Consider the following 112,346-nt stretch of genomic DNA (forward strand, 5'->3'; position numbering starts at 1 on the left):
TCGTCATGTTCGTCGACAACGACGACTACCTCGGCGACGAGGCCCTGGAGCGGATGTACGACTACGCGGTCGCCAACGGCGCCGACGTGGTCGTGGGCAAGATGGCCGGCAAGGGCCGGGGCGTCCCGGTGGAGCTGTTCCGCCGCAACCACCCCCGTGCCACCGTCGACAACGCCCCGCTGATCGACAGCCTGACCCCGCACAAGATGTTCCGGCGGGCCTTCCTGGACCGGATCGGCCTGCGCTTCCCCGAGGGCAGGCGCCGGCTGGAGGACCACGTCTTCGTCACGGAGGCGTATCTGCGCGCGGACAACGTCTCCGTGCTCAGCGACTACGTCTGCTACTACCACCTCAAGCGCGACGACGCCTCCAACGCGGGCTTCCAGCGCTTCGACCCGGTGGGCTACTTCGCGAACCTGCGCGAGGCGCTCGACGTAGTCGAGAAGTACACCGAGCCGGGGCCGACCCGCGACCGGCTGTTCCGTCGCTGGCTGCGCAACGAGATGGTCGAGCGGATGCGCGGCAGGCGGCTGCTCGCCGCGCCCGAGGACTACCGCAAGGAGCTCTTCACCGAGATCCGCGGTGTGGTCGTCGAGCGCTTCGGACCCGGGGTCGCGGCCGGTCTCCAGCCCACCCAGCAGGTCGTCGCCGCGCTGATCGCCGACGGCCGGCTCGACGACCTGGTCGCCTTCGCCGAGTGGGAGGCCTCCGTCGCTTCCGTCGTCGAGCCGGACGGCGTCGAATGGGACGGGGGTGTGCTGCGGGTCGGCCTGTCCGCCGAGCTCGCGTCCGGCGGTACGCCGATGACGTTCCCCGCCGAGGGCAGCTCCGCCCCGATCACCGAGCCGCCGACCACCGTCGCGGAAGCCGTGGACCGGGTCGGCGCTCACAGTGTGGCCGGCTTCAAGCGCGCCACGGTCGACCTGCTGCTGCGGGAACGCTCCAGCTCCGCCCAGTACTTCCAGCCGGTGGAGTTCACCCGGGAGACCGTTCCGGCGCAGGACGGCCGGGTGCGGCTGGTGCTGCGGGGCACGGCGGCCCTGGATCCGGCCACCGCGGCCGACGGCGGCCCCCTCGACGCCGGGCTGTGGGACGTGTTCGTCCGCGTCAAGCTGGGTGGCTGGACCAAGCAGTCCCGGCTGGGCCCGGTCTCCCTCAAGGGGCGTACGGCCGCGGACGCCGGTGTGACAGGCGGCCGGGTCGTGCTGCCGTACTGGACCGCGAAGCAGGGCACCCTCGCCCTGGACGTCGACATGGCGGGCGAGCGCCTGGAGCTCGGGCGGGTCACGCCCGGGGAGGTCGCGGTCACCGGTGACCGCGTCGAGGTTCCGGTGCCCTTCCACGTGCCCGGTGACACGCCGGTGCTGCTCAAGCTCACCGGTGGTTCCGGCGCCGCGCCCGCCAAAGAGGTGTCCGGCATCCTGCGTCCCCAGGGCTCCGCAGCCCTCCTGGAGGCGGTGCTGCCGTTGGGTGACCTGACCGGAGGGACCTGGCGGGTCGCGCTCAGCCCGGCGCCCGACGCCGAGGAGCCCCGCTTCCATCCGCTGCCGTTCACGCTGCGGGTGAAGGGGGGCAGCGTCCAGGTCGTGGCCGTGCGCCCGCCCCGGCCCGCCGCCGGGCAGCCGCTGGTCCGCAGGGCGAGGCGGCTGGCCGGAAGGCTGGTCCGCCGGCTCAGGGCACGCGGCAAGTAGAAGCGGGCCGAGGGGCGAAACAGAGCCGGGGAGGACGCGGACGCGTCCTCCCCGGCTCACCGCGCTCGGCTCAGCCGGCGTCGCTGAGCTGCTTCAGGCTGGTGCGCAGGTGCTCCCAGCTGCGGTCCCGCTTGCTGCCGCGGTTGCGGGCGTTCACCAGCGGCTTCCAGAAGGCGGCGTCGATCAGCGTCTCCGGCTTGATCGCCACGGTCCGCTCCAGGACCGTCTCCGGCACCTTCTGCGGGTCGGGGACCACGTACTCCGCGATGATCTCGTCGTACTTGTCCTTGAGCACCGTGTTGGTCGGGTCCGCGCCGAAGACCACGAGCTGCCCGGTGGGCTCGGTGTCGACCAGGACCGTCACCAGGTCGGGACGGTAGCGGTTCAGGACCTCGATGACCTTGTAGACGTCACCGGTCCAGGCGTTGGTGTGCCGGTCGCGGGCCGCTTCGTCCACGTTGCGCGGGAGCATGTCGTCGAAGACGATCACGCTGGCCCAGTCCGAGTACTTCTCGACGTTGATGAAGTCACGCAGCGCGTACTCGAACAGGTGCATGCCGTCGATGAACGCCAGGTCGAGCGTGACGTCCTTCCAGTAGCCGAACGGGCTGCGGTTGCGGACGATGTTCCGCAGCGGGTGGCGGCCGCCCTTCAGGTGCTGCAGCGGGTTCTCGCGCGCGAAGAAGTCGTCGCTGGTGGCCTTCGCCAGATGGACGTCGCAGCGGATCTCCGAGACCACCTTGAACGCCGGGTCGATCGCGATGCTCGGTACCCGGGAGAACGTCAGGCTGCGGCCGTCGTTGACGCCGATCTCCAGGTAGTTCCGGTTCGCGCTGGCTTTGTGGAGCCCCCGCAGGAACTCGTGACGTTTCACTGGGAATTCTCCTTGCGGATGTGTGGCAGTGCTTCGTGCAGGGCGGACCGCCGGTCCCGGTGCGAGGCCGACGCGACCTCCGTCCACCGTCGTGCCCTAGGGCGCTGTAGGCGGGGCGTGGTGCGGGCCCGATCACGGCCCCGCTGCTGGTGGGGCCGTCCCGGTCCGGGTCGGCCGAGGTGCCGGGACAGTCCCCGCCCCGGTCCGTACCGGCTGCCCGGGCCGGAACCGGTTTCCGTGGAACATACCTGCTGTGAGCTTCCCATGACAGGACTTCGCGCCGAGGAGCGTGATCCGGAGGGAAAAGACGGGCAAAGTGCCGAAAGACGGAGGGTGACGCTCCGGGTGAGGGGCGCGGTACGGGGCTCGTCGGCACAGACGGGTGCGGCGGCAAGGAGACTCACGAAGAGATCCGCACCTCGCCGTGGTCGCCACGGACGGGACGGTGACGCAGGGGTACGCCCGCCAGGTGCCGACGGGCGTGGGTGATCTCCAACTCGCCTCGCCGGGTCGGCTCGATGGCCCGAACGGCGTCATGGAGCGCGGGCGTGGCCGGATGCACGCCACCGTGGGCGAGGTCGTTCCCGGGCTGCTCCGGCTCTTCCTCCGGGCCGAACCCGGATCTGTCGCCGACGATCACCTGAACCTGGGTGGTCCCCACGTCGGTGAGGTGATCCAGGCCGCCGGGCAGCGCGAGAGCCTTCATCTGCGCCACCCTAGCCCGGATCAGGAAGAACCGGCCATGGCAGGGGGGGTGACTTGGGGGCGGGGGGTGGACGCTCAGTCCTCGCCGCGGAAGATGTTGTCCTCTCCCGTGTGCGCCATGGTGGGTCCGATCCGGTCCGCCACCGCGGGCAGACAGGTCCGCAGCTCTTCCTTGCCGTGCAGGCGGCGGGCCCTGGACCAGCCCGTCTCGGGCCGGCGTGCGACGGATTGCTCAACGGTCTGCGGGGTCACGGTGGTTACCGTCCTTCCATGCTGCCCTCCGGGTCCCCCGAGGAGCGCGGGACAAACGGACCGGGCGGCCCCTCAACCCCCGCCCCGCACACACATTCGTCGAGGAACCGGGGCGCCGGAACTTGACGGCCGGCCGAACCGGCCTGCCCGGCTCAGGTGTTGGGCCGGGCCACGCTGATGTCGCCCAGGGCCGATCCGGGATCGCGTTCCATGGCCGTGTCGCCGAGGGAGACGATGCCGACGGCGTGGCCGTGGTCGACGACCGGGATGCGGCGCACGGCGTGCTCGCGCATGAGCTCGATCGCGTGATCCAGGTCGTCCTCGGGCGTGACGGTCAGCAGGTCGTCGCTGCACGCGCCGGCCACGGTGATCTGTTCCGGGTCGCCGCCCTCGGCGAGGGAGCGCACGACGAGGTCCCGGTCGGTGACCAGACCGCGCAGTTCGTCGCCGTCGGTGACCAGGACGGCGCCGAGGTCCTGGTCGCGCATGATCCTGGCGACGGCCGTCACGGAGGTCTGCGGTTCCACGGTGACCGGGGCGCTGGTCATGATGTCGCTGACGTGCTGAGTCATGACGTACCTCACTGTCTGCGGGGATGGTCCGCTCCGGGTACCCCTCCTCAGCCGTCGAGTGCGATCTCGCTCCACACTTGTTTGCCGCCGCTGACGGGGACACTGCCCCAGGCCGCCGACACGGCCTCGACGAGCAGGATGCCGCGGCCTCCGGTGGCCTCCCAGCCGATGTTGGTGGGCTTGGCGGGGGTGCGCGGCGAGGTGTCGGCGACCGAGACACGCAGGCGCCTCCCGATGAGGGTGAGGTCGAGGCGGACCTGGCCGCCGGTGTGCACGAGGGCGTTGGTGACGAGCTCGGAGACGACGAGCAGAGCGGTGTCCATGGCGTCCTCGCGGACGCCCCAGACGCGCAGGGTGCGCCGGGTGAAGCGGCGGGCGTGCCGGGCGGCCTCGGGGACCCGCCAGACCGTCCAGGTCTCCCGGAGCGGCTGGGTGGCCATGCCGTCGTAACGCAGCAGGAGCAGGGCGACGTCGTCGCTGCGGCGGGCGCCGCCGAGCAGCGCGTCGGCGACGAGGCCGAGGTGGGCGGGGTCGGAGACGGCCAGTCCGTGTGCGAAGCGGTCCATGCCCACGTCGATGTCGGCCTCGGTGGACTCGACGAGGCCGTCGGTGGTCAGGGCGACCAGGGTGCCGGGCCGCAGTCGGAGCGGGGTCATCGGGAAGTCGGCCTGGGCCACCACGCCGAGCGGGGGGCCGCCGTCGCTCTCGGCGATCTCCGTGGTGCCGTCGGGGTGGCGCAGCACCGGCGGCAGATGTCCGGCGCGGACGCACCAGGCGGTGCCCTCCTCCATGTCGAGGTCCACGTAGGTGCAGGTGACGAAGAGGTCGCTCTCCAGGTCCATGAGGAGGCGGTTGGCGTGCGCGACGACGACGTCCGGGGGGTGGCCCTCCACGGCGTAGGCGCGCAGGGCGGTGCGCATCTGGCCCATGAGGGTGGCGGCGGCGGCGCTGTGGCCCTGGACGTCGCCGATGACCAGGGCGACATGGTTGTCGGGCAGGGGGATCACGTCGTACCAGTCGCCGCCCAGCTCCAGGCCCGCGGTGCTGGGCAGATAGCGGGCGACCGCGACCGCGCCGGGCAGTTTGGGCAGACGGCGCGGCAGCAGCTGGCGCTGGAGCATGCCGACGAGTTCGTGCTCGGCGTCCAGGGCGTGGGCGCGCATCAGCGCCTGTCCCGCGAGACCGGCGGAGGCGGTGAGCAGGGCGCGTTCGTCGGCGTCGAAGTGGTGCGGGGTGTCCCAGCCGATGAGGCAGGCACCGGCCATGCGGCCCGCGGCGGGCAGCGGCAGGACGGCGAGGCCGCCGGGGCCGACGTCGGCGAGAGCGGGTTCCAGGACGGTGCCGGCCGGCCAGATCTGGGCGCGGCCCTCCCGCAGGGCGGTGGCCAGGGTGGGCATGGCCCGTACGGGTGCCTCGGGCCACTCGCTGCGCCACTCCAGGCGCCACAGCTCGGGCCAGGACTCCGGTTCGGGCGGGTCGAGGACGGTGACGACGAGCCGTTCGTTCTCCAGCTCGGCGAGGGCGATGCGGTCGGCCCTGAGGGGGGCGCGGAGGGCGGAGACGACGGCCTGGCTGACGTCGCGGACGGTGCCCGCCATGGCGAGGGCGGCGGCCAGGCGCTGCACGCGGGCCACGTCGGTGACGTCGGAGCGCAGGGTGGAGGCGTCGGCGACGGTGCCCACGAGCCGGGAGGGACTGCCCTCGCCGCCGGGCAGCATGCGTCCGCGCAGCCTGAGCCACTTGGGTGGCCCCGACAGCTGGAGGATGCGGAACTCCAGCTCACGGTCGCCGATGGACATGTGGCCTGCCTCGAACAGCGACATCAGCGAGGGCAGGTCCTCGGGGACGGCCAGGCCGAGCAGGGTCTCGACCTTGCCGTCGAAGGAGGCCCGGTTCATGCCGAACAGCTCCAGGATCCCGTCGCCCACCTCGATGCGGCCGGTGTCCATGGCAAGGCTGAAGGCGTCGGAGCGCGGTTCCGTGCCTTCCGGGGCGGGGACGGGCACGGGGCAGACGACCGCGCCGGCGATCAGTTCGAGGCACTTGCGGTCCTCGTCGTCGAAACCGTGCGGGTCCTCGCTGACGGCGACGAGACAGGCCCCGCCGTCGTCACCGTGCGCGGGCAGCACGGCCAGGTGGACGTCCCGCCGGGCCACCCTGCGGGACTCGGCGCAGGTGGCGAGCTCCTCCGGGCCGAGGAAGACCGGCCGGCCCGAGCGGTACGCGTGGGCGGGCGGGGAGTCGCCGGAGCCCGAATAGCTGTCGCGCAGCCCGTACACCGTCTGGGGGACGCCGGCCGACTCGACGAGGTACAGCAGGTCGCCGTCCGCACCGGGCCGGTACACGGCGGCGAGGGTCGCCCCCGTGAAGACGAGCGCCTGTTCCAGGACGCGGCGCAGCCTTTCCGGCGATTCGGGACCGTTCATGAGCGAGGTCAGGGCGTTTTCGGCACGCAGCGTTCTCGTTCTGCGTCCCGTAGCGCCCTCACTCACCACTTGGCCATTACAGCGCTAATACGGCACGTGCGCAGCCCCTGTGAGCGTTCGGTGGAGCGCCGGCGGCCCACGCACTCGAAACCCCTCGAACACATCTTGACGCATGCGTTTCGCACGGTGATCTCGTGACAGCCGTGACTGTCCGTGGCCGCCTCCCCGCTGGAAGGCTCTGGGGTGGGCCAAGAAGGGGGACGCATGGACAAGCGCTACGAGGTGTACGCGCTCGCCGACAGACACTTCTACGAGACGCCCGACCGGATCTCCGCCGGTGAGACGCCCGTCTACGAGACGGCGCGCCGCGCGGTGCCGGCCGGCTGGGACTCGGCACGCATCGGTGACTGGCTGACGCTGACGCCGCTCGGCGCGGACGGGAAGCCGGCGCCGGGGCCGTCGCAGGGCTGGAAGATCCACGCCTCGGCCACCCGGGCGAACGCGGAGCGGATCGCCGCGATCGTGTGGGACTACTGCGTGCCCCGGCGCATCTCGTTCAAGTTCGTGCCGGGCCCGCATCTGCTGCACCTGCGCAACACCAAGTACGCGGCCCGCGACACCAGCGGCAAGTTCGTCACCATCTACCCGGCCGACGAGGAGCAGCTGCACGACGTGCTCCGTGAGCTGGGCAAGCTGCTGGAGGGCTTCGAGGGGCCGTACATCCTCACCGATCTGCGCTGGGGTGAGGGCCCGCTCTACGTCCGCTACGGCGCGTTCGCGCGCACCTTCGTCGTCGACGACCGGGGCTCACTGGTGCCGGCGGTGCGGGACGGCGCGGGCAAGCTGGTGCCGGACCGGCGGGAGCCGTCCTTCCAGGTGCCCGAGTGGGTGACGCTGCCCCCCTTCCTGGAGCCCCATCTGGAGGCACGCAACACCACGACGGTCGGCGAGCTGCCGTACAAGATCGAGAAGGCGCTGCACTTCTCCAACGGCGGCGGGGTCTACACGGGCACCGACACCCGCGACGGGCGCAAGGTCGTCCTGAAGGAGGGCCGGCCGCACGCGGGACTGGCCGCCGACGGGGCGGACGCGATCGCCCGCCTTGAGCGGGAGAAGGACGCCCTGGTACAGGTGGCGGGAACGGGCGTGGTGCCCGAGGTTCGGGACTGGTTCACCCTCGGCGACCACCGGTTCCTCGTCATGGACTTCCTTGAGGGGCGCCCGCTCAACTCGTTCTTCGCCGAGCGCCATCCACTGCTCGGTCCCGACCCCGATCCGCAGGCCGTCGCCGACTACACGGCGTGGGCGGTGCGCATCCACGGGGCGGTGGAGCGGGCTGTGGAGGCGGTGCATGCGCGCGGGATCGTCTTCAACGACCTGCACGTCTTCAACATCATGGTCGGACCCGACGAGGAGTCGGTCTCCCTGCTCGACTTCGAGGCGGCGGCGCCGGTCGAGGAGAACGGCCGCCAGGTGGTCGCCCACCCCGGCTTCTTCGCCCCGCCGGACCGCAAGGGCATCGACGTCGACCGCTACGCCCTGGCCTGTCTGCGGATCGCCCTGTTCCTGCCCGTGACCACGCTGTTCGTGGTCGACCGCGGGAAGGCGGCCCATCTGGCCGAGGTGATTCTGCGTCAGTTCCCGGACGTGCCGAAGGAGTTCCTCGACGAGGCGGTCGCGGAGATCACCCGGGACATCACCACCGACACCGACGGCGGGCGTACGACCCCGAGCGCGGTGCCGTCCTTCGTCGAACCCGGCGACTGGCCCTACAGCCGCGACTCCATGGTCAAGGCGCTCCTCGCCTCGGCCACCCCGGAGCGCGAGGACCGGCTCTTCCCCGGTGACATCACGCAGTTCAACGACGGCGGCGGCCTCGGGCTCGCCCACGGCGCGGCCGGGGTGCTGTACGCGCTGGACGCGGTCGGCGCGGAGCGGTACGAGGAGGGCGAGCGCTGGCTCCTGGCCCGCACCGCGCCCCCGCCCACGGGCACACCGCTCGGGCTGTACGACGGTCTCGCGGGCGTCGCCCACGTCCTGGACCGGCTCGGGCACCGGCAGCGCGCCCTCGACCTGGTGGAGCGCGTCCTGGCGGAACGCTGGCAGAACCTCGCCTCCGACCTGCACGGCGGCCTGGCCGGTCTCGGCCTGGTCCTCGCCGAACTGGCCCGCACGACGGGCGAGTCGGAGCTGCGGGACCGTGCCGCCGAGGCCGCCGACGTCCTCGTACGACGGCTCGCGCAGCCCCCCGCGGACACCAAGCGGCGCCGGGCCGGGCTGCTGAAGGGGTGGACCGGGCCCGCGCTGTTCCTGCTGCGGCAGTACGAACACACCGGTGAGCCCCTGCTGTTGAGGGCGGCCGAGGTGGCGTTGCGCAGGGATCTGGAGTGCTGTGTCACGCATCCGAGCGGCTCGCTGGAGGTCGACGAGGGCTGGCGGACACTGCCCTACCTCGGCGAGGGAAGCGCCGGCATCGGGATGGTGCTGGACGACTACCTCGCCCAGGGCGCCGACACCGAGGGCGAGTTCGAGCGGGCGCGGGCCGGCGTGCTGACCGCCGCCACCAGCCGTTTCTACGTCCAGCCCGGCCTGTTCCAGGGCCGTGCCGGGATGATCCTGCACCTCGCCCGCACGGACACCCCCGGCGCGACCCGCGAGCGGCTCGCCGAACAGATCGACGGGCTCGGCTGGTTCTCGATGGACTACCAGGGCCAACTGGCCTTCCCGGGCCACCAGATGATGCGGCTGTCGATGGACCTGGGCACCGGAACGGCAGGGTGCCTGCTCGCGCTCGGCGCGGCCCACGCGGCCCCCGGCGCCCCGACGACCGCGCACCTGCCGTTCCTGCCGCCGCTCCGGCGGCCCCACAAACGCGGTTCCGCGATCTGACGGAGCCGTGACCCAACCCCGTCCCCACGGGTGGACGACACCGAGGAAAGGAAACCGAGATGGCACTTCTCGACCTGCAGACGATGGAGTCCGACGAGCACACCGGCGGCGGCGGCAACAGCACCCTGAGTCTGCTGTCCTGTGTCAGCGCCGCGAGCGTCACGCTCTGTCTCTGACAGACATCGTGCGCCCATGACTCCGGGCGGTCCATTCCCGCGAGGGAGGGGCCGCCCGGGGTTCTGCACACCTCCGGAAGGCCGCCGTATGACGACTCCCACCTCGCCGCCGGCCACGCACGGCCTCCTGGGTCCGGCCCCCGCCCGCTGTCTGCTGCTGTGCCTGGTGAGCACGGCGGCGACCGGCGTCGGGCTGCTGCTGCCCGCGGCCCTCGGCCGCACCCTGGACCTGCTGCTGGCGCAGGTGCCGGCGACCCGCTGGGTCCTGTGCTGCGCCGCGCTGGTCCTCCTGATCGCGCTGCTCGACGCCGCGGAGACCGTTCTCGGCGGCACCCTCGACGCCCGCACCACCGCCTGGCTGCGCCGCCGCCTCACCGGTCACGTCCTGGCCGTCGGCCCGCGCGCCACCGCCCGCTTCGGGCCCGGGGACCTCGTCGCCCGCCTGGTCGGCAACGCCGCACAGGCCGGCACGGCACCGACCGCCCGCGCCGCCCTGCTCGCCGCGCTCGCCGGGCCGGTCGGCGGCGTCGTGGCCCTCGGCCTCATCTCCCCCTGGCTCGCGGCCGTGTTCCTGGCCGGAGCACCGGTGCTCGCCCTGCTGCTGCGCGCCTTCGCCCGGGACACCCGGGAATGCGTGACGCGCTACCAGGAGGTGCAGGGGCGGATCGCGCAGGCCCTCTCGGAGGCCGTCGGCGGACACCGCACCATCCGGGCCGCGGGGACGGAGGACCGGGAGACGGCCCGCATCCTGCGCCCGCTGCCCGAGCTGTCCGAAGCCGGTCACCGCATGTGGCGGGTGCAGGGCCGGGCCTCGGGCCAGTCCGTCGCCGTGGCCCCGCTGCTCCAGCTCGGTGTCCTCGCCGTGGCCGGGGTCCTGCTCGCCCGGCACCGCATCACGGTGGGCGAGGTCCTCGCCGCCTCCCGGTACGCGGTCCTCGCCACCGGCGTCGGTGTCCTGGTGGGCCGGCTCGCCGGACTGGCCCGGGCCCGGGCGGCGGCCGGGCGTCTGGACGAGGTCCTCGCGGAACCGGCCGTCCGGCACGGCGAGCGCAGGCTGCCGCCCGGGCCCGGGCGCCTCGAACTGCGGGGCGTCACCGCCCTGCGCGGCGCGCGTGCGGTGCTCGACGGGGTCGACCTCGTCGTACCGGGCGGGACGACCCTCGCGGTGGTGGGCCGCTCGGGGGCGGGCAAGTCCCTGCTCGCCGCGGTCGCCGGGCGCCTCGCCGAACCGGACGCCGGGGAGGTCCTGCTCGACGGGGTGCCGCTGCGCGAGCTCACCCACGACGACCTGCGCCGCTCGATCGGCTACGCCTTCGAACGCCCCGCCCTGCTCGGCGGCACCGTCGAGGAGGAGATCGGCCTCGCCCTCCCCTCCCCCGCCCCCGCCCGCATCCGGGAGGCCGCCCGCACGGCCCACGCGGACGATTTCGTGCGCCGACTGCCCGACGGTTACGACACCCTCGTCGCCGACGCACCGCGCTCCGGCGGGGAGTCCCAACGGCTCGGTCTCGCCCGGGCGTTCGCCCACGGCGGCCGGCTGCTCATCCTCGACGACGCCCTCTCCAGCCTCGACACGGTCACAGAGGCGCGCATCGCCGAGGCCCTGGTGAGCGGCGGGGCGGGCGGCACCCGCCTGCTCGTCGCCCACCGCACCGCCACGGCGGCCCGCGCGGACGCGGTGGCCTGGCTGGACGGGGGGCGCGTGCGGGCGGTGGGACCGCACGAGGAGCTGTGGCGGCTGGCCGAGTACCGGGCGGTGTTCGGGGGCGGGGCGGACACCGCGGACGAGGGGCTGTCATGAGCGAGGGCTCGGCACCCGGCGGGATCTACGGGCGCGGTCTGCGGTACCTGCGGGCCCGGTGGCGGGTTCTCGTCCGGCTCGGCGGGTGGTCCGTGCTGGAGACCGGGCAGACCTTCCTCACCGGGTACGCGCCCGCCCGTGCCCTGGACGAGGGGTTCCTGGCCGGGCGGCCCGGCATCGGACTCGGGTGGCTCGGGGTGGCCGGGATCGGCGTGCTGGTGGGCGCCCTCGGCACGGTGCGGGTGTACGCCGCCGTCGCCGCGTTGGTCGAGCCGCTCCGGGACGTCCTGGTCGGGCGGGTCGTGGAGCGCGGGGTGCGGGAGGCGGACGCGGGGGCGCTGTCCGGGCTGACCCAGCAGGTGGAGATCGCCCGGGACACCTTCGCCGGGCTGGTGATGGTGTCGCGCTCGTTCGTGTTCACAGCCGTCGGCGCGGTCGTCGGACTGGCCTCGCTCGACCCGCTGCTCCTGCTGGTCGTGATGCCACCGCTCGCCGCCGGACTGGGCCTGTTCGCGGCCACGTTGCGTCCGCTGGCCCGCCGCCAGGAGGACTTCCTCGTCGCTGACGAGGCGCTGGCGGACGGTCTCGGCAGGGTCTGCCCGGGGCTGCGGGACATCACGGCGGCCGGCGCGGAGGACCGGGTCGCCGCCGACACGGGCCGGCAGGTCGACACCGAACAGCGGGCCGCGTACGCGCTCACCCGCTGGTCCGTCCTGCGCGTGGCCTCCCTCGCCCTCGGCGGCCAGCTCCCGATCGTCCTCCTCCTCGCCTGCGCTCCCTGGCTCCTGGCCCGCGGGGTCACCACGGGCGCCCTGGTCGGCGCCCTGGCCTACGTCACCCAGTCCCTCCTGCCCGCCCTGCACAACCTCGTCCACGGCCTGGGCACGAGCGGCTCCCGGCTGGTGGTGGTGCTGCGGCGACTGGTCCGCGAGCCCGCAGCCGCGCCGGCCGAAGGAGGGCAGGTCGTGGCGGCCCCGGGCGGGCAGGTCGCGGCAGGGGAACCACACGGCACTCCCGCGCCGCAGGGTCGCGCGGACACGCCCGGTCCGGAGGACGACCCCACCGACGCGAAGCCCGCCGACCGGTACGGCCCCGGCAGCGCACCCCACCCGACAGACCGAGCCCCCGCCCTCTCCCTCACCGCCGTCTCCTTCGCCTACGGTCCCGCCGCCACCCCCGTCGTCGACCGCCTCGACCTGTGCCTGCCGGCCGGCTCCCACCTGGCCGTCGTAGGCCCCAGCGGGATCGGGAAGTCCACGCTCACCGGTCTGATCGCCGGCCTGCTTCAGCCCACCGGCGGAAGCATCCGGCTGTGCGGACACCCCGTGCCCTCCCCCGACGCGGCCGCCCTGCGCGTGCTCATTCCGCAGGAGGCGTACGTCCACACCGGCACCCTCGCCGAGAACCTCGGGCATCTGCGGACGGACCCGGTGCCCGAGGTGGAGCTGCTCGCGGCGGCGGAGGCCGTCGGGCTGGCCCCGCTCCTCGAGGCGCTCGGCGGGCCGCGGGCGAGCGTCGACCCGGCCGCCCTGTCCGCCGGTGAGCGGCAGCTCGTGGCGCTGGCCCGGGCTTATCTGTCGTACGCCCCCCTCGTTCTGCTCGACGAAGCCACCTGTCATCTGGACCCCCGGGCCGAGGAGCGCGCCGAGCGGGCCTTCGCGAACCGGCCCGGCACCACGCTGGTGGTCGTCGCCCACCGCATCAGCTCGGCCCGCCGTGCCGGCCGAGTGCTGCTGATGGACGGCTCGCGCACGGCGTACGGCACCCACGACGAGCTGGTGCGCGACTCGCCCGCGTACCGCGAACTCGTGGGCGGCTGGACCGCCGTACCCCCGAAGCGGTCAGAGCCAGCCCTGCCCCTGGGAGATGCGGATCGCGTCGATGCGGTTGCGGGCCCCGGTCTTGCGGGTGATCGCGGCCATGTAGTTGCGCACGGTCCCGTGCGACAGGCACAGGTCCCCCGCGATCTCCGCGATGGAGGCCCCCTCGGCCGCGAGGGATAACACGCTCAGCTCCCGTCTGGTCAGCGGCATCTCCGCGGCCTGGAGGAAACCGAAGCCCAGCGACTCATCGACGAAACGTTTCCCCTCGGCGACCCGGCGGATTCCGCGCACGAGCCGCTCCGGCGCCGCCCCCTCCTTGTCCACGTACCCGAGCGCCCCCGCGTCGACGGCCCGCTTCAGCAGGCCCGGCCGGTTGGCGCTGGCCATCACGAGCAGGCGCGGCGGCCTGCGGTCCGGCTCGCGCACGGCTAACTCCCCCAGCGGCGGGATGCCGTACGCGTCCGTGCAGTCGAGGTCGGCCGCACAGACGTCGGGCCGCACGGTCCGCAGACGACCGGGTGCGCTGTGCCACGGGGTGTCGAACACCCCGAGATCGGGTTCCCGGCGGAGCCACTCCGCCAGGGCCGATCTCACCAGACACGCGTCGTGCACCAGAAGCACCCGGATCACTGTTCGTCCCCCTCGATTCGCCGTACTTGGTTGCGTGGGCATGAAACGCGTGCCCCATTGTTCGGGTCCCGGACCGACCTCGGGCGCGAAGAATTGGCCATCAGGGTGCGCGGGGGCGCACGAGAGGCGCCCGTGTGCCGTGGCGCGCTTCGACTGGGGGGCATGGTCCGGGGCCGAGGGGGTACACAGCCGTCCTCGCCGTCGCACGGGCACTCGTGTGCCCGCACCCGGGAACGCTCGCCGTGCGGGACGCTCCGTAAGGGTGGAGATTTGATCCCTGGGGGCCCGGCACGCGACAGCGGCCCGCGCTCCTTCCGCGCCGCGCCCGTGCGAGGAGGTGGTCGGCGTGTCCGACGGGCATACGTCCGCGGCACCGGCGAGCGCCCGCACCCGGGTGGGACGGCCGCTGCTCTCCCTCGCCCTGGCGTCGATGATGGACGAGGTGCACGCCCACTCCGGAGCCGTGTACCTCAAGGCCGCCGACGAACCCGTACTGGAGATGGCGGTGATGGCGGGCCTGCCGCGGGCGTTCGCGGCGCCCTGGGAGCGGGTGGGACTGAGCGCTCCGATCCCGGTTGCGGAGGCGGTGCGGGAGCGGCGGCTCGTGTGGGTGGGCGGCGAGCAGGAGATGGCGCGCCGCTATCCGCGGATCGCCGTGGTGCTGCCCTACCCCTTCGCGCTGGCCGCGGTGCCGGTGGCGACCTCGTCCAAGGTGTACGGCGCGGTCTTCGTGACCTGGCCCGGTTCGCACCCCCCGGAGCTGACCGACCGGGAGAGGGACCATCTGACGGCCGCCTGCGGGCGGCTCGCGGTGCGGCTGGAACGTGCGGTGGAGGACAGCGTGTCGCCGCACGCCGAACCCGATCTGCTGGCCTCGGCCCAGGTCGGCGGCGCGGCCGGGACGCTGGGCACCGTCGAGGCGGCGCGGATGGTGGCGCGGCTGCCGTACGGGCTGTGCTCGCTCGATCTGCACGGGCGGATCTCCTTCGCCAATGCCGCTGCGGCCGAGCTGATCGGCGTCCCGGCCTCCCAGTTGCTGGGCTCCCAGCTGTGGGCGGCGGCACCCTGGCTCAACGACCCGGTGTACGAGGACCGTTACCGGGCCGCGCTGCTCAGCCAGCACAGCACGTCGTTCGTGGCGCTGCGGCCGCCCGGGGACTGGCTGTCGTTCCGGCTGTACCCGAGCACCACCGGGCTGAGCGTCCGGGTCAGCCGGGCGCGGGCGGTGGCGGAGATGAGCCGGGCAGGTCCGCAGCCCGGGGACGCGCCGTCCCGGCTGGTCACGATCTCGCAGGTGCTGAGCCTGGCCGGGGCGCTGACCCAGGCGGTGGGCGTGCAGGACGTGGTGCAGCTGGTGGCGGACGAGGTCGTCCCGGCGGTGGGGAGCCAGGCGGTGGTGATGCTCGGTTCGCGGGCCGGACGGCTGCACGTCCTCGGGCACCGCGGGTATCCGGACGCGCAGGTCGTGGAGCGGTTCGACGGGCTGCCGCTGACCGAACCGACGCCGGGCACCCATGCGCTGAACACCGGGGTGCCGGCGTTCTTCGACTCCAGGGAAGAGCTGGAGCGCCTGTATCCGCTGCGGCACGCCACCCCCGACGGGTTCGCGGCCTGGGCCTATCTGCCGCTGATCGCCTCCGGTCGCCCGGTGGGCACCTGTGTGCTGGCCTACGCCGAGCGGCATCCCTTCCCCACGGACGAGCGGGCGGTGCTCACGAGTCTGGGCGGACTGATCGCGCAGGCCCTGGAGCGGGCCGTCCTGTACGACGTGAAGCACCAGTTGGCGCACGGTCTCCAGGCGGCCCTCCTGCCGCACACCCTGCCGTCGCTGCCCGGCATCGACGCGGCGGCCCGCTATCTGCCGGCCACTCAGGGCATGGACATCGGCGGCGACTTCTACGACCTGGTGCCGGTCGCCGGGCTGGCGGCCGCCGTGATCGGGGACGTGCAGGGCCACAACGTGACGGCGGCCGGGCTGATGGGGCAGATCCGGACGGCGGTACGGGCGTACACGACCGTCGGCCAGAGTCCGGAGGAGGTCATGCGCTCCACCAACCGGCTGCTGATCGACCTCGGTGCGGAGCTGTTCGCCAGCTGCCTTTATCTGCGGCTCGATCCGGAGCGGGGCCGGGCGGTCATGGCCCGGGCGGGGCATCCGCCGCCGCTGCTGCGGCGGCCGGACGGCCGGGTGCGGGTGCTGGACCTGGCCGGAGGCCCGCTGCTGGGCATCGACGGCTCGGCCGTCTACCCGACGACGGAGGTGGAGCTCGCGCCCGGTTCCGTCCTCGTCCTCTACACCGACGGCCTGATCGAGTCTCCCGGCGTCGACATCGAGGACGCGCTCGCCGAGCTGGGACGGCAGCTCGCCGAGGCCGGTGACCGTCCGCTCGACGAACTGGCCGACGAACTCGTCCGCCGCAGCGCTGCCGCGCGGGAGCGGATCGACGACGTGGCGCTGCTGTTGCTGCGGGCGGTCGGCTGACCCCGCCCGTCCCCCGCACACCGCCCGGCCTGCCGTTGAACGCGCCGGTCCGGCCCTCCCGCCGGAGGGCCGGACCGTTGCACCTCCCGGGCCGGAACCGCAGGGTGGCCGGGAGGTGGTCTCAAGGCATGCGTCGGCAGCGGAGGGTGTGGGGGGGCCGCTGCCGACGCGGCCGGCTCAAGGTGTGGTGCCGGACCGGAGCGGTCAGTTGTGCGACTGGCCCGCGGCGTCGCCCGTGGCATCGCCGGCGCCGTTGCCGGTCTCCTGGCCGTTACCGGCCTCCTCGCCGTTGCCGGTCTCCTGGCCGTTGCCGGCCTCCTCGCCGTTGCCGGTCTCCTGGCCGTTGCCGGCCTCCTCGCCGTTGCCGGCCTCCTCGCCGCCGATCACGTCACCGCCGGCCTGTTCGCCGCCGACTTCCTGACCCGCGCCGGCCTCGTCACCGGGGCTCGCACTGGCGTCGGCACCCGCTCCGGCCTCCTCGCCGCCGGCCTGGTCGCCCGCGCCGCCTGCCGCGTCACCCGCGCCGCCTGCCGCGTCACCCGCGCCGAGCGTGGCGCCGACCGCCTGGAGGGCGGTGGTGACGGGCTGGAAGAAGGTCTCGCCGCCGACCGTGCAGTCGCCGCTGCCGCCGGAGGTCAGGCCGATCGCCGAGCCGTCCTGCGTGAACAGCGAGCCGCCGCTGTCGCCGGGCTCGGCGCAGACATCGGTCTGGATGAGGCCGGTGACGGTGCCCTCGGGGTAGTTCACGGTGGCGTCGAGTCCGAGGACCTGGCCGTCGGCGAGGCCCGTGGTGGAACCCATCCGGAAGACCTGGAGGCCGACCTCGGCGTCCGCCGCCTGGCTGATCGCGACGGTCTGGCCGCCGCCGACGTTGACCTCGCTGGGCGCCTGGGTCGCCGGGTCGTCGTACTTGACCAGGGCGAAGTCGCCGTCGCCGGGGAAGGTGGCCTGGTCGACGGTGGCGATCGGCTGGCCGTCCTGGGTGTCCGACCACTGCTTGGCCGCGACCCCGCAGTGACCGGCGGTCAGGAAGGCGGGGCTGCCGTCGCCCGCGGTGACGTTGAAGCCGAGCGAGCAGCGGGCGCCGCCGCCGAAGATGGCGTCACCGCCGGACACGAAGGTCTTGAAGGTGCCGGCCGACTTCTTCACGGTCGCCATGTCGGAGCCGAGGCTCTTCACGGTCGACTCAAGGGTGTTCCACTTGTCGCCGGTGACCGTGCTGTCGGCGGTCACCAGGATCTTGTTGGTGCGCGGGTCGACCGCCCAGGCGGTGCCCGGGATGGTGGCCTCTTCTTTCAGGGTCTTCGCGCCGGCCGCCAGTTCGGGGAGGCTGTTGTCGACCTGGCGGACCTTCGCGCCGGCCTTCTTCGCCTGCACGACGACGTTGCTGTCACCGGATATGACGTTCACGACGAGCTGCTTGCTGTCGGAGTCGTAGTAGGACCCGGCGAAGGCGTCACCCAGCAACTTCTCAAGCTGCGAGGCGAGGTCCGAGGCGTCCGTCGCCTTCAGAGTCTTCGGCGCGATGGCCGTCGCGTTGTTCGACGAGCCGTCCTGGGACGCGTTGGCGTTGGGCAGCAGAATCGCGGCGGCGCCGAGCGCCACCACGGTGCCTGCCGCGAATGCGGCCTTGCGCTTCGGAATTCGCTTGTGACTCAAACTTCTCGACCTCCTGGGGGACCGGAGTCTGTAACCGCCGTACGGCAGTCGGTTGTTCGGGGCGCCTGGATGGCCATGGGTACGCACGGTGTGCGCGGGGCGTTCAATGCCGTTTCTTTACGCGCCGATTGCCACACCGATTCGGCCACGGGCCGTGCCGGGCCGGCGGCGGGCGGGAACAATCCCCCATATGACGATGACGCCCGCCGAAGCCGACAAGATCCTCGCCGACAACTTCGCCCCTTGGGTCCTCGACCTCGGCCTGACGGTCGAGACACTCGGCGACGACCATGCGGTCCTGCGTCTGCCCTGGTCACAGCAGTTGGCGCGGGAGGGAGGCGCGTTGTCCGGCCAGGCTCTGATGGCCGCCGCCGACACCGCCACCGTGATCGCCGTCTCGACGGTCCGGGGCGCCTACGGACCGATGACGACGGTGCAGCAGTCCACGAGCTTCCAGCGGGCGGTGACCGGTTCGGATGTCCTGATCAAGGCGGTCGTCACCAAACTGGGCCGTCGCATGGCGTTCGCCGACATCACGATGACCGACTCCACGTCGGGTGACCTCGCGGCCCGCGCGAGCACGGTCTACGCACTTCTGGGCTGACACGCTCAGCGATCGATCGACAGCGGTCCGTCGTGAACACCGCCCCGAATCCTCTCTCCTGCGAATCTGCACATCGAATGCGCAACCAAGTCACCGCGAGTGGGAGTTCTGCACAAGCGCGGACCACCGCCCATGCCATTGGTGAGGTGTGTCGCATTCGCCACGACGACAGCAAGGGCCGCTTCACAACGCCGTAACGCCACATGTGAAGAAGTCGGCACCAAGGCGTGCGCAAGCCTGCACGGATGAAGGCTTCTGTGACTCAAGTGCCCTGGTGAGACGGCTGGTTAATTGGAAGGGCGGAGCCGCAGCGTGCTTTGATCCATCGCACCGCAGGGCCGTTGGGTTTCCCGGAAACGGGATCCGGCGCCATGCGATTGCGGCCGTCATCTGTCCCCAGAGGGGGCCGCTCCCCCCTTGTGAAATACCCATACGAAGGGAAGTTCCATCATGAACTCCACCCCCCAGGTTGAGACCGTCGAGATCTCGGACGCCGACCTCGACAACGTCTCCGGCGGCCTGCAGCTGAACGCCCTCGGCACCGTCACCGGCCTGGTGGACGGCGTCGCCCCGGTTTCCGGCCTGGTCAACACGGCCGTCGGCACCGTTGAGGGTGTGACCGGCCTGAACACCGCCCCGGTCACCGGCCTGGTCGCCGGTCTCTGATCACATTCTTCGTGATCTGATCACTTTCTTGTGGTCGACCCGTCCCGGAGCCGCAAACCGGCGGTTCCGGGACTCTTGGGTGTCGTAGTCCGGCCGGCTTTCGCGAGCCGGTCCTTTGTCATTGGCAGCATGCGTAGCAATTCGCACGCTTTCGCAGGTGAGGGAAGACCGTGCAGTTCCGCCAACAGGCCCTCGCCAAGCTCCAGTCACCGGAGGAACTCGACCTTCCGGTGCGCTTCGCCCGCCCGCAGGGCTGGCTGGTGATGTCCGTGACGGTGGTCGTGATGGCCGCCGCGTCCGTGTGGGCGGTGACCGGCTCGGTGGCCTCCACGGTGAGCGCGCCCGCCATCCTCACCCACGGGCAGGGCAGTTACATCCTGCAGAGCCCGGTGGCGGGCCAGGTCACGCAGGTGATCGCCAAGGAGGGGCAGCAACTGCCCGCCGACTCCCCGGTGCTGAAGGTCCGTACGTCCAAAGGCGACACCGTCGTCCGCACGGTCGCGGCCGGCCGGGTCACCGCACTGGCTGCCACCATCGGGCAGATCATCTCGACCGGAGCGAACGTCGCCGCGGTGGAGAAGGTGGCCCACGCCTCCGATCCGCTGTACGCCACGGTGTACGTACCCGCCGAGAACGCGGCCTCCATACCGGACGACGCGGCCGTGGACCTGACCGTCTCCTCGGTGCCCACCCAGGAGTACGGGGTGCTGCGCGGCCATGTGAAGTCGGTGGACCGCTCGGCCCAGTCGGCGCAGCAGATCGCCGCCTTCCTCGGGGACAGCCAGCTCGGCGAGCAGTTCACCAAGGACGGCCGGCCGGTCGCCGTACTCGTGAAGCTCGACAAGTCCAAGGGCACGAAGAGCGGTTACCAGTGGTCCTCCGCGGACGGGCCCCCCTTCGCCCTCACCTCCATGACCGTGGCCTCGGGTTCGATCCGGCTGGCCGATCAGCGCCCCGTCGATTGGCTGCTGCCGTGAGCACCGCACAGGACACCCGCAGCAGGCGCCGCTCCGCCCCGCCCAAGCGACCGGTCCCCACGGGGAAGGCGAAGACGGTCCGCACGCCCACCGTCCTCCAGATGGAGGCCGTGGAATGCGGCGCCGCGTCCCTCGCGATGGTCCTCGGCCACTACGGCAAGCACGTCCCGCTGGAGGAGCTGCGCATCGCCTGCGGTGTCTCCCGCGACGGCTCCCGCGCCAGCAACCTCCTCAAGGCGGCCCGCAGTTACGGCCTGACGGCCAAGGGCATGCAGATGGACACGGCCGCGCTCGCCGAGGTGAAGACCCCGGCCGTGCTGTTCTGGGAGTTCAACCACTACGTCGTGTACGACGGCATGGGGCGCCGCTTCGGCCGCCGCGGGGTCTACATCAACGACCCCGGCAAGGGCCGCCGTTTCGTCCCGATGGAGGACTTCGACGGCAGCTTCACCGGTGTCGTCCTGGTGATGGAACCCGGCGAGGGCTTCACCCGGGGCGGCCGCAAGCCGGGTGTCCTCGGCGCGATGCCGGCCCGGCTGCGCGGCACCGCGGGCACCATGCCGGCTGCGGTCCTGGCGAGCCTGCTGCTGGTTCTGGTCGGCGCGGCCACTCCCGCGCTGAGCCGCACCTACATCGACATGTTCCTGATCGGCGGGCAGACCTCGCTGCTCGGCGTGCTGTTCACGTCGATGGGGGCCTGCGTGGCCCTCACCCTCGCCCTGACCTGGCTCCAGCAGGCGAACCTGCTGCACGGCCGCATCATCTCCTCGACCCTCTCCAGCGCCCGCTTCCTGCGCCACCTGCTGCGCCTGCCGGTGACGTTCTTCTCCCAGCGCAGCCCGGCCGACCTGGTCCAGCGCCTGCAGTCCAACGACCAGGTCGCCGAGACCCTGGCGCGTGACCTCGCGGCGGCGGGCGTCGACGCCGTGGTCGTCGTCCTCTACGCGATCCTGCTCTACACCTATGACCCTCAGCTCACCTACGTCGGCATCGGTGTGGCCCTGCTGAACGTGGTGGCCATGCGGGTCGTCATCCGGCTGCGTTCCACCCGTACCGCGAAGCTGCGTGCCGACAGCGCCCGGCTCACCAACACGGCTTACACCGGTCTCCAGTTGATCGAGACGATGAAGGCGACCGGCGGCGAGGACGGCTACTTCCGCAAGTGGGCCGGCCAGCACGCCACCACGCTGGAGGAGCAGCAGCGGCTCGGGGTGCCGAGTGCCTGGCTGGGCGTGGTCGCGCCGATGCTGGCCACCTTCAACAGCGCGCTCATCCTGTGGATCGGCGGCATGCGGGCCATCGAGGGCGGCATCTCCGTCGGCCTGCTGGTCGCCTTCCAGGCACTGGTCACCCGCTTCACCGCGCCGATCACCCGCCTCAACGGCGTGGCAGGCCGCATCCAGGACTTCGCGGCCGACGTGGCCCGCCTGAAGGACGTCGAGAACTTCAAGGCCGACCCGCTCTACGGCCGTCCCGGCGCCGGCGACTCCACGCGCAGGCTGCACGGCCATGTCGAGCTGCAGAACATCACCTTCGGCTACAACCCGCTCGACAAGCCGCTGCTCACAGGCTTCGACCTGACCGTCGGTCCCGGGCAGCAGGTGGCACTGGTCGGCGGCTCCGGCAGCGGCAAGTCGACCGTCTCCCGGCTGATCTCGGGGCTGTACGCGCCCTGGGAGGGCGTGATCCGCATCGACGGACAGCGCCTGGACGACATCCCGCGCGGCGCGCTCGCCTCCTCGGTGTCCTTCGTCGACCAGGACGTCTTCCTCTTCGAGGGCTCGGTCCGCGACAACGTGGCGCTGTGGGACCCGTCGATCCCGGACGACGCCGTGGTGGACGCGCTGCGGGACGCGGCCCTGTACGACGTGGTCATGCGGCGGCCCGGCGGCATCCACAGCAAGGTCGAGCAGGACGGCCGCAACTTCTCCGGAGGGCAGCGGCAACGTCTGGAGATCGCGCGGGCGTTGGTGCGCCGGCCCAGCATCCTGGTCCTCGACGAGGTGACCAGCGCGCTGGACGCGGAGACCGAGCAGGTCGTCATGGACAACCTGCGCAAGCGCGGCTGCGCGTGTGTGGTGATCGCGCACCGGCTCAGCACCGTGCGCGACAGCGACGAGATCGTCGTACTGCAGCACGGCACGATCGTGGAACGCGGGCGGCACGAGGAACTGGTGGCGCGCGGCGGCGCGTACGCGGCGCTGGTCAAGGAACGGTGAGATGACTACCGCACACGAAGGGGACGTCGTCCTCGGCGCCCTCGGGCAGATGGGCACACGCATCGACTGCGCCGGATTCAGCCGCATCGACCTCGAGGGCCCGCAGGTGCTGTGGCTGGTCGTGTCGGGCGCGGTGGACCTGTTCGCGGTGGACGCCGAGCAGCAGGGCCACTGGCACCACCTGGGCCGCCTGGAACCGGGCGCGCTGCTGCTCGGACCGGTGGCGGGCCCGCAGCACACCTTGGTCGCCCGGCCGCTGCGGGACTGCGTGGTGCACCGCATCGGCCTGCGCGAGCTCTACGAGCCGGCGCACACCCAGACGTGGTCGTACGACGAGTACGGCAACCCCCAGTACGTGCCGCCGACGACCAGCCCACTGGAGTACGCCCTCGCGCTCGGTGTGGGCCGGAGCCTGTCGATCCTCTTCCAGGCGCCGATGGCCGACGAGCGGGCCGCCGCCCCGACCGACGACGACGTCTTCTGGATGCAGGTGCCACCGGGCAGCGTCCAGTACGGCTCGCTCTACGGCGCCGAGGCCGCCGCCGACCTGCTGATGGACCCGGCGGTCTGGCAGTCCATGGTCGACCAGCAGTACCGGCTGCTGACCACGCTGGACCGCTGGATCGAGCAGTTGGAGCGCACCCACGAGACCCGGACGGCCGCCGGTATCAAGGCCGGTGAGGCGGTGCGCGCCCAGGCCGACCGGACCCTGCTGGCGTCCATCGGCAGGTCGAAGCAGCGCGCGACGACGGCCGACGCGGACGCGAGTTACGCGGCCTGCAAGCTGGTCGCCGACGCGGCGGGGATCCCGCTCGCCGAGAACGCGCAGAGCGGCACCGAGAGCGACCGCCTCGACCCGGTCGAGCGGATCGCCCTCGCCTCCCGCGTCCGCATCAGGTCGGTGCGCCTGGAGGGCAGTTGGTGGCGCGACAACATCGGCCCGCTGGTGGGGCATCGAGCGCTGTCGGGCGCGCCGGTCGCGCTGCTGTGGCGGCGCGGCGGCTATGTGGCCGTGCATCCGGCGACGGGGCGCGAGACACCGATAGAGAAGGACAACGCGGAGGAGTTCGAACCGCGCGCGGTGATGTTCTACCGCCCGCTGCCCGACCGGAAGTTGAGCCCTCTCGGGCTGGTGCGGTTCAGCATGCGCGGCACCGGTGGCGATGTGACGAACCTGCTGCTCAGCGGTCTGGTCACGGTGGCGATCGGCGCGCTGGTGCCCATCGCGACCGGCAAGGTGCTCGGTGAGTTCGTGCCCAGGGCACAGACCGCTCTGATCGTGCAGGTGTGTCTGGCCGTGATGGTCAGCGGTGTGGTGACGGCGGCCTTCATGCTGCTGCAGAACCTCACGATGCTGCGCCTGGAGGGCCGTATCGAGGCGACCCTGCAACCCGCGGTGTGGGACCGGCTGCTGCGGCTGCCGACGAAGTTCTTCACCGAGCGCTCGACCGGTGAACTCGCCAGCCAGGCCATGGGGATCAGCGCGATCCGCAGGATGATGGCGGGCATCGGCCCGACGGTCGCCCAGTCGGTGACCGTCGGCGCGATGAACCTGGGTCTGCTGTTCTGGTACAGCGTGCCGATGGCGATGGCGGCGATCGGCATGCTCGTCGTCATCGCCGCCGGCTTCCTCGGCCTCGGACTGTGGCAGGTGCGCTGGCAGCGGCGGCTGGTTGTGCTCAGCAACAAACTGAACAACCAGGCGTTCCAGACGCTGCGCGGTCTGCCCAAGCTGAGGGTGGCGGCGGCGGAGAACTACGCGTACGCGGCCTGGGCCTCGGAGTTCGCCCGCAGCCGCGAGCTCCAGCAGAAGGTGGGCCGGATCAAGAACCTCACCTCGGTGATGGGCTCGGTCTACCTCCCGCTGTGCACCCTGCTGATGTTCATGCTGCTCGCGGGTCCGGCGCGCGGCTCGATGTCGGCGGCGGAGTTCCTCACGTTCAACACCTCGGTGACGATGCTGCTGACCGCGGTCACCCAGCTCACCGGCGCCTTCGTCTCGGCGGTGGCCGCGCTCCCCCTGTTCGAGGAGATCAAGCCGGTCCTGGAGGCGCAGCCGGAGGTGCGCACGGCGAGTACCCGGCCGGGACTTCTCACCGGGGCGATGGAGGCCCGCAGGCTCTCCTTCCGCTACTCCGACGACGGTCCCCTGATCCTCGACGACGTGTCCTTCGAGATCCGGCCGGGCGAGTTCGTGGCGATCGTCGGCCCGAGCGGCTGCGGCAAGTCGACCCTGCTCAGGCTGCTGATCGGCTTCGACCGGCCGGTCTCCGGGAGTGTCCTGTACGACGGCCAGGACCTGGCCGCTCTCGACCAGTCGGCGGTGCGCCGGCAGTGCGGTGTCGTCCTCCAGCACGCGCAGCCGTTCACCGGCTCCATCCTGGACGTCATCTGCGGCACCGAGCCCTACACGCCCGAGGAGGCGATGGCGGCGGCCGCGATGGCGGGGCTCGCGGAGGACATCCAGCGGATGCCGATGGGGCTGCACACCATCGTCTCGGGCAGCGGGGCGATCTCCGGCGGCCAGCGGCAGCGGCTGATGATCGCCCAGGCGTTGATCCGGCGGCCGCGGATCCTCTTCTTCGACGAGGCGACCAGTGCCCTGGACAACGACACCCAGCGCACGGTCATCGAGTCCACCAAGGCCCTCAACGCCACCCGGATCGTCATCGCCCACCGGCTGTCCACGGTGCTGGACGCCGACCGCGTGATCGTGATGGAGAACGGCAAGGTCGCCCAGCAGGGGCCGCCCGCCCAGCTCCTCGCGGACACCGGCGGGCGGCTGCACGAGCTGGTGCGGCGGCAGTTGGCGTGAGGGGTCAGTCCATGCCGGGAACCGGCGCCCCCGAGGGCACCCCCGCGTCGACGTACGCCTGGTAGAACTCCTTCCACTGGGGCCCGTCCGGGCGCTCGCCGCGGGCCCGTGCGTCGAGGCCGGTCAGGCACACCTCCCACCCGGCGCCGTTGCGGGCGGCCGTGTCAGCGGCGCTCAGGACGTTGGTGAGCGTGAAGCGCGTCCGCTTCTCGTCCAGCGGCTCCAGGTCGAAGTGCAGCTCGTCGCCGCCCCATGCGAAGGACAGCTGCCGGGGTTCGTCGACGGCGAGGACCCGGCCCGTGGAGTCGTCCATGTGGGGGTCGCCGCTGAATTCGACGGTGCCGCCGGGGCGCAGCTCGATGTCGGCGCGGGACGGGAACCAGTGGGCGAGTTCGTCGGCGTCGGTCACGAGCTGCCAGACGCGCGCGACGGGGTGGTCGTAGGTGCGGCCGAAGCGGACGGCGGGGCGTCCGTCGTCCAGGGTCAGGTAGGTGCCGGTGAGGTCTGCGGCCATGGTGGATCAGTCCTTCGGGGCGGGTTCCTCGGGGGTGTCCGGCGCCGTCTCGTCGAGGCGGTCGTCGAGCGCGTCCCGTGCTCCAGAGCTTGCGGTAGGGACAGCCAGGCGTCCAGCTCGGCGATGGGGCCCGCCCACCCCTAGCGAAACGTTGCCGTTTCGTTCGACGTGGTCTAGTCTCGACGCGTACGAAACGGTTTCGTTTAGGAACCGGATGTGTCCGGCCGACTTCCCTGGAGTTGTTCCCATGTCCCAGAAGACTCTGACCGAGAGCGGGCCGGAGGGTGCCGTCGCGGCACCGGCCGACGCCTCGGCCAAGCGGTGGTGGATTCTCGCCGTCATCGCGCTCGCCCAGCTGATGGTGGTCCTCGACGCCACCATCGTGAACATCGCCCTCCCCTCGGCCCAGGCCGACCTCGGCTTCTCTGACGGCAACCGGCAGTGGATCGTCACGGCCTACGCGCTGGCGTTCGCCTCACTGCTGCTGCTCGGCGGCCGGATCGCCGACCTCTTCGGCCGCAAGACGGCCTTCCTGGTCGGAGTCGTCGGCTTCGCGGCCGTCTCCGCGCTCGGTGGTGCCGCCACCAACTTCGAGATGCTGGTCACCGCCCGTGCCCTCCAGGGCGCCTTCGGCGCGCTTCTCGCACCGGCCGCGCTCTCTCTGCTGAACACGACGTTCACCGACGCCCGCGAGCGGGCCAGGGCGTTCAGTGTGTACGGCGCCATAGCCGGCGCCGGTGGCGCGGTGGGCCTGCTGCTCGGCGGCGTCCTGACCGACGCGCTCGACTGGCGCTGGACGCTGTACGTCAACGTCGTCATCGCCGTCCTCGCCTTCGCGGGCGGCTGGATACTGCTGCACAACCACCGTGACGCCGCGAACTCCAAGCTGGACGTGCCCGGCACCCTGCTGGTCGCCGCCGGTCTCTTCTCTCTGGTGTACGGCTTCTCCAACGCCGAGACGCACGACTGGAGCTCTCCCGAGACCTGGGGCTTCCTGATCGCGGGCGGTCTGCTGCTGGCCGCCTTCGCCTGGTGGCAGACGCGCGCCGCGCACCCGCTGCTGCCGCTGCGCATCCTGCTGGACCGCAACCGGGCAGCCTCCTTCCTGGCCGTGCTGGTCTCCGGCGGCGGCATGTTCGGGGTCTTCCTCTTCCTCACCTACTACCTCCAGCTGAACCTCGCCTTCAGCCCGACCAAGACGGGTGCGGCGTTCCTGCCGATGGTCGCCGCGCTGATGGTCGCGGCCCAGGTCAGCACCACGATGCTGGTCCCGCGGATCGGGCCCAAGGTGGTCATCCCACTGGGCTTCGCGGTCGCCGCGGTCGGCATGGCCTGGCTGACCGGCATCGGCGTCGGCTCCAGCTACCTGTCCGCCGTACTGCCCCAGCTGATCGTGATCGGCTTCGGCCTCGGAATGGTCATGCCGCCCGCCATGCAGCTGGCCACCGGCGGGGTCGCCGCTGAGGACGCGGGAGTTGCCTCCGCCACCGTCAACGCCATGCAGCAGGTGGGCGGTTCGATCGGCACCGCGCTGCTGAACACGCTGGCCGCGAGCGCCGCCGCCGACTACCTGGCCGGCAAGGACCCGACGAACAAGCTGGTCCAGGCCCACGCGACGATCGAGAGCTACACCACCGCCTTCTGGTGGTCGGCGGGCCTCTTCGCCGCCGGTGCGCTGATCGCCCTCCTGCTCTTCCGGCGCGGGGTGCCGGAGCAGGACGCGGACGCCGCACCCGTCGTCCACATGTAGCAGTCGCCGCAGGAGCCGCCGGTACCGGAGGGCCGCCGTCCGCAGGGAGACGGCGGCCCTCCTCGCTGTCCACGGCCACCGCTGTCTGCAGCGCGCTCCCACGTGCTGTCGACATGCGGTGGCTGAGAGTGACACCCTGTCAGATCGCCTGACGTTGGAAGGGGTTCTGCGTGGGTACCCACATGGCCATGCGGATAAGCGTGGTGGATGTGGGTTCGAACACGGTGCGACTGGTGGTGGCGGACGCCGAGGACGGGGTGCCCTTGCCAGTGCACACGGCGAAGTGGCGGCTGAGACTCGCCGATCATGTGCGGCCGGGCGGCCCGGTCCCCGAGGAGGCCGTGGAACGGTTGGTGGAGGCGGTGGAAGCGGCGAGCCGGACCGCCGCCAGGTGGGGCGCGGCAGGGCCGCTGGCCTTCGCGACCGCGGTGGTGCGCTCCGCGCCGAACCGCCAGGAGGTGCTGCGCACCGTCCGCACCCGGACCGGCATCGGGTTGTACACCCTGCCGGGCGAGGTGGAGGCGGAGCTCACGTTTCTCGGGGCCCGGCGCTGGATGGGCTGGCGCGCGGGGCCGCTCGCACTGTTCGACATCGGCGGCGGATCGCTCGAAGTGGCCTTCGGACGCGGCCGGTTGCCTGACTACGTCGCCTCGCTGCCGCTGGGCGCGGGCCGGCTGACCCACGAGTTCTTCGAGGGGCAGGACCCGCCGCCCCCGGAGGCGATCCGGGCACTGCGGCGCAAGGTCCGCCACCAGCTGCGGGACGTGGCGTCACGGATCCGCTGGGAGGGACCGCGCACCGCGGTGGCCACCTCACGCACCTTCGAGCAGCTGGGGCGGCTGTGCGGGACCCCGCCCGGGCGGCGCGGACCGTTCGTGGAACGCCGGATGCACCGCGCCGACCTGCGGGACGCCGCCGAGCGCCTGGCCGCCCTCCCGGCCGCGCGGCGGGCGGAACTGCCCGGCATCTCCGCCCCGCGCGCCGCACAGAGCCTGGCCGGTGCCGTGGTGGGGCACACGGCGATGAAACTCACCGGGATCAGGACCGTCACCATCTGCCCCTGGGCGATCCGCGAGGGGATTCTGCTGCGGCATATCGAGGACGGCCCCTCCTGGTGGGCCGAGATCGCCCGCCGCAACGAGGAGAGCGCCGCTCCCCCCGAGCCGGTGCCCCTGCGCATCGCGGCCGCCACCACCTGAACGAGGAGCGGGCGCGGGGGGGGCGAGGCCGGGGACGCGACCACGCCCCCATCAGCGCGACCAGGGGGAATTCTCCGGAGAGTGACTTCTGCCCGGTCCAGGGCGGACGGGGAGTGACCCCGGACCGCTCCCGGGCGGACGGAGAGTGACCCCGGACCGCTCCCGGGCAGGCGGGGGGTGATCCACCGACGCCCGGGTACTCGGGGCGCATGCCTCAGGACCCTCAAGAACCACAGCTGCCGCCGGCCCGGGGCCCGGTCTCCGCCGCAGTCCAGGAATATCTGCTCGGCGCCGGATCACTGCCGCACGACGAGACCGTCGCCAGGGCGGACGTGTACGGCGACGACCTCCAGCTGGCCCTCTACATCTGCTACGAACTGCACTACCGCGGCTTCGCGGGCGTCTCCTGCGACCTCGAGTGGGACCCCGACCTGCTGCGCACCAGGGCCGCCCTGGAACACCGCTTCCTGTCCGCCCTGCGCACGGACACCCCGGTCCACGACAGCGTCGAGGACGCGCTCGACGGGCTCCTCGTGGAGCCGGTCGACGGCACGGGAGTCAGTCACTTCCTGAGCAAGGAGGGCGAGCTGTGGCACGTGCGCGAGTACGCGGCCCAGCGCTCGCTCTACCACCTCAAGGAGGCCGACCCGCACGCGTGGGTGCTGCCGCGGCTGTGGGGCAGGGCCAAGGCGGGCATGGCCGCGGTGGAATTCGACGAGTTCGGCGGCGGTCGCGCCGACCGCGTCCACGCCCTCCTCTTCGCGAACCTGATGACGGACCTGGGCCTGGACACGACGTACGGGCACTACCTGGACGCGGCCTGCGCGGAGATGCTCGCGACGGTGAACCTCATGTCCCTGCTGGGCCTGCACCGCAGCCTGCGCGGGGCCCTCGTGGGCCATTTCGCGGCGGTCGAGATCACCTCCTCCCCCGGCTCCCGGCGACTGGCCGAGGCGATGCGCCACACGGGCGCGGGAGCGGCCGCCGAGCACTTCTACGACGAGCACGTCGAGGCCGACGCCGTCCATGAACAGGTCGTACGCCACGAGGTGATCGGCGGTCTGCTGGCCGAGGAACCGCACCTCGCCGCGGACGTCGCCTTCGGCATCGACGTCACCGGACACGTCGAGGACCGGCTCGCCGACCGCCTGCTGCGCGACTGGGCGGAGGGACACTCCTCCCTGCGCACTCCCCTTCCTTCCGAAATCCACCATATTTCCTGAATGTCGGGGTACTTGATCAAAGTGAGATCACTGAACCCGCCACTGGTCCTCCCCGGCGTCTACGGCCCTCAGGAGGACACCGCGCTGCTGGCCGGAGCCCTGTCCGAAGAACCGCTGCCGCCCGGCGCGGACGTCCTGGACGTGGGCACCGGGACGGGTGCCCTCGCTCTCCAGGCAGCACGCCGAGGCAGCCGGGTGACCGCGGTCGACGTGTCGTGGCGAGCGGTGTGCACGGCCCGGGCGAACGCCTGGCTGACCGGTGCGTCCGTCCGCGTCCGGCGCGGAAACCTCTTCCACCCCGTGCGGGGTCAGTCGTTCGACCTCATTCTGAGCAATCCGCCGTACGTACCGGCACCGACGGGCGTCCGGCCGCCGCGTGGAAGGGCCCGGGCCTGGGACGCGGGCCACGACGGGCGTTTCGTGCTGGACCGCGTCTGCCGGGAGGCGCCCGCCCTGCTGCGACCCGGAGGAGTGCTGCTGATCGTGCACTCCGAACTGAGCGACTCCGGACGGACGGTGGGGCATCTGCGCGAGGCCGGCCTCAAAGCCGCCGTGACCCGCCGTCACCGCATCGCGTTCGGACCGGTGCTGCGCACACGGAAGGACTGGCTGCGGGAGCGCGGTCTGCTCTCCGCCGCCGACGAGAAGGAAGAGCTGGTGGTCGTCCGTGCCGAACTCCCCCTCTGACTCCGGCCGACCGTGCCGCATCCGGGTCCAGCACCGCGGCCCGCTGCTCGTTGAGGGCCCCGTGGAAGTGGAGCTGGAGGACGGCTCCACGGTCGTCTCCGACCGCTTCCGGGTGGCCCTGTGCACCTGTCGGCGCAGTCGTCGCTACCCGTGGTGCGACACCAGCCACCGGGAGCGGACCCGTTCATAGACAGGAAATCAACCGGCCGTCCGGACGTACTGGTCGATCTGCGGGGCGTCGAGTTCTTCGACTGCTCGGGCCTGCGGGTGGTCACCGACGGGCCGCGCCTGCACCGGCTGCTGCGCGCGTCCGGGCTGTGGCAGCAGTGACCCGAAGGTCCGGCGGACGGCCCCACTCCGTCCGCCGGCCCTCGGTGCGGGATCACGTGGGTTCCGTGAGAGGGGCTGCACTCCCCAACTGCGGGCCCCTCGGACAGGTCCCGGGCACCACGCGACCCCGGTCCCTCAGAACGCGAAGAGGGTCCCGTAGGAGCTCTTCACGCACTCGTTGGCGAAGGTCCGCTCGTAGGAGACGCGCTGGCCTCGCCAGACGCCGTCGACCGTGACCACGACGGGCTTGTACTCCCTGGTGCACAGGGCGTCGGAACCGGCCCCGAGAGCGTCGAAGTCCCCTCCGGCGGCGCGCAGTTCGGCGCAGGCCGCAGCCGCGGCCGGATGGGTGCCCGAGGAGGTGGGGGCACAGGTCAGAGTCACGGCACGTTCCGGGGTGACGGTGGCGGCGCTCTCGCCGTGGCCGAGGGTGAGCACGAGGGCCGACGGCGCGTAGAGGCTCGAGGCGGCGGCCGGTTCGGCGAGGGCGGCTCCGGTCAGGGGTCCGCAGACGGCGGTGGCCGTGAGGCCGAGGGTCGCTGCCCAGCGCGCGGTGTTCCGCATTGTGTGCATCCTTCCGCTGGATTCGAGGGTGTGCCCTCCGACTCGGTCGGTGCCGGAGCGGCGACCGCGAGTCTGCCGAGTCCTGGCTCGGACTTCACATCGACCCCACAGCTTTCAGTAACCTTGTGTGTTGAATCAGTGGCGTGAAGTCACATCATCCGAACAGCTGAGCCCTTTAACTGGGCGGTTCTTGATCGCCCGATCCGGCCGTATGGCCTGAACACACCGCCTCTGCAATAGGCCTGAAACATTCCGCTTCAGCCGTCGGCGCACACCGTCACGACCCCTTGCGTTCATGAGGCGGTGGAGTAATCGTCATTACATGATTACCGACGAACAACGAGAGAAGCTGCGCGGCTGGTTCACCGGCCGCTTGCCCGACGACCTCTTCGAGGCCCTGGTCGAGGTGGTGGTCGACCGCGAGGAGATCACCGTGATCGGCCGCATCCCCGGCCCTCGGCTCACCGAGGACGTCTCCGCCGCCGAGCGCGAGGCAGCGGTGCAGGGCCGGATCCAGGAGTTCCGGGAGCGCACCCGGGAGGACCGCGTCGAGGTCGCCCGCGAGGCCGAGCACAAGTTCCGCCGCAAGGTGTCCTGGGGCGTGGAGTGCGACGGCGAGCGCGCCCTGTTCACGCATGTGGCCGCGCCCGTGATGACCCGGCTGCGCCAGCCCGAGCGCCAGGTCCTGGACACCCTGATCGCCGGCGGGGTCGCCCGCAGCCGCAGCGACGCGCTCGCCTGGTGCGTCCGGCTGGTCCAGCGCCACACCGACGACTGGCTCGCCGAGCTGCGGGAGTCCCTGGAGCACGTCCAGCGAGTGCGGGAGCGGGGGCCGGACACCGAGGGGGTGGCCGACTCCTCCGCCGGGGACCCGGAAGACGAATAGGCTGTGCGGTTCCCGGGCCGGGGAGCCCTCGGGGTGCGCGCCCCAGGGGCGCGGGGATCTGCGCACCCAGCCACATCGAACCCGCACCCGCCCGACAACCGAACCAGGCACCCCTTCAGGCGCCCGGAGAGTGGTCTGTGCCATCGACTAGGTTGCGGGCATGACTCACTTCGTACTGGTGGCAGGAGCGAGACTCGGGGCGTCCGCGTGGGACGAGGTCGCGGACGGGCTGCGCGCCGCCGGGCACCAGCCCCATCCGCTGACGTTGTCGGGCCTCGCGGAGAAGCGGGGTGTCCCGGTGGGCCGGCAGACCCATGTGCGGGACGTCGTCGACGAGGTCGAGCGCCTGGACCTGCGCGAGGTGGTCCTGGTCGGGCACAGCTACGCGGGCGTACCCGTGGGACAGGCGGCCGAGCGAATAGGTGAGCGGCTCGCGCGGGTGGTGTTCGTGGACTCCAGCGTGCCCGTGGACGGGGAGTCGTTCCTGTCGGGGTGGCCGAGCGACCACGTACGCAAGCAGATCGAGGAGAACGACGGCTACTGGCCGCCGGCGGGCGCGGACCACTACGCCGACCAGGGGCTGACGGACGAGCAGATCGCCCGGATCATCCAGTCCTCGTCCCCCCATCCGGGCGCGACGCTCACCGAACCCGCGGTCCTCACCCGTCCGCTGGGCGAGCTTCCGGCGACCTACATCAAGTGCCTCCTCGACGACGAGGAACCGATGCCCGTCGTGGCCGAGCTGCTGAAGAGCGAGCACTGGGAGCTCGTCGAGATGGACACCGGCCACTGGCCGATGTTCTCCCAGCCGGTCGAACTGGCCCGGATCCTGGCCGAGGTGGGCGCCGCCTCCTGACCGGCATCCGCCCCTGGATATCGTCGGCGCACCCGACGAGGAGAGGCGGTTCGGACGGATGGCCAGGCATTGGGCGGACTTCCAGTACGAGATCTACCTGAGCGGGATGTCGGGCGCGGTACCCCGGCTGCCCACCGACCTGACCCGGCTGGAGGAGCTCACGGAGCAGCGGCTCGGTCCCGGGCCGGTGGGCTATGTGGCGGGCAGTGCGGGGGACGGCAGTACGGCGCGGGCGAACCGGGCGGCGCTGGAGCGTCGCCGGATCGTCCCGCGGATGCTGCGGGACGTCCACGAACGCGACCTGTCGGTGGAGGTGCTGGGCCGTCCGCTGCCCGCCCCGCTGGCCCTCGCACCGGTCGGCGTGCTGTCGATCATGCATCCCGACGCGGAGCCGGCGGCGGCCCGGGCGGCCGCGGTGCAGGGCGTGCCGTACATCCTGTCGTCCGCCTCCAGTACACCGATGGAACAGGTCGCCGAGGCGATGGGAGACGCCGAACGCTGGTTCCAGCTGTACTGGCCGAAGGACCCGCAGGTCGCCCTGAGCTTCCTGAACCGGGCGAAGGCGGCCGGGTTCACGGCCCTGGTGGTCACCCTGGACACCCCGTTGCTGTCCTGGCGGCCCCGCGATCTCGACCAGGCGTATCTGCCGTTCCTGCGTGGCGTGGGCACCGCCAACTACTTCTCCGACCCGGCGTTCCAGGCGGGATTGGCCAAGCCGGTGCACGAGGACCCGAACGCGGCCGTGCTGCACTTCGTCGGCATGTTCGCGGACCCCGGCAAGACCTGGCCCGACCTCGCGCTGCTCAGGGAGAACTGGGACGGGCCGATCGTCCTCAAGGGCGTCCTGCACCCGGACGACGCCCGCCTCGCCGCCGACGCCGGGATGGACGGGGTCGTGGTCTCCAACCACGGCGGCCGGCAGGTCGCCGGGGCCGTCGCGGCGGCGGACGCGCTGCCGCGGGTGGTGGAGGCGGTCGGCGACCGGCTGACCGTGCTCTTCGACAGCGGTGTCCGCACCGGCGACGACGTCTTCAAGGCCCTCGCGCTCGGCGCCCGCGCGGTGCTCCTCGGACGGCCCTACGTCTACGGCCTCGGACTCGACGGGCAGGCGGGCGTCGAGCACGTGATCCGCTGCCTGCTCGCGGAGCTGGACCTCACGCTCGCCCTCTCGGGTCACGCGAGCCCGGCCACGGTGGGCCCCGACGACCTCGTGGAGGACCCCGCCTGAGGGGAGGACCCCGAGTGAGGGAAGCCTCCGTGAGGGGAGGCCTCCGCGAAGAGGCCTCCCCGTCCTCGGCGGGTCCGCGACGGAACCGTCCCTAGACCCGGTCCGTGAGCTGTGCGGGCCGGGCCTGCGGGGCCTCGCTCCCGGTGACCGACAGCGAGCCGGGGTTGGCGCCGGAGGCCGCGTCGGTCAACCACCGCTGCTGCTCCGAGCGGTCGCGGACCTTGACCACGACATCGGCGCCCGGCTCCGCGCTGGTGGGGGCGAGGGCGAGTTGCTCGTCCCAGCGGGGCAGTAACTCCCCCTGCACGGTGAGGTCGTAGCGCACGTCGCCGGCCCGCTTCGCCTTCGCCTCGGCGCACGTGCCGAGGATGACCACGCCCGCGTCCGCGTGCGAGTCCAGGCACAGCTCAGGGTTCTCCTCGCTGCGCAGCAGACCGTCCTCCTCGTACGACCACTGCTGGGTCCGATCGGTCGAGCAGGCCGCGAGTTCGGTGCCCGCGCCCGCCTTCACCGTCCCCCGGATGTCGAGGCAGAGGTCGGCGGCGGCGTTGCGCAGCCGGGTCACCGCCGGTGCCGTGGGCAGTTGGGCGGTGCCCGGGGTCCCGGTGCCGGCGCCCGGGACCGTCCCGTCGCCGGTGGCGCTGGTGGAGGCGGCCGGGTCGGCGCCGCCGTCGTGCGACCACAGCCCGGCGGCGAGCATGGCCGCGAGGAGACCGGCGGAGGTGAGGCCCACTCCGGTGAGCAGCGTGCGTGAGGACCGCAGGCCCCCGCCCTCGCCGGGAGCGCGGCGGCCGGGAGTCGGGATGCGGTCGAGGAGACGACGGCGTTCCGCGCCGTGCCGGCCGGCGCCGCGGCCGCGGGCCGCCGTCTGGGGCGTACGCCCGGCGCGCAGTTCGAGATAGCGGCGGGCACCCCAGCCCAGCACCGCCTCGGTGATCAGGATGCCCAAGCCACCCTCGAAATGGCTCAGTTGTTCCGCGGCGGAACGGCAGTAGCGGCACTCCTCGAGATGCTGCTGGACATCCGGCAGCAGGGCTCCACCGCGGCGAATCGGAACGTCGAGGAGGCGGTTGTAGAAGCGGCAATCCTTCGTGGGCGCGAGTTCCCGATGGGCATGTACACATCCTTCGCGGAATTTTTCACGCGCCTGTTCGAGCGCGGCCGACGCCGTGTCGGTATCCATGCCGAGGAGTGCGGCGGGCACGGCAATCGACTCCGCCTCCACCTCGGTGTGCCACAGCAGGCAGCGGGCGAGTCCGGGAAGTGACTGGAATGACCGTTCGGCGAGCTTTCGATTTTCGGGGGTCATGGACTTCGCGGCCCGCATACCGCGGCCGCCGTTCGGTTTCACCAGGTCCGGCAGAACAGCGGTCGTCCGGTCCTCGGCCGCCCACTCCTTGACCGTGTCCCGCACGGCCACGAGGGTTCTGGGGCGCAGCGCGAGGGCCGGTTCGCCGAGTGCGAGCCGGTCCAGGACCTGGTGAAAGGCGGCCGCGGCCACCATTGAGGCGGTCTCGGAGGGAGACGCGAGGCAGATGACCGCGTAGTCGAGCGCGGGTTTCCAGTGGCGCGCCATGAGCAGCGCGACGGCCTGGGCTGCCTCACCGTCGGGGCGGCCCCTGAGCCGGGCGGCGAGATCCTCGTCGGATTCTCCGGAGGCACCGCCGGGCGGGGGGTAAGGAGGGAGCGGTGGGTGGGGGGTTGGCACTGAGCGGGTTTCCTTCCCACGGACATGGGACTCACAGAAGTTCTCCTGCCGAAAAGGAGTGCCGAAGACGCAACCCTTTTGGGCGAGCGAGTGGGAAGCACGAATTCGCCGACGCCCCTCCGCCCCGGTTCCCCACGGGACGAATGCGACCCGGCCCTTGCCCCCCACACAGGTGGTTCACCCTTGCACAAGTCACTCACGGCCAACAAGGCGCCTGGGCAACATCCGCGTCAATTGATAGATAGTCAGACGGCGTCGCAACTGCGTGCCTTCGCACCGGCTTTCGACATTTCATGCGCCCCGTGTGAAACCCGCGCACGCGCCGGAGCGCCGCGCACGCTCCCCCCGCGGGGTGACCGGTAGTCCACTGGAGGCGGCCCTTCTCGGAGGCCCCGCGCGGGACGGCGGCTCTCCCGCGCGAAACCCCGGCCGCCGACCCCGTTCCTCCCGCCCTCGGTCGGCGGCCCCGGGGGCGAGGTGGTCGGCGTCCGGCCGGGGCATCCCGATCCCGACCGCGGCTCGCTGCCTGTGCGGCCCGGGGGCGGGCGGGCGGCCGGGCGGCTCAGATCTGCCAGGAGCGCAGCCGGTCGGCCGCGCCGTACACGTCGGTCTTCCCGGAGATCAGGTCGCGGGCGAGGTCGACGAGGGCACCGTACGGCGGGTCGATGCCGACGCCACTGACGAACATGTAGGCCACGGCGGTGGCGCAGGCGAAGCGGGCGTTGGCCGAAGGTAAGGGCTTGAGCAGGGCCAGGGTGTGCAGGAGGGCGGCGGCACGCCAGGCCGGGTCGGAGTCGACACCGAGGCGGGGCGGGTCGACGCGGTGCCGGGCGACGGCGGCGACGAGGGCCGAGAAGTCGTTGATCGTGGGCTGGTCGGGCAGGACCTCTTCATGCCGCTGGAGCAGCCAGGGCACGTCGATGTGAACCACGGAAGCCATCGGTCAGCCGACCCGCCCCGCACCCTTGGCGGCCGGTTCGTCCTCGGGGAAGGCGGCGGCGAACTCGTCGGCGTGGGCGGAGAAGAACCGCCGGAACGCTTCCGCGCCTTCCTGCAGGGCCCGGTGCCGGGCGATGTCGGCCGCGGCGGCCTCCCGCACCAGGGCCTTCATCGACGTACCGCGCTCCTTGGCGATCTGCCGCAGGTCCTCTAGCTCGCGATCGCTGAACTCCACGTTGAGAGCTGGCATGCCTTCACGGTACCGCGCGGGTACTTACCCGTAAATACCCGCAGGTCACGATGGCCCTTGCGCGGTACCGGAGCGTCCGAGTGCGGTGTCCGTTTCCCGCCGGACGGGCGGGGGGCCGCGTCCCACACTCGAAGGGAGGAGGAAACGACATGACAGTCACCCCCGACCTGGCCGCCGCCCGGGTCGCCGCGACCGACTGGGCCGCCCTCGGCGCCGAGTTGGACGTCCACGGCAGCGCGCCCACGGCACCGCTGCTGACGCCCGCCGAGTGCCGGGACCTGACGGCGCTGTACGAGAAGCCGGAGCTGTTCCGCACCACCGTGGACATGGCACGCCACCGCTTCGGATCGGGCGAGTACCGCTACTTCACCCATGAGCTGCCCGCCCCGGTCGCCGCCCTGCGCGCCGCGCTCTACCCCGGCCTGCTGCCCGTCGCCCGCGACTGGGCGGCCCGTCTCGGCCGCCCCGCCCCCTGGCCGGACTCCCTGGAGGAGTGGCTGGAGCAGTGTCACGCGGCCGGGCAGGACCGCTCGGCGCAGATCCTGCTGCGTTACCGCGAGGGCGACTGGAACGCGCTGCACCGGGACGTCTTCGGCGACCTCGTCTTCCCGCTCCAGGTGGTGGTGGGGCTGGACGAGTACGGCGCCGACTACACCGGCGGCGAGTTCCTGATGGTCGAGCAGCGGCCCCGCGCCCAGTCCCGGGGCACGGCGACCGTGCTCCCCCGTGGCCGTGGTGTGGTCTTCACGACCCGTGAACGTCCGGTGCGTACGCGACGCGGCTGGTCGGCCGGCGCGATGCGGCACGGGGTGAGTGTCGTGCGCTCCGGCCGGCGGCACGCGCTCGGGCTCGTGTTCCACGACGCGGCCTAGCCACCCGCCCCCGCCCCGGTGAGGCGTGGGTCACATTCCGGCCGGGGGATGTCACATTCCGGGGCCTCAAGGCCTCGCAGTAGTGAGCGCGCTACTGGGAGGCCACACGAGATGTCCGAGATCCCCGTACCCGACGCCGAGGCGGCGACCGGTGTCTTCGTCGAACACCGGGAGCTGCTGTTCGGCGTCGTCTACAACATGCTGGGCAGCGTCGCCGACACCGAGGACGTGCTCCAGGACACCTGGCTGTCGTGGTCGCGCCGGGGGGCGGGCGGGATCGACAACCCCCGTGCCTATCTGGTCCGGATCGCCGTCAACCACGCGCTCCAGCGGCGGGCCGTGGTCAGCCGCCGCAGGGAGACCTATGTCGGCCCCTGGCTGCCCGAACCCCTGGTCGCCGACGAGGACGGGGCCGACGATCCCGCGCTGCGGACCGAGTCCGTGTCGCTGGCGATGCTGGTGGTCCTGGAGTCACTGTCCCCGCTGGAACGCGCGGTGTTCGTGCTGCACGAGGTGTTCGGGTACGCCCACACCGAGATCGCCGGGATCCTGGACCGCACTCCGGCCGCCGTACGGCAGGTGGCGCGCCGCGCGCGGGCCCATGTGCATGCCCGCCGGCCGCTGTACGAGGCGCACCCCCGGGTCCGCCGGGAGGCGACGGAACGTTTTGTGCGGGCCGCCCTCGGCGGGAACATCGCGGAGCTGATGGAGATCCTGGCGCCCGACGTGACGGTGTGGACGGACGGCGGCGGCAACCGCAAGCCCTCGGCGCTGCGCCCGGTGCACGGCCGCGACAAGGCCGTACGGCTGCTCACCGGTTACGCGAAGCGGGGCGCGGGGCGGGGCGGGGCCGGGGCACAGGCGCCCGGTCTGGAGCTGCGCTACCGCCGGGTCAACGGCGACGACGCGGCCGTGCTGTTCCAGGACGACGCGCCGTACGCGGTGATCGTCCTGGACCTCACCCCGGAGGGCGACCGGGTCTCGGCCCTCTTCGTCGTGAGCAATCCCGACAAGCTCACCCATGTGCAGAAGGAGGAGGCGTGACCGCCACGGAACGCCCGGCTGAGCCGGGGAAGGGCGAGCGGCTGTCCGGCTGGCTCGACGGACGGCTCGGCACCCGCACGCTGGGCGCGAAGTACCTGCGCAAGGTCTTCCCGGACCACTGGTCCTTCCTGCTCGGCGAGATCTGTCTGTACAGCTTCGTCGTGCTGATCCTGACCGGGGTGTGGCTGACGCTGTTCTTCCACCCTTCGATGAACGAGGTGACGTACCACGGCAGTTACACCCCGCTGAACGGCGTGCGCATGTCGGAGGCCTACGCCTCGACGCTGGACATCAGCTTCGACGTGCGCGGCGGGCTGCTGATCCGACAGCTGCACCACTGGTCGGCGCTGGTCTTCGTCGCCGCGATGCTCACGCACATGATGCGGCACTTCTTCACGGGCTCGTTCCGCAAGCCGCGCGAGGTCAACTGGCTGTTCGGCTGGCTGCTGCTGTTCCTGGGCCTGTTCGAGGGCCTCTTCGGCTACTCGCTGCCGGACGACCTGCTGTCGGGCACGGGCCTCAGGTTCGTGTACGGCGCCACCTTGTCGGTGCCGATCGTCGGGACGTATCTCGCGCTGTTCCTGTTCGGCGGCGAGTTCCCCGGCCACGACATCGTGGCCCGCTTCTACTCGCTGCACATCCTGGTGATCCCCGGCATCATGGCCGCCCTGGTGGTGGCGCACCTGATCCTGGTCGTGTACCACAAGCACACCCAGTTCGCGGGCCCCGGAAAGACCGAACGCAACGTGGTCGGGACGCCGTTCTTCCCGGTGTACCTGGCGAAGGCGGGCGGCTTCTTCTTCCTGGTCTTCGGGGCACTCACGCTCATCGCGGCGGTGGCGAGCATCAACCCGGTCTGGTCGTACGGCCCTTACCGCGCCGATCAGGTCTCCACGGGCGCCCAGCCGGACTGGTACCTGGGATTCGCGGAGGGCCTGGTGCGGGTGATGCCGGGCTGGGAGGTGACCCTGTGGGGACACACGCTGATCCTGGGGGTGCTGATCCCGGTCGTGATCTTCCCGCTCCTGCTGGTGTTCATCGGCGTCTACCCGTTCCTGGAGGCCCGGTTCACCAAGGACCGGCGGGAACACCATCTGCTGGACCGCCCGCGCAACCGTCCGGTCCGTACCGCGATCGGCGCGTCCTGGATCAGCCTGTACCTGATTCTGCTGGCGGGCGGCGGCAACGACATCGTGGCGACCCGGCTGCACCTGTCGATCAACACCGTCACCTGGGCGGTCCGGATCGGGATGTTCGTCGTCCCGGCGGTGGTCTTCGTCGTCACCCGGCGGATCTGTCTGGGACTCCAACTCCGGGACCGGGAACTGGTGTTGCACGGCCGGGAGACCGGCGTGATCAAGCGGCTGCCGCACGGTGAGTACGTCGAGGTGCACCAGCCGCTCGATCAGGCCCGGCTCCACACGCTCACCGCGCACGAGCGGCCCGGTGAGCTGGTGGAGCATGCTCGGGTCAGCCTTGATCCGCCACGAAGGACGCCATCCGGGTCAGAGCGGAGTTCCAGTTGATGGTGTGCTCGTTGGTCGACCAGGACTGGATGTCGTCGATGTAGCAGAACTGGCCGACACAGCCCTGGAGTTTGCTCTGTGCGTAGGGGTCCTGGATGCCCGAGTTCGCTCCGCCGGCCAGGGTCCCCTTCGGCGGGTTGGGCATGTTCGGGTCGAGCTGGTGGGCGTACCAACGGGCGTGCTGGTTGTGTGAGTTGACTTCGCCGTAGCCGGTCACGTACGAGATGTTCAGCGCGTTGCGGCCGAAGATGTAGTCGATGCCCTGGAGAGCGCCGTCCCGGTACTTCGAGGCGCCGGTGATGTCGTATGCGGTGGCGATGACGATCCCGTTGTGCAGGATCTGGTGGTTGGAGCCCCAGTCGTAGAGGTTGCCCTCCGGGGCGTACGGCATCCCGTACGGGTGGGCCTTCAGGGTGGCCAGGTAGCGGTCGGCGCCCTTGACGACCGACTGGCGGACCTTGTCGCGGCCGGGCAGCTTGCTCGGCACGGTCGCCAGGTCAAGGCGGGCCGCCGCGGCCGTGCGGGCCCAGTCGTAGCCGACGGGGGTGAAGATGTCGGCGGTGTGCACGGGTGAGGCGAGCACGCTGTCCTGGAAGGCCTTCTCCCCTGTGGTGAGGTACAGCTCGGCCGCCGCCCAGTAGAACTCGTCGGTGACGTTGTTGTCGGCGTAGGTGCCGCCGCCGGTGCCGTCGCTCTCCGAGGCGTACAGGTCGGGGTGGGCGAGCGCCGCGCTCCATGCCTTGCGGGCGGCCGCCAGGGCCTTGGCCGCGAACGCCTTGTCGTACGGCTTGTACAGGCGGGCGGCCTGTGCGGCGGTCGCGGCCAGGTTCAGGGTCGCCGCGGTGGACGGCGGGTGCAGTTCGCGCTTCTGCGGGTCGTCGCTCGGCAGGAGCGGCAGGCCGGTCCACTGCTCGTCGTGGATCTTGTGATGGGCCATCCCGGCCAGCGGCTGCCCGTCCGGCACCTGCATCTTCAGCAGGAAGTCCAGCTCCCAGCGGGCCTCGTCGAGGATGTCGGGCACCTTGTTGCCGCTCTCGGGGATGGCGAGGGTGCCGTCGCCGAGCTTCGCGGGCTGCCCGGTGCGGGCCAGCAGTTCGCGTTCGTACGTGCTCAGCACCTCCCAGGTGGAGATGCCGCCGTTGACGACGTACTTGCCGTGGTCGCCGGCGTCGTACCAGCCGCCGGAGACGTCGAGGGTGTAGTCGCACACGCCGGGCTGGCAGGGCACGTTCTTGTCGCCCTGGTTGGGGGCCACGTTCACGTGCCCGGCGGCCCGGCCGTAGCCCGGGCGCAGGTCGTCGCGGATCGCGATGCCGCTGCGCTGGGTGTAGTAGTACTTCGCCGCGTCGAGCCGGAGCTGTTCGTAGGCGCCCTTGCCGATGTCGAAGGGGCGGCTGGTCTGGCCGTCCGCGACCAGGGTGAGGCCGGCACCGCGCTTCTTGTAGGCGCCGAAGTCGATGGAGTGGACGTTCTGCCCGGAGGAGGCGTCGATGCCGCGCGGCAGGGTCCAGCCGTGGGCGACGACGGTGCCGGAGGCGCTCTTCAGCTGCCAGGGCAGCTTCGTCGTGGCGTCGGTGACCAAGGTGGCGTTCTTCGGCCCGGCGGGCAGATAGGCGACCTGGTTGACCCGCACCCGCGGTCCGGTGTCGGGCTCGTACACCTCGGGCGGGACCCCGCCCAGCAGGGAGGCGTCGTCCATGCAGAAGCGGAACGGGTCGGCGCTGCCGCCGAGCTGGAAGCCGACCTGGCCCTGGGCGGTGTCGACGGGCGAGGTGAACGTGTACGAGTAGGAGTTCCCGGAGACGCTCAGCTGCGGGCTCACCTCGAAGTAGGTGTCGTAGGGCGCCACTTGCAGCCCCACGATCGCCCGCACGACGTGCCCCTCGGGCGAACCCTTCGCGGTGAAGGAGAACTTGTACGACTGACCCTTCACCAGGGTGACGTCGTTCTGGCCGACGGCGGCGTCCCAGCGGTTGGCGGTGCCGCCCGGCACGTCCGCGCACAACTGTCCGTCGGACAGGCCCGCGGTGACGTTGGTGGTCGTCCACCAGGGCTCGATGGCGGTGTCGAAGGTGCCGTTCTTGAGCTGCTCGACCTCGTCGGCCGCGGCCGGGGAGGCGGGCGAGGTCACAAGTGCCGCTCCCAGCAAGGCAGTCAGGGTCAGCAGGGCGGTTCTGCGTCTGTTCACGTCCGGGCTCCTCGGGGGGAGGTACGGGCGGCACTCTGCATGGGAGCGCTCCCAATCGTCGGTCGGAGGCCATGCTTGTTGCAGGCATGACACCTCGTCAACGGTCCGGACGGGACTGATTTCCCGTCCGGACCGCCCATGGCGGGATCAGCTTCCCGGCACGTCCAGCCTGCCGATGCGCACCGCGCCCCGGGTCTCCCCCGGATACGCGCTGGTCAGCGTGAGCCGGAGCCGTGAACCGCGGAGGGCGTCGAAGGTGATCACCGTGGGCTCGCCGGAAGCGGTGGCCCAGGTGACGGAGGCGCCCTCGACCGGCACGTACCGCGTCCCGTCCCATACCGCGGCCTCGACGGAGGCGGGCAGGCTGTGGGTCGCGCTCAGAGTGAAGGAGATCTCCGCCCGGTCGAAGGTCCTGGTCCGTCCGTAGTCCACCGCGACCCAGTCCTCGGCCCGCGCGCCGCTGAAGGCGGGCAGCAGGGCGGTGGCGGCCTTGCTGAAGGCGTTGGACCAGCCGGTGGCGGGGTCGCCGTCGAGCATCGCGGCCGGGAGGGTGTCCGGGCGGCCGGAGTAACTGGCGTCCGCCGTGGGGTGGTTCGCCGGGGCCGGATGATCGGGGGCGAAGACGGCCGGCTCGGTGAAGGCGGCCGAGCGGGACGGGGTGGTACGCACCTTCGCGGTACCCGCCCGCAGCCCGTCCGCGCGCGCCGTCACCTTCAGGACGCCCGGCTCGGTTCCGGCCCGCACGATCGCGAGGGCCTTGCCGTGGAAGGCGGTGCGGGTACTGGCCTGATAGCGCTCGGCGCTCTCCTCGCGGCCGTTGTCGAGCCCGGCGAGCGAGCCGCCGCTGACCGCGAAGGAGATCAGGTGCTCGGCATCGGGCACCACCACTCCACGGGCGTCGACGACGTCCGCGGTGACGAAGACCAGTGAACGGCCGTCCGCCGCGAGCGATGTGCGGTCGGCGGTGAGGCGTACGGCGTGGGGCCGGCCGGCCGTGCGCAGCACGTCGGTGGCCACCGTCCTGCCGTTCCTCCTCGCCACCGCCTTCAACTCGCCCGGCGCGTACGGCACCCGCCACGTCAGATGGAGCTTGCCCGCGCTGCCGTTCGGGCTGGTGTAGCTGCCGGGGTAGGGGCCGTCGGTGAAGGTCTTGTCGTCGCCGGTGGCTTCCGTGGTCTCCAGGTACGCCCGGCCGTCGGTGGTCTTCTTGGTGTCGAAGGTCCGGGTGCCGAGGGACCTGCCGTTGAGGAACAGCTCGACCTCGGGGACGTTGGCGTACGCCCACACCTCGACCGTGTCGCCCTTGCCGTGGTTCCAGGTCATCGGAACGAGATGGACCATCGGCTCGTCGACCCACTGGCTGCGGAAGAGGTGGTACATGTCCTTCGGGAAACCGGCGGTGTCGACCGCGCCGAAGAAGGACGCCTTCACCGGGAAGACGTCGTACGGCGTCGGCTCCCCGATGTAGTCGATCCCGGACCACAGGAACTGCCCGGCGAACCACTTGCGGTCCCGGTCCTTCTTGTGGCCGTACTCGCCGCTCATGGTCCAGGAGGCGAGGTTGTTGTCGTAGGACGAGGTCTCCCGCCTGCCGGGGGTGTGGTTCTCGCCGGTGTTGAGGTGCTCGGGCTCCTGGTAGGCGCCCCGCGTCGAGGTCTCGGAGGACGACTCGGACTCGAAGAGGAACAGGTGCGGGTAGGCGGTGTGCAGTTGGTCCACCGACTTGGCCGTGTTGTAGTTCAGACCGAGACCGTCCAGCTTGGCCAGCATCAGATCGGCCGCCGAGCCCTTGGCGGGCAGGCGGCGGTACTTGTCGGAGCCGATGATCAGCGGGCGGGTGTCGTCGGCCGCCTTGATCGCGGCGATGATCCGGTCGGCCATGGCGAGCCCGGCGGTGGAGGTGGAGTCGGGGATCTCGTTGCCGATCGACCACAGCAGCACCGCGGGCGAGTTGCGGGCCGCGAGGACCATCTCGGTCGCGTCCCGTTCGCACCACTCGTCGAAGAACCGGCCGTAGTCGTAACGGGTCTTGGGGGTCCTCCAGCAGTCGAAGGCCTCCACCAGCATCACGATGCCCAGCTCCTCGCAGACCTGGATCATCTCCGGGGAGGGCGGGTTGTGGGAGGTGCGGAAGGCGTTGACGCCCATCGACTTCATGAGGGTCATCTGTCTGCGGATCGCGTCGACGCTGACGGCCGCGCCGAGGGCACCCAGGTCGTGGTGGAGGTCGACGCCCTTGATCTTGTGGTGGGTGCCGTTGAGGTGGAAGCCCTCGTCCGGGTCGAAACGGAAGGTGCGGAAGCCGAAGGGGGTGCGGTAGGTGTCCGTCGTGGTGCCGCCGACGCGCAGGTCGGTCTGCACGGTGTAGCGGTGCTGCGGTGTTTCGAGGTCCCACACCTTCGGTTCGGGGACCGTGAGTTCGTGGGTCTCGGTGGCCCTGTCGCTGACGGCGACCGTGGAGGAGGTACGGGCGACCGTGCGGCCTCGGGGATCGACGATCCGGGTGACCACCTCGACGTCGGTACCGGTGCCGGACGCGTTCACCACGGACGTCGCTACCCGGACCAGGCCCCGCTTCCCGGTGAGCTCCGGAGTCGTGACGCGGGTGCCCCAGCGTTCCACGTGCACCGGGTCGGTGACGACCAGGCGGGCCTCGCGGTAGATGCCGCTGCCCGAGTACCAGCGACTGCTGGGGAGCCGGTTCCGCACCTTGACCGCGATCACGTTCTCGGTGGTGCCGTCGGTGTGGAGCAGGTCGGTCAGGTCGAGGGCGAAGCCGGTGTAGCCGTAGGGATGGCGGCCGGCCTCGGCGCCGTTGCAGTAGACGTACGCGTCCATGTACACGCCGTCGAACTCCACCGAGATCCGCTTGCCCGCCAGGGCGGCCGGCAGGGTGAAGGCGAGGCGGTACCAGCCCAGGCCGCCGGGGAAGAAGCCGGTGCCGCTGGTGGTGCCGTTCTGCGGGGTCGGAGCGAGCTCGATGCTCCAGTCGTGCGGGACGGCGACCTCACGCCACCCCGAGTCGTCGTGGCCGGGGGCGGCGGCGTCCGCGTACTGCCCCGTCGGGTCGGTGATCCCGCCGGGATCGACCAGCGCGAAGCGCCAGCCGTCGCGCAGCGCGACCGTGCGGCGGCCGGACCCGTGTCCGGCGGACTCGGCCGCCCGGGCCGCGGGAGTGGCCGAAAGTACACCCGCGGCCGGTGCGGCCGTGGAAGCGAACAGAACGGTTCTGCGCGTGACCGTCATGGCGGCTCTCTCTCATCAGGCCCAGAAGTACTCACAACTGATCGTGAACAAACACAATCTGACGGTGAGCCACTTGCGGCCGTCAAGGGTGCGGTGAGCCGCCCGCGTCCCAGGCGTCACCTCGGCCGGATTTCCCTCTTGACGGCGGCCCGGTCAGGGGTGGGGCGTACACAGGGGTTCACCGTCCGCGGGTGAGCACGACCCACTAGGCTGGAACCCAAGTGACGTGTTTGTTCACTGAGAGTGCGCGCAATGGAGTGGCGGCGATGACCCTCGTGTACCCGTTCGACGACGCGGCGACGGCTCGGGCCGTCGTCGGTGAGGACGGCACGCTGGTCGCGTGGAACGCCGGCGCGCAGCGGCTGCTGGGCTGGTCGCCCGCCGAGGTCGTGGGCAGGCCGGCGGTCAACCTCCTGGTCAGCGGGGGCGAGGAGACGCCCGCCGGGCCCGTGGGCGGCCGCTGGGACGGCACCCTCACCCTGTGTCACCGCGACGGCACCGCCGTGTCGGTATGGCTGCTTGCCCACCACCAGCACTCCTCCGACGGCGGCCCCGGGCACTGGCTCGTGGTCACCCCGCTGGACCCCGGCGGCCCCCGCTCCCCCGACGACCCGCTGGGTACGGCCGTACTGACCCAGTCGCCCTGTGCCGTCGCCGTCTACGACGAACAGCTGCGGCTGCGCCGGGTCAATGACGCCATGGCCGACGTCATCGGGCTGCCCGAGGAGCGCGTCCAGGGGCTCAGACTCTCCGAGATCGGCGGCAAGCGGCAGAGCGAGGAGCTGGAGGAGCACCTGCTCGACGTGCTCACCACCGGCCGGGCCAAGGACGTGCAGACGTACATGCGGACGGGCGGCGAGGACAGCGCGCACGCCTGGCTGGCCCGGATGGCGCCCATCACCGACCCGGCGGGCCGGGTGCGGGGCGTGTGCCTGGCCGCGCACGACTTCACCGACAACTTCCTCGCCCGGGAGCGGCTCCAGCTGGTCAACGAGGCGAGTGTGCGCATCGGCACCACCCTCGACGTCACCCGCACCGCCCAGGAGCTGGCGGACGTCTGCATTCCGGCACTCGCCGACTTCGTCAGCGTCGACCTGCTGGACCCGCAGGAGAACGGCGAGCCACCGGCGACGCTCACCGCGCCGGTCGAGCTGCGCCGCGCCGCCCACCAGTCGGTGGACCCCGGCAATCCGCTGGCGGTGGTGAAGCCGGGGCACTCGGAGGTGTATCCGGCCACCTCACCGCAGGCGGACTCGCTGATGGCGGGCCGCACCATCACCGCCACGGTCGCCTCCGGGCGCCTGGACCAGTGGCTCAACTGGAACAGGACACGCGGCGAGCGGGTCAAGGAGTACGGCGTCCACTCCACGATGTCCGTGCCGATCCAGGCCCGTGGCCAGACCCTCGGGGTCGCGGTCCTCACCCGCTACCGCCGGCCCGACCCCTTCACCCTTGACGACGTGCTGCTGGCCGAGGAGATCACCGCGCGCGCCGGGATCTGCATCGACAACGCCCGCCGCTTCTCCCGCGAGCGCGAGACCGCCCTCGCTCTCCAGCGCAGTCTGCTGCCCCGCTCCCTGCCGCGCACGGCCGCCGTGGAGGCGGCCTCCCGCTATCTCCCGGCCGCGCGCGCCGGGGTGGGCGGCGACTGGTTCGACGTGATCCCGCTGTCGGGCATGCGGGTCGCGATGGTCGTCGGGGACGTGGTCGGGCACGGCATCCAGGCCTCGGCGACGATGGGCCGGCTGCGCACCGCCGTCCGCACGCTCGCCGACATCGACCTGGCCCCGGACGAACTGCTCACCCACCTCGACGACCTCGTCGTACGGCTGTCCGCGGAGGCCGGCGGCGAGGGCAGTCCCGGTGAGGTCGGGGCCACCTGCCTGTACGCGGTGTACGACCCGGTGTCGCGGCGCTGCACGCTGGCCCGGGCCGGGCATCCGGCGCCCGTGATGCTGACGCCGGGCGGGGTGGCACGGCAGGTGGACCTTCCGGCGGGGCCGCCGCTGGGCCTGGGCGGGCTGCCGTTCGAGTCGGCTGAGCTGGCGCTGCCCGAGGGAACCGTGCTGTCCCTGTTCACGGACGGGCTGATCGAGTCCCGGGAGCGGGACGCGGACGCGAGTCACGCGCTGCTGTGCGAGGCCTTGGCCGCACCCGCCGACTCCCTGGAGGAGAGCTGCGACCGCATCCTGCACGCGCTGCTCCCGGCGGGCGGTTCCACGGACGACGTGGCCCTGCTGCTGGCCCGCACCCTGGGGCTGCCCGCCTCCCAGGTGGCGACCTGGGACATCCCCGCCGACCCGTCGCTGGTGGCGCCCGTCCGCAAGCAGGTCGTGGAGCAGCTGGGCCGCTGGGAACTGAGCGAGGCGTCGTTCACGGCCGAACTGGTGACGAGCGAGCTGGTGACGAACGCGATCCGGTACGGCGCCCGCCCCATCCGGCTGCGGCTCATCCATGACGCGACCACGCTGATCTGCGAGGTCTCCGACACCAACCACACCGCACCGCATCTGCGGCGCGCCAAGACGTGGGACGAGGGCGGCCGGGGACTGCTCCTGGTCGCCCAGCTCACCCAGCGCTGGGGCAGCCGGCACACGGCCGACGGCAAGACGATCTGGGCGGAGATCGGGCTCCTCGACCTGGAGTAGAGCCTCGCGCGGGGCGCCGGGCCCGACGCCGGAGGGGGCGCTTCGGTGACCGGCCGGCTCCCGGCGGCCGTGCACGTCCGGAAGTGAGCGAACTTTTCCGGGCCGTCCCGCATCGGAGCTTTGTGACAGGGCATGCGCGGTACGCGCGCGTGCGTGGATTCTCCGGGAGTGTGGAGACATGACGAACAGGTCCCTCGGTGTGCGGCGGGCGGCACTGCTCGCGAGTTCGGTCGCGATGCTCGGCCTGCTGGCGGGCTGCGGCGGCGACGGCACGGCGAGCGCCCCGCCCACGGAGTCCGGCACGGCGGCCTCCGCGACCGGCACCGCGACACCGTCCGACTCCGGCACGGGCAGCGGGGTGCCGACCGACGCGGTGAGCAACTCCCTCACCCCGTCCGCATCGCCCTCCCCCGCCGGTGGAACCCGCTGCCACACCTCCGAGCTGAGCGCCTCGGTGGGCCGCAACGACCCGGGCGCCGGTCAGGAGAACTTCCCGGTCGTGCTGACGAACGAGTCGAGCCGCACCTGCACCCTGCACGGCTACCCGGGCACCGCGTTCGTCGACGCGTCGGGCAAGCAGCTGGGCCCGGACCCCGAGCGCTCCGCCACCGAGCCGGAGACCGTGAAGCTGGCGCCGGGCCAGAGCGCCTGGGCCGGGCTGTCCTTCGCGAACCCGGAGGTCAGCGGGGCGGGCACGGCCACCCCTGCCGCCCTGCTGGTGACCCCGCCGGACGAGGAGGATCCGCTGAAGGTGACGTGGAAGGCCGGGAAGGTCCCGGTGTCCGGCAACGAGTCGTCGGTGCGGCTGATCCCCTTCAGTCCCGGCACCGGAGCCTGATCGGCCGCGGTCGGGGTAGTGGCAGGTTTCTTACTTCCGTCTGGTTTCATGACCGGGCACGACCTGCTCACGTACCGAAGGACACGCCCTGAACGCCCCGCTCGCCGAAGCCCTGTCCGTCGCCCTGCTCGTCGCCGTCCTCGTCTGGGCGGTCCTGCGTCCCTTCGGCCTCCCGGAGGCAGTGGTCGCCGTCCCGGCGGCCGGGCTCGCGGTCGTGACCGGGGCGATCTCCCCGGAGCACGCGTGGGCGGAGGCCGAACGCCTTGGACCGGTGGTCGGATTCCTGGCCGCGGTGCTGGTGCTCGCGCACTTCTGTGACGTCGAGGGGCTGTTCCAGGCCTGTGGCGCCTGGCTGGCGCGGCGGTCCGCCGGCTCCCCGGGGCGACTGCTGACCGGTGTGTTCGGACTGGCCTCGGTGATCACGGCGGTGCTGAGTCTGGACGCCACCGTGGTGCTGCTGACGCCGGTGGTGCTGGTCACCGCCTCCCGGATGGGGGCCCGTGCGAAGCCGCACGTCTACGCGTGCGCGCATCTGTCGAACACGGCCTCGCTCCTGCTGCCCGTGTCGAACCTCACCAACCTGCTGGCCTTCGAGGCGAGCGGGGTGAGCTTCACCCGGTTCGCGCTGCTGATGACACTGCCCTGGCTGGCGGCGATCGCCGTCGAGTACGCGGTCTTCCAGCGCTTCTTCGCAACCGACCTCACCGTCGTGGACCACTCCCCCGAGCCGTCCGAGGAGCCCGCGCTGCCGCTGTTCGCCCTGATCACCGTCGGCTGCACACTGGCCGGGTTCGTGGTGGCCTCCGCGTTCGGCGTCGATCCCGCCTGGGTCGCCTGCGCGGGGGCACTCGTGCTGGCGGGCCGCGCTCTCGTCCGGAAGCAGGCCACCCCCGCCTCGGTGGTGCGGTCGGCGGCCCCGGCCTTCCTGGCGTTCGTGCTCGCCCTCGGCATCGTGGTGCGGGCGGTCGTCGACAACGGGCTCGCCGACGCCCTGGGCCATGTCCTGCCCGACGGCACGGGGCTCGTCGCCCTGCTGGGGATCGCCGCGCTGGCCGCCGTCCTGGCGAACCTGATCAACAACCTGCCCGCGGTGCTGGTTCTGCTGCCGCTCACTGCCGCGGCCGGGCCCGGCGCGGTCCTCGCGGTACTGCTCGGGGTGAACATCGGCCCGAACCTGACCTATGCCGGGTCCCTGGCCACGCTGTTGTGGCGGCGCATCCTGCACCGCGACAACCACGAGGTCGGGCTCGGGGAGTTCACCCGGCTCGGCCTGCTGACCGTGCCGACCGCGCTCGCCGCCGCGGTGGTCGCCCTGTGGGGCTCGCTCCAGCTCGTCGGGGCCTGAGCGGGGTCAGCGCCTGCCTCCGTAGCCGCCGCCGTAGCCGGGGCCACCGGGATAGCCGGGGCCGCCGGGATAGCCGTACCCGCCGCCGGGTCCGCCGTTCTGGCCGCCCCAGTTGCAGTAGTACGGGTTGGTGGCGCAGGTGTCGCCGGGGGGCGCGCTGCTCGACGGTGTCGGCGTGGCCGTCGGTGGGGCGGACGCCTTCGGGGTCGGCGGGGTCGTCCCGGAGGGCGCGGGGGCGGACTTCGGGGTCGGTGTGGGACTGCTGTCCGCGTCCCAGTTGACCGCTTCCATCTGGGGGTCGGGCTTCGAGGTGTCGAACACCCAGCGCTGGGCGGGGCCGTCGTCGCGGTTCTTCAGGACCAGCGCGCCGGATCCGTCGGTGGCGGCCGGGGTCAGGGCGAGGTCCTGGTCCCAGCGCGGTACGAGGGTGCCCTGGAGGGTGAAGTCGTAGCGGATGTTCTTGGCGTCGGGCGCGGTGGCATCCGTACAGGTCGCGAGCCGCACCGAGAAGCCGAGGTGGGAGTCCAGGCACAGGTCGGGGTCGGCGGCGCTGCGCAGGAGTCCGTCGGTCTCGTACGTCCACTGCTGGCCCTCGGCCGCGGAGCACTCGGCGAGTTCGGTCTCGGCGCCCTGGGCGATCTTCTTGCCGACGACGCCGACACACAGCCCGGACTCGACGTTGTGCAGGCGGCCGCGCAGGTCGCCCTGGCGCGCCTCGCCCGCCCCGGCCCGGGACGGGTCCGTGGTCGAGGAGGCCGTGTCCGAGCCCGGCGCCTCGGAGGGGGTTGCCTCGGCCGGGCCGCTGCCGTCCGAGTGGAACGAGGACCACATGACCAGGGGGAGGACCACGAGCCCGCTCACCGTCAGGACAGCCGCGGTGAGGTTGCGGCGGGAGGTGCGGCGGGCGGCCTGTTGTGCCGAGCGGCGGGCGGCGGAGCGGGTACGGGCGCGGGGGCCGGGGGCTGCGTCGGCGGGTCCGGAGGCGGCCGCGCCCTGGCCCGGGGCGGGGAAGGGCATCGGCGCACCGAAGGCCTCGGCCACGAACGGCCTTTCCGGCGCGTGCTGTCGGGCCTCGCGCGCGGCTCCCGCGTCGTCGACGCTCAGCCGTGCCTGCACGTAAGCGGCGGCACCCCAGCCGAGTACGGCCTCGGCGAGGGCGAGGCCGAGCTGCCCGTTGAACTGGTGCAGTTGGTCGGCGGTGTGCAGGCAGTGCCGGCACCGCTCCAGGTGCTCGCGCAGATCGGGGTCGAGCTCGACACCGCCGCGCCGGTAGGTCACGTCGAGCAGCCGCAGATAGTGCCGGCACTCCTGCTCGGGGGCGAGTTCGCGGTGGACCTGGAGGCACTCCTCGCGCAACCGCTCGCGGGCCCGGCCGAGTTCGACGCGGGCGTCCTCCTCGTCCAGGCCGAGGAGGGCCGCGGGGACGCCGATCGGCTCGGCCTCGACCTCGGTGTGCCACAGCAGGCAGCGCGCGGACTGCTGCAGGCGCTGGAAGGCACCGGACAGCAGACGCCGCTCGGCAGGGGGCAGCAGGCGGGCCGCGGCTCTGTCGCCGCCCGCCTCGGTTCTCAGCTCGGGGTGGAGCATCTCCCGCCGGCCGTCGGAGTCCCACTCGGCCGCGATCCGGCGGACGGTGACGAGCAGATGGGGCCGCCACGCTGCGGTCGGCCCGGCGTGCCGCAGGGATTCGCCGAAGAGGCGGGTGAACGCTGCCGTGGTGAGCATGCCCGCGGGCCGGGGACCGTCGGTGCACAGCCGCGCGTAGGCGAAGGCGGCTTCCCAGTGCCGGTCGAGAAGTTCACCGACGGGCTGCAGGGCCGGCGTCGTGCCGCTCCACTTCTTGAGCTCTGCGCTCAGCTGCTCGTCCGTGACGTCGTACGGGCGAACCGGAGACGGGGAATTCGACAGTCCTGCGTCATTCACGACGGCATTTCCTCCCGAGGGCATGCTGCGTTGCTTAAAGTCCATACCAATGGGTGCGTCCGCCTGGGACAGCTCTTTTGAAGCATGAAGGGCGTACGGAGGGGGTCATGAGCACACAGGGGAGATATCCATTGTCTGTGCGCTGACAAGGCACACCTTTGCACAGGTCAGGGACGCCCAACAAGTGATCCCACCGTTTTGCACGTCCCGCCCGCCCGCTATAGATAGACAATTCGTCAACACCGACGGCTCGACGATTGCCGCTCTCCTGATTGCGTAAAGGGAAACGGGATTCAGTCAACTCATCGAAGAGTTCCAGCCAACCATTGAACATCCACTACACAGCGCATCCGGCCCGCACCACTGGCTCATGCCTCAACCATTGAGCCGGCCGGCGCGGTAGGCCCCGGGCGGTGTCCCGTAGCGGTCACGGAAGACGCGGTTGAAATGGAAGGGGCTGGCGAAACCCGAGGCGGCGGCGACGCGTTCCACGGACAGGTCGGTTCTTTCCAGCAGCCGGGCCGCGTGATGCAGGCGTGCCTCCCGCAGTGCCCGCATGGGCGAGCGGCTCACCTGCTGGGTGAAGAGGTGGGCGAACCGGGACGGGGACAGCGACACCTCGACGGCGAGCGACCGGACCGTGTGCGGGGCGCCGGGGTCCGCCGCGATCAGCTCCTGGGCGCGCTGAACCCGGTGGTCGACGCCGGTTGGGATCCGGGTCCCGCGCGCGGCGCCGGCGGTGAGCAGGACGACCTCCTCGAGTGCGCCCAGGGCGAGTTCGCGGGCGGTGGTGCCATGGGCCACCGCGACGGCGACCCGGTCGTCGGGCGGGGCGGTGTCGGGCGGGGTGCCGGTTCCGGTCCAGCGGGCGTCGGCGAGCATCCGGCGAAAGGCCGCCTCGATGCGGACGTGCGGGCCGCCGTCCCCGGGGTCCGGGGTGACGACATACAGGCCGTCCCCCCTGCCGTGCGGCCCCAGCCAGGCGGTCCAGGACGGTCTGGCTCCGCAGTGCGCCCACCAGAACTCCCAGTGGTCGGCGCCCTGTTGGACGCCGTAGCGATGCGGGGTGCCGGGGGCGAGCACCACCAGGTCCCCGGCGCCGGCCCCGGTCTCGGCGCGTCCTTGGCGCAGGGCGCCCCGGCCGCCCACCGTCCAGGTGAACAGCCAGCTGTCGGCGCCGCGCGGCCGCTGGACGGCGTAGCCCGGGAGTTCGTCGTACCGGCCGACGACCACGAGGCCCGGTGGTGGGCCGGGGTCGCCGGACGCAGCGGTCCCGGGCAATCCGTCGGCGGTCACGGGCATCCTCCCCACACGGGCTGCGGCCTAGCGTGACGAGTGGAACACATCCGACCAGGGACGACCAGGGAGTGACCGCATGACCGTCACGGGCATCGAGACAGGGCTTCGGCAGTTCCAGGAGGACGGCTTCATGGTCGTCCGCGGGCTGTTCGCACGCGACGAGATCGACCGGCTGTGCGGGGAGTTCACGGCACTGCACGCGGGCGGGCCGGTGCCGGGGCACTTCGAGCCGGGTGCGCCGAGCGGGTCGACGGACCCGCTGCGCAGGTATCCGCGCGTGATGCAGCCGCACGAGATCAACGAGCTGGCGCTGCGGTTCCTGCTGGACGCCCGGCTGCGGCAGGTGCTGGAGACGCTGCTCGGGGAGGAGGTGCTGGCGGCACAGAGCATGTTCTACTTCAAGCCGCCGGGGGCGCGGGGACAGGCGCTGCACCAGGACAACTTCTATCTGCGGGTCGAGCCTGGCACGTGTGTCGCGGCCTGGGTGGCCTGCGACGAGATCGACCGGGACAACGGCGGCCTCGAGGTCGTCCCGGGCACGCACCGGATGGACCTGTTCTGCCCCGAACTCGCGGACTCGGAGGTGTCGTTCGCGCGGGAGTACGTGGCACCGCCGCCGGGGCTCACCGCGGTTCCCGTCGACATGGCGCCCGGAGACGTCCTGTTCTTCAACGGCAGCCTGGTGCACGGGTCGCAGCCGAACCGTACGGCCGGGCGGTTCCGGCGGTCGTTCATCGGGCACTACGTGGGAGCTTCCACCGAGCGGATCGGGCACTACTACCGGACGTTGTCGATGAGCGGTGCGCGGGTGCCGTTGCCGGAGAGCGAGGGGGCGGGTCCGTGCGGCACGGAGTTCGCACCGCACGGACCGCACTAGGGCTCTGTTTCGGAAGTGGTCTGTGACCTGAGGTTTCGGCATGCTTCGGGGTCGTGGGAGAGGCGGCGTGTGGTCGTCCGGCGCGGAATCTGCGACGGCAGGTCGACGGGATCCGGTGTGTGGGACCAGGTCCTGAACGCGTTGCGCGACTCGATCGGTACACCGGACACCAACCCGTCGACCTACTACACGATCAAGCGAAAACCCCGGCCGTGACCGGACTCAGCCGTGACCGACGATGGGGCGGGCCGTGTACGGGGCCTCCAGTTCCTCGATCTCCTTGTCGCTGAGCTCCAGTTCGACGGCCGCCACCGCGTCCTCGATGTGGTGCGGCTTGCCCGCGCCCACGATCGGAGCCGCCACCGTGTCCTGGGCCAGCAGCCACGCCAGGGCCACCTGGGCGCGCGGGACGCCCCGCTCGCCGGCGATGCGGGACACGGCCTCGACGATGGTGCGGTCACCCTCCTGGTAGAGGCGGCTGCCGAAGTCGTCGGTGGAGCTGCGGTCGGTGACCGTGCCCCAGTCCCGGGTCAGGCGGCCGCGGGCCAGCGGGCTCCACGGCAGGGCGCTCACACCCTGGTCGGCGCAGAGCGGCAGCATCTCGCGCTCCTCCTCGCGGTAGAGGAGGTTGTAGTGGTTCTGCATGGACACGAACCTGGTCCAGCCGTGCCGCTCGGCCGTGTACTGCATCTTGGAGAACTGCCAGGCGTACATCGAACTCGCGCCGAGATAGCGCACCTTGCCGGCCTTCACCAGGTCGTGCAGCGCCTCCATCGTCTCCTCGACCGGAGTGTGCGGGTCGAAGCGGTGGATCTGGTACAGGTCGACGTAGTCGGTGCCGAGGCGCCTGAGGCTGTGGTCGATCTCCGTCATGATCGCCTTGCGGGACAGCCCGGCGGCGTTCTGTCCGGAGCGCATCCGGCCGTGCACCTTGGTCGCGAGCACGATCTCGTCGCGGTTCGCGAAGTCCGCGAGGGCCTTGCCGACGATCTCCTCGCTGGTGCCGTCCGAGTAGACGTTGGCGGTGTCGAAGAAGTTGATCCCGGCGTCCAGTGCCTGCCGTATCAGGGGCCGCGACGCCTCCTCGTCGAGGGTCCACTCGTGCACGCCGCGGTCCGGCAGGCCGTAGGACATGCAGCCAAGACAGATCCGCGAGACGTCCAGGCCCGTCGAACCGAGCTTCACGTACTGCATCGTTGCTGCTCCTGCCTTCGAGAGGGGTCCGAAGGGGAGCGTACGACTTCGCGCTTCAGTATCTTCCCGGCTCGACCAGATCCAGCGCCCGTTCCCACCGGAACTCCTCGTCCTCGGTGCCCTGGTAGGGGTATCCGAACCGTACGCCCATCCCCCGCAGCCGGATCAGACTGTCCTGGTAGGCGGGGTGAGCGGCGAGGTCGTCGGAGACACAGGTCAGGACGCCGACCGGGATGCCCCGGCCGACCACCTCGCACAGCGTGCCCACGGCGAGGGTGTCGGCGATTCCGGCCGCCCACTTGTTGATCGTGTTGAAGGTGGCCGGGGCGACCACGACGGCGTCCGGGTCCGGGAAGGGCCTCGCGTCCCCCGGGCGGCGCCACGCGGAGCGGATCGGGTAGCCGGTCTGTGCCTCGACGGCGGCCACGTCGAAGAAGCCGTTCATGGCGGTGGGGGTGGCGATGACGCCGACGTGCCACTCCCGCTCCTGCGCGGCGGTGATCAGCTTGCCGACGTCCGCCGCGATGCCGGCGGCGCAGACGACGACGTACAAGAAGGGCGGTATCTCGTCCTGTTCGGTCACGCCGGAACCCTACTGAAGCGGGAAGGACAGCCCCCGCTCGTTCTCGGGTCGCGGTCCGTGGATCCGGCGCTCCTTCTCCTCGATGGGCACGTCGTTGATGCTCGCCTCGCGCCGGGTCATCAGCCCGTGCTCGTCGAACTCCCACAGCTCGTTGCCGTACGACCGCCACCACTGCCCTTCGGCGTCCTGGCACTCGTACTGGAACCGGACCGCGATGCGGTCGCCGTCGAACGCCCACAGGTCCTTGCGCAGCGCGTACTCCCGCTCGCGCGCCCACTTCGCGGTGAGGAACTCGACGATCTCGGCGCGGCCGGTGACGAAGGTGCCGCGGTTGCGCCACACGGAGTCCTCGCTGTAGGCGAGCGCCACCCGCTGTGGGTCGCGGGTGTTCCAGGCGTCCTCGGCGGCCTGCACCTTCTGGGCGGCGGTTTCCCGGGTGAAGGGGGGCAGGGGTGGGCGGTCGGTCATGTCGTCCTCCGTGGCCGAGTCGGCCGGAAAGGGAGGAGAACGTGCGTTCTCCAGGTGCCTGCTACCGTAGGAGAACGTACGTTCTCGCGTCAAGGAGGGGTCGTCCATGGACAGCGCCGTTGCCCGTGATCGGGTGCTGGACGCCGCCGAGGAGCTGTTCTACGGGCGAGGCATCCAGTCCGTCGGCATGGACGACATACGGGGCGCGTCCGGCGTCTCCCTCAAGCGGCTCTACCAGCTGTTCCCTGCGAAGGAGCAGCTGGTGGAGGCCTACCTGGCGCGGCGGGACGGACGGTGGCGGGGCCGGCTGGCCGCGTTCGTGGACCTCCGCTCGGCGCCCGAGGAGCGGATCCTCGCGGTCTTCGACTGGCTGGAGGAGTGGTTCGGCGAGGAGGGCTTCCGCGGGTGCGCCTGGATCAACTCGTACGGCGAACTGGGCGCGACCTCGGACCGGGTGGCGACCCAGGTCCGGGAGCACAAGAGGGCGTTCGGGGACTACCTCGCCTCCCTCGTGGCCGCGGCGGGGAGGCCCGCGGCGCTGGCCGGGCCGCTCTTCCTGCTCGCCGAGGGGGCCATGGTGACGGCGGGGATCACGCGGAGCACCCGCCCGGCCGCCGAGGCACGCGAGGCGGCCCGGCTGCTGCTGGACTCCCACTGAGGTCGGGCCGACGGCGAGTGCCATGACGTGGTCACGGGCCCGCGAGAAGGAGGCGGCCAGGAGCCCCTCCATACCCCCGGGTGCGGCAGCAGACCGCCGGCCAGGGTGAGCTCGGCGGCCACGAAGTGGAACCCCACCGAGAAGGTGCACATCGGGACACCGAGCAACACCGTGTCCGCGGCGAGCAGTTCGGTGATCAGGGGCACGGTGTGGCGCCAGGAGCTGCGGGGCGCACGGGCGGTGATCGAGGGGACCGTGGCCCTGCCGTGATCGCCGAGCCGGACAGGCCGCGGCGGGTCGAACTCGGGGGGTTCGACCCGCCTCACCCGGTCAGCTCGCCGTCTCCGACACGGTGATGGCGCCCACGGGACAGGCCCGGACGGCCTCCCGGACCATGGGGTCGCCGCCGCCGTCCTCCCTGCCGGGCAGAAGCGTGCTGAAGCCGTCGTCGTCCTGGGTGAAGACGCCCGGTGCGGCCAGGGCACATTGGCCCGCCCCGATGCAGACGTCCTTGTCGATGTCGATGCGCATCGTCGGAGCCTCTTACCAGGTCACGGGGAGTTCCAGCATCCCCTGGATCGTGTCGCCGGGTTTGAAGGGGATCTCCTCGGCGGGGGCGGCCAGGCGCAGGGTGGGCAACCGGTCGAAGAGGGTGTGCAGGGCGATCTCCAGTTCGGCGCGGGCGAGGTTCTGGCCGAGGCACTGGTGGATGCCGAAGCCGAACGCGATGTGGTGGCGGGCGGGCCGGTGCCAGTCGAGGGTGTCGGGGTCGGTGTAGACGTCCTCGTCCCGGTTGACGACCGAGGTCGAGAAGACGACTCCCTCGCCCGCGCGGATCGTCGTGCCGGCCACCTCGATGTCCTCCAGGGCCATCCGCAGCAGTCCGTCGGCGATCGACAGCATCCGCATGAGCTCCTCGACCGCGTTCGGGATCAGCGCGGGGTCGGTGCGCAACTCGGCCAGCCGGTCGGGGTGCTGCAGGAGGGTGAAGGTGCCGAGCGAGATCATGTTGGCGGTCGTCTCGTGGCCGGCGACCAGCAGGATGATCGCCAGGGCGATCAGCTCCTCGCGGTTCACCTCGCCGTCCCGCAGCTGCCGGTGGACGAGTTCGTCGAGCACGCCGTCGCCGGGCCCCGGCAGTTTCTGTTTCCGGTCGATCAACTCGTCGAAGTACTCCTCGAGTTGGTCTCGGGCGTCCATGACGTCGTCGGCCGTGGGACCGCGCAGCAGGCGCCGGGACTGTCCTTCGAAGAAGTCGTGGTCGGTGTAGGGGACGCCGAGCAGGGCGCAGATCACGGTCGAGGGGACGGGCAGCGCGAAGGCGCTCACCAGCTCGGCGGGCGGCCCCTGGGCGATCATCGCGTCGATGCGTTCGTCGACGATCTCCTGGATGCGGGGGCGCAGTTCGGCGGCCCGGCGGAGCGTGAAACTGGGCACCATCATGCGCCGCTGGACGCGGTGTTCGGGGTCGTCGACGCCGAGCAGGGCGGCCCTCCGGTTCCTGACCGCCGCAAAGCGTGCCGTGGGCGCGGGAAAGCCGTCACGGGTGCGGTCGGTGGACAGCCGGAGGTCCGCGAGCAGGGCGCGAGCGATGCCGTGTCCGGTGACCAGCCAGGCCGGACGCCCGTCGAAGAGGGTGATCCTGGACAGCGGGCGGTCGGCGCGCAGGGGGTCGTAGCCGGTAGGCGGGTGGTAGGGGCAGGTCCGGTCCTGGGGGAAGGCGACGGGTTCCGTTTCCGTCATGGAAGACCTCGCAGACGAAGGGTGCGTCGTGCAGATCTTCATTAGATGCCCGGGGCATCTATAGGGCGACGAGAAGTTCGGCCAGATCGGTGGCGGGGGCGATCTGGCCGAAGATCGTCGCCGTGGGGCAGCCAGCGGAGGGCAGTCTTCCCCGCGGGGTGGCCGTGGCCCCCCTTCCTGGCCGTCGAGGTTCGTCCGCCGCCCTCCGTATCCGGCCACCCCCCGCTCTCCCGGTCCACTCCCCCGTGGCCATGATCCGCCGTCCCCGAAGGTCCGTGGGTCGAACCCGGAGGCGGAGGGAACCCGGAGGGGATGATTCCCGTTCAGGACAGTGTTGAAGTCCCGTGCGGGGACCCCGTAGCAGACAGCGAGGAGACGGAAACCATGCCTCTTGAGGGCGAGTACGAGCCCAGCCCGACCCAGTGGGTGCGTGAGCAGGTGGAGTTGTACGAGAGCTCCGGCGGCACCAAGGGGAACACGCTCATGGACACGGGGATGCCGGTCATCGTGCTGACGACCCGCGGCGCGAAGAGCGGCAGCATCCGCAAGACGCCGTTGATGCGGGTCGAGCACGACGGGCGGTACGCGGTGGTCGCCTCGCTGGGCGGCGCCCCCAAGCACCCGGTCTGGTACCACAACGTCAAGGCCGACCCGCATGTCGAGCTCCAGGACGGCCCGGTCAAGCGGGACTTCGTCGCCCGCGAGATCACCGGCGCCGAGAAGGACGAGTGGTGGGAGCGTGCCGTCGCGGCCTACCCGCCGTACGCCGACTACCAGAAGAAGACCGACCGGGTGATACCGGTCTTCGTTCTGGAGCCCGTCGACGGGGACTGACCGCCCTCGGAAAGATTTTTCGGCCCAGGACGTATGAACCGGCTTCGGCCGGGCAGCCGAGCGTCAGGCCCCGCCGCGTTCCCCCGTCGCGGCGGGGCTTTCTCGTGCCTCCTCGGCCGGCCGGTCGGTCACGTCGAGGAAGATCTGGTCCGCCTCGGCCACGGTCCGGGAGACGGACCGCTTGATACGTACGGCGACCTCCTCGACCCGCTCGCTGTCCAGACCCGGCACCAGGTCGACCCGGGCGGCCACCAGGACCGAGTCCAGCCCCATCTTCATGGTGAACAGCGCCTCCACACTGTCGATCTCGGGCTGCGCGTCCAGCACTGCCCGGATCTTGGCACTGGACTCCGGGTCGGCGGCCTCGCCGATGAGCTGTCCCTTGGCCTCGCGGCCCAGCCGGTAGGCCACGTAGACGAGCAGCGCGCCGATGGCCATCGAGGCGGACGCCTCCCACACGACCTGCCCGGTGACCATGTGCAGCGCCATGCCGATCATGGCCAGGGTCACACCGAGCACCGCCGTGCCGTCCTCGGCGACGACCGTACGCAGGGCCGGGTCGCGCATGCCCTGGGCGGTCCCGCCCTGCTTGTGCACCTGGTGCAGCGCCCGCAGCAGCGAGACCCCCTCGGCGAGGAAGGCCACGCCCAGCACGATCAGGCCGGCCACATAGCCGCTGAGCGTCTCCTCGGCGCCGTTGCGGAGTGCCTCGACCCCCTGGAAGAAGGAGAAGCAGCCGCCCATGACGAAGATCCCGACGGCCGCGATCAGCGACCAGAAGAACCGCTCCTTGCCGTAGCCGAAGGGATGGCGCCGGTCGGCGGGTCGGCGGCTGCGGCGCAGCGCGGCCAGCAGGAAGACCTCGTTGAGGCTGTCCGCTACGGAGTGCGCCGCCTCCGACAGCAGCGCGGGCGAGCCCGCCAGGAGGCCGCCCACCGCCTTGGCGACCGCGATCACCAGGTTCGCAGCGAGGGCCACCAGTACGGTGACGCGTGTTTTCCGGTCCGCTGAGTTTTTCGTCGATGTCCCGCTCACCCCCGCCGACTGCCCGCCCCCGGGGCACTCACACCGTGCCGATTGCCGAAAACGGGGAACGCGTCCACCAGGACAGGCTCAGACAGGAGGAAGCATGGGCAGCGCCGACGACGGCAACAGCGCGCTCGGCCACAAGGCCTTCAAACGGTCCAAGAGCCATTTCGCGGACCGGGTCACCGTCGACGGCCGGGACGGCTGGCCGGTGGAGCCCGGCCGCTACCGCCTGGTGGTCAGCCGCGCGTGCCCCTGGGCGAGCCGGGCCGTGATCTCGCGGCGGCTGCTCGGGCTGGAGGACGCGCTCTCGATGGCGATCGCCGACCCGATCCAGGACGACCGCAGCTGGCGTTTCACCCTGGACCCGGACGGCCGCGACCCGGTGCTCGGCATCCGCTACCTCAGCGAGGCCTACGACAGGCGGGAGAGCGACTATCCCGGCGGGGTGAGCGTGCCCGCCCTCGTGGACGTTCCCAGCGGGAAGCTCGTCACCAACGACTACCAGCAGCTCACCCTGGATCTGGCCACCGAGTGGACGGCCCTGCACCGGGAGGGGGCGCCCGACCTGTATCCCCGGGCACTGCGCGACGAGATCGACTCGGTGATGGCGGACATCTACGAGGACGTCAACAACGGTGTGTACCGGGCGGGTTTCGCCTCCGGCCAGGAGGCGTACGAGGAGGCGTGCGCGGGCGTGTTCCGTCGGCTCGAGCTGCTGACACCACGGCTGGCACGGCAGCGGTATCTCGTCGGGGACACCATCACCGAGGCGGACATCCGCCTGTTCACCACATTGGTGCGTTTCGACGCCGTCTACCACGGTCACTTCAAGTGCAACCGCTGGAAGCTGACGGAGAACGAGGTGTTGTGGGCGTACGCGCGCGATCTCTACCAGACACCGGGCTTCGGTGACACCGTCGACTTCGACCACATCAAGCGGCACTACTACCAGGTGCACACCGGTATCAACCCGACCGGCATCGTGCCCCTCGGGCCGGACCTGGCGGGCTGGCTGACGCCGCATCACCGTGAGGAGCTCGGCGGCCGTCCGTTCGGCGACGGAACCGCGCCGGGCCCGGTGCCGACGGCCGAGGCGGTCCCGGCGCACCACCGACCCACCACTGAGCAAGGAGACTGACGTGGCAAAGAAGAAGAAGCTGCCCCTCGCCTACAAGCCCCTCGGCTTCGTACTGGGCTGGACGAGCGGAACGCTGGCGGGACTGGCCTTCCAGAAGACCTGGAAGGCCATCCGGCACGAGGACAACGCCCCCGACGCCCTGGACCGTGACCGCGGCTGGGGAGAGATCCTGCTGGCTGCGGCGGTCCAGGGCGCCATCTTCGCCGTGGTGCGCAGCGCGGTGGACCGAGCGGGCGCCACAGCCATCGAACGCTCCACCGGAGTCTGGCCGGCCGACGACAAGGGCGGCCGCGACTGACTCAGCCCTGCTTGGGCGCGGTCGGGGTGACCGTGCGCACGGTGAAGGAGTGTCCGGCGGGGTCGGCGTACCCCCGTTCCTCGAACGGCCCCGCCACGTCCTTCGTGTCCAGCGGGCGCCCGCCGAGCTCCACCACCTTGCGTTCGACCGCGTCCAGGTCCTCCACCACGAAGTCGATGTGGGCCTGGAGGGAGTTCTCCGGGCGGGGCCAGCTCGGCGGTGTGGCGTTCACATCGCGGCGGAACGCCAGCCGGAAGCCGTCCGCTCCCCTGATCTCCACGCGGTTCGCGGTCGCGTCGGTCTCCTCGGCCGCCAGCAGCTCCTTGTAGAACACGGCGAGCTTCTCGGGCTCGGCACAATCGAGCACGACGACCCCCGCTTTCACCAGTGCCATGTCTCCTCCGAAGGGTATGGCCACGGGGTGTTGGTGCCCCGCGGCCCTACCTTGCGGATATCCCGGCACGGCCGATTCAGTCGGCGACCCGCCACTGTCCGTCCCGCATCAGCTCACGCCCGGTGAGCTCGTTCTCCTCGCGCCAGGCCTGCACCCGCCGCGGGCGGACGCGGAAGTACAGGTAGGGCGTGGTGAGCTGTCGGGGGTCGAAGCCGGTCCGCTCGGCGAACCGGTCCCCCTCCTCCACTGTCAGTTCCGCCTGGGTGACGGTGTCGACGATCCCGTCGATCATCACGACGTCCCGGGTGGGCCCGAGGCCGAGCCGTACTCTGCCGGTCGACTTCAGGTTCCGGCCCGTGGGGCTGGTGGCCGGGGTGGCGAGGAGGAGGGCGGAGCCGTCCCAGAGGAACGAGAGCGGGACGAGATACGGCACCCCCGAGCCGTCGTCCGGGGCGGTGGCGACCCAGACGTCCTGGTCGTGCTCCAGTCGGTGCAGGGTGTCCTGCTTGCGCTGCTTCGCGGGGCGTGGCGGCTGCTCGGCCATCGGCGTGCGTCCTCCTGCTGGGTCACCAACTGACGGCATCAGTCTGGCCCTTCGGACCGGGTTCCACCTCCCACTTTCGACCTGAGGCGTGCCGACGCGGCACGGCGGGCGACCTGAACGGCGGCTGCCGGCCCTCGGCGCCCGTCCAGCGGCGTACGACACGGGCGGGCGCCCCCGTCACCACGGCATGGCCGGGCACGGCACACCGCACTCTGCGCGCGGGGCGTGTGGAAGCTGTGATCCTCACCCCGGCCGAGCGTGCGCGAATCACCCGCCACGGATGAGGCGAAGGCGCCGGAGCCGTGCTGCGATGGTGGGATGACCTGGCGAAGCTTGGTGGATCCCTTCGACGTGACCGGACGGCTGACGCGCTACGCACTGGGCACCGCCGGCCCGGTCGTCGACCGTCTCGTCCGCGCGGGCGCGGCCGCCGTCGTGGACCGGCTCGACCTCGACGGCCTGGCCGCCCGTCTCGACGTCGACCGGATCGCCGACCGGATCGACGTGATGCGCGTCGTGCGGCGCGTCGACATCGACCTGATCGCGGACCGGGTCGACGTGGACCGCATCGCCGACCGCGTGGACGTGAGCCGGGTGACGGCCCGGGTGGATGCGGACGAGATCGCGGCCCGGCTGGACGTGGACCGGATCGCGGCGCGCATCGACGTCGACCGGATCGCCGCCCGGCTTGACCTCGACGCCGTGATCGCCAGGATCGACCTGGTCTCGCTCACCCGGGCGGTGCTGGAGGAGATCGACCTGGGCCGGATCGTCCGGGACACCAGCGGCGGGATGGCCGAGGAGACGGTCGACGCGCTCCGGCTGCGAAGCATGCGGGCCGACCGGATGGTGAACCGCGTCACCGACCGGCTCCTGCACAGACCCGGCGTGGCCCCGGCACACTCCGACGGGCACGGGCAGCCACCGTGACGCAGGGGGACCGGGACTTCGGGGCCGGCACCGCGGGAGTGGTGTCGCGATGCCTCGCGGCGCTGGTCGACGTGATCGTGGTGGCCGCCATCGGGCTCGCCGTGCAGTTCGCGTACGGCGGTCTCCGGCTGCTCGTCGCCGGGCCCCCGTTCCGTATGCCGGACCCGTCCGCCTGGCTGACGGGTGTGCTCGGCTGGGCTGTCGCCGTGCTCTATCTGAGCGTGAGCTGGGCGACGACCGGCGGCACCCTCGGCGACTGGCTGCTGGGCCTGCGGGTCACCGGCCGCGCCGGGCGGCTGCTGGGCGCCCCCCGAGCGCTGCTGCGGGCCGTGCTGTGCGTCGCCTTCCCCGTGGGCCTGCTCTGGATTCCCTTCAGCCGGCGCCACGCCTCGGTCCAGGACGTGGTCATGGCCAGTGCTGTGCGGTACCACCGGTTCTGACGAGAGGCCCGCACGGTGGTCACCCTCGGGAGGTGACGACGGGCTCGTGCGGGACGGGTAGGAGTCGGAGGAAGCATCGCACCGGCCATGACCGTGACCTGGGCTCGGGTGCTCGGCTGACACGTCCGAAGGAGGTCCGCGATGGCAGACACCGGAGGCCGTCACGTCCCGCCAGGGCTGCGCACGCTGTCGGTGTACCGGCGCGAGTGGCTGGTCAAGGACGTCGTGGCGGGCGTCGTCCTCACCACGCTGCTGGTCCCGCAGGGCATGGCCTACGCGGAACTGGCCGGGCTACCCGCCATCACGGGGCTGTACACGTCGGTGCTCTGCCTTCTGGCGTACGCGGTCTTCGGGCCCTCGCGGATCCTGGTGCTCGGCCCCGACTCCTCGCTCGGCCCGATGATCGCGGCGACGATCCTGCCGCTGATCGCCTCCGACGGGGACAGCGGGCGGGCGGTGGCGCTCGCCTCGATGCTCTCCCTGATGGTCGGCGCCATCACGATCCTGGCCGGGGTGTGCCGGCTGGGCTTCATCGCCGACCTCATCTCCAAGCCCACCATGATCGGCTACATGAACGGGCTGGCGCTGACCATCCTGATCGGGCAGCTGCCGAAGCTGTTCGGCTTCAAGACGGACGCCGACGGCCTCGTCGCCGAGGTGCGCGCCTTCGTCCGGGGGCTGGCCGACGGCAAGGCGGTGGGGGCCTCGGTGACGGTCGGAGTGGCGGGGATCGTCCTGATCCTGGTGCTTCAGCGGTGGCTGCCCAAGGTGCCCGCGGTCCTGGTCATGGTGGTGCTCGCGATCGCCGCAACCTCGGCCTTCGACCTGGGCCGGCACGGGGTCAGCCTGGTCGGCGAACTCCCTCGGGGGTTCCCGCCGTTGAGCCTGCCCCACGTGCACTGGGGCGACTTCGGCCCGCTGTGCGCCGGAGCGCTCGGCATCGCCCTGGTGTCCCTCGCCGACACCATCTCCAACGCCTCCGCTTTCGCCGCACGCACCGGCCAGGAGGTGCGCGGCAACGAGGAGATGACGGCGATCGGAGCGGCCAACGTGGCGGCCGGGCTGTTCCAGGGGTTCCCCGTGAGCACCAGCGGCTCACGGACGGCGGTGGCCGAACGGGCGGGCGCCAGGAGTCAGTTGACGGGAATCGTCGGCGCGGGCCTGATCGTGCTGATGCTCGTTCTGCTGCCCGGGCTCTTCCGCAACCTGCCACAGCCGGCCCTCGCGGCCGTCGTCATCACGGCCTCGCTCTCTCTGGCCGACATCGCAGGCACGCGACGCCTGTGGCACCAGCGCAAGGCGGAGTTCCTGCTGTCGATCACTGCCTTCCTCGGGGTGGCGCTGCTCGGCGTGCTGCCGGGCATCGCGGTCGCCGTCGGCCTGTCGATCCTGAACGTCTTCAGGCGGGCCTGGTGGCCGTACAACACCGTGCTGGGCCGGGTGCCGGGACTGCCCGGCTATCACGACGTCCGCTCCTACCCTGAGGCCGAGCAGCTGCCGGGCCTGGTGATCCACCGCTTCGACGGGCCCCTGTTCTTCGCCAACGCCAAGGCCTTCCGCAACCACATCATGCGGCTGACCCGCTGCGAGCCGCCGCCGGTGTGGGTGCTGCTGGCGGCCGAGCCGATGACGGACGTGGACACCACGGCGGCCGACGAGCTCGAGGAGCTCGACGAGGCACTGAACGAGCGAGGGATGAGCCTGGTGTTCGCCGAACTGAAGGATCCGGTGCGGCACAAGATCGAGCGCTATGAACTGACCCGCACCATCGATCCGGCCCACTTCTACCCGACGCTGGAGGCCGCGGTCGCCGCATACCGCGCGCAGACCGGCGCTCGGTGGCCACCGGCCGCGGAACGGTCCCCGGCGGAGACCGCCCTGGAGAAACCGCCGAGCGGCTAGGGCGTCCCGGAGGGGCCCGGCCGGCGAGCCGGCGGTCGGCACCGACGGTGGTGGACTTCCTGGACAGGTGTCCCGCTATAGTGGACACCTGTCCACGAAGTAAGGGAAGCTGATGGAGATCCTCGCGAACGTGCTGGTCGGCCTGGTGGCGGCGCTGCACGTGTACATCCTGGTGATGGAGATGTTCCTGTGGCAGAAGAAGCCGGGGATGTCCTTCCACGGGTTCGACCGGGAGATGGCCAGGGCCACCGCACCGATGGCCGCCAATCAGGGCCTGTACAACGGCTTCCTCGCGGCGGGGCTGGTGTGGGGGCTCGTCGCCGGGGATCCGACCGGGTTCCGGGCTCAGGTGTTCTTCCTGGTGTGCGTCATCGTCGCCGGTGTGTACGGCGCCGTCACCGCCAACGTCCGGATCCTCGCCGCGCAGGCCCTGCCGGGCGCGCTCGCCCTGGCCGCCGTCCTCGTCGCGCGGTGAACCGCCCCGCCCCCGAGGACCCGCGGGCGGCCCGCACCCGGGCGCGGCTGCGGGAGGCCCTGCTCGCGGAGTGCGCCGAGCGGCCGCTGGAGGAGGTCGGCGTGGCCGCCCTGGTGCGGCGGGCCGGGGTCGGCCGGGCCACCTTCTACGTGCACTACGACGGCCTGGAGGCGCTCGCCGTCGACGCCTGTGCGGACGTCGTACGGGACGCCGTGGAGGCGCTGCACGCCTGGCGCGGGCGGCCCGACCCGGTGCACGCGCCGCCCGCGCTCGCGGAGTTCTTCACCTCGCTCACCCCGCATGCCGCCCTGTACCGGTCCCTGCTCGCCCCGGGCGGCGGTGGACCGTTGGGCAGGGTGCTGCACCGGGATCTGCGGGCCTACAGTCTGCGGGAGCGCGAGCTCGCGGGTGCCGCCGACGCCCCCCTGGTCGCCTCCGCGGTCGCGGCCACCTTCGCCGGCGTCCTCGCCGACTGGCTGCACGGCCTGCTCGACGCCTCCGCGGCGGACATCTCCGACCAGGTCTGGCAGTTGCTGGTCGCGCTGCACGCCAGCCGGTGAACTCGCCTCACTTGCAGGCCACCTGCTCCTTGAGCAGGGGCCAGGCCTCGACGCCGCCGGGGGTGCGGAGGTACGCCGTCCCGCGGTCGCCGGTCAGCCACAACTCCTGGTCCTGATAGCGGTATCCGGTGTCCCGGGCGTTCACCGGCACGGTGACCGAGTCGTCGTAGGGCGCGGTGAGCATGCCGGGTTCGAGCAGGCCCTCCGGGTCACGGGCGTACCTGCGGCCACCGAGGTCGAGGAAGTGCACCTGCCGCCAGCCGCAGTGGTCGTCCCCCGCGCCGCTGCTCACCTCGCCGGTCGGCACCCGCCGGCCCGCGCGGTCGGTCCAGATCTCGTAGCCGTGGGAGGCGGTCCACGCGGCCGGGAGTTCGGACGGGTCACAGGAGGCGCTGGTCTCCGGGCCCCAACCGGGCCTGTCCCGCTGGTCCTTGGCGACCACGACCGCCACCTTGGTCCGGCCGCCGACGTCGTAGGAGTACAGTACGCGGTCCGCCTCCCGGCGCTCGACTCGGTAGCCGGAGCGGGGCTCGCCCGGGTCGAACAGGTCGAAGTACAGCTTCAGCCCCTCCTCCGGGCTGTCCCCGCCGTCGTCGCTGCTCCAGCCGTCGGGGCCGTTGCCGTTGTAGATCTCCCCGGTGCACTCCAGGGCCCGGCCGGCGGCCCCCGAGGCGAGCCGCAGCGCCCGCGGTGTGTGCTCGTCCAGTTCTTTCGTGGGGACGTTCATCGGCCCGTCGTAGGCCGTGACCGGTGCGGTGCCCTCGACCACCACGCCCTCTCCGGACTCGCACCCCACGACCGTCATGGACACGGCCGCCAGCACCGCCCACAGCCCTCTGCGCATTCCCGCCCCCTGTACACCGTCCGCCGTCATGATCCTTCGACGCCGGGGATGCTGGGAACGTTCAGCGCGCCGCCGTCTGGAACGTGCGCCGGTACACCTGCGGTGACACCCCGATCGCCGCGTGCAGGTGCTGGCGCAGGGACGCGCCCGTGGCGAAGCCGACGCGGCCGGCGATCTGGTCGACCGACAGATCGCTGGACTCCAGGAGGTGCCGGGCCCGGGCCACGCGCTGCTGGATCAGCCAGCGGCCGGGGCTGAGGCCGACCTCCTCGTTGAAGCGGCGGGCGAAGGTGCGCAGGCTCATCCGGGCGTGGGCGGCGAGGTCGGCCAGGGCCAGGGGCTCGTCGAGGCGTTCCAGGGCCCAGAGCCGGGTCGCGGCGGTGCTCGCGGCACCCTGCTCGGGCACCGGCTGGGCGATGTACTGGGCCTGGCCGCCGTCCCGGAACGGCGGGACGACACAGCAGCGGGCCACCCAGTTGGCGAGTTCCCCGCCGTGGTCCGTGCGGACGATGTGCAGGCACACGTCGACGCCGGAGGCCGCCCCGGCCGAGGTGAGGATCGGGCCGTCCTCCACGAAAAGCACGTCCGGGTCGAGGTCGACATGCGGGAACATACGCCGGAACCGGTCGGCGAGGGACCAGTGGGTGGTCGCCCTGCGGCCGTCCAGCAGCCCCGCGGCCGCGAGCACGAAGGCACCCGTGCAGATGGAGACGATGCGCGCGCCGGGCCGGACGAACGCCAGGGCCGCACGGACGGCGTCCGTCATTTCTCCGCTCACCTGGCCCGAGTCGACGGGGGCGATCACCACGGTGTCGGCGGTGCCGAGGAGCTCGGGGCCGTGTTCGACGCCGATGGTGAAGTCCGCGTTGGTGCGCACCGGTCGACCGTCCACGGAACAGGTCAGCACCTCGTACCGGCCGTCGGCGGCGTTGAAGATCCGGGCCGGGATACCCAGCTCGAAGGGATAGACGCCGTCCAGCGCCAGGACCACTACTCGTTCCACACGTGCCATGGCACGATCCTATCGAAGCTTGGCAATCGTGCCATTTCCCGGACGGGCGGGGCCGGGCAGGCTGGACCACCATGACCACTGTGAACACCATGCGAGCCATCAGCCAGGACACCCTCGGCGGTCCCGAGGTCCTCAAGGAGATCGAGGTCGAACGCCCCGCGCCGCGACCGAACCAGGTACTGGTCCGGGTGCGGGCGGCCGGCCTGAACCCGACCGACTGGAAGCACCGCGCCACCGGCGGCTTCCTCGGCGAGCCGCCGTTCGTCCTCGGCTGGGACGTCTCCGGCGTCGTCGAGACGGTCGGCATCGGCGTCGCCACCTTCAAGCCCGGCGACGAGGTGTTCGGCATGCTGCCGTACCCGTGGGGACACGGTTCGCACGCCGAGTACGTGATCGCGCCGGTACGGGCCCTCACCCACAAGCCTGCCTCGATCGACCACATCCAGGCGGGCGCGCTGCCCCTCGTGTCGCTGACCGCGTGGCAGGCGCTGGTCGAGAACGCCGAACTGCGGCCCGGACAGCGCGTGTTGATCCACGCGGCGGCCGGCGGGGTGGGTCATGTGGCCGTGCAGATCGCCAAGGCGCGGGGCGCGTACGTGATCGGCACCGCGAGCGCGGGCAAGCACGACTTCCTGCGCGAACTGGGCGCGGACGAGGTGATCGACTACCGGGAGACGGACTTCACCGAGGCGGTGAAGGACGTGGACGTGGTGCTGGACACGCTCGGCGGCGACACGTCCGTGGATTCGCTGCGGGTGCTGCGGCCGGGCGGGATCGTGGTGTCGATCCTGCCGGTCGGCTCGGACGAGTTCGACAAGGAGGCCGAGCGGCTCGGCGTCAGGGCCCTGCGGATGCTCGTGGACGCGGACCGCGCCGGGATGAACGCGATCGCGGACCTGGTGGAGAAGGGTGAGCTGCGGCCCACGATCGCGGGGACCTTCCCGCTGGCCGATGCCGCCGAGGCTCACAAGCTCGGCGACACCGGCCGTACCACCGGAAAGCTGGTCCTGGTGGTCGACTGACCGCTCAGAACGTCAGCACGGGCTTGATCGCCTTGCCCGCGCCCATGTCCCGTACCGCCTGGTCGATGTCCGCGAACGGATAGGTGCTGATCAGGCGGTGCAGCGGGAGCCTCCCCTCCTTCACCAGACGGACCAGGGCGGGGATGAAGCTCTGCGTCTCGGCGTCGCCGAGGGTGAGTCCGACCACCCGCTTGCCGCCGAGCAGCCCGTTGACGTCGAGGGAGACCTCGGTGCCGAACGGCGGGGCGCCGACGACGACCAGCGTGCCGCGCGCGCCGAGCGCGTCGACGCCCTGGCGCAGGACGGCCACGTTGCCCGTGGTCTCCACGATGCCGTCCGCGCCCTGGCCGCCGGTGATCGCCGCAAGAGCCTCGCCGAGGTTCTCCGCAGCCGCGTCGACCGTGTGGGTGGCACCCAACTCCTTTGCCAGGCTGAGGCGTTCGCCGACGCGGTCGACGGCGACGATCGTCGTGGCGGGGGTGAGGGCGGCGGCCATGACCGCGGAGAGGCCGACCGCTCCGGCGCCGAGCACGACGATCGTGGAACCGGTGACCGGCTTCAGTACGTTCCACACGGCGCCGACGCCGGTCTGCACTCCGCAGCCGAGCGGGGCGATGGACTCCAGCGGCACGTCCGGGTCCACCTTGACGAGGCTGCGCTCGTCGACCAGGGCGCGCTCGGCGAAGGAGGACTGGCCGAAGAAGTGCCCGCCGAGGGGTTCGCCGTCCCGGCTGATGGTGCTGGTGCCGTCGGCGCGGCGGCCGCCGATGAGGTTCAGCGGCAGCCACCCGGCGCAGTAGGCGGGGTGCCCGCCGTCGCAGTTGCGGCAGTCGCCGCAGGAGGTGAAGGACAGCACGACATGGTCGCCGGGAGCCACACCGGTGACGGCGGAGCCGACGGCCTCGACGACTCCCGCGCCCTCGTGCCCCAGGACTCCGGGCAGCGGGAAGGGCAGTCCGCCGCTCGCCACGCCGAGGTCGGTGTGACACAGGCCGGTGGCGACCATCCGGACGAGCGCCTCATGGGGTCCGGGCTCGTCGAGGGTGACGTCGGAGAGGGTGAAGGGGGCGCCGCCGGACTCGACCACTGCGGCACGGGTGGTGATGGACATCGTACGAACTCCTCTGCGGGCGCTCAGTCGAGCGAGACGACGACGGACTTGACCTTGGTGTAGGCGTCGAGCGCCTCGGGGCCGTACTCGCGGCCGTAGCCGGAGTCCTTGACCCCGCCGAAGGGCACCGCGGGGTCGAGCATCGCCCAGTCGTTGATCCAGACGATGCCCGCCTGGAGGCGGTCGGCGACCCGGTGCGCACGGGCGAGGTTGGTGGTCTGGACGCCCGAAGCCAGGCCGTAGGGCGTGGAGTTGGCGAGCGCGACGGCCTCGTCCTCGGTGTCGAAGGGCTGCACGGTCAGGACCGGACCGAAGATCTCCTCCTGCACGACCCGGGAGTCGTTGGAGAGGTCGGCGATCACCGTGGGCTGGTAGTAGAAGCCGCCGTCGAGGTCGAGGCGTTCACCGCCGCAGACGATCCGGCCGCCCTCCTTGCGCGCCAGGTCGACGTACTCCTCGACCTTCTTCAGGTGCTTCTCCCCCGCCATCGGACCGACGACGGTGCCGGGGTCGCGCGGGTCGCCGACCGGTACGCCGGGCACGGCGTCGGCGAGGATGCCGAGCAGCGTGCTGTGGACCGAGCGGGCCACGAGCAGGCGCGGCCCGCCCATGCAGAACTGGCCGGTGTTGAAGACGAACGCCTTGATGATCGCGCCGACCGCCTTCTCCAGGTCGGCGTCCTCGAAGACGATGTTGGCCGCGTTGCCGCCGAGTTCCATGGTGACGGGCTTGAGGGCCTCACCGGCGGTGGCGGCCACGTGCCGGCCGATCGCGGTGGAGCCGGTGAAGGCGACCTTGTCGACCCCGTGGTGGCGCAGCAGGGCCTCGCCGGCCACCGGTCCGGTGCCGGTGACCACGTTGACGACCCCGTCCGGGACGCCGGCCCGCTGGAGCAGTGCGGCCATGTAAAGGGCGCTGAGCGGCGTCTCGTCGGCCGGCTTGTGCACGACCGTGTTGCCGGCGGCGAGCGCGGGGCCGATCTTGGAACCGGCGAGGATCAGCGGGAAGTTGAACGGGGTGATCGCGGCGACCACACCGAGCGGCTCGCGCTTGGTGTAGGCGAGGGCGTTCATGGGCGTGTTGCGGACGGCGCCGTCCAGGGAGTGGGCGAGGGCCGCGAAGTACTCGTAGTCGTTGGCCGCGTTGGTCACGTCCACGGCGTGGCACAGCGAGATCGGCTTGCCGACGTCCAGGCTCTCCAGCTGGGCGAGTTCGTCGGCGTTCTCGCGGATCAGCTCGGCGACCCGGTGCAGGATCCGGCCCCGTTCGCGACCGCTGAGGCCGGACCACGCGCCGCCGTCGAAGGCATCCCGGGCGGCGCGGACGGCCGCGTCGACGTCGGTGGCGCCGGCCTCCGCGACGGTGGTGACGACCACGCCCCGGGACGGGTCGAGAACCTCGGTGCGCGCGCCGTCGGCGGCCTCACGCCACTGGCCGCCCACAAACAGCCGTCCGGGTTCGATCTCGATGGGGGACATCGCCGCTCCTCAGCATCGTCGCCAAGATTTCAACCAACAGGAATCCTGTTGGTTCGCAGTCTCTTCACAGGCAGGTTTCCTGTCAATGCTCTAGCCTGAACCCATGCTCGACACACAGGTGACCAAGGCGCCCCCGTCGCTCCTCTACATGGTGAAACAGGTGGAGCTCGTCGTCCGTTCCCATCTGGACGAGCTGGTCAGGCCGTCAGGGATCACGGCCCTGCAGTACACAGCCCTCACCGTCCTCGAGCGGCACGACGGGTTGTCGGCGGCGCAGCTGGCGCGGGACTCGTTCGTCACCGCCCAGTCGATCGCCGACCTCGTGCGCTCCCTGGAGACCCGCGGACTGGTGCGCCGGGAGCGCAATCCGAGGAACCGCCGCGAGCTGCTGATCCTGCTGACCGAGGAGGGACGCGCGCTGCTCGCGCAGCACGCGGGCCCCGTGCGGGAACTGGAGGAACGGATGGTGCGGGACCTCACCGCGCACCAGACCGAGCAGTTCCGTCAAGCGCTGACCAGGGCCTGGCACGCCCTGTCGTGAGCCGGGCGCGAGCCCCGCGTGAACCCGGCGCGAACCGACGGTCGCAATTCGAAGACATATGTCAATCGAACATGCTCAAATTCACTCCATCGAGGGTAACTTGCAGAGCGGGGAAAGGATTTGCATGCCCCCGGGGCACGGTGACCTGCACCCCGTGCCACCTGTACAGCCGGTTGGAGGCGATGTCGTCGTGCAGCAGGAACCTGCGCCGCTGTCCCGGCATCTGCGCGTCCACGAGGAGCGCGGTCACACCGTGCTGGAGTTCCACGGGGAGATCGACATAGCCGCTGCCGTCGAGCTCCTGCCCTTCCTGGACCGGGTCACGGGGCAACCCGACGCGCGGCTGGTGATCGACCTCAGTGCCGTGGAGTTCTTCGACTGCTCCGGGCTGCGGCTGCTGTACCGGGCCCGCTCCCGGGTGCTCGCCAACAACGGACGGCTTCTCCTGGTCTGCACCCACCCGCTCACCCTGCGGGTCATCCGGGTGACCGGCCTTTCCCGGCTGCTGCCCCCGCTGCCGTCGCTGGACGCGGCCCTGAGCCGGCCCGAGGCCACGTCGGAGACGTTATGACCGTGCGCTATTCGTTCCGCGGCGCGTCGAACAGGGCGCTGACGGACTCGCCGTTGTGAATGCGGCGCACGGCCTCGGCGAGCGCGGGGGCGATGGACAGGATCCGCAGCTTGTCGGTGCGTTCCTCGACGGGGACCGGCACCGTGTTGGTGCACACGATCTCCAGGACGTCGGGCTGCTCGCCGATCCGCTTGAGGGCCCCGTCGGCGAACAGCCCGTGCGTGCAGGCGACCCGGATGGAACGCGGGCCCAACTCCCGTAGGCGGTCCAGCAGTTCCAGGACCGTGCTGCCCTTGGCGATCTCGTCGTCCAGCACGATGACGTCCCGGCCCGCGACCTCGCCGATGACGTCGCTGATGCTGACCCGGTCGTCGGCGAAGCGCTGCTTGGCGCCCGCGGCCACCTGGGCGCCGATCAGCCGGGCGAAGGCGGCCGCCTCCTTGGCGTTGCCGAGGTCCGGGGAGACGACGGTGGTGCGCGAGAGGTCGTACTGCCGGAAGTGCGCGGCCAGCTCGCGCAGGGCGTGCAGGTGGTCGACAGGCACCGAGAAGAAGCCGTGCACCTGCGGGGAGTGCAGGGTCATGGCGAGGACGCGGCCGGCTCCGGCCGCCACCATCAGGTCGGCAACGAGCCGCCCGCCGAGGGAGATACGCGGCTCGTCCTTCTTGTCGGAGCGGGCGTAGGAGTAGTGCGGCATGACGACGGTGATCCGGCGCGCGGAGGCCCCACGGGCCGCGTCGCACATCAGCAGCAGCTCCACCAAGTGCTCCTGCACGGGCCTGACCAGCGGCTGGACGAGGAAGACGTCCCGCTCCCGGCAATTGGCCTGGAGCTGAACCTCCAGGCAGTCGTTGGCGAACCGGCTGACCCGGGTGGGGCTGAGCGGCACACCGAGATGCGCGCAGACCTCCGCCGCCAGCTCGGGGTGGGCGCTACCGCTGAACACGGCGATGTCTCGCACGGACCTGCTCCTAGGATGATCATCTCGGGTTGCCCGGCTCATGCTACTGGCCGCCCCGCCGGCCGCCCGGCGGCAGAAATTCGGTTGCGCCGGCCGGGCCCGCGGACGCCATCATGGCCAGGTCCGAGTTCCCTCCTGTCAGGATGCCTCGCATGCGCCGACTCCTCGAATCGACCCAGTGCCCCCTTCGGCCCACGGTTCTCGAGGACTCGACCCCGTATGCACACCCTGAACATCGGAATTCTGGCCCACGTCGACGCCGGTAAGACCAGTCTCACCGAGCGGCTTCTGTTCGACCACGGCGCGATCGACCGGCTCGGCAGCGTCGACACCGGTGACACCCGCACGGACGACGGCGCGATCGAGCGGCAGCGCGGGATCACCATCCGCTCCGCGGTCGCCTCGTTCACCGTGGGTGACACCCGGATCAACCTCATCGACACCCCCGGCCACTCGGACTTCGTCGCCGAGGTCGAGCGCGCCCTGGAGGTCCTCGACGGGGCGGTGCTGCTGCTGTCCGCCGTGGAGGGCGTCCAGGCGCAGACCCGGGTGCTGATGCGGACCCTGCGCAGGCTGCGGCTGCCCACCCTGATCTTCGTCAACAAGATCGACCGGGCCGGTGCCCGCCACGAGGGCCTGCTCGCCGACGTCCGGCGCAGGCTGACGCCCCACGTCGCCCCGCTCACGGAGGTCACGGGCATCGGCACGACCGGCGCCGGGGTGACCGCCCTGCCCGAGGACAGCCGGCTGGCCGAGGCCCTGGCCGAGGTCGACCAGGACATCCTGGCCGCGGTCGTGGACGGCCCCCAGCCCACCCCGGACGACCTGCGCACGAGCCTCGCCGCCCGCACCGCAGACGGCTCCTTCCATCCGGTGTTCTTCGGCTCGGCTCTCGGCGGCCAGGGGGTGGCCCACCTGGTGCAGGGCGTGACCCGGCTGATCCCGGCCGGGCCCGCGACACCGGAAGGCGAACCGCGCGGCACGGTGTTCGCCGTACGCCCCGGACCCGGCGGGGAGCGCACGGCGTATCTGCGGCTGTACGACGGCCAGGTGACCGAGCGCCGGCGGCTGACATTTCTGCGGCGCGAGGCCGACGGCGCGACGAGCCGGGTCCACGGGCGGGTGACCCGCCTGAGCGGACCGCTCACCGCCGGCACCATCGCGGCACTGACGTTCTCCTCCGGCCTCCGCGTGGGCGATCGCCTCGGTGAACTGACGGACCGCGCACCGCAGTTCTCTCCCCCGACCCTCCAGACACTGGTCACCGCCCGCCACCCCGACCAGGCGGCCCCGCTGCGCTCGGCCCTGCTGACCCTCGCCGACCAGGACCCCCTGATCCACGCGCGCCCCGCGCCCGGAGGCGGCACCTCGCTGCTCCTCTACGGCGAGGTCCAGATGGAGGTGCTCGCGGCGACCCTCGCCCAGGACTTCGGTGTCGAGGCCGACTTCGAGCCCGGCCGGGTGCGGCACCTGGAGCGTCCGCGCGGCACGGGGGAGGCCTGCGAGGAGAATCCCTGGCATCTCGGGACCCGTTACTGGGCGACGATCGGACTGCGGGTCGAGCCGGGCGAGCGTGGTTCGGGCGGGGTGTTCGCGTACGAGACCGAACTCGGCGCACTCCCCCGGGCGTTCCACCAGGCCGTCGAGGAGACGGTCCACGCGAGCATGCGGACCGGGTTGACGGGTGCGACCGTGACGGACTACCGGGTCGTCCTCGTCCGCTCCGGTTTCGTGGGACCGCTCAGTACCGCCGCCGACTTCCGGGGGCTCACGCCGATCGTGCTGCGCCGGGCCCTGGAGCGGGCCGGAACACGGCTGTTCGAGCCGTTCCACGCGTTCGAGGCGGAGATCCCCCTCGACGCGCTGGCCCCGGTGACCGCGCAACTGGCTTCAGCGGGGGCGGAGTTCACGGGCACGACCGGAGGCACCACCGCATGGCTGATCACCGGGGAACTCCCGGCCCGGCGGGTGCGCGAGGTCGAACTGCGGCTGCCCGGGCTCACGCACGGTGAGGGGGTGTGGTGGTCCAGGCCCTCGGGCGACCGGGAACTCAAGCCCCACTAGGAGTGCTCACCAGGAGACCGGCAGCCGCCGCGGACCCCGAGTCATCTGTCCCTCCCGCCAGTCGATCGTCTCCGACGTGAACTCGGCCCGCAGGCCCGGGAACCGGACCGCCAGCCGGTGCAGGGCCAGGCCCAGTTCCAGGCGGGCCAGCCACGCGCCCAGGCAGTGGTGGGGGCCGGCGCCGAAGACCACGCTCGGTGTCGTCAGCGGGGCGAACAGGTCGGTCTCCTCGGGCCGCGGGAAGACGTCCGGGTCCCTGTTCGCCGCGTTGGTCTGGACGGCGACCACCGCCCCGGCCGGAATCGTCACCCCGCCGACCTCGGCCTCCTCGACCGCCCGGCGGATCAGGCCGGGCAGCACCCGGCCCTCGCTCAGCGGGATCGTCCGCAGGAGCTGTTCGACGGCGGTCTCGGCGGCCTCCTGGCTCTCGGCGAGACCGGGCCAGGCGTGGCGGCCGTCGGTGAGGAGATGGACGACGATGTTGCCGAGGGCCGTCATCGTCGTCTCGTGTCCGGCGACGACCAGGCCGAGGACCAGGACGACCAGGCGCGGCTCCTCGATGCCGAGGCCGTCACCCGCGACGACCAGGGCGCTCACCAGGTCCTCGCCCGGCTCCTTGCGCCGCTCGGCGATCAGTTCCGCGCAGAACAGGCCGAACTCCCGCATGGCCGCGCCGACTTCCTCGGCGGTGTGCGCGCCGCCGGACAGGGCGTGGTCGGCCCAGTCGCGGATGCGCTCCCAGTCGGCGTGTTCCAGCCCCATCAGCCGGGAGATCACCGAGACCGGCAGGCGGCGGGTGAACGCCTCGACGACGTCGGCGGGCTGCGGCTGCCGGGCCAGGTCGTCGAGGAGGGTCTCCACCACGGAGGCGGTCCAGGGCCGCCAGCGGGCGATGGCGCGCGGGGTGAAGGCCCGCTGGACCGTGCCCCGCAGCAGTTGGTGGGGCGGTCCGTCCTGGTTGAGGAGGCCGTCCGGGGAGTCCAGCAGGTTCGGCACCAGGAGCAGCGGCGGGGCGTCCTCGTCCCGGAGCGACTTCCTGTCGAAGCGGGGGTCCATGAGCACCTGGCGCACGTCGGAGTAGCGGGTGACGAGCCAGACCGGGGTGCCGGTGGCCAGGCTGGTGAGCCGGGGCGGGCCGTTCTCGGGCAGGGGGATGCGGTGCATGGGACGAAGGGTCCGGGCCGTACTGTCTGTGCTCATCCGGGTCTCCAGACACGCCGGTACGCAGAGTTCTCCACGCTAGTGCGCCCCGCTGTGTCCCGGCAGTGTCCCAATCGGCCAACAAGACGGTACGGCATGGCTTTTGGGGGTCATCCCTGGGCATCCGTGCAGTAGGAAGGAGGGCCGTCGCATGACGACTCCCATCAGGCGCGTGTCCAGGCGCATGCCCGGCTGGGCGAAGATACTGACCGCCGTCGTGGTGGTGCTCGTGGTGTTCTTCGCCGGGATCCGGTTCAGTGTGCTCCCTGGCCTCAAGGACCTGTTCGGTACCGAGACCCACGACCGTACGGGTCCCGCACTTCTGGAGTCCATCCAGGACATCAGCCGTTACGACGCCGCCTCCGGCAATTTCCAGGTCGTCGTGGACCTGGAGAAGGACACGAAGTTCCTGCCCGACGCGATCCGCGGCTCGCGCACCCTGTACGTGGGGGCGGGCGCCGTCGACGCCTACGTCGACCTCGGCAAGGTCGCCAAGAACGACGTGACGGTCAACGAGGACCGCACGGCCGCCACGCTCCATCTGCCGCACGCCCAGCTGGGCAAGGCCACGCTGGACGCCGACCGCTCCTACGCGGTCTCCAAGCAGCGCGGTCTGCTCGACCGGCTCGGCGACTTCTTCTCCGACAACCCCAACAGCGAACAGGCCGTGCAGAAACTCGCGGTGAAGCACATCACCGAGGCGGCGAAGGAGAGCGAGCTGACCAAGCGGGCCGAGACCAACACCACCAACATGCTCAAAGGACTGCTGAACTCGCTCGGCTTCAAGAAGGTGGAGGTCACCTACGGCACCTGATCAGCCGCCGAGCATGCCCGGCAGGGTGAGGGCGCCGAGCACGGTGGTGCCGACCAGCACCCACGCCACGTAGTCGCCGACGTGCCCGGACTGCAGGCGCCGTAGCCACAGCGCCCGGTCCGGTGCGGCGAACGCCTTCGGGCGGACGACGGCGAGGAGGGCGAGGGCCCCGGCCAGCAGGGTCGAGAGCAGGCCCAGCAGGACGCCGGCCGGGGTCCAGTGGACGGAGGTGAACACGCCCGCGGAACCGGTCTCGTTCACGGCACGTGCGGCCACCTTCGCGAAACCGGGAGCCACGCCGACGGCGACGGCTCCGGCGAGCAGGACGGCGGGCACCGCGGTCATGGTGTCCGGGATCCGGCTGAGCCGGTGCCGGGTCTCGGGCCGCTCGCCGGAGCCGGTCGTCTCGTACCCGGAACCGGTCTCGGGCCTGGGTCCGAGGCCCAGGAACACCCGGGCGGCGACCCGTAGGACGGCCGCGGCGGTCACCGCGCTCGCCGCCACGTAGAGCACGGTGAGCGGACCGCCCACGGCCTCCTCGGTGACGGACTTGCCCAGTGCCGTGCCGAAGGGCGGCAGGCCCGCGAGGCCGAGGGCGCCGAGGACGAACAGCACGGCGACGCCCTTGAGTTCGCGGGCCCTGCCGTGCAGGGCGTGCTCGTCGACGCTGCCGTAGCGGTCGAGGAGGATGCCGGTGCACGCGAACAGGGCGGCCTTCACTCCGGCGTGGCCGAGGACGTACAGGGCGATCCCGTCGTCGGCCTCGGGCTTCAGGACGCCGATGCCGATGAGGAAGAGCCCGGTGTGGGCGACCGTCGAGTAGGCCAGCAGTCGCTTGATGTGCCGCTGGTACCAGCACATCACAGCGCCGGTCACGGCCGTCAGCGCGCCCAGCGTGACGAGGGCCCGCTCGAACTCCGGGGCCGGGACGCCGCCGGGTCCGGAGAAGACCGTGCCGTACACGCGCCAGACGCCGAAGGTGCCCAGTTCGACCATGACACCCGACAGGAGCATGCACACGGGGGTGGGGGCGACGGCGTGCGCGTCGGGGAGCCAGAAGTGGAAGGGGACGGCGGCCGACTTGACCAGCAGCGCGGTCATGACCAGGACGAAGGCGGCGAGGACCAGGGCGTCGGGGCGTCCGTGCGCGTCCAGTCCCCGGCCGATCGCGTGCATCCCCAGCTCACCGGTGCGCGCGTACAGCAGCCCGATGCCCATGAGCATGGCGTAGGCGCCGAGCGAGGTGACGACCGCGAAGGTCAGCGCGCCCTGGACGGCCCTGGCCTCCTCGACCCGGTGGCCGGTGAGGGCGTACGCCACGACGCTCATCAGCTCGAACCACACGAACGCGTTGAACAGGTCGCCCGCGATCGCGAACCCGCACATGCCGCCCTGGAACAGCAGCAGGAGCGCGGGGAAGGAGCCGGCGTGGCCGCTGGGCGGTTCGTCGAAGTAGTGCCAGGAGTACGCCAGTGACGCCAGGGTGAGCAGGGAGGCGAGCGCGGCCATGCCGAGGCCGGGCCCGTCGCCGATCAGGACGATGCCGACGCTGTGTCCCTCCACGGGGGTCCAGCCGCCGGACCATTCCAGGAAGGGCGGCGAGGAGTTCAGCAGGAGGACGAGGGCGAGGGCGGCCGTACCCGCGGAGACCGCGCAGCCGACGGCCTCGGCGACGGGCCGGGGCACCAGGCGGCCGCCGGCGACGAGCAGGGCGGCTCCGAGCAGCGGTACGGCCACCAGCAGGGGCAGCGAGGCGTCCATCAGCCGCGCAGTTCGGAGAGTTCGTCGGGGTCTACGGTGCCGTGCCGTTTGGAGATCTGTACGACGAGGGCGAGCAGCAGGGCGGTGACGGTGGCGCCGACGACGACGTCGGTCAGCGTCAGGGCCTGCACGACCGGGTCGACGACCGGGCGCGAGCCGGGTTTCAGGTCCGAGAAGACGGGTGCGGTGGCGTCGTCGCGGTAGCCGACGGCCAGCAGCAGGACGTAGGTGCCGGCCTGGCACACGGAGAGGCAGCCGACGGCGTGGATCAGGTTCCGGCTGGTGGCGAGGCCGTAGCAGCCGGCCAGGAAGACCCACCCGGCGACCAGATAGGGAAAGACGTCCATCACTTCCCGTTCCCCTCCTCGATCTCGACGGTCTGGTCCAGGAAGCGGGCGAGCAGGACGACGACCGCGCAGGCCACCTCCATGCCGACGGCCGCGTTCAGCAGGGGAACGGTGCCCCCGGAGGACAGTGTGTTGAAGGTGCCGTACGGCAGCACGGTGTTGGCGAGGAAGGCCGAGCCGCCGATCAGTCCGGCGAGGCCGGTGACGACGTAGGCGGAGGTCGCGATCGCGTCGCCGGTCTCGTACAGGGCGACCGGCCTCACGCGTTCCAGGGCCCGGTAGTCGGCGCCCAGGTAGAGCAGGTGCAGGGAGGTCGCGGCGACCACCCCGCCCTGGAAGCCGCCACCGGGGCTGAGCTGTCCGTGGGCGATCACGTAGAGACCGGCGAGCAGGGCGACGGGGAGCACGAGGAGGGCGTACCGGCGGACGGGGCGGGCCACCTTCTGAGGGGCGGGGCGGTCGCGGTGTTCGTCGGGGGTCCGGCGCAGCAGGATCACACAGCCGATGACGGCGGCGAACAGGATGGTCATCTCGCCGAGGGTGTCGAAGGCGCGCTGGTCGAAGTTGACGGAGGCGATGACGTTGGCGGTGCGCCGGGCCAGGGAGGCGTGGACGGCCCGGTCGCCGTAGGGGTGGTGGTCGCCGCCGAAGGCGGGCAGGTCGAGGGCGGCGGCCACGAAGAGGGCCGCCAGGCCCGCGCCGCCCACCGCCACGAGCCACAGCCGGGCGCGTCGGCTCACCTGTGGTGTCCTTCCTTCTTGCCGCGCCGCCTGACCTTGTGGACGGCGAGCAGCAGCAACAGCGGGGTGAGGGCAGAGCCCACCGCCAGCTGCGACAGGGCCACGTCGGGGGCCTGGAGCACGGTGAACAGGACCGCGAGGACCAGGCCGAGCACGGACAGGACCAGCGCCTGGCGCGCGGGGTCGCGGACGGCCACCGCCGCGGTCGCGGAGAGGGCGACCAGGAGCAGTGCGACGACGATCACCGCGTCAGCCACGGCGGACCTCCGGGAAAGCGCCGGACAGGGCCCGGGAGGCGACGATGTTCCCGCCGATCAGCAGGGCTCCCACGACCAGCAGCTTGGCCATGGCCCGGCTCGGTCCGGTGGCCACGCACAGCGCGGGGACGACCACCGCGCCGACCGCCGCCGCCGCGTAGGTCAGGCCCCAGGCGCTCGGCGGGTCCTCGGCCAGTTCGTCGGCGAGCAGCCGGGCGAAGACGAGGGTGCCGACCGGGCCGAGCAGGGCGAGGACCAGGGCGAGATCGACGTAGGAGGGGCGCTCGTAGCCCTGGGAGAGCAGCAGGAGGGCGGGACAGGCGAACGCGGTGCACAGGTTCTGCGCCACGACCCGGCGCCTGAGCGGGCCGGTGGCGACGCCCCACACGGTGGCGCCCACTCCCCCGCCGAGGACGACGGCCGCCGCGAGGATCCAGCCGTTCACCGTGCGGTCACCGCCCGCCGGGCGGCCCGGGCGGCGAGTGCGCCGAGGCAGGCGACGCCCGCGCCGACCGCGAGTTCCAGGGTGTCCACCGTGCTGATGAACACGAGCCAGAGCACGACGAGCGCGGCCCACCAGCCGAGGAGTTCGGCCGAGGCGAGGAGTGTCGTACGTCCGTTCATGCGCCACCTCACTCCGCACCGCAGCCTGGGAAACGTCCGTCGCGCGCCATCCAAACACCGGCCGGAGGGCGCGCGGTGGAGACGCGCGCGGTACCCAGCCCCCCAGTGCCCCGACCGTACGAAGGGAAACCGGGGGTCGGTCGGTGCGCTGCGGCATTGTCGGACCGTTCAGGGGTAATCGCCCCACGACACTGTGAAGTTAGGGAAGTTTGAGAGTGGAGGACCAATGGCCTGGGCGCCCTCACGTTCGCGAGCGGGGTCAGACGCCGGCACCGCCAAGGACGAGCGCGCGGCGGAACCCGCCCGCCCCCGGCGAGGTCCGCTCTCCCTCGTCGTCCGTTTCGTGGCGATGGTGTTCGCGTTCGTGTTCATGGTGGCGTTCGCCGTCGTCCTGGCCCGGCTGACCCTCGAACCGTCGCCCGCCTCGGTGGATCTGACGCACACCAACCTGCACCCCGGTGCCTCGCTCAAGGCCTACCTGGACCAGCCCGAGATGCGGGACGCCGTCAAGCAGATCGGCGGGAACATCCTGCTGGGCGTCCCGTTCGGCATCCTGGTCCCGATCATCGCCCCGAAGACCCGTGGGCTGCTGCGGATCCTGCTGCTGACGGCCGTGGTGATGCTGCTGGTGGAGTTCGCGCAGGGTGCGCTGGTGGAGGGACGGGCCTTCGACGTCGACGACGTCATCCTCAACACGTCCGGCGCCCTGATCGGCTATCTGCTGCTGGGGCGGCGGTTGAGCCGGGCCGTGCACAAGAGGCCGGCCGCCAAGCCCGCGAAGTAGGCGTGCGGGTACGGACCAGACGCAACTTCTGGTCCGTACCAAAGTATTGACGCCCCCTTAACTCACTCCTTAAATCAAGAGGCGACACCTTCATCCCCCACCTCGAAGGAAGAGCCGTGGCCGCCTCACGCCTGCTGCGCAGATGTCTCCTCGCCGCGCTGTCCGCCGTACTGATCTGCGCCGGGACCGCCGAGGCGGACCCGCCCACCGCCGCCTCGTCCTCCGCTGCCGCCGCTGCCGCCGCGGTGACGTTCTCCGACACCTTCGACGGGCCCGCCGGAGCCGCCGTCGACTCCTCGAAGTGGCAGACCGAGACCGGTGACAACGTCAACAACCACGAGCGGCAGTACTACACGTCGGGCAACAAGAACGCGGCGCTGGACGGCCAGGGTCATCTGGTGATCACGGCCCGGCGCGAGAACCCCGCGAACTACCAGTGCTGGTACGGCACCTGCCAGTACACCTCGGCCCGGCTGAACACCTCAGGGAAGTTCAGCGCGCAGTACGGACACGTCGAGGCACGGATGAAGGTCCCGCGCGGACAGGGCATGTGGCCCGCGTTCTGGATGCTCGGCACCCCGGTCAACTGGCCGGACTCGGGCGAGATCGACATCATGGAGAACGTCGGCTTCGAGCCCTCGACCGTGCACGGCACGATCCACGGCCCCGGCTACTCCGGCTCGGGCGGCATAGGCGCGGGCTACTCCCTCCCGAACGGCCAGGCCTTCGCGGACGCCTTCCACACCTTCGCCGTCGACTGGGCCCCGGACTCGATCACCTGGTCCGTGGACGGGAACGTCTACCAGCGGCGCACCCCGGCCGACCTGGGCGGCCGCACCTGGGTCTTCAACAAGCCGTTCTTCCTGATCCTCAACCTCGCGGTCGGCGGCTACTGGCCCGGCGACCCGGACGGCTCCACGGCCTTCCCGCAGCAGCTCGTGGTGGACCACGTGTCGGTGACCACCGGCGACACGGCCACCGGGGCGGCGATCCGGGGTCTTGCCGGCAAGTGCGTGGACGTGGCCGGGGCGAACCCCGCGAACGGGACCGCCGTACAGCTCTACGACTGCAACGGCACCGCCGCCCAGCAGTGGACCGTCGGCTCGGACGGCACGATCCGCGCGCTCGGCAAGTGCCTGGACGCGGCGGGCGGCGGCACCGCGGACGGGACGGCGGTCCAGCTCTACGACTGCAACGGCTCCGGGGCCCAGCGCTGGACCGTCACGAGCGCACACGACATCGTCAACCCGCAGGCCGGCAAGTGCCTCGACGTGACCGGCAACAGTTCGGCCAACGGCACCCGGCTGCAGCTGTGGAGCTGCACGGGCGGCGCCAACCAGAAGTGGACCGTCGGCTGAGCCGGCGGGTCAGTGCCGGGTCCAGGTGAACTTGTCGCCGCCCACCCAGCGCACCACGTCCGGGTCGTCCAGGTCGTGGACCGTGATGCCGAAGGCGGCGGCCGCCTCCAGTACGTCGGTGACGGCCCTGGCCTCGCCGACCACCTCTCCGTCGATCTCCACGATCCGGAACGGCGGTGTGGTCGGCTGGACCCCGAGCACGATGATCCGCGGGGTGGCGATGTGCGGGCTCGCGATTTCGGTCATGGAAAGAGCGTAGAACGCATCCCGCGGGAGGGAGAGGCGGGCCGTGCGCCGAACCGGGCGCCGGACCCGAGTGACCGCCGAGCCCTCGCAGGAACCCGTGCGCGGTCTCAGGGACGCCGCCACTCGTCGTCGCCGAGGTGCGAGCCGGCCTGCGGGCCCATGCGGAGCATCCCGCCGTCGACGCTCCAGGACGCTCCGGTGACGTAGGTGGCCTCGGGGCCGGCCAGGAAGGCGATCACGGCGGCGACCTCGCGGGCGTCACCCGGGCGGCCGAGCGGGACGCCCGGCCGTTTTTCGGTGTGGACGTCGGTGTCCTCCTGGCCCGTCATCGGGGTGGCGATCTCGCCGGGCGCGACCGCGTTGACGGTGATGCCGTGCTCGGCGAGTTCCAGGGCCATGACCTGGGTGAGCAGTCCCAGGCCGCCCTTGGCCGCGCAGTACGGGGCCGCGCCGACCCGGGGCTGGTGCTCGTGGACGGAGGTCACGTTGACGATCCGGCCGCCGTCGCCCTGCCGGACCATGTGCCGGGCGGCCCGCTGACCGCACAGGAAGGGGCCGACCAGGTCGACGTCGAGGACCTCGCGGACCGTGTCGAGCTCCAGGTCGAGGAAGGGCGTCATGGTTCCGGTGCCCGCGTTGTTGACCAGGACGTCGAGACGGCCGAGCCGGTCGCACAGCTCGTCGACGGTGTCGGCGGCGACGGGCAGCCGGGTGAGGTCCGTCCGGGCCAGGGCGGCCCGCTGTCCGAGGGCGCGGACCTCCTCGGCGGTCTCCTCGGCACCCTTGAGGTCGTTGTGCCAGGTGATCCCGATGTCCATCCCCGCCCGGGCCAGCCGGACGGCGGTGGCCCGGCCGATGCCGGAGTCGGCTCCGGTGATCACGGCCACCTTGCTGCGGGGTGCGGTGGGGGCGGACATCTCGGCCTCCTCGGGATGGGGGTGTCGTCAGGGCTGACGAAGCAGCTGCCGGACGTCCGGGGTCCGAGATCCTCCGAGATCCGAGGGATGTCCGAGGGATGTCCGACGAGGCCTCGCAGTACCCGGCGGCGAACGCGGCAAACCGCTCGCCCGTCGTGCGGGCCCCCGGCCCCTGGGGAACTCTGGAGGTGGAGGTGGCGATGGATCCCGTCGAGGCCCTGGAACGGATCGCCTTCCTGCTGGAGCGGTCGCTGGCACCGACGTACCGCGTCCGTGCCTTCCGTACGGCGGCCCGGGTGCTGACCGGACTGCCCGCGGACGTGGTGCGCGAGCGCGCGGAGGCCGGGTCGCTGGAGTCGCTCAAGGGCATCGGCCCGAAGACGGCCCAGGTGGTGCGCGAGGCGCTGGCCGGCGGTGTGCCCGGCTACCTGGAGAAGCTGGAGTCGGAGTCCTCCGCCCCCCGGGCCCGGGGCGGCGAGGAACTGCGGGCGCTCCTGCGCGGCGACTGCCATCTGCACTCCGACTGGTCGGACGGCGGCAGCCCGATCGAGGAGATGGGCCGCACCGCGGCGGAGCTCGGCCACGAGTGGGCGGTGCTGACCGACCACTCGCCGCGGCTGACGGTGGCCCGGGGGCTGTCCCCGGAGCGGCTGCGGGAGCAGCTGGACGTGGTGGCGGCGCTGAACGAGACCTGGGCGCCGTTCCGGCTGCTCACCGGCATCGAGTGCGACATCCTCGACGACGGCTCCCTGGACCAGGAGCCCGAACTCCTGGACCGCCTGGACGTGGTCGTCGTGTCCGTGCACTCCAAGCTGCGCATGGACGCCCGCTCGATGACCCGGCGCATGGTGGCCGCCGTACGCGATCCGCGCGCGAACGTCCTCGGACACTGCACGGGACGGCTGGTGACCGGGCGGGGGCGGCCCGAGTCGGAGTTCGACGCGGACGAGGTGTTCGCCGCGTGCGCCGAGTCGGGCACGGCGGTGGAGATCAACAGTCGCCCGGAGCGCCTCGACCCGCCGCGCCGGCTGCTGCGCCGGGCGGTCGACGCGGGCGTGCTGTTCTCCGTCGACACCGACGCGCACGCGCCCGGCCAGCTCGACTGGCAGATCCTCGGGTGCGCGCGGGCGCAGGAGTGCGGGGTGCCGGCCGAGCGGATCGTGACCACCTGGAACCTCGACGAACTGCTGGCCTGGTCCCGGGAAGGCCGGGTACCGGACCGAGTGGCGGGCCCTTGAGGTGGTACCCGTGCGGCACGACAGGACAAGGAGCGGTACATGGAACGGGCGGCAGTGTTCGACGTCGACGGCACCCTGGTCGACACCAACCACCTGCATGTGACGACCTGGTGGGAGGCACTGCGGCAGGCGGGCCACCAGGTGCCGATGCACGCCGTCCACCGGGCCATCGGGCTCGGCTCCGACGACCTCGTGGCGCATCTGCTGGGCGAGGACCGCGACAAGGACCAGGACGACGAGCTCAGCGCCGCCCACAAGGCCCTGTACGGGCAGTACTTCGACCGGCTGCCCGCCCTCCAGGACGCGGGCCGGCTGCTGCGGCATCTCGACCAGGAGGGCTGGCGGGTGGTGCTCGCCACCTCGGCGGGCGGGGCGGAACTGTCCGCGCTGCGCCGGGCGATCGGCGCGGACGAAGCGATCATGGCCACCGCCAGCGCCGACGACGTCGAGGAGGGCAAGCCCGCCCCCGAGCCCGTCGAGCACGCGCTGGAACTGGCCGGGGTACCCGCCGAACGCGCGGTCTTCGTCGGCGACACCGTCTGGGACATGCAGGCCGGCACCCGGGCGGGCGTGCGCTGTGTCGGCGTCCTGTGCGGCGGCATCCCCCGCGCCGACCTGGAGGAGGCGGGCGCGCAGGCGATCTACGACGATCCGGCCCACCTGCTGGCATCCCTGGCGGACAGTCCACTGGCATGACGAGCCGGAGGCACGGAACCCACTGCTCATGACAGGTGTGACAGAGGCTCTCCGCCGACAGCCCCGCCCGACGCACGCGATACGGCAGGGAGCACATGCCTTCGGCCGGGCGGCCCGTGCCGCCTTCCGTGGCCCGGGGCGGGAGCGCGATCTGCTCGTGCAGTCGCTCAAGGCCTCGGCCGCCGCGATCCTCGCCTGGCTCGTGGCCGGTGTGTGGATGGGCGATCCGATGGCCCTGATGGCGCCCTGGGTGGCGGTGGTGCTGGTGCAGGCCACCGTGTTCAGCTCGCTGATCCAGGCCGTACGGCAGCTGGCGGCGATCTGTTGCGGGGCCGTACTGGCGTCGGTGGCGCTGGCCGTCACCGGGAGCACCCTGGGCGCCGTGGCACTGTCCGTGCCGCTGCTGGTGCTCCTCGCGAACTGGCCGCGCTTCGGCGACCAGGGGATCTACGGTGCCACCACCGCGCTCTTCACCCTCTCCACCAGCACGGTCGGGGCCTCCGCGGTCGGCCACCGGGTGGGACAGGCCGCGCTCGGCGCGGTCATCGGGATCGCCGTCAACGCGTTCGTCCTCCCGCCGGTCCATCTGCGGGACGTACGGGAGAATCTCGCGGCGTTGGCCCGGGAGGCGGGCGACACCCTGCACACCGTGGCCGGTGATCTGCGGGACGGTGAGTGGGACACACAGGGCTGGTCGCATGCCTCGGCCCGGCTGGAGCGCCGGCTGGGGGCGCTGCGGTCCGCCCGCGGCTGGAGCCGGGAGAGCCTGCGTCTGACGGCCGCCCCGCTGCAAGCCGTACGGCGGCCTCCCGCGTCGCTCCCGCCGGAAGAGGACGACGAACGCTGGAGCCGTGTCACCGGGCACATCCGCGCGCTGACCCGGACCCTTGTCGTGGCCGCCGACGAGGACCGCGCGCCCACTCCGCCCGCCGGGCCCGTACTGGACTCGTACGCCGACCTCCTGCAGCTGATCGGCGACGCCTGCCACGCGGAGAGCGACCGGCTGCTCGCGGCCGGCGGTGCGGGCAGGCCCGACGACCACGCCGAGGCGGCGATGCGGGAGCTGCGGGGTCAGCTCCAGGACGGGCTGCGGGAGCACGCCGGGCAGGGGGCCGAGGGCACGACCGTGCTGGGCACTCTGCTGCTGCAGGCCGAGAACCTGTGGAGCGAGATCGTGCCGACCGGTCGGAACGGGTGACGCAGCTCACCCGGGAACACGCCGAACGGCGGAACACCACAGGGTTGTTGCCCGTTGAACAGACCGTGGGTGCGGATGGGACAGTGTCCCCGGGCCTCACCTTTTGCCCACAGGGACGATCGTTCGGCTGAAGCCCTGTGGAGCCTTTCGCCGAGAGGCGACCGCCATCCGCATCCACCTCTTGACCGCCCCGACCGTGATTCCCCCGTCCGGTCGGGGCTTCCTCTTGTCCGGGCGCGGTGCCCGGCGGGGCGCGCTTGACTTCGAGAGCACTCCAATTCGTAGCGTTCCCGTCATGAGCACTGCACAGCACAAGATCGGTTCGGGGTTCGACGCCCACAGCACCGCAGACGACGTCCTCGCGGGCATCGACCTGACCGGAAAGCTCGCGATCGTCACCGGCGGCTACTCGGGGCTCGGCCTGGAGACCACCCGCGCGCTCACCAAGGCGGGCGCCCGGGTCGTGGTCCCGGCCCGGCGTCCCGACACCGCCTGGAAGGCCCTGGCGGGGCTGGCGGGCGTGGAGCTGGACGAGCTCGACCTCGGTGACCTGGAGAGCGTGCGCGCCTTCGCCGAGCGGTTCCTCGACTCGGGCCGTACGGTCGACTTCGTCATCGACAGCGCCGGGATCATGGCCTGCCCGGAGACCCGGGTCGGGCCCGGCTGGGAGGCCCAGTTCGCGACCAACCACCTCGGGCACTTCGCGCTGGTCAACCGGCTGTGGCCGGCCATCGAGCCGGGTGGCGCCCGGGTGGTCTCGGTGTCCTCGCGCGCCCACCACTTCTCCGGCATGCGCTGGGACGACGTCCACTGGCGCACCGGCTACGACAAGTGGCAGGCGTACGGCCAGGCCAAGACGGCGAACGTCCTGTTCGCCGTCCACCTCGACCGGCTCGGCGCCGAGCGCGGGGTGCGGGCCTTCTCGCTCCACCCGGGCGGGATCCTCACCCCGTTGCAGCGCCACCTCCCCAAGGCGGAGATGGTGGAGCGCGGCTGGATCGACGAGCAGGGCAACCCGCTCAACCCCTCCGGCTTCAAGAGCCCGGAGCAGGGCGCGGCCACACAGGTGTGGGCGGCGACCTCGCCCCAGCTGGCCGGGATGGGCGGCGTCTACCTGGAGGACTGCGACATCGCCGAGCCGGCCGTCGACGGCGACCAGAGCAGCGGCGTCAGGGCGTGGGCGACCGACCCGGAGCAGGCGGAGCGCCTGTGGACCCTGTCGGCGGAGCTGACGGGTGTGAACGCGTTCGCCTGAGCCGACGGCCCTACAACCGCTTGAGTTCCTTCGTCCCGTACAGCGCGGCCGGTGCCCCCGTCTCCAGGGCCCAGTAGCGGTCGCCGTACGACCAGTGCCACCACTCGGTCGGGTAGTTGACCAGGCCCGCCGAGCTCAGTGCCGCGCCCAGCAGGGCACGGTTGGTCCTCGCCTCCTCGGTGATGTTGCCGGCGCCCGTGTAGCAGGCGCCGTCGCTCTCCTCGGGGTTGGCGTTCATGGCGGTGCCCAGGTCGAGTTCGCGGCCGTCGGCGTCGGTGAGGGTGAGGTCGACGGCCGCGCCGGCGCTGTGCGGGGCTATCTCGGGCGGGGAGACATAGCGGCTGGCCGCCGAGCGGATCCGGTCGGCGGGCCAGTCGGGGTGGGCGGCGAGCAGTTCGTCGGCGTACTGCTCGAAGTAGTGCCGCTGGAGCGCGGGCGGCCGGTAGCCCTCCACGAAGAGCAGGCGCAGGCCGTCGGGCAGCAGGGCCTGCGCCCGGAGCAGCCGGTCGAGGACACCCTGGCGCAGATGGACCTCGGCGCCCAGGGAGTCCTCGTGCTTGCGGTCGTCGACCAGGAGGTGGTCGCGGACGTCCACGAGTGGTTCGCCGTTCTCCTCGACGGGGACGGCGGCGACACGGGCGTCGGACATCAGGATGATCTCACTCATGGGGTGATCATCCCGTGGCCGCGGACCGGGCCGCGGACCGTGCCGTGCACCGCGTGCGTCGCCGGAGGCCGGGTACTCGGGCGGTCCCCGCCCCAGCGGCCCGAAGGAGCCGAAGGTGAGCACTTCAACCGGCAGCAGGATCGTGGTCACGGGCGCCACCGGCAACGTGGGAACCAGCGTGGTGCGTCTTCTCTCGGAGGATCCGGAGGTGGGCTCCGTACGGGGCCTGGCCCGGCGGATCCCGGACTGGTCGCCCGCGAAGACCGAGTGGTTGGCGGTCGACCTGTCATCGGAAGGGACCGATCTGACCGAGGAGTTCGCGGGCGCCGACGCGGTGGTCCATCTGGCGTGGGCGTTCCAGCCGACGCACGACCCGGCGGTGACCTGGCGCACCAACGTCCTCGGCTCGATCCGGGTGTTCGAGGCGGTGGCGGCGGCCAAGGTGCCGACGCTGGTCCACGCGTCGTCTGTGGGCGCCTATTCGCCGGGCCCCAAGGAGCACGCGGTCGACGAGTCGTGGCCGACGCACGGCTGGCCGGACGCCGCGTACTGCCGGGAGAAGGCGTATCTGGAGCGCGCCCTGGACACCTTCGAGCGCGACCACCCCGGCGTCCGGGTCGTCCGGATGCGCCCGGCGTTCCTCTTCAAGCGGGAGTCGGCGAGCGAGCAGCGCCGCATCTTCGGCGGCCGGTTCCTGCCGGGCCAGCTGGCCCGGCCCGACCTGCTGCCCTTCCTCCCCGACATTCCCGGCCTGCGGGTGCAGGCGCTGCACACCGACGACGCCGCCAAGGCCTACGCACTCGCGGTGCGCTCGGACGTGCGGGGCGCCTTCAACCTGGCGGGCGAGCCGCCGGTCGACGCCGAACTGCTGGGTGAGCTGCTCGGCGCCCGTCCCGTACGGCTGCCCCGCACCGCGGCCCGTTCGGCGATCGCGGCCGCGTGGGGTCTGCACCTGCTGCCCGCGTCGCCGCATCTGTTCGACGCGGTCCTGCGGCTGCCCCTGATGGACTGCACCCGTGCGCGTACGGAACTCGGCTGGCACCCGGAGCACACCGCCACCGAGGTCCTGGAGGAGTTCCTGCACGGGATGCAGCAGGGCGCGGGGGCCCGGACGGAGCCGATGAAGGGCCGCAAGGTGGGCTGAGACCCCGGCTGACCCACGGGTCCGCGAGTCAGGGCGGGCCCGCGGGTCAGCCGGAGGGCTCCTCGGCTTCCGGGTGCTCGGGGTGCACGGTGTCCGACCGCGGCGCCCCCTGCCGGCCGGTCCCCGCCTCGTCGGTGTCCGGGACGTCGTCCGGCTTGTCGGTGCCGGGGGCCTCGTCCGGGACGGTGGCGACCTCCCAGGGGTCGTCGCCCTCGCCCGCCTGCTGGTCCGGCAGATCCCGCGGGACGGGATCGCCGTTCTCGCCCGGTCCTTCGTTGCGGTGGTCCACGGCGTCCTCCGTTCGTGTTGATGGCGGGAGCGCGAGTACCTCCGCGCAGGTCGGCGAAACGTCAGCTCGGGGAGCGCTCCTCCAGGGCGGCCCGCCAGGCCGGTGCCGGTCCCTCGGGCGCGGGCTCGGGACGCCGGCCGCCGCGGGCGAAGAAGTCGGCGAGCGGAAGAATGGCCGCGCCCACGGTGACCGCGTCGGGTCCGAGGCGGCCGAGGTCGACGGTGACCTTCTCGGCCGGGTACCGCAGCGCGTACGCGGTCGCGTGGCGCCGTACGGCGGGCAGGAACCGGGTGCCCAGCTGGAGCCCGGCCCAGCCGCCGACGATGATCCGCTCGGGCTGGAAGAGGTTGATCAGGTCGGAGAGTCCGGCGCCCAGGTACTCGGCGGTCTCCTCCAGTACGGCCAGCGCCACGGGGTCGCCCGGGGTGTCGTCGGCCGGATACGCGGCGGCGAGCAGGGCGGTCAGCGCGGTCTCCTCGTCGACGCCCTCGGGCGGCCGTCCGCCCTCCTCCCGCCAGCGCTCCAGCAGCGACTCGGCACCCGCGTAGGCCTCCAGGCAGCCGAGGGCACCGCAGCGGCAGCGGCGCCCCCTGACCCGTACGGTCAGATGCCCCCACTCGACCGCGCGGCCGTGCTCCACCTCGGGCGTCACCAGGCAGGCGCCGACGCCCGAGCCGAAGAGGACCACGACGGCACTGCGGGCACCGCGGCCGCCGCCGAACCACATCTCGGCCTGGCCGAGGGTCTTGGCGCCGTTGTCGATGAAGTAGCGGACGCCGGCGGGCAGCGGGGAGCCGGTGCGCAGCAGTGACTCCAGCGGGACGGCGTCCCAGCCGATGGTCTGGCCGTGCACGACGGCCCCGCTCTCGGGGGTGTGGGCCACGATGCCGGGCACTCCGATGCCGACGCCGAGCAGCGCCTCGGGCTCGATCGCGGCACCGGCGAGCACCTCGGCGATGCCGTCGCGGATGTGCCCGACGATGGCCTCGACGTCGTAGCTCCGCTGGGTCAACGGCCGTTCGGCGCGGGCGAGTTCGGTGAGGGTCAGGTCGAACAGCTCGACGCGCACCCGGGTCTCGCCGACGTCGACGCCGATCATGTGGCCGCTGCCGGGCGCCACCCGCAGCAGGGTGCGGGGGCGTCCGCCGTCGGAGTCCACGCTGCCCGCCTCCTCCAGCAGGCCGTCGGCCACCAGGTCGGCGACGACGTTGCTGACCGAGCCGGAGCTCAGTCCGGTGACCGGGCCGAGTTCGAAGCGGCTGAGGGGTCCGTCGAAGTAGAGGCGCTGCAGCACGGCCGTGCGGTTGGCGCGCCTGAGGTCGCGTACGGTGCGTCCGTTCAAGGGTGTTCAGGCTCCCGTGACCCTGGCGAGGGTCTCGATCTCGTCCAGGGCGGCGACGAGTTCCGGTGCCACCGCCGACTGGACCCAGCGTTCCTTCTCGCCGTCGACCGCCCGGGGGACGGTCTCGGTGAGCATGATCAGGTAGAGGTAGGCGCGGTAGAGGGCCAGGCGCAGCCGGGCCGGGACGTCGAACTCGGCCCGGCCGCCCGCCTCCCGGTAGCCCGCGAGGAACGCCTCGTCCTTCTCGATGTCGCCGAGCAGCGCCAGGGAGACGAAGTCGGCGAGGGGGTCGCCCCAGAACATCCGCTCCCCGTCGATGAGCCCGCCGATGCGAAGCTCCCCGTCGGCCGGGCGGTGCAGCAGGATGTTCCCGTCCCACAGGTCGAAGTGGACCAGGGCGGGAACCGTGACCTCGTCGAGGGCGGGGAAGCCGGCCCGGAGTGTGCCGGCCACCTGGTCGACGGGGCGCGGCAGCCGCGCCTCGTAGTCCCGGGCGTCGTCCAGGATCGCCTCGGTCATGGCGGTGAACGCGGTCCGCCAGTCGGGGGCGAGCGGGCCGAGGGCGCCGGAGGGGTAGCCGAAGCCGGGCCCGGTCACCGTGTGCAGCCGCGCCACCTGTCGACCCAGCTCCCTTCGCAGCGGCGCCCGTTCGGCTTCGGTGACCGACGCGTCCCAGGGTTCTCCGGGACACGCCGTCATCAGCAGATGGGGTGCGGCGGTGTCCTCGCCGAGGGCCACGACGTGTGGTGCCGCGACCTCGGCCATGGCGGCCGCGCGGTAGAACTCCGCCTCGGCGAGCAGGAGTTCGCGCTCGTAGCGCAGGCCCGGGACGGTGGACGCGGGCGGGACCTTCAGGACGTGGCGGGTGCCGTCGGTGAGAAGGAGCTCCTCGACCGAGTTGTACGTGCCGCCGCTCAGCGGCCGCAGGCCGGCGAGGAGGCCGGGGTCGAGACCCGCGCCCTCCAGCACCCGCCGGGCCCGTTCCCAGGAGTCCACCAGCGTCCCGCCCCTTCTCTCACCCGGCGGCGTACACGTCCTCGATGTAGCGCCCGTCCCGCACCAGCCCGTCGAGCCACCGCTCGGCAGCCGTCTCGTCGGCGTCGGACATGTGGTCCCGGAACAGGGTACGGAATGCCTCCCGCGCGCCGGGCGCCATTCGTGATCCGTCTCCGCAGACGTACACACGAGCGCCGGCCCGGAGCCCTATGCGCTCGGTGTACTGACCACCGGCGTCCGGCCCCCGGTGGCCTCTTCTGGGTGGGCCGTCCCCCTCGGCGCCCCGAAGCGGGCCAGCGTGTGCCACACCATCTTCAGGTGCTGGAGTTCGTAGCGGCCGGTCCGGGCAGCGTCGCCGATGACGCGCGGGTCGACCAGTCCGTCCTCGGCGATGCTCGCGCCGAGGTCGGCGTACTCCTGTCCGCGGTAGTCGGCGTGACGGTGCAGTGCGGCCACGGTGATCCGGTGGCCGGGGTGCCATTCGACGGGGACGGGCAGCAGGCGTGCCGCGGCCTCGACGGGGGTGTTCCGGTAGCTCGCGTCCAGGACGAGGGCCTCCACATCGCGGGTCAGGTCGACGCCGCCGTGCACCTGGGCCTCGATGTAGTCGTCGAGGGCGTCCCGCTCGTCGGCCTCCGCGAGGGCGATCAGGGACATGCCGGCGGCTACCCCGAAATTGACCGGCTCGGCCGCGCTGTCGGGGTAGCAGAAGGTGGCCCGGGCGAGCGACGCGCCGGTCAGCCGGAAGTACGAGGAGCCGAACCGCGGGGCGGCGCCCACCACTTGACGGCGGAAGTTCAGCGCGCCGTACACGGGCCGCTCATGGGCGTCCGCGTCGTCGTAGGCGCCACCGAAGATCCGGCTCTCCCAGCGCCAGCGGTCGCCGCCGGGGTGTGCGGTCAGACCGCCGTTGCTCGTGCCGGTGACGAACTGCGAGTGGTAGACCCCGTCCCGGGCCAGTGCCTCCAGGAGGGGCAGGCCGCGCGCCAGGCGGTCCGGGTGGAAGTTCAGCGTGATGCGCACGTCCGGCTCGACGGGCGGACCCTGCGACGCCGCCGCCACATGACTCAGCGCCGCCCGCGCTCGTGCCGACCCGACTGAACTCACCGGCGCCTCCCCTCTCACGACTCACCCACGCCTCACCGGATGATCACCTGCCGAGGACGGTAACCGCACCTCATTTGCCGGAGTCCGGTCCGACCGCGAGCACGATCTTGCCCCGGTTGTCACGCCGTTCCAGCCGCTCGTGGGCGGCCCGCGCCTCTTCCAGGGCTACGACGGCCTCGATCGGCACGCGGTAGCCGCCGGCGGCGACCCGCTCGGCCAGTTCTCGCAGGTCGGGGCGCGGGTCATAGCCGTGGATCTGCAGGTTGGTGAGCTGGAAGCCGAGGATCGAGGCGTTCTTGGGATAGAAGTCCCGGGTGTCGACGGTGCTCGGTTCCAGGGCGACGTTGGCCAGGGCCACGACCCGGCCGCCGTGGCCCACTTCACGCAGGCTGCGCCCGAAAGCCCCGCCGCCGACCGTGTCCAGTACGACGTCGGCGCCCCGGCCGTCGGTGAGCCGCAGCACCTCCTCGACCTCGGCGTCGTCGGGGTGGGCGGAGGTGTCGACGGTGACGTCGGCTCCGAACTCCCCCGCCCAGGCGGCCTTCTCGGCCGAACCCGCGAGGGCGATGACCCGCGCCCCGGCCTCCGCGGCGATCTGCACGGCCGCCGTGCCGACACCGCTCGCCGCCGCCTTCACCACGACGGTGTCGTCCTTGGTGACGCGGGCGAGACGGCGCAGGCAGTACCAGGCACTGAGCCAGGCGACCGGCAGCACGGCCGCCCGGGTCAGGTCCACGGCGTCGGGGAGCACGACCATGTGGGTGGCGGGGACGGCGGCCAACTCGGCGTAGAAGCCTGATGACGTGCCGCCGTCCAGGCCCATGACCCGCTGTCCCGGCGCGAAGCCGGTCACCCCCTCCCCCACCTCGACGACGACTCCCGCCGCCTCGGCGCCCGGGACGAGTGGGGGCCGTCCGGCGCGGTGGTAGAGGCCCGCGCGGAGAAGGGCGTCCGCCCGGTTCACCCCGGCCGCGACGATCCGTACCAGCACCTCTCCGGGGCCGGGCACCGGGTCGGGTACGTCGACCGGCACCAGTACCTCCGGTCCGCCGAAGCTGTCGATCCGCACCGCACGCATACCGCACCTGCTCTCTGCCCGGCCTCCCGAGCGACTGACACCGGTTGAAGTGGTGTCACTCTCCGACACCCCTTCAATCGGTGTCAAGGGGGTTCGCGCCGCCATCCGACACCACATGAACCGGTGTACTCTCGACGGCATGACCGGCAGCCCCGCCCCCGCCGACCCGGCCCTCGCGTTCCCGTTCATCGGCGGCCGCCCCTGCCTGGACTTCGCGGCCACCCTCGGCAAACGGCACGCCACTCCGGTGGAGCGGCTCCCCGACACCGCCGCGCTCGCCCGCTGGTTCACCGAGGCCGAGCTGACGACCGACGAGGGCCAGGTGCGGGTCACCTCGCGCGACCTGACGGAGGCCCGTCTCCTGCGCGAGGCTCTGTACTGCCTGGTCCGCGCCGCGATGGCCGGGCGGGAGCCGGAGCCGTCCGACGTGGAGCGGGTCAACGCGGCCGCCGCCCAGCCGGACCTCGCCCCCCAGCTCGGCCCGGCCCGCTGGACGGCGCGCAGTCCGGCCCGTGCGGCCCTGGCGACGGTGGCGCGGGACGCCGTGCTACTGGTGCGGGGTCCGCTCCTGGAGCGGGTCAAGGAGTGCGAGAACCCGAACTGTTCGCTGCTCTTCCTGGACGACTCACAGGCCCGGCGCCGCCGTTGGTGCTCGATGGACCGCTGCGGCAACCTCGCGAAGATCGCCGGTTACCGCTCCCGCAGCCGGGCCGCCACCACCCGGTGAAGGCGGGTCCCCGGGATGTCGTCACGCCCGGGTGCGACCGTGCAGGGGGTGGCCGGCGGGGTCAGGATGGTGGAGGGCCGTATCCAGGTAGTCGAGGTGGCGCCGGGTGTCCGCCGTCACTGCCCCGGGTCCTTGCTGTGGGCCGGCCGCAGCCCACAATGGGGGCACGCTTGCGGACCGTCACCGTCCGTAAAGGAGTGCACCGGACGCCTACATGGAGGAGGAACACACTGAGGATGCGAGAGGTACGCGAGGGGACGGCGTCCCTGGTGCGGTTCGTGAAACGGCGCCGGGACCCCGTGATCGTGCAGACACTGCGGTCGGCGGCCGCGGCGACGATCGCCTACGTCATCGCCCTGCGGCTCAGTCCCGAGGCGGCCCCGCTCACCGCGCCCCTGACCGCGCTGCTCGTCGTCCAGGTCACCCTCTACTCCACGCTCACCACCGGCATCCGCCGGGTGAACTCGGTGGTCACCGGTGTCCTCGTCGCCATCGCCTTCAGCCTGCTGGTGGGCCTGACCTGGTGGAGCCTCGGTCTGCTGATCGTGGCGTCGCTGGTGGTCGGACGGCTGGTGCGGGTCGAGGAGTTCGTGCCCGAAGTGGCGATCAGCGCGATGCTGGTGCTCGGGGTGACGAGCGTCGGGGACACCGCCTGGGCCCGGGTCGTGGAGACGCTGATCGGCGCGGTCGTGGGCCTGGCCTGCAATCTGCTGCTCGCTCCCCCGGTGTGGGTGGACGAGGCCGGCGAGTCGATCGAGGGGCTGGCCCGCCGACTGCGGAAGCTGATGCTGCGGATGGGTGAGGAGGCCGCGGGCCGTACGCCCGTGGAACTGGCGACGGCCCGGCTGTACGAGGCGCGGGAGCTCGACCACGACATCGTCGAGGTGGACGCCGCCCTCCGGCAGGCCGAGGACAGCCTCAAGCTGAACCCCAGGGTGAAGGAGGGCCTGCTGCACCGGGTGGTGCTGCGCACCGGCCTGGACACCCTGGAGATCTGCACGGTCGTGCTGCGGGTCCTCGCCCGTACCCTCACCGACCTGGCCAAGGAACGCGACCCCTTCGCCGACGAGCCGTTTCCGCTCGACGAGGACCAGACTCCCGAGCCCCTGTTCGGGCCGGAGACCGGTCGGACCGTGGAACAGCTGCTGTCCGAGATCGGCGACGCCGTGGTCAGCTTCGCGGTGCTGGTCACCACCCATGTGAGTGTGAGCGCCGAGTCCGCGGAGGCCCGGCTCACCGCCGAGCTGCGCCAGGCCTCGGCGACCCGCGACAAGCTGGCCCAACTGCTGCTGGAGGAGATCCAGCGGGACTACCGCCAATGGCAGCTGCACGGGGCCGTGCTCACCGAGGTCAACCGCATCCTCGACGAGCTGGACACCGAGCACCGCTCCCGCCGTCTGCTGGAGGAGCTGGACCGCGCGTCGCAGGAGCAGCGCGAGCGGATGCCGCACCTGACCCGGATGCAGGAACGCTGGCGCAGGAACCGCTCGGCACTCTCCGCTCGTTCCAGGTGACACAGGCACACATGACCATCACAGGGGGCAGCCGATGACCGACACCAGCGTGCGGATCGACGGGAACACACTACGACTGCCGGGCGGCGCGGCGGTGCGTTTCGTCCGCACCCTGCGGCTGCCCGAGACGGGCACGCATCCGCTGCCGCCGGGGCTCGGCGAGTTCCCCGTGCGTCGCGTCTCGGACTACCCGGACACCGTGCCGGAGCAGTGGCGGGCCCGCGGCGGGGTGATGCTGCCGGTGTATCTGCGCGAGGCCATGTGGCTGAGCTTCGGGAGCACCGTCGAGCCCGCCGCCCTCCAGGTGGGGGTGGGCAAGGTGTGCGCGGTCTCCGGGAAGCCGTGGAGCGACCGACTCGCCCGTGACCCGCAGAACTACGTGGTGCTGCCCCGCCAGCCCTGGCTGGACGGCATCAACTCCGGCGAGGGGACGGTCCGCCAGTTCGTGGCGGTGCCGCTCGGGCTGGGCGCGACCGTCGAGGGGCAGGTCACGGGCGAGGAGGTCTGGGGCGGCGTACAGCTGCAGTCCTTCCGGCTGGTCGAGGAGCGTCTGAGCGAGTGGCGGCAGGCGCAGCAGCGGATGCGGTCGGCGAGCGGGCCCGCCATGGGCTACGGCGCCGCCGTGCCCATGGCGATGGCCGCGCCGGCCGCTCCGGCGGCGGCGCCCCGCAGCGCCCCCTCGATGGGGCTAGGCGTCGGCGGTTCCCTGCGCCAGGAGGTCTACCGGGACGACCGGCCGCTCTCGGACTGGGCGGACACACCGGCCGGGCGGGTCTTCGTGCATCTGGTGACACCGCCCGAGTGGCGCCGCATCACCGGCGAGGCTCCCCCGCCGTCCCCCGTGGACCGGGCGGCCTACACCAGGGCGGGGCTGCCCTGGTTCGACTACTACGACCAGGACGCGCAGGACCTCGCCCCGACGGACGCGCTGGAGGGCGTGAAACCGGTGGGCGACTGGCTCGGTGACGATCACGAGCCCTGGCAGCAGCCCGCCTCGCACCAGGTCGAGCCGCTGGGGGACGCGCCGGGCAAGCCGGTCGAGGACGGCGACTGGTAGGGGGCGGCGGGGCTCGGGTTGCACCGGCCGGGCGGTCCGGGTGAAGGTGGTCGTCCAGGCCCGAGACCATCGATCACCCGGGGTGCGCAGGGATGAGCAGTGCGAACGGCGGCTGGAGCAGGCGCCGTTTCGTCGGCGTCCTCGCGGGTGCGGGCTCGGGGCTCGTCGGCTGCTCGACGTCCTCCGGTCCTTCGTCGGCGTCGGCGCCCTCCAAGCCCCCCGCCTCCTCCGGGTCCGCCTCTCCGAGCCGGACGAGAACACCGTCCGCCCCGGCTCCGACCGGTCCCCGCCCCCTGTATCTCGGCACCTACACGTCCGTCGAGGGCGGCGGCACCGGGATCGGCATCGCCGCCTACGACGCCGACAGCGGCCGGATCACCGGCAAGGGCACGATCACCGGGGTCACCAACCCGTCGTATCTCGCGGTGCATCCCGACGGCCGCACGCTGTACGCGGTCGCCGAACGGGACGCCGGCGCGGTGACCGCCGTACGCCTGTCCGACCGCAAGGTGCTGGGGAGCCGGAGCACCGGTGGGGCGGGGCCGTGTCATCTGTCGGTGCATCCGGGCGGGCGCTGGCTGCTCAGCGCGAACTACGGCTCCGGCAGTGTGGCCGTGCATCCGATCGACCCCTCGGGTGCGCTCGGCGCGCTCAGAGACTCGGTCACGCACTCCAGTCCTGCGCCCGGGCCCGGCCAGGAGGGGCCGCACGCCCACCAGTTCCTCACCAGTCCCGACGGCGGCCATGTGCTCGCCGTCGACCTGGGCACCGACACCGTCTACAGCTACCGCCTCGACGAACGGACCGGCGCGCTCCAGGAGGTCTCGCGGGCCCGGACCCGGGCGGGCGCCGGACCACGTCATCTCACCTTCCATCCGGGGGGCCGGTACGCCTATCTCGCCAACGAGGTCGACAACACGGTGGCGGTCTGCGCGTACGACCGCAAGACGGGTCGCGTCTCCGTCGGAGCGCCGCAGTCCACGGGGACGGGCTCGGGCACGAACTACCCGGCGCAGTTCCTGGTCACCGCCAACGGCTCGTACGCCTATCTCGCCAACCGGGGCGACAACAGCCTCACGCGGTACGCCGTCGAGGGGGGCGGCGCCCGGCTGAGGCTGCTCGACACCGTGCCGGTGCACGGTGACTTCCCGCGGCAGATCGCCTTCTCCCCCGACGGCAGGCTGCTCTTCGCGGCGAATCAGAGGTCCGGCACCGTCAGCGTCTTCCGCGTGGACTCGACCAGCGGCGACCTGCGACTCGCCGGAGAGCCGTTCGCCTCACCCGTCGCCGTCTGCGCGCTGCCGCTGTAGAGCACGCGGACAGGACGCGGCGCTCGCCTGAGTGAGCAGCACGTGCATGCGCTCGGTCAGCCGCGCCACGTCGTCGGCGGGCGCGTGGAAGGGCAGACGTACGTCGCCGTGGGCGCGGGCGCGCTCGATGCGCAGGGTCAGTCCGTGCCGGTCCACGGCGAGCGGCTGGACGCGGACCGCGCCGTGCAGGCTGTCGGGGTCGACGAGCCTCGTGAGCCGCTCGATCGCGTCGGGGTGGCAGTCGGCGAGATGGGTGAGCAGCCGGGCCTCGGCCGTGGCGAGCGGGTCGGGTGCGGCGGCGGCGAACTCGTCGAGGTCGACGACCACCGCGCCCGACGGCCGGCGCAGCACCACGCGCGTGGCCTCGAACTCCAGCCGGCCGTCCCTGGCGGCGAACCAGCCGGCGATCCACAGCCGGGCGCGGATACGGCTGCGCAGGGGGACAGGTGCCACGTCGGCGAACTCCAGGACGGCGGAGGGCTCGCCGCGGGGCGCACAGATCGCGGCGGCGACCAGGGTGCTGCCCTCGGGCACCTCCAGCGTCACCCGCCCGTCCTCGGCGACGGTGTGCGCGCCGACGAACTCCTCGCGGCCGCCCTCGGCGGTCACCGCGCAGGACCACGAGGCGGCGAGCACCGACCGGGCGTGTTCCGCCGCGGAAGGCGCGGCCGTCCAGGTTTGGCTGTCACCCATCCATTGCCTCCTAAGGTAAGCCTTGCCTAACTTAGCGAAGATCGGCGACGAAGCCAACCGCGAACCCGTGGCGGAGGCGTGAATTCCGGTCAGGGCCTGAGAACGCCGAGCAGGGCCCGTGCGCACAGGTCGCGCACCTGTTCCCGGGAGAGGTCCGAGCCCCTCAGCCACTCCAGGCAGACGGCCGTGGTGAAGGCCAGCCAGCCGCGGACGGCCAGCTGAAGATCGGGGCGCTCCTGCGCCTGGGCGCCGAACTCCGGATCCGCGGCCAGCGCCGCCAGGATCTGCCGCTCCTGTGCGGCCAGCGCCCGCTGATAGACCCGGCGCACGGCCTGGTCCCCGGCGGCGTCGGCGCGATGGAAGGCACGGAAGCCGTGGGCGTGGGTGTGGACGTACTCCAGATACGTGTCCAGCCCCGCTGTCAGCTGCTCGCGCACCGGGACGCCGGGCACGGCCGCGGTCATGGCCAGCATCCGCTCGCTCTCGCGCTCGACGACCGCCGCGAAGAAGTCCTGCTTCGTCGAGAAGTAGTGGTAGAGCAGCCCGCGCGAGACGCCGGCGATCTCGGCGACCTGCTCGATCCACACGTCGTCGTACGGGCTCTCCGAGAACAGCCTCGCCCCCACCGTCAGGAGCTGCTCCCGGCGCTCCTCGGTGCTGAGCCTGCGGCGCGTGCGCTCGCCCTGCTTCCCGGCCATGCCCGCACTTTACTTGACGCCGGTTCAACAACGGGATCAGACTGAGGCGCGTTATTGAACCCAAGTACAACGCGTTCAACTGCCGCTGGATCAAGGGAGATCTCGTCATGGCGGAGACGACGACGGCCACCCGGCCGACGGGATTTCGCAGCGCCGAGCTGGGCTGGCCCGACCTTCACCGCATTCCGCATCCGCCGCGTCGGCTCCCCCTGCTCGGCGACGTGCTGGGCGTCGACCGGGCCACCCCGCTCCAGGACTCGCTGCGCTTCGCCCGCCGGCTGGGGCCGATCTTCCGGCGCAGGGCGTTCAACCGGGAGTTCGTGTTCACCTGGGGCGCCGAACTCGTGGCGGACCTGGCGGACGAGTCGCGGTTCGCCAAGCACGTCGGCCTCGGAGTCGCCAATCTGCGGCCGGTCGCCGGCGACGGGCTCTTCACCGCGTACAACCACGAGCCGAACTGGCAGCTGGCCCACGACGTGCTGGCACCGGGCTTCAGCCGGGAGGCGATGGCGGCCTACCACCCGATGATGCTGGCCGTGGCCGGTCGGCTGACAGACCACTGGGACCGCGAACAGACGGCGGGCCGGTCGGTGGACGTCCCCGGCGACATGACCAAGCTGACCCTGGAGACCATCGCGCGGACCGGGTTCGGGCACGACTTCGGCTCCTTCGAACGGGACCGGCCGCACCCCTTCGTGACGGCGATGGTCGGCACCCTGACCTACGCGCAGCGCCTCAACTCCGTGCCGTTCCCCGCTCTGGTCCGGCGCGCCGCGCAGCGCAACGCGGACGACATCGCCTACCTCAACCGGATGGTCGACGACCTGGTCCGGGCCCGGCGCGGGGCGAGCGGGGACGGCGATCTGCTGGACCGGATGCTGGAGACGGCCCACCCGGAGACCGGTGAGCGGCTGTCGCCGGAGAACGTCCGCCGGCAGGTCATCACCTTCCTGGTGGCCGGCCACGAGACGACGTCGGGCGCGCTCTCCTTCGCCCTGCACTACCTCTCCCGCCACCCCGAGGTCGCGGCACGCGCGCGTGACGAGGTGGACCGCGTGTGGGGTGCCACCGGCGCGCCGGAGTACGACCAGGTGGCGAAGCTGCGGTATGTGCGCCGGGTGCTGGACGAGTCGCTGCGGCTGTGGCCGACTGCGCCCGCGTTCGCCCGGGAGGCGGTCGAGGACACCGTGCTGGCCGGGCAGCACCCGATGCGCCGCGGGGCGTGGACGCTGGTGCTCACGCCGATGCTGCAGCGCGATCCCGAGGTGTGGGGCGCCGACGCCGAGCGGTTCGACCCGGACCGCTTCGACCCCAAGGCCGTACGGTCGCGTCCCCCGCATGTCTTCAAGCCGTTCGGCACCGGGGCGCGGGCCTGCATCGGGCGCCAGTTCGCGCTGCACGAAGCCACGCTGGTGCTCGGTCTGCTGCTGCGCCGCTACGAGCTGCGGGCCGACCCCGGCTACCGGCTCAGCGTGACCGAGCGGCTGACGCTGATGCCGGAGGGGCTTCGGCTGCACCTGGAACGGCGGGCGGGCCGTGTCACCGTGGCCGCCCCCGAGGCGGATCCCGACGAGGCCCCGGTTCCGGCCTCCGAGTCAGGCTGTCCAGTGCACAGGGCGGGTGACTGACTCCGGCAGCCGGGTGCCGGCGCTGCCCCTTGCCGCGTTCAGCTGGGGCTGGGTGAGGAAGAACGCGCCGGTCAGGTCCGCGTCCGTCAGGTCGGCGTCGCGCAGGTCGGCGCCGATCAGATCCGCGCCGCGCAGGTCGGCGCCGGTGAGGTCGGCCGCTATGAGGTAGGCACCGCGGAGACTGGCGCCGCGCAGGTCGACGCCCTTGAGACGGGCACCCATCAGGTCGGCGCCCCGGCGGTTCTTCTTCTTGCTCCCGCCGCCGAGGCCGGCCCGCACCAGCTCACTGGTGCGCAGCAGGAGGACGTTGACCTGCTGCCGGTGCGCGGGGACGTCCAGAGCGGCGAGCTCTTCGGCGGTCCCCCGAGTGAGTGCCTCGGTCCGCTCCAGCATGCGGCGCAGGTCGGCGTGGACCGGGCGGGCGGCGGACAGGGTGAGCGCCTCGGTGAGGTACCAGAGCAGTTCGTGGAGCTGGCGCACGACCGGGAAGACGTCGAACATCCGGCGGGCGTCCGCACGCGGGCCGTCACGCCAGTCCCGGCCGCCGAAGGTGACCTGCGAGACCTTCTGCCCGGCGCCGAAGCAGTCGTAGACCGTGCATCCGGTGTAGCCCTTGTCCCGCAGCCTGGCGTGGATGCCGCACCGGTGGTCGTCCCGGAGGTTGGGGCAGGGCGTGCCGGCCGGCTTGTCACGGGCGAAGTCCGCGGAGGCGGCGAAGGGCAGGGCGACACAGCACAGGCCGAAGCACCGCGCGCAGTCGCCCCTGAGGTCGATCATCTGTTCTGACATCGCGGCCAGCCTAACGGGCCCCGGGGACCGGTCGACCTGACAGGAACTCACCGACGCGTTTCCGGCGATGTGGGGGTCTCCTCATCCAACGGAAAACAAACTCCGCTACCACAGAGACACCGGCCGACCGAGGCAGGAGCCGAACGCATCGAGGAGGCGTCATGTGCAGCCACCAGCCCCCGTGCCCCACCGTCGACAGCCCCGACCACCACACCGCGGTGATCGTCTCGGCCCATCCCGAACAGGGCTGGAGCCTGCTGTGCAACGGCACCGTCGTCTTCGACGACACCGGTGAGCTCCTCCCGGACGGACGGGTCGTGAGTCCGCACCGCACGTCCGGGGCGCCGACCGTGGCGGCCTGAGCCGGCGGGCGATGTCCGGCAGGTCGAGCCGGGCGAGGCCTTCGGGGCCGGCCAGGAGGTGCAGGGCGACGATCCTGCCCTTTCCGTTGACCAGGGCGAGACGGGCGCAGTCGGCGACTGCCGGAGTCCGGTGGCCTGTTCGGCCAAGGCCCACGCACCGCGGACGCTCCTGGAGGCCGGCGCCCCGGGTGCGTTCCACGACCGGCGGGCTTCCTGTTCCGGGTCGGCCGGGGACAGGGGCGTGCTCACGGGGTCGGGCACGAAGGTGTCACAGCGGGCGGCGTGCTAGCGCAGCCGGTCGAGGCAGACCCGGCCGACGACCGTGACGAGCCGGCCGTGCGGATCCGGAAGTTCGCCGGGGGCGTTGCGGCTCAGGCCGGTCCATGCCCCCTGAGTAGGTCAATAACGTTGCGCCTTCGCCAGCTTGGGCGTCAGCACCGGGTCGGCGGGCTTGCGGCTGACGGCGACGGGCTGGGCCTTCTCCCCCGGCTTCAGGTCCTCGGCGCCGACGTACCGGGTCTCCACCACCTTGCCCGACGAGTCCAGGAAGTCGACCTGGACGGCGTACGAGGCGGTCGCGTCGGTCTTGTTGGTGATGGTGACGACGACGGCGAGCAGGCCGCCGGTCTCGGAGCGCGGCTTGCCGGTCATGGTGACGTCGGACATCGCGTTGCCCTGTCCGTCGACCTTGGCGAGCTCGGTCCGCGCGGCCTTGTCGGCACGCTCCACCTCCGCCGAGACGGAAGCCTCGAAGGAGGAGGCGGCGGCCGAGGCGGACGCGGCCCGCTTCGAGGCCTCGGCCCGCACCGAGGCCTCGACGGACGCGAGCGCGGAGGCCGCGTTGCCGGAGAAGGACGCCGTGTCCGGTGACGTGGGCGTGGCGGAGGACGTCGACGAGCCGTCGGAGTCGTCGTCGCAGGCCACCAGGGTGAACGCGCTCGCGGCGGCCAGGACCAGGGCGAGGGCGGCGATCCGGGACCGTCCGTGGGGTGACGGTGTGCTCATCGACTGACGTCCTCTCGACTCCGGCGTCGACACTTGACCGAAATGAACCCTATGCCGGAATGGAGAGTGAGGCATGTCGTCGCCCACCCACGGGCCACCCGGGCTGTCAGGCCTCGTCGCGGGCGAGGGAGAGCAGCCGGTCCAGGACGCGGGGGCCGCCCGCGCGGACGCCGTCGTGCTCGAACTCGTCCGTCACCCAGGTGCGCAGACCGCGGATCGCGCGGGCGGTCCGCAGGGAGTGGGCCGTGTCGACGTACATGTCGTCGTGATAGACGGCGGCGGCGACCGGGACCTCGTTGGCGGCGAGACGGGCCGGGTCGTACAGGGGCTGCCAGTCGGTGCGGGCGGCGAGGAGTTCGGCGGTCTCGCGCAGCGGCCGCAGGGCCGGGTCGCAGTCGAACAGCCAGGGGTGGATGGTCTCACCGGTGAACAGCAGAGGCTCGTCGCCGGCAAGAGACTTGGCCGCGTCGAACTGCGGGAACTCGGCGCGCACCCGTTCGGCCGCCCAGGCGGTGGGCCGCTCGTCCTGGCCGTAGGTGGCCTCGTGGACGAGGGCGTACAGCGGGTGAGGGGCGTACGAGAGGAGGCCCTGGACCTCTTCCTGGAAGGCGTCGGAGAGCTCCGGGCCCTGCGGGGTGCGGACGAAGGCGTGCTCCAGGAGGAAGTGGAGGCGGTGGCTGCCCTCGCTGCCGCCCAGGAGGATGCCGAGCGACTGGAAGGCCTCGACGGTCAGCCGGTAGCCGTTCGGCAGGGTCACGTCGTGGGTGAGGAGGTGGTCGGCGATACGGCGGGCCCGCTCGACGTCCTGCGGATAGCGGGCGTAGTGCGCGGTGACCTTGCGTTCCACGCGCGGGTAGGCGGCCCGGTAGACGTCGTCGGCGTGGGCGTCGAGGGAGGGCAGGCCGCCGGTGATGAGGGCGGCGGCGAGACCCTCGGGGGCGAGGGACAGATAGGTCGTCGCGCAGAAGCCGCCGAAGCTCTGGCCGAGGACGGTCCAGGGGGCGCCGCCGGTGACCTGGGCACGGATGGCCTCGCAGTCGCGGACGATGGAGTCGGCGCGGAAGCGGGCCAGGTAGTCGGCCTGCTCGGCGGGGCCGCCACGCAGCGGGAGGGTCTGGCGGTTTGCGGGACTGGAGTGGCCGGTGCCGCGCTGGTCGAGCAGGAGGACGCGGAACTCCTTCAGCGCGCGGCCGAACCAGGCACCCTTGCCGACGAAACGGTTCGCCCCGAAGCCGGGGCCGCCCTGGAGGTAGACCAGCCACGGCAGGTTCTGGCCCACCTTGTCGCTCGCCACGGCCTCGCGGGCGTAGAGCTCGATCGTCTCCCCGGCCGGGTCGTCGTGGTCGAGCGGGACGGTGAAGCGGCGGTCGGTGAGGACGAGGCCGGGCTGGCGGTAGGTCGCGGACAACAGGGCTCCCGGGACGGACGGATTCTTCAGGGCGCGTCCCAGTTCAGCACATGTTCGTCCGCCGTCGGACCCCTTCGATCATGAAATCTTACTGACTCACGGGTCAGCGGGCGGCCAGGCTGGAGCGCCGCACCACCAGTTCGGGCTGGAGCACCACCCGGCGGTGGTCGTGCCGCTTGCCGGTGGTCTCCGCCTCCGTCTCCTCCAGAAGCAGTTCGGCGGCCAGGGCGCCCATGGTGACCGCGGGCTGCCGGACCGAGGTGAGCGGGACGGCCGCGGCGGCGGCGAACTCGATGTCGTCGTAGCCGACGATGGCGAGGTCGTCGGGGACCGTGATGCCGGCCGCGTACATGGCCTGCAGGACGCCGAGGGCGAGCAGGTCGTTGGCGCAGAACACAGCGGTCGGGCGGTCGGCGAGGCCGAGGAGACGGGCGCCGGCGTCCCGGCCCGCGGCCACGTCGAGCCGTTCGGTGGGCAGCTCGCGCAGGTGGTCGGGGCCCAGGCCCGCCTCGGCGAGTGCGTTCAGGGCGCCGGTGCGGCGGTCGCGGACCTGGTTGAGGCCGGGCGGGCCGCTGACGTAGGCGATGGAGCGGTGCCCGGCGTCCACGAGGTGGCGTACGGCGAGCGCGCCGCCGGCCACGTCGTCGACGGAGACCGAGCACTCGGTGGTGCCCTCGGCGACCCGGTCGACGAGGACGAAGGGGATGCCGTGGCGGCGGAAGGAGTCGATGTTGCGCCCTGAGGCGTCGCTCGGGGTGAGCAGGACTCCGCGCACCCGCTGCTCGGCGAAGAGGGACAGGTACTCCGCCTCCTCGCTCGCGCTCTGGGCGCTGTTGCAGACCATCACGCCGAGGCCGTCCTCGCGGGCGGCCCGCTCGGCGCCGCGCGCGACGTCGACGAAGAAGGGGTTGCCCATGTCGAGCACGAGCAGGCCCATGATCCGGCTGCGGCCCGCGCGCAGCTGGCGGGCGGACTCGCTGCGGACATAGCCGAGCCGGTCTATCGCGGACAGGACGCGCGCCCGGGTCTCGGTGGCGACGGAGTCCGGACGATTGATGACGTTCGAGACCGTGCCGACGGAGACTCCGGCGGCTCGGGCGACGTCCTTGATACCCACCGACTGGGCCATCGGGCAGGGACCTCCAGGGAGACGAGGGGCGACAGGACGACCTTCACATTATCGTCGAGCCGCCCCCACACCGGTCACGATCAGGCGGGCAACGCGAAGTCGACGACGTGGAGCGCCGAGGGCGTCGTTCCGCTGGATTTCTCCTGGTACATGAACGACAGCACGTTGTCCTGTGCCACCCGCGCTTCGTCGATGACGACCTCGCCGAAGGCGTTGAGGCCGCTGCCGTCGAACAGGACCTTCCAGTCGGTGTAGCCGGACGCCTTGGAGGCGGCGGCGATCCGGCCGAACGGGAAGATAGCGTAAGCGTTGTCGTACTTGTCCAGGACCAGCTTGGTGCGCTGGCTGGAGCCGAGTACGACCGGGATCTCGGTCTTCTGCCAGGCGCCCGAGGAGTTCTTGCGGACGTGGAAGGCGCGGCCGTTGGCAGTGCGGTCGGCGACGTAGTTCGTGGTGCACTGGCCGAAGCGGCCGGGGACGTAACTGATGATCGCGTGCGGCAGGCCCGAGGAGTCCGTGGACTGGCTCTCCTGGTTCATCAGGGAGTGGTCCGGGTTCAGCACGTCGATCACCAGGCCGCTGTCGGTGACGGCGACCTTGTCGGAGCCGCCGGTGGTGCCGACGACGGTGCCGCCGTTGGTGCGCCAGGTGCGGCCACGGTCGTCGGAGTAGACGTAACCGGTGTCGTGGTTGGTGATGCCGCCGCTGGAGCACATCACGGCGCCGTTCTGCTCGCGCCAGGTGAAGAAGGAGTGCAGCCGGCCGTTCCTGTCGTAGTCGATGCCGTGCAGGTACATGTTGCGGGCCGTCGAGGAGCCGTGCTCGCTGGTGTAGGTGCCCGTCGAGCTGGACCACTCCCCGAGGTCGGTCCAGGCCGAACCGTCGTACTCCGCCAGGGCGTTGCGGCCGTTGCCGGATATCCCGCGCCGGTAGCTGAGCTGGAGCTTGCCGTCCGGGGTGGAGACGAACTGCGGGTAGGTGAACTGCGTCGTGAGGGCCACGCCGTCCAGGGTGGACTGGGGTGCGCCGAACCGGGCGGCGGTCCAGCTCAGTCCTGACGGGTTGTCCATCAGGCCGGCGACCGACTTGACGTAGGTGAAGCCGTCGCTGTGCGAGTCCATGTTGAGGTGGAGGCGGCCGTCCACCTTGGAGACGCCCATGGAGATGACGTTGTGGGAGTCGCTGGTCTTCAGGGTGTGGCCGACCTGGACGGTGGACCATGTGCTGCCGCCGAGGGCGCGGCGGCCGACGACGGCGTTCTTGTCGGCGGTGTACCAGACGGCGTACTGGTAGCCCTTGTAGGTCAGCAGGCCGTTCTTCTGGAACGAGTTGTTGTTGACGAGGCCGTCGTAGGAGACGAAGAAGACTGCCTGGCTGTCGAGCGTGGTGGTGCCGGTCCGGGTGACGGAGGGGCCGGGGTCGGCGGCGCGGGCGGTGCCGCCGGTGAGCGCGGTGGTGGACATGGCGGACACGATGGCACCTGCGAGCAGTGTGCGTCTTTTCATGGTGCGGCTCCTGCTGTCCTGATCGGGCCTGGTGGGGCTTGGTGGGGAGGCTCAGGCGAGGTGGAACACCTCGGTGAGCGGTTTCATCGCCTCGTCCGGGCGGGCTCCGTCGAGGGACTCGAAGAACTCGCCCATCTCGGCCTGCCAGCGGGCGTTGACCTCGGTGGCTTCCATACCGGCCTTGGCGGCCTCGAAGTCCTCGGTCTCCAGGTAGCCGACGAGAAGTCCGTCGTCGCGCAGGAAGAGCGAGTAGTTGTGCCAGCCGGTGGCCGAGAGTGCTTCCAGCATCTCCGGCCACACGGCGGCGTGGCGTTCGCGGTACTCGGCGATCCGGTCCTCACGGACCTTGAGGAGGAAACAGACGCGCTGCATGAAGTACCGCTCCTTCAGGGGGAGATCAGAAGTTGAACTGGTCGATGTTCTTGGCGGTGAACACGGTCGGCTTGCCGAGGTTGATCACGCCGTCCT

General features: G+C 71.9%; 107 protein-coding genes and 3 pseudogenes (2 of these 110 cut by a window edge). 55 read left to right on the forward strand and 55 right to left on the reverse strand.

Annotation, left to right across the window (positions count from 1 at the left end; genetic code table 11):
* Positions 1-1,691: the 3' portion of a glycosyltransferase family 2 protein gene (locus tag D1369_RS02925; protein WP_118082231.1), read on the forward strand. It extends 262 nt beyond the left edge of the window; 1,691 of the gene's 1,953 nt are visible here — the last part of the coding sequence; its start codon lies off the left edge, out of view; it ends in the stop codon at positions 1,689-1,691.
* Positions 1,692-1,761: 70 nt separating this feature from the next.
* Here the strand turns inward: D1369_RS02925 and D1369_RS02930 are convergent, their stop codons facing one another.
* The 5 genes from D1369_RS02930 to D1369_RS02945 all read right to left on the reverse strand — a co-directional run bounded on the left by D1369_RS02930 (position 1,762) and on the right by D1369_RS02945 (position 6,589).
* Positions 1,762-2,565 (reverse strand): class I SAM-dependent methyltransferase, encoded by an 804-nt coding sequence (locus D1369_RS02930; RefSeq protein WP_037902350.1) that lies wholly within the window; start codon positions 2,563-2,565, stop codon positions 1,762-1,764.
* Positions 2,566-2,965: 400 nt separating this feature from the next.
* Positions 2,966-3,271: a hypothetical protein gene (locus D1369_RS02935; RefSeq protein ID WP_037902349.1), complete on the reverse strand. Its 306-nt coding sequence runs from the start codon at positions 3,269-3,271 to the stop codon at positions 2,966-2,968.
* Positions 3,272-3,345: 74 nt separating this feature from the next.
* Positions 3,346-3,522 (reverse strand): hypothetical protein, encoded by a 177-nt coding sequence (locus D1369_RS42790; protein WP_007386633.1) that lies wholly within the window; start codon positions 3,520-3,522, stop codon positions 3,346-3,348.
* 152 nt (positions 3,523-3,674) lie between these two features.
* Positions 3,675-4,094 (reverse strand): CBS domain-containing protein, encoded by a 420-nt coding sequence (locus D1369_RS02940; protein WP_037902347.1) that lies wholly within the window; start codon positions 4,092-4,094, stop codon positions 3,675-3,677.
* A gap of 47 nt (positions 4,095-4,141) precedes the next feature.
* Positions 4,142-6,589, reverse strand: a complete 2,448-nt coding sequence (locus tag D1369_RS02945) for a SpoIIE family protein phosphatase (RefSeq protein WP_118082232.1) — start codon at positions 6,587-6,589, stop codon at positions 4,142-4,144.
* A 195-nt stretch (positions 6,590-6,784) separates the two neighbouring features.
* On the opposite strand from D1369_RS02945, the gene lanKC reads away from it, so the two are divergent.
* From lanKC to D1369_RS44705, 4 genes are all read left to right on the forward strand, one after another.
* Entirely contained in the window at positions 6,785-9,409 is a 2,625-nt protein-coding gene (gene lanKC / locus D1369_RS02950) for a class III lanthionine synthetase LanKC (protein WP_118082233.1), read from the forward strand.
* A 59-nt stretch (positions 9,410-9,468) separates the two neighbouring features.
* The gene (locus D1369_RS02955) at positions 9,469-9,585 is read left to right on the forward strand and encodes a SapB/AmfS family lanthipeptide (protein WP_020117173.1); all 117 of its coding nucleotides are present in this window, start codon (positions 9,469-9,471) and stop codon (positions 9,583-9,585) included.
* 88 nt (positions 9,586-9,673) lie between these two features.
* A complete protein-coding gene (locus D1369_RS02960) occupies positions 9,674-11,386 on the forward strand; it encodes an ABC transporter ATP-binding protein (RefSeq protein WP_118082234.1) in 1,713 nt (570 codons plus the stop codon).
* Positions 11,383-13,389, forward strand: a complete 2,007-nt coding sequence (locus D1369_RS44705) for an ABC transporter ATP-binding protein (RefSeq protein WP_346426730.1) — start codon at positions 11,383-11,385, stop codon at positions 13,387-13,389. Before D1369_RS02960 ends, D1369_RS44705 begins: the two co-directional genes overlap by 4 nt.
* On the opposite strand, the pseudogene D1369_RS02970 reads toward D1369_RS44705, so the two are convergent.
* A pseudogene (locus tag D1369_RS02970) lies at positions 13,312-13,881 on the reverse strand (response regulator transcription factor); the annotation flags it as partial. The gene D1369_RS44705 and the pseudogene D1369_RS02970 overlap by 78 nt on opposite strands.
* 295 nt (positions 13,882-14,176) lie before the next feature.
* Between D1369_RS02970 and D1369_RS02975 the strand changes: the two are divergent.
* Complete coding sequence (locus D1369_RS02975; protein ID WP_118082235.1) at positions 14,177-16,321, forward strand: SpoIIE family protein phosphatase; 2,145 nt, start codon at positions 14,177-14,179, stop codon at positions 16,319-16,321.
* A 204-nt stretch (positions 16,322-16,525) separates the two neighbouring features.
* On the opposite strand, the gene D1369_RS02980 is transcribed toward D1369_RS02975, so the two are convergent.
* Positions 16,526-17,980 (reverse strand): S1 family peptidase, encoded by a 1,455-nt coding sequence (locus tag D1369_RS02980; RefSeq protein ID WP_118082236.1) that lies wholly within the window; start codon positions 17,978-17,980, stop codon positions 16,526-16,528.
* 190 nt (positions 17,981-18,170) lie between these two features.
* Between D1369_RS02980 and D1369_RS02985 the strand changes: the two genes are divergently transcribed.
* From D1369_RS02985 to D1369_RS03005, 5 genes are all read left to right on the forward strand, one after another.
* A complete protein-coding gene (locus tag D1369_RS02985; RefSeq protein WP_037902331.1) occupies positions 18,171-18,584 on the forward strand; it encodes a PaaI family thioesterase in 414 nt (137 codons plus the stop codon).
* Positions 18,585-19,034: 450 nt separating this feature from the next.
* Entirely contained in the window at positions 19,035-19,250 is a 216-nt protein-coding gene (locus D1369_RS02990; protein WP_007386623.1) for a hypothetical protein, read from the forward strand.
* 170 nt (positions 19,251-19,420) lie between these two features.
* On the forward strand, positions 19,421-20,227 hold the full coding sequence (locus tag D1369_RS02995; RefSeq protein ID WP_007386622.1) for an HlyD family efflux transporter periplasmic adaptor subunit: 807 nt from the start codon (positions 19,421-19,423) through the stop codon (positions 20,225-20,227).
* The gene (locus D1369_RS03000; protein ID WP_007386621.1) at positions 20,224-22,446 is read left to right on the forward strand and encodes an NHLP family bacteriocin export ABC transporter peptidase/permease/ATPase subunit; all 2,223 of its coding nucleotides are present in this window, start codon (positions 20,224-20,226) and stop codon (positions 22,444-22,446) included. Before D1369_RS02995 ends, D1369_RS03000 begins: the two co-directional genes overlap by 4 nt.
* A 1-nt stretch (position 22,447) precedes the next feature.
* Positions 22,448-25,261 carry an NHLP bacteriocin export ABC transporter permease/ATPase subunit gene (locus tag D1369_RS03005; protein ID WP_007386620.1) on the forward strand — a complete coding sequence of 938 codons (2,814 nt, stop codon included), beginning with the start codon at positions 22,448-22,450 and terminating at the stop codon, positions 25,259-25,261.
* Between the two features lie 4 nt (positions 25,262-25,265).
* Here the strand turns inward: D1369_RS03005 and D1369_RS03010 are convergent, their stop codons facing one another.
* Positions 25,266-25,775 (reverse strand): SRPBCC family protein, encoded by a 510-nt coding sequence (locus D1369_RS03010; RefSeq protein ID WP_007386619.1) that lies wholly within the window; start codon positions 25,773-25,775, stop codon positions 25,266-25,268.
* Between the two features lie 247 nt (positions 25,776-26,022).
* On the opposite strand from D1369_RS03010, the gene D1369_RS03015 reads away from it, so the two are divergent.
* The 6 genes from D1369_RS03015 to D1369_RS03040 all read left to right on the forward strand — a co-directional run bounded on the left by D1369_RS03015 (position 26,023) and on the right by D1369_RS03040 (position 30,964).
* Positions 26,023-27,525, forward strand: a complete 1,503-nt coding sequence (locus tag D1369_RS03015; RefSeq protein WP_007386618.1) for an MFS transporter — start codon at positions 26,023-26,025, stop codon at positions 27,523-27,525.
* A gap of 188 nt (positions 27,526-27,713) precedes the next feature.
* Complete coding sequence (locus D1369_RS03020; RefSeq protein WP_118083110.1) at positions 27,714-28,724, forward strand: Ppx/GppA family phosphatase; 1,011 nt, start codon at positions 27,714-27,716, stop codon at positions 28,722-28,724.
* Between the two features lie 209 nt (positions 28,725-28,933).
* Positions 28,934-29,947 (forward strand): iron-containing redox enzyme family protein, encoded by a 1,014-nt coding sequence (locus tag D1369_RS03025; RefSeq protein WP_007386616.1) that lies wholly within the window; start codon positions 28,934-28,936, stop codon positions 29,945-29,947.
* Positions 29,948-30,634: a HemK2/MTQ2 family protein methyltransferase gene (locus D1369_RS03030; RefSeq protein ID WP_202477149.1), complete on the forward strand. Its 687-nt coding sequence runs from the start codon at positions 29,948-29,950 to the stop codon at positions 30,632-30,634. It begins immediately after the preceding gene.
* A complete protein-coding gene (locus D1369_RS03035) occupies positions 30,615-30,824 on the forward strand; it encodes a CDGSH iron-sulfur domain-containing protein (RefSeq protein WP_007386614.1) in 210 nt (69 codons plus the stop codon). The genes D1369_RS03030 and D1369_RS03035 overlap by 20 nt, the downstream gene beginning before the upstream one ends.
* Complete coding sequence (locus D1369_RS03040) at positions 30,785-30,964, forward strand: hypothetical protein (protein ID WP_240436048.1); 180 nt, start codon at positions 30,785-30,787, stop codon at positions 30,962-30,964. Before D1369_RS03035 ends, D1369_RS03040 begins: the two co-directional genes overlap by 40 nt.
* A gap of 135 nt (positions 30,965-31,099) precedes the next feature.
* On the opposite strand, the gene D1369_RS03045 is transcribed toward D1369_RS03040, so the two are convergent.
* On the reverse strand, positions 31,100-31,528 hold the full coding sequence (locus D1369_RS03045; protein WP_007386612.1) for a protease inhibitor: 429 nt from the start codon (positions 31,526-31,528) through the stop codon (positions 31,100-31,102).
* A gap of 322 nt (positions 31,529-31,850) precedes the next feature.
* Here D1369_RS03045 and D1369_RS03050 point away from each other — a divergent pair, with 322 nt between their 5' ends.
* The 3 genes from D1369_RS03050 to D1369_RS03060 all read left to right on the forward strand — a co-directional run bounded on the left by D1369_RS03050 (position 31,851) and on the right by D1369_RS03060 (position 34,498).
* Entirely contained in the window at positions 31,851-32,414 is a 564-nt protein-coding gene (locus tag D1369_RS03050; RefSeq protein ID WP_007386611.1) for a hypothetical protein, read from the forward strand.
* 160 nt (positions 32,415-32,574) lie between these two features.
* Positions 32,575-33,270 (forward strand): alpha/beta hydrolase, encoded by a 696-nt coding sequence (locus D1369_RS03055; protein WP_007386610.1) that lies wholly within the window; start codon positions 32,575-32,577, stop codon positions 33,268-33,270.
* A gap of 58 nt (positions 33,271-33,328) precedes the next feature.
* Positions 33,329-34,498 (forward strand): lactate 2-monooxygenase, encoded by a 1,170-nt coding sequence (locus D1369_RS03060; RefSeq protein WP_007386609.1) that lies wholly within the window; start codon positions 33,329-33,331, stop codon positions 34,496-34,498.
* Positions 34,499-34,589: 91 nt separating this feature from the next.
* Here D1369_RS03060 and D1369_RS03065 read toward each other — a convergent pair whose 3' ends face one another.
* From D1369_RS03065 to D1369_RS03075, 3 genes are all read right to left on the reverse strand, one after another.
* A complete protein-coding gene (locus tag D1369_RS03065; RefSeq protein WP_118082237.1) occupies positions 34,590-36,206 on the reverse strand; it encodes an RICIN domain-containing protein in 1,617 nt (538 codons plus the stop codon).
* Positions 36,207-36,768: 562 nt separating this feature from the next.
* On the reverse strand, positions 36,769-37,146 hold the full coding sequence (locus D1369_RS03070; protein ID WP_007386606.1) for a hypothetical protein: 378 nt from the start codon (positions 37,144-37,146) through the stop codon (positions 36,769-36,771).
* Positions 37,147-37,149: 3 nt separating this feature from the next.
* Positions 37,150-37,395: a hypothetical protein gene (locus D1369_RS03075; RefSeq protein WP_007386605.1), complete on the reverse strand. Its 246-nt coding sequence runs from the start codon at positions 37,393-37,395 to the stop codon at positions 37,150-37,152.
* A gap of 149 nt (positions 37,396-37,544) precedes the next feature.
* On the opposite strand from D1369_RS03075, the gene D1369_RS03080 reads away from it, so the two are divergent.
* The 3 genes from D1369_RS03080 to D1369_RS03090 all read left to right on the forward strand — a co-directional run bounded on the left by D1369_RS03080 (position 37,545) and on the right by D1369_RS03090 (position 40,837).
* Positions 37,545-38,267 carry a 2OG-Fe(II) oxygenase gene (locus D1369_RS03080; protein ID WP_007386604.1) on the forward strand — a complete coding sequence of 241 codons (723 nt, stop codon included), beginning with the start codon at positions 37,545-37,547 and terminating at the stop codon, positions 38,265-38,267.
* Between the two features lie 111 nt (positions 38,268-38,378).
* On the forward strand, positions 38,379-39,311 hold the full coding sequence (gene sigJ, locus D1369_RS03085; protein ID WP_007386603.1) for an RNA polymerase sigma factor SigJ: 933 nt from the start codon (positions 38,379-38,381) through the stop codon (positions 39,309-39,311).
* The gene (locus D1369_RS03090; RefSeq protein WP_007386602.1) at positions 39,308-40,837 is read left to right on the forward strand and encodes a cytochrome bc complex cytochrome b subunit; all 1,530 of its coding nucleotides are present in this window, start codon (positions 39,308-39,310) and stop codon (positions 40,835-40,837) included. The genes sigJ and D1369_RS03090 overlap by 4 nt, the downstream gene beginning before the upstream one ends.
* Here D1369_RS03090 and D1369_RS03095 read toward each other — a convergent pair.
* On the reverse strand, positions 40,782-43,025 hold the full coding sequence (locus tag D1369_RS03095; protein WP_007386601.1) for a glycoside hydrolase family 9 protein: 2,244 nt from the start codon (positions 43,023-43,025) through the stop codon (positions 40,782-40,784). The genes D1369_RS03090 and D1369_RS03095 overlap by 56 nt on opposite strands.
* A 147-nt stretch (positions 43,026-43,172) precedes the next feature.
* Complete coding sequence (locus tag D1369_RS03100; protein ID WP_118082238.1) at positions 43,173-46,271, reverse strand: glycoside hydrolase family 2 TIM barrel-domain containing protein; 3,099 nt, start codon at positions 46,269-46,271, stop codon at positions 43,173-43,175.
* Between the two features lie 266 nt (positions 46,272-46,537).
* Here D1369_RS03100 and D1369_RS03105 point away from each other — a divergent pair, with 266 nt between their 5' ends.
* From D1369_RS03105 to D1369_RS03115, 3 genes are all read left to right on the forward strand, one after another.
* The gene (locus D1369_RS03105; RefSeq protein WP_037902326.1) at positions 46,538-48,919 is read left to right on the forward strand and encodes a SpoIIE family protein phosphatase; all 2,382 of its coding nucleotides are present in this window, start codon (positions 46,538-46,540) and stop codon (positions 48,917-48,919) included.
* A 178-nt stretch (positions 48,920-49,097) separates the two neighbouring features.
* Positions 49,098-49,757 carry a DUF4232 domain-containing protein gene (locus tag D1369_RS03110; RefSeq protein WP_007386599.1) on the forward strand — a complete coding sequence of 220 codons (660 nt, stop codon included), beginning with the start codon at positions 49,098-49,100 and terminating at the stop codon, positions 49,755-49,757.
* 88 nt (positions 49,758-49,845) lie between these two features.
* Complete coding sequence (locus tag D1369_RS03115) at positions 49,846-51,102, forward strand: SLC13 family permease (protein WP_007386598.1); 1,257 nt, start codon at positions 49,846-49,848, stop codon at positions 51,100-51,102.
* 6 nt (positions 51,103-51,108) lie between these two features.
* Here D1369_RS03115 and D1369_RS03120 read toward each other — a convergent pair whose 3' ends face one another.
* Positions 51,109-53,025, reverse strand: coding sequence for an RICIN domain-containing protein (locus tag D1369_RS03120; protein ID WP_037902321.1), 1,917 nt, complete (start codon positions 53,023-53,025; stop codon positions 51,109-51,111).
* 375 nt (positions 53,026-53,400) lie between these two features.
* Complete coding sequence (locus D1369_RS03125; protein ID WP_118083111.1) at positions 53,401-54,321, reverse strand: helix-turn-helix domain-containing protein; 921 nt, start codon at positions 54,319-54,321, stop codon at positions 53,401-53,403.
* Positions 54,322-54,400: 79 nt separating this feature from the next.
* Here D1369_RS03125 and D1369_RS03130 point away from each other — a divergent pair, with 79 nt between their 5' ends.
* A complete protein-coding gene (locus D1369_RS03130) occupies positions 54,401-55,201 on the forward strand; it encodes a phytanoyl-CoA dioxygenase family protein (RefSeq protein WP_007386595.1) in 801 nt (266 codons plus the stop codon).
* Between the two features lie 222 nt (positions 55,202-55,423).
* Here D1369_RS03130 and D1369_RS03135 read toward each other — a convergent pair whose 3' ends face one another.
* Genes D1369_RS03135 through D1369_RS03145 form a run of 3 tightly spaced genes read right to left on the reverse strand, consistent with a single transcriptional unit; the run spans position 55,424 to position 57,446 of the window.
* Positions 55,424-56,395, reverse strand: coding sequence for an aldo/keto reductase (locus D1369_RS03135; protein ID WP_007386593.1), 972 nt, complete (start codon positions 56,393-56,395; stop codon positions 55,424-55,426).
* A gap of 55 nt (positions 56,396-56,450) precedes the next feature.
* A complete protein-coding gene (locus D1369_RS03140) occupies positions 56,451-56,978 on the reverse strand; it encodes a flavoprotein (RefSeq protein WP_007386592.1) in 528 nt (175 codons plus the stop codon).
* A 9-nt stretch (positions 56,979-56,987) separates the two neighbouring features.
* Complete coding sequence (locus D1369_RS03145) at positions 56,988-57,446, reverse strand: nuclear transport factor 2 family protein (protein ID WP_007386591.1); 459 nt, start codon at positions 57,444-57,446, stop codon at positions 56,988-56,990.
* A 106-nt stretch (positions 57,447-57,552) separates the two neighbouring features.
* On the opposite strand from D1369_RS03145, the gene D1369_RS03150 reads away from it, so the two are divergent.
* Together D1369_RS03150 and D1369_RS42795 are read left to right on the forward strand one after the other, a co-directional pair.
* Positions 57,553-58,104 carry a TetR/AcrR family transcriptional regulator gene (locus D1369_RS03150; protein ID WP_007386590.1) on the forward strand — a complete coding sequence of 184 codons (552 nt, stop codon included), beginning with the start codon at positions 57,553-57,555 and terminating at the stop codon, positions 58,102-58,104.
* A 105-nt stretch (positions 58,105-58,209) separates the two neighbouring features.
* Complete coding sequence (locus D1369_RS42795; RefSeq protein ID WP_158680182.1) at positions 58,210-58,374, forward strand: hypothetical protein; 165 nt, start codon at positions 58,210-58,212, stop codon at positions 58,372-58,374.
* A 60-nt stretch (positions 58,375-58,434) separates the two neighbouring features.
* On the opposite strand, the gene D1369_RS03160 is transcribed toward D1369_RS42795, so the two are convergent.
* Positions 58,435-58,635, reverse strand: a complete 201-nt coding sequence (locus tag D1369_RS03160; protein ID WP_007386589.1) for a ferredoxin — start codon at positions 58,633-58,635, stop codon at positions 58,435-58,437.
* A 12-nt stretch (positions 58,636-58,647) separates the two neighbouring features.
* The gene (locus D1369_RS03165; protein WP_037902320.1) at positions 58,648-59,847 is read right to left on the reverse strand and encodes a cytochrome P450; all 1,200 of its coding nucleotides are present in this window, start codon (positions 59,845-59,847) and stop codon (positions 58,648-58,650) included.
* A 384-nt stretch (positions 59,848-60,231) separates the two neighbouring features.
* Here D1369_RS03165 and D1369_RS03170 point away from each other — a divergent pair, with 384 nt between their 5' ends.
* Complete coding sequence (locus D1369_RS03170; protein ID WP_007386587.1) at positions 60,232-60,681, forward strand: nitroreductase family deazaflavin-dependent oxidoreductase; 450 nt, start codon at positions 60,232-60,234, stop codon at positions 60,679-60,681.
* Between the two features lie 63 nt (positions 60,682-60,744).
* Here D1369_RS03170 and D1369_RS03175 read toward each other — a convergent pair whose 3' ends face one another.
* Entirely contained in the window at positions 60,745-61,716 is a 972-nt protein-coding gene (locus tag D1369_RS03175) for a cation diffusion facilitator family transporter (RefSeq protein WP_007386586.1), read from the reverse strand.
* Positions 61,717-61,810: 94 nt separating this feature from the next.
* Between D1369_RS03175 and D1369_RS03180 the strand changes: the two genes are divergently transcribed.
* Together D1369_RS03180 and D1369_RS03185 are read left to right on the forward strand one after the other, a co-directional pair.
* Positions 61,811-62,848: a glutathione S-transferase C-terminal domain-containing protein gene (locus tag D1369_RS03180; RefSeq protein ID WP_007386585.1), complete on the forward strand. Its 1,038-nt coding sequence runs from the start codon at positions 61,811-61,813 to the stop codon at positions 62,846-62,848.
* A gap of 1 nt (position 62,849) precedes the next feature.
* Positions 62,850-63,146 (forward strand): DUF4235 domain-containing protein, encoded by a 297-nt coding sequence (locus D1369_RS03185; protein WP_007386584.1) that lies wholly within the window; start codon positions 62,850-62,852, stop codon positions 63,144-63,146.
* A gap of 1 nt (position 63,147) precedes the next feature.
* On the opposite strand, the gene D1369_RS03190 is transcribed toward D1369_RS03185, so the two are convergent.
* The 3 genes and pseudogenes from D1369_RS03190 to D1369_RS43690 all read right to left on the reverse strand — a co-directional run.
* The gene (locus D1369_RS03190; RefSeq protein WP_007386583.1) at positions 63,148-63,540 is read right to left on the reverse strand and encodes a VOC family protein; all 393 of its coding nucleotides are present in this window, start codon (positions 63,538-63,540) and stop codon (positions 63,148-63,150) included.
* Positions 63,541-63,616: 76 nt separating this feature from the next.
* The gene (locus D1369_RS03195) at positions 63,617-64,084 is read right to left on the reverse strand and encodes a pyridoxamine 5'-phosphate oxidase family protein (protein WP_007386582.1); all 468 of its coding nucleotides are present in this window, start codon (positions 64,082-64,084) and stop codon (positions 63,617-63,619) included.
* Positions 64,085-64,187: 103 nt separating this feature from the next.
* Positions 64,188-64,295, reverse strand: a pseudogene (locus D1369_RS43690) (acyltransferase); the annotation flags it as partial.
* A 107-nt stretch (positions 64,296-64,402) separates the two neighbouring features.
* Between D1369_RS43690 and D1369_RS03200 the strand changes: the two are divergent.
* The 5 genes from D1369_RS03200 (at position 64,403) to D1369_RS03220 (ending at position 68,391) form a co-directional block, all read left to right on the forward strand.
* On the forward strand, positions 64,403-65,014 hold the full coding sequence (locus D1369_RS03200; RefSeq protein ID WP_037902317.1) for a hypothetical protein: 612 nt from the start codon (positions 64,403-64,405) through the stop codon (positions 65,012-65,014).
* Positions 65,011-65,454, forward strand: coding sequence for an RDD family protein (locus tag D1369_RS03205; RefSeq protein WP_007386580.1), 444 nt, complete (start codon positions 65,011-65,013; stop codon positions 65,452-65,454). The genes D1369_RS03200 and D1369_RS03205 overlap by 4 nt, the downstream gene beginning before the upstream one ends.
* A 141-nt stretch (positions 65,455-65,595) precedes the next feature.
* Positions 65,596-67,356: a sulfate permease gene (gene sulP, locus D1369_RS03210; RefSeq protein WP_007386579.1), complete on the forward strand. Its 1,761-nt coding sequence runs from the start codon at positions 65,596-65,598 to the stop codon at positions 67,354-67,356.
* 112 nt (positions 67,357-67,468) lie between these two features.
* A complete protein-coding gene (locus D1369_RS03215) occupies positions 67,469-67,831 on the forward strand; it encodes a DUF1304 domain-containing protein (RefSeq protein ID WP_118082239.1) in 363 nt (120 codons plus the stop codon).
* Positions 67,828-68,391: a TetR/AcrR family transcriptional regulator gene (locus tag D1369_RS03220; RefSeq protein WP_118082240.1), complete on the forward strand. Its 564-nt coding sequence runs from the start codon at positions 67,828-67,830 to the stop codon at positions 68,389-68,391. Before D1369_RS03215 ends, D1369_RS03220 begins: the two co-directional genes overlap by 4 nt.
* Positions 68,392-68,398: 7 nt before the next feature.
* Here the strand turns inward: D1369_RS03220 and D1369_RS03225 are convergent, their stop codons facing one another.
* Positions 68,399-69,235 (reverse strand): hypothetical protein, encoded by an 837-nt coding sequence (locus tag D1369_RS03225; protein ID WP_118082241.1) that lies wholly within the window; start codon positions 69,233-69,235, stop codon positions 68,399-68,401.
* 61 nt (positions 69,236-69,296) lie between these two features.
* Positions 69,297-70,247 (reverse strand): helix-turn-helix domain-containing protein, encoded by a 951-nt coding sequence (locus D1369_RS03230; RefSeq protein ID WP_007386577.1) that lies wholly within the window; start codon positions 70,245-70,247, stop codon positions 69,297-69,299.
* Positions 70,248-70,318: 71 nt separating this feature from the next.
* Here D1369_RS03230 and D1369_RS03235 point away from each other — a divergent pair, with 71 nt between their 5' ends.
* Entirely contained in the window at positions 70,319-71,269 is a 951-nt protein-coding gene (locus D1369_RS03235; protein ID WP_007386576.1) for an NADP-dependent oxidoreductase, read from the forward strand.
* A 4-nt stretch (positions 71,270-71,273) separates the two neighbouring features.
* On the opposite strand, the gene D1369_RS03240 is transcribed toward D1369_RS03235, so the two are convergent.
* Both D1369_RS03240 and D1369_RS03245 read right to left on the reverse strand, forming a co-directional pair.
* The gene (locus tag D1369_RS03240; protein ID WP_118082242.1) at positions 71,274-72,380 is read right to left on the reverse strand and encodes an NAD(P)-dependent alcohol dehydrogenase; all 1,107 of its coding nucleotides are present in this window, start codon (positions 72,378-72,380) and stop codon (positions 71,274-71,276) included.
* Positions 72,381-72,403: 23 nt separating this feature from the next.
* Positions 72,404-73,858, reverse strand: a complete 1,455-nt coding sequence (locus D1369_RS03245; protein WP_007386574.1) for an aldehyde dehydrogenase family protein — start codon at positions 73,856-73,858, stop codon at positions 72,404-72,406.
* 103 nt (positions 73,859-73,961) lie between these two features.
* Between D1369_RS03245 and D1369_RS03250 the strand changes: the two genes are divergently transcribed.
* Both D1369_RS03250 and D1369_RS03255 read left to right on the forward strand, forming a co-directional pair.
* Positions 73,962-74,399: a MarR family transcriptional regulator gene (locus D1369_RS03250; RefSeq protein ID WP_007386573.1), complete on the forward strand. Its 438-nt coding sequence runs from the start codon at positions 73,962-73,964 to the stop codon at positions 74,397-74,399.
* A 124-nt stretch (positions 74,400-74,523) separates the two neighbouring features.
* Positions 74,524-74,970 (forward strand): anti-sigma factor antagonist, encoded by a 447-nt coding sequence (locus D1369_RS03255; protein ID WP_007386572.1) that lies wholly within the window; start codon positions 74,524-74,526, stop codon positions 74,968-74,970.
* Between the two features lie 7 nt (positions 74,971-74,977).
* Here the strand turns inward: D1369_RS03255 and D1369_RS03260 are convergent, their stop codons facing one another.
* Positions 74,978-75,931, reverse strand: a complete 954-nt coding sequence (locus tag D1369_RS03260) for a ribose-phosphate pyrophosphokinase (RefSeq protein ID WP_007386571.1) — start codon at positions 75,929-75,931, stop codon at positions 74,978-74,980.
* Positions 75,932-76,150: 219 nt separating this feature from the next.
* Here D1369_RS03260 and otr(A) point away from each other — a divergent pair, with 219 nt between their 5' ends.
* Positions 76,151-77,995 (forward strand): tetracycline resistance ribosomal protection protein Otr(A), encoded by a 1,845-nt coding sequence (gene otr(A) / locus D1369_RS03265; protein ID WP_118082243.1) that lies wholly within the window; start codon positions 76,151-76,153, stop codon positions 77,993-77,995.
* 6 nt (positions 77,996-78,001) lie between these two features.
* On the opposite strand, the gene D1369_RS03270 is transcribed toward otr(A), so the two are convergent.
* Entirely contained in the window at positions 78,002-79,195 is a 1,194-nt protein-coding gene (locus D1369_RS03270; protein ID WP_007386568.1) for a cytochrome P450, read from the reverse strand.
* 151 nt (positions 79,196-79,346) lie between these two features.
* On the opposite strand from D1369_RS03270, the gene D1369_RS03275 reads away from it, so the two are divergent.
* Positions 79,347-80,009: a DUF4230 domain-containing protein gene (locus D1369_RS03275; RefSeq protein WP_007386567.1), complete on the forward strand. Its 663-nt coding sequence runs from the start codon at positions 79,347-79,349 to the stop codon at positions 80,007-80,009.
* On the opposite strand, the gene D1369_RS03280 is transcribed toward D1369_RS03275, so the two are convergent.
* From D1369_RS03280 to D1369_RS03305, 6 genes are read right to left on the reverse strand one after another with little or no spacing between them, the layout of a single operon-like run.
* Complete coding sequence (locus D1369_RS03280) at positions 80,010-81,770, reverse strand: complex I subunit 5 family protein (protein ID WP_037902309.1); 1,761 nt, start codon at positions 81,768-81,770, stop codon at positions 80,010-80,012. It abuts the gene before it with no gap.
* Positions 81,770-82,117 (reverse strand): sodium:proton antiporter, encoded by a 348-nt coding sequence (locus tag D1369_RS03285; RefSeq protein ID WP_037902307.1) that lies wholly within the window; start codon positions 82,115-82,117, stop codon positions 81,770-81,772. Before D1369_RS03285 ends, D1369_RS03280 begins: the two co-directional genes overlap by 1 nt.
* Positions 82,117-82,857 (reverse strand): hydrogen gas-evolving membrane-bound hydrogenase subunit E, encoded by a 741-nt coding sequence (gene mbhE / locus D1369_RS03290; RefSeq protein WP_007386564.1) that lies wholly within the window; start codon positions 82,855-82,857, stop codon positions 82,117-82,119. Before mbhE ends, D1369_RS03285 begins: the two co-directional genes overlap by 1 nt.
* Positions 82,854-83,114 (reverse strand): hydrogenase subunit MbhD domain-containing protein, encoded by a 261-nt coding sequence (locus tag D1369_RS03295; protein ID WP_007386563.1) that lies wholly within the window; start codon positions 83,112-83,114, stop codon positions 82,854-82,856. The genes mbhE and D1369_RS03295 overlap by 4 nt, the downstream gene beginning before the upstream one ends.
* The gene (locus D1369_RS03300) at positions 83,107-83,559 is read right to left on the reverse strand and encodes a monovalent cation/H+ antiporter complex subunit F (RefSeq protein ID WP_037902305.1); all 453 of its coding nucleotides are present in this window, start codon (positions 83,557-83,559) and stop codon (positions 83,107-83,109) included. Before D1369_RS03300 ends, D1369_RS03295 begins: the two co-directional genes overlap by 8 nt.
* Complete coding sequence (locus D1369_RS03305; protein WP_037902302.1) at positions 83,556-83,738, reverse strand: hypothetical protein; 183 nt, start codon at positions 83,736-83,738, stop codon at positions 83,556-83,558. Before D1369_RS03305 ends, D1369_RS03300 begins: the two co-directional genes overlap by 4 nt.
* 226 nt (positions 83,739-83,964) lie before the next feature.
* On the opposite strand from D1369_RS03305, the gene D1369_RS03310 reads away from it, so the two are divergent.
* Positions 83,965-84,522, forward strand: a complete 558-nt coding sequence (locus tag D1369_RS03310; protein WP_007386561.1) for a VanZ family protein — start codon at positions 83,965-83,967, stop codon at positions 84,520-84,522.
* A 116-nt stretch (positions 84,523-84,638) separates the two neighbouring features.
* Positions 84,639-85,880, forward strand: coding sequence for a glycoside hydrolase family 16 protein (locus D1369_RS03315; RefSeq protein WP_118082244.1), 1,242 nt, complete (start codon positions 84,639-84,641; stop codon positions 85,878-85,880).
* Between the two features lie 9 nt (positions 85,881-85,889).
* Here the strand turns inward: D1369_RS03315 and D1369_RS03320 are convergent, their stop codons facing one another.
* Together D1369_RS03320 and D1369_RS03325 are read right to left on the reverse strand one after the other, a co-directional pair.
* On the reverse strand, positions 85,890-86,126 hold the full coding sequence (locus D1369_RS03320) for a hypothetical protein (RefSeq protein ID WP_057613237.1): 237 nt from the start codon (positions 86,124-86,126) through the stop codon (positions 85,890-85,892).
* A 107-nt stretch (positions 86,127-86,233) separates the two neighbouring features.
* Positions 86,234-87,043: an SDR family oxidoreductase gene (locus D1369_RS03325; protein ID WP_118082245.1), complete on the reverse strand. Its 810-nt coding sequence runs from the start codon at positions 87,041-87,043 to the stop codon at positions 86,234-86,236.
* 200 nt (positions 87,044-87,243) lie between these two features.
* Here D1369_RS03325 and D1369_RS03330 point away from each other — a divergent pair, with 200 nt between their 5' ends.
* From D1369_RS03330 to D1369_RS03345, 4 genes are all read left to right on the forward strand, one after another.
* Positions 87,244-88,281 carry a PHP domain-containing protein gene (locus D1369_RS03330; protein WP_050789929.1) on the forward strand — a complete coding sequence of 346 codons (1,038 nt, stop codon included), beginning with the start codon at positions 87,244-87,246 and terminating at the stop codon, positions 88,279-88,281.
* Between the two features lie 39 nt (positions 88,282-88,320).
* Positions 88,321-88,977: an HAD family hydrolase gene (locus tag D1369_RS03335; protein WP_007386557.1), complete on the forward strand. Its 657-nt coding sequence runs from the start codon at positions 88,321-88,323 to the stop codon at positions 88,975-88,977.
* A 28-nt stretch (positions 88,978-89,005) separates the two neighbouring features.
* Complete coding sequence (locus D1369_RS03340; protein ID WP_007386556.1) at positions 89,006-90,175, forward strand: aromatic acid exporter family protein; 1,170 nt, start codon at positions 89,006-89,008, stop codon at positions 90,173-90,175.
* Between the two features lie 295 nt (positions 90,176-90,470).
* On the forward strand, positions 90,471-91,430 hold the full coding sequence (locus tag D1369_RS03345) for an SDR family NAD(P)-dependent oxidoreductase (RefSeq protein WP_007386555.1): 960 nt from the start codon (positions 90,471-90,473) through the stop codon (positions 91,428-91,430).
* A 10-nt stretch (positions 91,431-91,440) separates the two neighbouring features.
* Here D1369_RS03345 and D1369_RS03350 read toward each other — a convergent pair whose 3' ends face one another.
* Positions 91,441-92,097, reverse strand: coding sequence for a M15 family metallopeptidase (locus D1369_RS03350; RefSeq protein WP_118082246.1), 657 nt, complete (start codon positions 92,095-92,097; stop codon positions 91,441-91,443).
* A gap of 115 nt (positions 92,098-92,212) precedes the next feature.
* On the opposite strand from D1369_RS03350, the gene D1369_RS03355 reads away from it, so the two are divergent.
* Positions 92,213-93,241, forward strand: a complete 1,029-nt coding sequence (locus tag D1369_RS03355) for an SDR family oxidoreductase (RefSeq protein WP_007386554.1) — start codon at positions 92,213-92,215, stop codon at positions 93,239-93,241.
* Positions 93,242-93,287: 46 nt separating this feature from the next.
* Here the strand turns inward: D1369_RS03355 and D1369_RS03360 are convergent, their stop codons facing one another.
* The 6 genes and pseudogenes from D1369_RS03360 to D1369_RS03385 all read right to left on the reverse strand — a co-directional run bounded on the left by D1369_RS03360 (position 93,288) and on the right by D1369_RS03385 (position 98,053).
* Complete coding sequence (locus tag D1369_RS03360) at positions 93,288-93,530, reverse strand: hypothetical protein (protein WP_007386553.1); 243 nt, start codon at positions 93,528-93,530, stop codon at positions 93,288-93,290.
* A 61-nt stretch (positions 93,531-93,591) separates the two neighbouring features.
* Positions 93,592-94,872, reverse strand: coding sequence for an ROK family protein (locus D1369_RS03365; RefSeq protein WP_118082247.1), 1,281 nt, complete (start codon positions 94,870-94,872; stop codon positions 93,592-93,594).
* A 6-nt stretch (positions 94,873-94,878) separates the two neighbouring features.
* Positions 94,879-95,871 carry an aminoglycoside phosphotransferase family protein gene (locus D1369_RS03370; RefSeq protein WP_118083112.1) on the reverse strand — a complete coding sequence of 331 codons (993 nt, stop codon included), beginning with the start codon at positions 95,869-95,871 and terminating at the stop codon, positions 94,879-94,881.
* 16 nt (positions 95,872-95,887) lie between these two features.
* Positions 95,888-96,073 (reverse strand): annotated as a pseudogene (locus D1369_RS03375) (hypothetical protein); the annotation flags it as partial.
* Between the two features lie 2 nt (positions 96,074-96,075).
* Complete coding sequence (locus D1369_RS03380) at positions 96,076-96,975, reverse strand: DUF3626 domain-containing protein (protein WP_037902300.1); 900 nt, start codon at positions 96,973-96,975, stop codon at positions 96,076-96,078.
* A 70-nt stretch (positions 96,976-97,045) separates the two neighbouring features.
* The gene (locus D1369_RS03385) at positions 97,046-98,053 is read right to left on the reverse strand and encodes a zinc-binding dehydrogenase (RefSeq protein ID WP_118082248.1); all 1,008 of its coding nucleotides are present in this window, start codon (positions 98,051-98,053) and stop codon (positions 97,046-97,048) included.
* Between the two features lie 139 nt (positions 98,054-98,192).
* On the opposite strand from D1369_RS03385, the gene D1369_RS03390 reads away from it, so the two are divergent.
* From D1369_RS03390 to D1369_RS03405, 4 genes are all read left to right on the forward strand, one after another.
* Positions 98,193-98,780 carry an ABATE domain-containing protein gene (locus D1369_RS03390; protein WP_162950995.1) on the forward strand — a complete coding sequence of 196 codons (588 nt, stop codon included), beginning with the start codon at positions 98,193-98,195 and terminating at the stop codon, positions 98,778-98,780.
* Positions 98,781-99,016: 236 nt separating this feature from the next.
* Entirely contained in the window at positions 99,017-100,294 is a 1,278-nt protein-coding gene (locus tag D1369_RS03395; protein WP_007386549.1) for an aromatic acid exporter family protein, read from the forward strand.
* A 34-nt stretch (positions 100,295-100,328) separates the two neighbouring features.
* The gene (locus tag D1369_RS03400; RefSeq protein ID WP_007386548.1) at positions 100,329-101,351 is read left to right on the forward strand and encodes a hypothetical protein; all 1,023 of its coding nucleotides are present in this window, start codon (positions 100,329-100,331) and stop codon (positions 101,349-101,351) included.
* Between the two features lie 92 nt (positions 101,352-101,443).
* On the forward strand, positions 101,444-102,661 hold the full coding sequence (locus D1369_RS03405) for a lactonase family protein (RefSeq protein ID WP_007386547.1): 1,218 nt from the start codon (positions 101,444-101,446) through the stop codon (positions 102,659-102,661).
* Here D1369_RS03405 and D1369_RS03410 read toward each other — a convergent pair.
* Both D1369_RS03410 and D1369_RS03415 read right to left on the reverse strand, forming a co-directional pair.
* Complete coding sequence (locus tag D1369_RS03410; RefSeq protein WP_007386546.1) at positions 102,629-103,354, reverse strand: DUF2470 domain-containing protein; 726 nt, start codon at positions 103,352-103,354, stop codon at positions 102,629-102,631. The genes D1369_RS03405 and D1369_RS03410 overlap by 33 nt on opposite strands.
* 89 nt (positions 103,355-103,443) lie before the next feature.
* Positions 103,444-104,052: a TetR/AcrR family transcriptional regulator gene (locus D1369_RS03415; protein WP_007386545.1), complete on the reverse strand. Its 609-nt coding sequence runs from the start codon at positions 104,050-104,052 to the stop codon at positions 103,444-103,446.
* A gap of 107 nt (positions 104,053-104,159) precedes the next feature.
* Between D1369_RS03415 and D1369_RS03420 the strand changes: the two genes are divergently transcribed.
* Complete coding sequence (locus tag D1369_RS03420; protein WP_007386544.1) at positions 104,160-105,680, forward strand: cytochrome P450; 1,521 nt, start codon at positions 104,160-104,162, stop codon at positions 105,678-105,680.
* Here D1369_RS03420 and D1369_RS44485 read toward each other — a convergent pair.
* Positions 105,648-106,469: a pentapeptide repeat-containing protein gene (locus D1369_RS44485; protein WP_037902296.1), complete on the reverse strand. Its 822-nt coding sequence runs from the start codon at positions 106,467-106,469 to the stop codon at positions 105,648-105,650. The two genes, D1369_RS03420 and D1369_RS44485, sit on opposite strands and share 33 nt — an antisense overlap.
* Positions 106,470-106,630: 161 nt before the next feature.
* On the opposite strand from D1369_RS44485, the gene D1369_RS03430 reads away from it, so the two are divergent.
* Positions 106,631-106,831 (forward strand): DUF5999 family protein, encoded by a 201-nt coding sequence (locus D1369_RS03430; RefSeq protein ID WP_007386542.1) that lies wholly within the window; start codon positions 106,631-106,633, stop codon positions 106,829-106,831.
* A gap of 399 nt (positions 106,832-107,230) precedes the next feature.
* On the opposite strand, the gene D1369_RS03435 is transcribed toward D1369_RS03430, so the two are convergent.
* From D1369_RS03435 to rhaS, 6 genes are all read right to left on the reverse strand, one after another.
* Complete coding sequence (locus tag D1369_RS03435) at positions 107,231-107,836, reverse strand: FxLYD domain-containing protein (RefSeq protein WP_007386541.1); 606 nt, start codon at positions 107,834-107,836, stop codon at positions 107,231-107,233.
* Between the two features lie 106 nt (positions 107,837-107,942).
* Positions 107,943-109,244 carry an alpha/beta fold hydrolase gene (locus tag D1369_RS03440; RefSeq protein WP_007386540.1) on the reverse strand — a complete coding sequence of 434 codons (1,302 nt, stop codon included), beginning with the start codon at positions 109,242-109,244 and terminating at the stop codon, positions 107,943-107,945.
* Positions 109,245-109,347: 103 nt separating this feature from the next.
* Entirely contained in the window at positions 109,348-110,373 is a 1,026-nt protein-coding gene (locus tag D1369_RS03445; protein ID WP_007386539.1) for a LacI family DNA-binding transcriptional regulator, read from the reverse strand.
* Positions 110,374-110,453: 80 nt separating this feature from the next.
* Complete coding sequence (locus D1369_RS03450; protein WP_007386538.1) at positions 110,454-111,878, reverse strand: BNR repeat-containing protein; 1,425 nt, start codon at positions 111,876-111,878, stop codon at positions 110,454-110,456.
* Positions 111,879-111,929: 51 nt separating this feature from the next.
* The gene (locus D1369_RS03455) at positions 111,930-112,250 is read right to left on the reverse strand and encodes an L-rhamnose mutarotase (protein ID WP_007386537.1); all 321 of its coding nucleotides are present in this window, start codon (positions 112,248-112,250) and stop codon (positions 111,930-111,932) included.
* Between the two features lie 25 nt (positions 112,251-112,275).
* Positions 112,276-112,346: the final stretch of a rhamnose ABC transporter substrate-binding protein gene (gene rhaS, locus D1369_RS03460; protein ID WP_007386536.1), read on the reverse strand. The gene runs 1,009 nt beyond the window's last position; 71 of the gene's 1,080 nt are visible here — the last part of the coding sequence; its start codon lies off the right edge, out of view; it ends in the stop codon at positions 112,276-112,278.

Origin of the sequence: Streptomyces sp. CC0208 (assembly GCF_003443735.1) — a bacterium.
In the GTDB taxonomy this organism is placed as follows: Bacteria; Actinomycetota; Actinomycetes; order Streptomycetales; family Streptomycetaceae; genus Streptomyces; species Streptomyces sviceus.

Excerpts from the sequence above, each read along its gene's own strand:
- D1369_RS02935 (WP_037902349.1), bottom strand. The coding sequence starts at position 3,271 with ATGAAGGCTCTCGCGCTGCCCGGCGGCCTGGATCACCTCACCGACGTG.
- D1369_RS02940 (WP_037902347.1), bottom strand. The coding sequence starts at position 4,094 with ATGACTCAGCACGTCAGCGACATCATGACCAGCGCCCCGGTCACCGTG.
- lanKC (WP_118082233.1), top strand. The coding sequence starts at position 6,785 with ATGGACAAGCGCTACGAGGTGTACGCGCTCGCCGACAGACACTTCTAC.
- D1369_RS02955 (WP_020117173.1), top strand. The coding sequence starts at position 9,469 with ATGGCACTTCTCGACCTGCAGACGATGGAGTCCGACGAGCACACCGGC.
- D1369_RS02960 (WP_118082234.1), top strand. The coding sequence starts at position 9,674 with ATGACGACTCCCACCTCGCCGCCGGCCACGCACGGCCTCCTGGGTCCG.
- D1369_RS44705 (WP_346426730.1), top strand. The coding sequence starts at position 11,383 with ATGAGCGAGGGCTCGGCACCCGGCGGGATCTACGGGCGCGGTCTGCGG.
- D1369_RS02985 (WP_037902331.1), top strand. The coding sequence starts at position 18,171 with ATGACGATGACGCCCGCCGAAGCCGACAAGATCCTCGCCGACAACTTC.
- D1369_RS02990 (WP_007386623.1), top strand. The coding sequence starts at position 19,035 with ATGAACTCCACCCCCCAGGTTGAGACCGTCGAGATCTCGGACGCCGAC.
- D1369_RS03005 (WP_007386620.1), top strand. The coding sequence starts at position 22,448 with ATGACTACCGCACACGAAGGGGACGTCGTCCTCGGCGCCCTCGGGCAG.
- D1369_RS03010 (WP_007386619.1), bottom strand. The coding sequence starts at position 25,775 with ATGGCCGCAGACCTCACCGGCACCTACCTGACCCTGGACGACGGACGC.
- D1369_RS03015 (WP_007386618.1), top strand. The coding sequence starts at position 26,023 with ATGTCCCAGAAGACTCTGACCGAGAGCGGGCCGGAGGGTGCCGTCGCG.
- D1369_RS03020 (WP_118083110.1), top strand. The coding sequence starts at position 27,714 with ATGCGGATAAGCGTGGTGGATGTGGGTTCGAACACGGTGCGACTGGTG.
- D1369_RS03025 (WP_007386616.1), top strand. The coding sequence starts at position 28,934 with ATGCCTCAGGACCCTCAAGAACCACAGCTGCCGCCGGCCCGGGGCCCG.
- D1369_RS03030 (WP_202477149.1), top strand. The coding sequence starts at position 29,948 with ATGTCGGGGTACTTGATCAAAGTGAGATCACTGAACCCGCCACTGGTC.
- D1369_RS03045 (WP_007386612.1), bottom strand. The coding sequence starts at position 31,528 with ATGCGGAACACCGCGCGCTGGGCAGCGACCCTCGGCCTCACGGCCACC.
- D1369_RS03050 (WP_007386611.1), top strand. The coding sequence starts at position 31,851 with ATGATTACCGACGAACAACGAGAGAAGCTGCGCGGCTGGTTCACCGGC.
- D1369_RS03055 (WP_007386610.1), top strand. The coding sequence starts at position 32,575 with ATGACTCACTTCGTACTGGTGGCAGGAGCGAGACTCGGGGCGTCCGCG.
- D1369_RS03060 (WP_007386609.1), top strand. The coding sequence starts at position 33,329 with ATGGCCAGGCATTGGGCGGACTTCCAGTACGAGATCTACCTGAGCGGG.
- D1369_RS03070 (WP_007386606.1), bottom strand. The coding sequence starts at position 37,146 with ATGGCTTCCGTGGTTCACATCGACGTGCCCTGGCTGCTCCAGCGGCAT.
- D1369_RS03075 (WP_007386605.1), bottom strand. The coding sequence starts at position 37,395 with ATGCCAGCTCTCAACGTGGAGTTCAGCGATCGCGAGCTAGAGGACCTG.
- D1369_RS03080 (WP_007386604.1), top strand. The coding sequence starts at position 37,545 with ATGACAGTCACCCCCGACCTGGCCGCCGCCCGGGTCGCCGCGACCGAC.
- sigJ (WP_007386603.1), top strand. The coding sequence starts at position 38,379 with ATGTCCGAGATCCCCGTACCCGACGCCGAGGCGGCGACCGGTGTCTTC.
- D1369_RS03100 (WP_118082238.1), bottom strand. The coding sequence starts at position 46,271 with ATGACGGTCACGCGCAGAACCGTTCTGTTCGCTTCCACGGCCGCACCG.
- D1369_RS03105 (WP_037902326.1), top strand. The coding sequence starts at position 46,538 with ATGACCCTCGTGTACCCGTTCGACGACGCGGCGACGGCTCGGGCCGTC.
- D1369_RS03110 (WP_007386599.1), top strand. The coding sequence starts at position 49,098 with ATGACGAACAGGTCCCTCGGTGTGCGGCGGGCGGCACTGCTCGCGAGT.
- D1369_RS03130 (WP_007386595.1), top strand. The coding sequence starts at position 54,401 with ATGACCGTCACGGGCATCGAGACAGGGCTTCGGCAGTTCCAGGAGGAC.
- D1369_RS03135 (WP_007386593.1), bottom strand. The coding sequence starts at position 56,395 with ATGCAGTACGTGAAGCTCGGTTCGACGGGCCTGGACGTCTCGCGGATC.
- D1369_RS03145 (WP_007386591.1), bottom strand. The coding sequence starts at position 57,446 with ATGACCGACCGCCCACCCCTGCCCCCCTTCACCCGGGAAACCGCCGCC.
- D1369_RS03150 (WP_007386590.1), top strand. The coding sequence starts at position 57,553 with ATGGACAGCGCCGTTGCCCGTGATCGGGTGCTGGACGCCGCCGAGGAG.
- D1369_RS03160 (WP_007386589.1), bottom strand. The coding sequence starts at position 58,635 with ATGCGCATCGACATCGACAAGGACGTCTGCATCGGGGCGGGCCAATGT.
- D1369_RS03165 (WP_037902320.1), bottom strand. The coding sequence starts at position 59,847 with ATGACGGAAACGGAACCCGTCGCCTTCCCCCAGGACCGGACCTGCCCC.
- D1369_RS03170 (WP_007386587.1), top strand. The coding sequence starts at position 60,232 with ATGCCTCTTGAGGGCGAGTACGAGCCCAGCCCGACCCAGTGGGTGCGT.
- D1369_RS03180 (WP_007386585.1), top strand. The coding sequence starts at position 61,811 with ATGGGCAGCGCCGACGACGGCAACAGCGCGCTCGGCCACAAGGCCTTC.
- D1369_RS03190 (WP_007386583.1), bottom strand. The coding sequence starts at position 63,540 with ATGGCACTGGTGAAAGCGGGGGTCGTCGTGCTCGATTGTGCCGAGCCC.
- D1369_RS03195 (WP_007386582.1), bottom strand. The coding sequence starts at position 64,084 with ATGGCCGAGCAGCCGCCACGCCCCGCGAAGCAGCGCAAGCAGGACACC.
- D1369_RS03200 (WP_037902317.1), top strand. The coding sequence starts at position 64,403 with ATGACCTGGCGAAGCTTGGTGGATCCCTTCGACGTGACCGGACGGCTG.
- sulP (WP_007386579.1), top strand. The coding sequence starts at position 65,596 with ATGGCAGACACCGGAGGCCGTCACGTCCCGCCAGGGCTGCGCACGCTG.
- D1369_RS03215 (WP_118082239.1), top strand. The coding sequence starts at position 67,469 with ATGGAGATCCTCGCGAACGTGCTGGTCGGCCTGGTGGCGGCGCTGCAC.
- D1369_RS03225 (WP_118082241.1), bottom strand. The coding sequence starts at position 69,235 with ATGCGCAGAGGGCTGTGGGCGGTGCTGGCGGCCGTGTCCATGACGGTC.
- D1369_RS03230 (WP_007386577.1), bottom strand. The coding sequence starts at position 70,247 with ATGGCACGTGTGGAACGAGTAGTGGTCCTGGCGCTGGACGGCGTCTAT.
- D1369_RS03235 (WP_007386576.1), top strand. The coding sequence starts at position 70,319 with ATGACCACTGTGAACACCATGCGAGCCATCAGCCAGGACACCCTCGGC.
- D1369_RS03240 (WP_118082242.1), bottom strand. The coding sequence starts at position 72,380 with ATGTCCATCACCACCCGTGCCGCAGTGGTCGAGTCCGGCGGCGCCCCC.
- D1369_RS03245 (WP_007386574.1), bottom strand. The coding sequence starts at position 73,858 with ATGTCCCCCATCGAGATCGAACCCGGACGGCTGTTTGTGGGCGGCCAG.
- D1369_RS03250 (WP_007386573.1), top strand. The coding sequence starts at position 73,962 with ATGCTCGACACACAGGTGACCAAGGCGCCCCCGTCGCTCCTCTACATG.
- D1369_RS03255 (WP_007386572.1), top strand. The coding sequence starts at position 74,524 with ATGCCCCCGGGGCACGGTGACCTGCACCCCGTGCCACCTGTACAGCCG.
- D1369_RS03270 (WP_007386568.1), bottom strand. The coding sequence starts at position 79,195 with ATGAGCACAGACAGTACGGCCCGGACCCTTCGTCCCATGCACCGCATC.
- D1369_RS03275 (WP_007386567.1), top strand. The coding sequence starts at position 79,347 with ATGACGACTCCCATCAGGCGCGTGTCCAGGCGCATGCCCGGCTGGGCG.
- D1369_RS03280 (WP_037902309.1), bottom strand. The coding sequence starts at position 81,770 with ATGGACGCCTCGCTGCCCCTGCTGGTGGCCGTACCGCTGCTCGGAGCC.
- D1369_RS03285 (WP_037902307.1), bottom strand. The coding sequence starts at position 82,117 with ATGGACGTCTTTCCCTATCTGGTCGCCGGGTGGGTCTTCCTGGCCGGC.
- D1369_RS03305 (WP_037902302.1), bottom strand. The coding sequence starts at position 83,738 with ATGAACGGACGTACGACACTCCTCGCCTCGGCCGAACTCCTCGGCTGG.
- D1369_RS03310 (WP_007386561.1), top strand. The coding sequence starts at position 83,965 with ATGGCCTGGGCGCCCTCACGTTCGCGAGCGGGGTCAGACGCCGGCACC.
- D1369_RS03320 (WP_057613237.1), bottom strand. The coding sequence starts at position 86,126 with ATGACCGAAATCGCGAGCCCGCACATCGCCACCCCGCGGATCATCGTG.
- D1369_RS03325 (WP_118082245.1), bottom strand. The coding sequence starts at position 87,043 with ATGTCCGCCCCCACCGCACCCCGCAGCAAGGTGGCCGTGATCACCGGA.
- D1369_RS03330 (WP_050789929.1), top strand. The coding sequence starts at position 87,244 with ATGGATCCCGTCGAGGCCCTGGAACGGATCGCCTTCCTGCTGGAGCGG.
- D1369_RS03335 (WP_007386557.1), top strand. The coding sequence starts at position 88,321 with ATGGAACGGGCGGCAGTGTTCGACGTCGACGGCACCCTGGTCGACACC.
- D1369_RS03340 (WP_007386556.1), top strand. The coding sequence starts at position 89,006 with ATGACAGGTGTGACAGAGGCTCTCCGCCGACAGCCCCGCCCGACGCAC.
- D1369_RS03345 (WP_007386555.1), top strand. The coding sequence starts at position 90,471 with ATGAGCACTGCACAGCACAAGATCGGTTCGGGGTTCGACGCCCACAGC.
- D1369_RS03350 (WP_118082246.1), bottom strand. The coding sequence starts at position 92,097 with ATGAGTGAGATCATCCTGATGTCCGACGCCCGTGTCGCCGCCGTCCCC.
- D1369_RS03385 (WP_118082248.1), bottom strand. The coding sequence starts at position 98,053 with ATGCGTGCGGTGCGGATCGACAGCTTCGGCGGACCGGAGGTACTGGTG.
- D1369_RS03390 (WP_162950995.1), top strand. The coding sequence starts at position 98,193 with ATGACCGGCAGCCCCGCCCCCGCCGACCCGGCCCTCGCGTTCCCGTTC.
- D1369_RS03395 (WP_007386549.1), top strand. The coding sequence starts at position 99,017 with ATGCGAGAGGTACGCGAGGGGACGGCGTCCCTGGTGCGGTTCGTGAAA.
- D1369_RS03400 (WP_007386548.1), top strand. The coding sequence starts at position 100,329 with ATGACCGACACCAGCGTGCGGATCGACGGGAACACACTACGACTGCCG.
- D1369_RS03405 (WP_007386547.1), top strand. The coding sequence starts at position 101,444 with ATGAGCAGTGCGAACGGCGGCTGGAGCAGGCGCCGTTTCGTCGGCGTC.
- D1369_RS03410 (WP_007386546.1), bottom strand. The coding sequence starts at position 103,354 with ATGGGTGACAGCCAAACCTGGACGGCCGCGCCTTCCGCGGCGGAACAC.
- D1369_RS03415 (WP_007386545.1), bottom strand. The coding sequence starts at position 104,052 with ATGGCCGGGAAGCAGGGCGAGCGCACGCGCCGCAGGCTCAGCACCGAG.
- D1369_RS03420 (WP_007386544.1), top strand. The coding sequence starts at position 104,160 with ATGGCGGAGACGACGACGGCCACCCGGCCGACGGGATTTCGCAGCGCC.
- D1369_RS44485 (WP_037902296.1), bottom strand. The coding sequence starts at position 106,469 with ATGTCAGAACAGATGATCGACCTCAGGGGCGACTGCGCGCGGTGCTTC.
- D1369_RS03430 (WP_007386542.1), top strand. The coding sequence starts at position 106,631 with ATGTGCAGCCACCAGCCCCCGTGCCCCACCGTCGACAGCCCCGACCAC.
- D1369_RS03435 (WP_007386541.1), bottom strand. The coding sequence starts at position 107,836 with ATGAGCACACCGTCACCCCACGGACGGTCCCGGATCGCCGCCCTCGCC.
- D1369_RS03445 (WP_007386539.1), bottom strand. The coding sequence starts at position 110,373 with ATGGCCCAGTCGGTGGGTATCAAGGACGTCGCCCGAGCCGCCGGAGTC.
- D1369_RS03450 (WP_007386538.1), bottom strand. The coding sequence starts at position 111,878 with ATGAAAAGACGCACACTGCTCGCAGGTGCCATCGTGTCCGCCATGTCC.
- D1369_RS03455 (WP_007386537.1), bottom strand. The coding sequence starts at position 112,250 with ATGCAGCGCGTCTGTTTCCTCCTCAAGGTCCGTGAGGACCGGATCGCC.